This is a genomic window from Corynebacterium sp. CTNIH16 (genome assembly GCF_032821655.1).
GTDB lineage: Bacteria > Actinomycetota > Actinomycetes > Mycobacteriales > Mycobacteriaceae > Corynebacterium > Corynebacterium marquesiae.
In genome coordinates this window covers 226868-339696 of the sequence record NZ_JAVBIG010000002.1, presented here as the reverse complement: position 1 = coordinate 339696, position 112829 = coordinate 226868, and the positions used below count along the sequence as shown (strand labels likewise).

General features: G+C 58.0%; 121 protein-coding genes, 4 pseudogenes and 1 riboswitch (2 of these 126 running past the window's edge). Of the genes and pseudogenes, 84 read left to right on the top strand and 41 right to left on the bottom strand.

What is annotated here, in order from left to right; genetic code table 11:
- The 11 genes from RAE04_RS03690 to RAE04_RS03640 form a co-directional block, all read left to right on the top strand.
- Positions 1–1160, top strand: the final stretch of a protein-coding gene (locus RAE04_RS03690; RefSeq protein ID WP_239278141.1) for a DNA-directed RNA polymerase subunit beta. 2335 nt of this gene lie to the left of the window's left edge; only the last 1160 of its 3495 coding nucleotides appear in the window; the start codon falls outside the window, past its left edge; it ends in the stop codon at positions 1158–1160.
- A gap of 107 nt (positions 1161–1267) precedes the next feature.
- Positions 1268–5263, top strand: a complete 3996-nt coding sequence (locus RAE04_RS03685; RefSeq protein ID WP_317026455.1) for a DNA-directed RNA polymerase subunit beta' — start codon at positions 1268–1270, stop codon at positions 5261–5263.
- Between the two features lie 170 nt (positions 5264–5433).
- Positions 5434–5566, top strand: a riboswitch (TPP riboswitch).
- On the top strand, positions 5556–6170 hold the full coding sequence (locus RAE04_RS03680; protein ID WP_294165755.1) for an ECF transporter S component: 615 nt from the start codon (positions 5556–5558) through the stop codon (positions 6168–6170). It overlaps the preceding riboswitch by 11 nt.
- 14 nt (positions 6171–6184) lie before the next feature.
- Positions 6185–7612 (top strand): ABC transporter ATP-binding protein, encoded by a 1428-nt coding sequence (locus tag RAE04_RS03675; protein WP_317026454.1) that lies wholly within the window; start codon positions 6185–6187, stop codon positions 7610–7612.
- Entirely contained in the window at positions 7605–8375 is a 771-nt protein-coding gene (locus RAE04_RS03670; protein WP_317026453.1) for an energy-coupling factor transporter transmembrane component T, read from the top strand. The genes RAE04_RS03675 and RAE04_RS03670 overlap by 8 nt, the downstream gene beginning before the upstream one ends.
- Before the next feature lie 26 nt (positions 8376–8401).
- Positions 8402–8953 (top strand): hypothetical protein, encoded by a 552-nt coding sequence (locus RAE04_RS03665; RefSeq protein WP_317026452.1) that lies wholly within the window; start codon positions 8402–8404, stop codon positions 8951–8953.
- 232 nt (positions 8954–9185) lie between these two features.
- Positions 9186–9557: a 30S ribosomal protein S12 gene (gene rpsL, locus RAE04_RS03660; RefSeq protein WP_238800416.1), complete on the top strand. Its 372-nt coding sequence runs from the start codon at positions 9186–9188 to the stop codon at positions 9555–9557.
- Between the two features lie 6 nt (positions 9558–9563).
- Positions 9564–10031, top strand: coding sequence for a 30S ribosomal protein S7 (gene rpsG, locus RAE04_RS03655; protein WP_005322865.1), 468 nt, complete (start codon positions 9564–9566; stop codon positions 10029–10031).
- Between the two features lie 323 nt (positions 10032–10354).
- Positions 10355–12484 carry an elongation factor G gene (gene fusA, locus RAE04_RS03650; RefSeq protein ID WP_317026451.1) on the top strand — a complete coding sequence of 710 codons (2130 nt, stop codon included), beginning with the start codon at positions 10355–10357 and terminating at the stop codon, positions 12482–12484.
- A gap of 393 nt (positions 12485–12877) precedes the next feature.
- Positions 12878–14068, top strand: coding sequence for an elongation factor Tu (gene tuf, locus RAE04_RS03645; RefSeq protein WP_317026450.1), 1191 nt, complete (start codon positions 12878–12880; stop codon positions 14066–14068).
- Positions 14069–14241: 173 nt separating this feature from the next.
- Positions 14242–14940 carry a hypothetical protein gene (locus tag RAE04_RS03640; protein WP_317026449.1) on the top strand — a complete coding sequence of 233 codons (699 nt, stop codon included), beginning with the start codon at positions 14242–14244 and terminating at the stop codon, positions 14938–14940.
- Here RAE04_RS03640 and amaP read toward each other — a convergent pair.
- Genes amaP through RAE04_RS03610 form a run of 6 tightly spaced genes read right to left on the bottom strand, consistent with a single transcriptional unit; the run spans position 14929 to position 18050 of the window.
- Positions 14929–15504, bottom strand: coding sequence for an alkaline shock response membrane anchor protein AmaP (gene amaP, locus RAE04_RS03635; RefSeq protein WP_239228626.1), 576 nt, complete (start codon positions 15502–15504; stop codon positions 14929–14931). The two genes, RAE04_RS03640 and amaP, sit on opposite strands and share 12 nt — an antisense overlap.
- Entirely contained in the window at positions 15497–16063 is a 567-nt protein-coding gene (locus tag RAE04_RS03630; RefSeq protein WP_317026448.1) for a DUF6286 domain-containing protein, read from the bottom strand. Before RAE04_RS03630 ends, amaP begins: the two co-directional genes overlap by 8 nt.
- Positions 16056–17021: a lysophospholipase gene (locus RAE04_RS03625; protein ID WP_317026447.1), complete on the bottom strand. Its 966-nt coding sequence runs from the start codon at positions 17019–17021 to the stop codon at positions 16056–16058. Before RAE04_RS03625 ends, RAE04_RS03630 begins: the two co-directional genes overlap by 8 nt.
- Complete coding sequence (locus RAE04_RS03620; protein ID WP_005322852.1) at positions 17021–17215, bottom strand: hypothetical protein; 195 nt, start codon at positions 17213–17215, stop codon at positions 17021–17023. The genes RAE04_RS03625 and RAE04_RS03620 overlap by 1 nt, the downstream gene beginning before the upstream one ends.
- A 2-nt stretch (positions 17216–17217) precedes the next feature.
- Positions 17218–17565: a hypothetical protein gene (locus RAE04_RS03615; protein ID WP_049378862.1), complete on the bottom strand. Its 348-nt coding sequence runs from the start codon at positions 17563–17565 to the stop codon at positions 17218–17220.
- 5 nt (positions 17566–17570) lie between these two features.
- Positions 17571–18050: an Asp23/Gls24 family envelope stress response protein gene (locus tag RAE04_RS03610; protein WP_317026446.1), complete on the bottom strand. Its 480-nt coding sequence runs from the start codon at positions 18048–18050 to the stop codon at positions 17571–17573.
- A gap of 719 nt (positions 18051–18769) precedes the next feature.
- On the opposite strand from RAE04_RS03610, the gene rpsJ reads away from it, so the two are divergent.
- Genes rpsJ through rpsQ form a run of 11 tightly spaced genes read left to right on the top strand, consistent with a single transcriptional unit; the run spans position 18770 to position 23941 of the window.
- Positions 18770–19075, top strand: a complete 306-nt coding sequence (rpsJ, locus tag RAE04_RS03605) for a 30S ribosomal protein S10 (RefSeq protein WP_003848085.1) — start codon at positions 18770–18772, stop codon at positions 19073–19075.
- Between the two features lie 23 nt (positions 19076–19098).
- Positions 19099–19755 (top strand): 50S ribosomal protein L3, encoded by a 657-nt coding sequence (gene rplC, locus RAE04_RS03600; protein WP_049378864.1) that lies wholly within the window; start codon positions 19099–19101, stop codon positions 19753–19755.
- Positions 19752–20405, top strand: a complete 654-nt coding sequence (rplD, locus tag RAE04_RS03595; protein WP_005322847.1) for a 50S ribosomal protein L4 — start codon at positions 19752–19754, stop codon at positions 20403–20405. The genes rplC and rplD overlap by 4 nt, the downstream gene beginning before the upstream one ends.
- A complete protein-coding gene (gene rplW, locus RAE04_RS03590; RefSeq protein ID WP_049383584.1) occupies positions 20405–20707 on the top strand; it encodes a 50S ribosomal protein L23 in 303 nt (100 codons plus the stop codon). The genes rplD and rplW overlap by 1 nt, the downstream gene beginning before the upstream one ends.
- 35 nt (positions 20708–20742) lie before the next feature.
- Complete coding sequence (gene rplB, locus RAE04_RS03585) at positions 20743–21579, top strand: 50S ribosomal protein L2 (protein ID WP_204610252.1); 837 nt, start codon at positions 20743–20745, stop codon at positions 21577–21579.
- A gap of 13 nt (positions 21580–21592) precedes the next feature.
- Entirely contained in the window at positions 21593–21871 is a 279-nt protein-coding gene (gene rpsS / locus RAE04_RS03580; RefSeq protein WP_005276936.1) for a 30S ribosomal protein S19, read from the top strand.
- A gap of 3 nt (positions 21872–21874) precedes the next feature.
- Positions 21875–22237: a 50S ribosomal protein L22 gene (gene rplV / locus RAE04_RS03575; RefSeq protein ID WP_005276938.1), complete on the top strand. Its 363-nt coding sequence runs from the start codon at positions 21875–21877 to the stop codon at positions 22235–22237.
- Positions 22237–22980, top strand: a complete 744-nt coding sequence (gene rpsC / locus RAE04_RS03570; RefSeq protein WP_317026445.1) for a 30S ribosomal protein S3 — start codon at positions 22237–22239, stop codon at positions 22978–22980. The genes rplV and rpsC overlap by 1 nt, the downstream gene beginning before the upstream one ends.
- Positions 22981–22983: 3 nt before the next feature.
- Positions 22984–23400 (top strand): 50S ribosomal protein L16, encoded by a 417-nt coding sequence (gene rplP / locus RAE04_RS03565; protein WP_023020553.1) that lies wholly within the window; start codon positions 22984–22986, stop codon positions 23398–23400.
- Entirely contained in the window at positions 23400–23630 is a 231-nt protein-coding gene (gene rpmC, locus RAE04_RS03560) for a 50S ribosomal protein L29 (protein WP_005322842.1), read from the top strand. Before rplP ends, rpmC begins: the two co-directional genes overlap by 1 nt.
- Positions 23631–23632: 2 nt before the next feature.
- Positions 23633–23941, top strand: coding sequence for a 30S ribosomal protein S17 (rpsQ, locus tag RAE04_RS03555; protein WP_284787110.1), 309 nt, complete (start codon positions 23633–23635; stop codon positions 23939–23941).
- A gap of 72 nt (positions 23942–24013) precedes the next feature.
- On the opposite strand, the gene RAE04_RS03550 is transcribed toward rpsQ, so the two are convergent.
- Positions 24014–24808, bottom strand: a complete 795-nt coding sequence (locus tag RAE04_RS03550) for a siderophore-interacting protein (RefSeq protein WP_317026444.1) — start codon at positions 24806–24808, stop codon at positions 24014–24016.
- A 128-nt stretch (positions 24809–24936) separates the two neighbouring features.
- Here RAE04_RS03550 and RAE04_RS03545 point away from each other — a divergent pair, with 128 nt between their 5' ends.
- The 4 genes from RAE04_RS03545 to RAE04_RS03530 all read left to right on the top strand — a co-directional run bounded on the left by RAE04_RS03545 (position 24937) and on the right by RAE04_RS03530 (position 28935).
- Positions 24937–25884, top strand: a complete 948-nt coding sequence (locus RAE04_RS03545) for an ABC transporter substrate-binding protein (RefSeq protein ID WP_317026443.1) — start codon at positions 24937–24939, stop codon at positions 25882–25884.
- Entirely contained in the window at positions 25885–26970 is a 1086-nt protein-coding gene (locus RAE04_RS03540; protein ID WP_317026442.1) for an iron ABC transporter permease, read from the top strand.
- 3 nt (positions 26971–26973) lie between these two features.
- On the top strand, positions 26974–28008 hold the full coding sequence (locus RAE04_RS03535) for an iron ABC transporter permease (RefSeq protein WP_317026441.1): 1035 nt from the start codon (positions 26974–26976) through the stop codon (positions 28006–28008).
- An 84-nt stretch (positions 28009–28092) separates the two neighbouring features.
- On the top strand, positions 28093–28935 hold the full coding sequence (locus tag RAE04_RS03530; protein WP_317026469.1) for an ABC transporter ATP-binding protein: 843 nt from the start codon (positions 28093–28095) through the stop codon (positions 28933–28935).
- 36 nt (positions 28936–28971) lie between these two features.
- On the opposite strand, the gene RAE04_RS03525 is transcribed toward RAE04_RS03530, so the two are convergent.
- Both RAE04_RS03525 and RAE04_RS03520 read right to left on the bottom strand, forming a co-directional pair.
- A complete protein-coding gene (locus tag RAE04_RS03525) occupies positions 28972–29364 on the bottom strand; it encodes a multidrug transporter (protein ID WP_317026440.1) in 393 nt (130 codons plus the stop codon).
- Positions 29361–30245 (bottom strand): carbohydrate kinase, encoded by an 885-nt coding sequence (locus tag RAE04_RS03520; RefSeq protein WP_317026439.1) that lies wholly within the window; start codon positions 30243–30245, stop codon positions 29361–29363. The genes RAE04_RS03525 and RAE04_RS03520 overlap by 4 nt, the downstream gene beginning before the upstream one ends.
- Positions 30246–30268: 23 nt before the next feature.
- On the opposite strand from RAE04_RS03520, the pseudogene RAE04_RS03515 reads away from it, so the two are divergent.
- Positions 30269–30517, top strand: a pseudogene (locus RAE04_RS03515) (PTS glucose transporter subunit IIA); the annotation flags it as partial.
- Positions 30518–30783: 266 nt separating this feature from the next.
- On the opposite strand, the gene RAE04_RS03510 reads toward RAE04_RS03515, so the two are convergent.
- The gene (locus RAE04_RS03510) at positions 30784–31632 is read right to left on the bottom strand and encodes a hypothetical protein (protein WP_317026438.1); all 849 of its coding nucleotides are present in this window, start codon (positions 31630–31632) and stop codon (positions 30784–30786) included.
- A gap of 538 nt (positions 31633–32170) precedes the next feature.
- Between RAE04_RS03510 and rplN the strand changes: the two genes are divergently transcribed.
- Genes rplN through rplE form a run of 3 tightly spaced genes read left to right on the top strand, consistent with a single transcriptional unit; the run spans position 32171 to position 33412 of the window.
- Positions 32171–32539: a 50S ribosomal protein L14 gene (gene rplN / locus RAE04_RS03505; protein ID WP_049378875.1), complete on the top strand. Its 369-nt coding sequence runs from the start codon at positions 32171–32173 to the stop codon at positions 32537–32539.
- Positions 32540–32543: 4 nt separating this feature from the next.
- Positions 32544–32858, top strand: a complete 315-nt coding sequence (rplX, locus tag RAE04_RS03500) for a 50S ribosomal protein L24 (RefSeq protein WP_049378876.1) — start codon at positions 32544–32546, stop codon at positions 32856–32858.
- Positions 32859–32860: 2 nt separating this feature from the next.
- Entirely contained in the window at positions 32861–33412 is a 552-nt protein-coding gene (rplE, locus tag RAE04_RS03495; protein WP_049358620.1) for a 50S ribosomal protein L5, read from the top strand.
- A gap of 109 nt (positions 33413–33521) precedes the next feature.
- Here the strand turns inward: rplE and RAE04_RS03490 are convergent, their stop codons facing one another.
- Positions 33522–34403, bottom strand: coding sequence for a hypothetical protein (locus RAE04_RS03490; RefSeq protein ID WP_317026437.1), 882 nt, complete (start codon positions 34401–34403; stop codon positions 33522–33524).
- 140 nt (positions 34404–34543) lie between these two features.
- On the opposite strand from RAE04_RS03490, the gene RAE04_RS03485 reads away from it, so the two are divergent.
- The gene (locus RAE04_RS03485; RefSeq protein WP_225745967.1) at positions 34544–35329 is read left to right on the top strand and encodes a formate/nitrite transporter family protein; all 786 of its coding nucleotides are present in this window, start codon (positions 34544–34546) and stop codon (positions 35327–35329) included.
- Between the two features lie 98 nt (positions 35330–35427).
- Here the strand turns inward: RAE04_RS03485 and RAE04_RS03480 are convergent, their stop codons facing one another.
- From RAE04_RS03480 to RAE04_RS03460, 5 genes are all read right to left on the bottom strand, one after another.
- On the bottom strand, positions 35428–36321 hold the full coding sequence (locus tag RAE04_RS03480; protein ID WP_284836614.1) for a glycine betaine ABC transporter substrate-binding protein: 894 nt from the start codon (positions 36319–36321) through the stop codon (positions 35428–35430).
- A 31-nt stretch (positions 36322–36352) separates the two neighbouring features.
- Positions 36353–37243: an ABC transporter permease gene (locus RAE04_RS03475; protein WP_284836613.1), complete on the bottom strand. Its 891-nt coding sequence runs from the start codon at positions 37241–37243 to the stop codon at positions 36353–36355.
- Entirely contained in the window at positions 37244–38437 is a 1194-nt protein-coding gene (locus tag RAE04_RS03470) for a glycine betaine/L-proline ABC transporter ATP-binding protein (protein ID WP_284836612.1), read from the bottom strand.
- Positions 38438–38798: 361 nt separating this feature from the next.
- Positions 38799–39638 carry a formate dehydrogenase accessory sulfurtransferase FdhD gene (gene fdhD / locus RAE04_RS03465; RefSeq protein WP_317026436.1) on the bottom strand — a complete coding sequence of 280 codons (840 nt, stop codon included), beginning with the start codon at positions 39636–39638 and terminating at the stop codon, positions 38799–38801.
- On the bottom strand, positions 39638–39886 hold the full coding sequence (locus RAE04_RS03460) for a DUF6457 domain-containing protein (protein WP_284787121.1): 249 nt from the start codon (positions 39884–39886) through the stop codon (positions 39638–39640). Before RAE04_RS03460 ends, fdhD begins: the two co-directional genes overlap by 1 nt.
- Positions 39887–40241: 355 nt before the next feature.
- On the opposite strand from RAE04_RS03460, the gene rpsH reads away from it, so the two are divergent.
- The 7 genes from rpsH (at position 40242) to RAE04_RS03425 (ending at position 43622) form a co-directional block, all read left to right on the top strand.
- Positions 40242–40625, top strand: a complete 384-nt coding sequence (gene rpsH / locus RAE04_RS03455) for a 30S ribosomal protein S8 (RefSeq protein ID WP_005322799.1) — start codon at positions 40242–40244, stop codon at positions 40623–40625.
- 15 nt (positions 40626–40640) lie between these two features.
- Positions 40641–41177: a 50S ribosomal protein L6 gene (gene rplF / locus RAE04_RS03450; RefSeq protein WP_049378880.1), complete on the top strand. Its 537-nt coding sequence runs from the start codon at positions 40641–40643 to the stop codon at positions 41175–41177.
- A gap of 3 nt (positions 41178–41180) precedes the next feature.
- The gene (gene rplR, locus RAE04_RS03445; RefSeq protein WP_005322788.1) at positions 41181–41582 is read left to right on the top strand and encodes a 50S ribosomal protein L18; all 402 of its coding nucleotides are present in this window, start codon (positions 41181–41183) and stop codon (positions 41580–41582) included.
- A gap of 40 nt (positions 41583–41622) precedes the next feature.
- On the top strand, positions 41623–42246 hold the full coding sequence (gene rpsE / locus RAE04_RS03440) for a 30S ribosomal protein S5 (RefSeq protein ID WP_239194921.1): 624 nt from the start codon (positions 41623–41625) through the stop codon (positions 42244–42246).
- Positions 42247–42249: 3 nt separating this feature from the next.
- Positions 42250–42435 carry a 50S ribosomal protein L30 gene (gene rpmD / locus RAE04_RS03435; protein ID WP_204610229.1) on the top strand — a complete coding sequence of 62 codons (186 nt, stop codon included), beginning with the start codon at positions 42250–42252 and terminating at the stop codon, positions 42433–42435.
- Between the two features lie 3 nt (positions 42436–42438).
- The gene (gene rplO, locus RAE04_RS03430; RefSeq protein ID WP_005322777.1) at positions 42439–42885 is read left to right on the top strand and encodes a 50S ribosomal protein L15; all 447 of its coding nucleotides are present in this window, start codon (positions 42439–42441) and stop codon (positions 42883–42885) included.
- A gap of 248 nt (positions 42886–43133) precedes the next feature.
- Entirely contained in the window at positions 43134–43622 is a 489-nt protein-coding gene (locus RAE04_RS03425; protein ID WP_317026435.1) for a hypothetical protein, read from the top strand.
- A gap of 103 nt (positions 43623–43725) precedes the next feature.
- Here RAE04_RS03425 and RAE04_RS03420 read toward each other — a convergent pair whose 3' ends face one another.
- Positions 43726–45228: an FAD-binding oxidoreductase gene (locus RAE04_RS03420; RefSeq protein ID WP_317026434.1), complete on the bottom strand. Its 1503-nt coding sequence runs from the start codon at positions 45226–45228 to the stop codon at positions 43726–43728.
- 11 nt (positions 45229–45239) lie between these two features.
- Positions 45240–46547 (bottom strand): class I SAM-dependent methyltransferase, encoded by a 1308-nt coding sequence (locus RAE04_RS03415; RefSeq protein ID WP_317026433.1) that lies wholly within the window; start codon positions 46545–46547, stop codon positions 45240–45242.
- 370 nt (positions 46548–46917) lie between these two features.
- Here RAE04_RS03415 and secY point away from each other — a divergent pair, with 370 nt between their 5' ends.
- From secY to eccB, 12 genes are all read left to right on the top strand, one after another.
- Positions 46918–48243, top strand: coding sequence for a preprotein translocase subunit SecY (gene secY, locus RAE04_RS03410; RefSeq protein ID WP_284792053.1), 1326 nt, complete (start codon positions 46918–46920; stop codon positions 48241–48243).
- Entirely contained in the window at positions 48243–48788 is a 546-nt protein-coding gene (locus RAE04_RS03405; protein ID WP_005322769.1) for an adenylate kinase, read from the top strand. Before secY ends, RAE04_RS03405 begins: the two co-directional genes overlap by 1 nt.
- A 2-nt stretch (positions 48789–48790) precedes the next feature.
- The gene (gene map / locus RAE04_RS03400; RefSeq protein ID WP_317026432.1) at positions 48791–49585 is read left to right on the top strand and encodes a type I methionyl aminopeptidase; all 795 of its coding nucleotides are present in this window, start codon (positions 48791–48793) and stop codon (positions 49583–49585) included.
- Between the two features lie 65 nt (positions 49586–49650).
- Entirely contained in the window at positions 49651–50502 is an 852-nt protein-coding gene (locus RAE04_RS03395) for a L,D-transpeptidase (RefSeq protein ID WP_317026431.1), read from the top strand.
- Between the two features lie 264 nt (positions 50503–50766).
- A complete protein-coding gene (gene infA / locus RAE04_RS03390) occupies positions 50767–50985 on the top strand; it encodes a translation initiation factor IF-1 (protein ID WP_004566852.1) in 219 nt (72 codons plus the stop codon).
- 183 nt (positions 50986–51168) lie between these two features.
- Positions 51169–51537 carry a 30S ribosomal protein S13 gene (rpsM, locus tag RAE04_RS03385; RefSeq protein ID WP_005322765.1) on the top strand — a complete coding sequence of 123 codons (369 nt, stop codon included), beginning with the start codon at positions 51169–51171 and terminating at the stop codon, positions 51535–51537.
- A gap of 3 nt (positions 51538–51540) precedes the next feature.
- Positions 51541–51945 carry a 30S ribosomal protein S11 gene (gene rpsK, locus RAE04_RS03380; RefSeq protein WP_005322764.1) on the top strand — a complete coding sequence of 135 codons (405 nt, stop codon included), beginning with the start codon at positions 51541–51543 and terminating at the stop codon, positions 51943–51945.
- A 21-nt stretch (positions 51946–51966) separates the two neighbouring features.
- Positions 51967–52572, top strand: coding sequence for a 30S ribosomal protein S4 (rpsD, locus tag RAE04_RS03375; RefSeq protein WP_005322762.1), 606 nt, complete (start codon positions 51967–51969; stop codon positions 52570–52572).
- A gap of 114 nt (positions 52573–52686) precedes the next feature.
- On the top strand, positions 52687–53697 hold the full coding sequence (locus RAE04_RS03370) for a DNA-directed RNA polymerase subunit alpha (RefSeq protein ID WP_284792056.1): 1011 nt from the start codon (positions 52687–52689) through the stop codon (positions 53695–53697).
- Positions 53698–53769: 72 nt separating this feature from the next.
- Complete coding sequence (gene rplQ, locus RAE04_RS03365; RefSeq protein ID WP_023020595.1) at positions 53770–54267, top strand: 50S ribosomal protein L17; 498 nt, start codon at positions 53770–53772, stop codon at positions 54265–54267.
- A 135-nt stretch (positions 54268–54402) separates the two neighbouring features.
- The gene (gene truA, locus RAE04_RS03360; RefSeq protein ID WP_308572950.1) at positions 54403–55296 is read left to right on the top strand and encodes a tRNA pseudouridine(38-40) synthase TruA; all 894 of its coding nucleotides are present in this window, start codon (positions 54403–54405) and stop codon (positions 55294–55296) included.
- A gap of 74 nt (positions 55297–55370) precedes the next feature.
- Positions 55371–56657, top strand: a complete 1287-nt coding sequence (gene eccB / locus RAE04_RS03355) for a type VII secretion protein EccB (protein ID WP_308572949.1) — start codon at positions 55371–55373, stop codon at positions 56655–56657.
- Here the strand turns inward: eccB and RAE04_RS03350 are convergent.
- Together RAE04_RS03350 and eccD are read right to left on the bottom strand one after the other, a co-directional pair.
- On the bottom strand, positions 56647–57795 hold the full coding sequence (locus RAE04_RS03350) for a S8 family serine peptidase (protein WP_317026430.1): 1149 nt from the start codon (positions 57793–57795) through the stop codon (positions 56647–56649). The two genes, eccB and RAE04_RS03350, sit on opposite strands and share 11 nt — an antisense overlap.
- A complete protein-coding gene (eccD, locus tag RAE04_RS03345) occupies positions 57795–59222 on the bottom strand; it encodes a type VII secretion integral membrane protein EccD (RefSeq protein ID WP_308572947.1) in 1428 nt (475 codons plus the stop codon). Before eccD ends, RAE04_RS03350 begins: the two co-directional genes overlap by 1 nt.
- A gap of 154 nt (positions 59223–59376) precedes the next feature.
- Between eccD and RAE04_RS03340 the strand changes: the two genes are divergently transcribed.
- The 5 genes from RAE04_RS03340 (at position 59377) to RAE04_RS03320 (ending at position 65291) form a co-directional block, all read left to right on the top strand.
- Positions 59377–60750, top strand: a complete 1374-nt coding sequence (locus RAE04_RS03340; RefSeq protein WP_317026429.1) for a cell division protein FtsK — start codon at positions 59377–59379, stop codon at positions 60748–60750.
- A gap of 5 nt (positions 60751–60755) precedes the next feature.
- Positions 60756–62231, top strand: a complete 1476-nt coding sequence (locus RAE04_RS03335) for a recombinase family protein (RefSeq protein WP_317026428.1) — start codon at positions 60756–60758, stop codon at positions 62229–62231.
- A gap of 181 nt (positions 62232–62412) precedes the next feature.
- Complete coding sequence (locus RAE04_RS03330; protein ID WP_317026427.1) at positions 62413–62901, top strand: helicase C-terminal domain-containing protein; 489 nt, start codon at positions 62413–62415, stop codon at positions 62899–62901.
- A gap of 469 nt (positions 62902–63370) precedes the next feature.
- Positions 63371–64264: a pentapeptide repeat-containing protein gene (locus RAE04_RS03325; protein ID WP_317026426.1), complete on the top strand. Its 894-nt coding sequence runs from the start codon at positions 63371–63373 to the stop codon at positions 64262–64264.
- A 46-nt stretch (positions 64265–64310) separates the two neighbouring features.
- Positions 64311–65291: an SMI1/KNR4 family protein gene (locus RAE04_RS03320; RefSeq protein WP_317026425.1), complete on the top strand. Its 981-nt coding sequence runs from the start codon at positions 64311–64313 to the stop codon at positions 65289–65291.
- Between the two features lie 473 nt (positions 65292–65764).
- On the opposite strand, the gene RAE04_RS03315 is transcribed toward RAE04_RS03320, so the two are convergent.
- Both RAE04_RS03315 and RAE04_RS03310 read right to left on the bottom strand, forming a co-directional pair.
- Positions 65765–66007 carry a hypothetical protein gene (locus RAE04_RS03315; RefSeq protein WP_046202909.1) on the bottom strand — a complete coding sequence of 81 codons (243 nt, stop codon included), beginning with the start codon at positions 66005–66007 and terminating at the stop codon, positions 65765–65767.
- Entirely contained in the window at positions 66004–66249 is a 246-nt protein-coding gene (locus RAE04_RS03310; RefSeq protein WP_317026424.1) for a ribbon-helix-helix protein, CopG family, read from the bottom strand. Before RAE04_RS03310 ends, RAE04_RS03315 begins: the two co-directional genes overlap by 4 nt.
- 382 nt (positions 66250–66631) lie before the next feature.
- On the opposite strand from RAE04_RS03310, the gene RAE04_RS03305 reads away from it, so the two are divergent.
- From RAE04_RS03305 to RAE04_RS03275, 7 genes are all read left to right on the top strand, one after another.
- Positions 66632–67051, top strand: a complete 420-nt coding sequence (locus RAE04_RS03305) for a hypothetical protein (RefSeq protein WP_317026423.1) — start codon at positions 66632–66634, stop codon at positions 67049–67051.
- Between the two features lie 4 nt (positions 67052–67055).
- Positions 67056–67475 carry a hypothetical protein gene (locus RAE04_RS03300; protein ID WP_317026422.1) on the top strand — a complete coding sequence of 140 codons (420 nt, stop codon included), beginning with the start codon at positions 67056–67058 and terminating at the stop codon, positions 67473–67475.
- Positions 67476–68145: 670 nt separating this feature from the next.
- Entirely contained in the window at positions 68146–68979 is an 834-nt protein-coding gene (locus RAE04_RS03295) for a hypothetical protein (RefSeq protein WP_284832387.1), read from the top strand.
- A 5-nt stretch (positions 68980–68984) separates the two neighbouring features.
- Positions 68985–69956, top strand: coding sequence for a hypothetical protein (locus RAE04_RS03290; protein ID WP_317026421.1), 972 nt, complete (start codon positions 68985–68987; stop codon positions 69954–69956).
- Between the two features lie 299 nt (positions 69957–70255).
- Entirely contained in the window at positions 70256–70657 is a 402-nt protein-coding gene (locus RAE04_RS03285) for a hypothetical protein (RefSeq protein WP_317026420.1), read from the top strand.
- Between the two features lie 105 nt (positions 70658–70762).
- Positions 70763–71227 (top strand): hypothetical protein, encoded by a 465-nt coding sequence (locus tag RAE04_RS03280; protein WP_317026419.1) that lies wholly within the window; start codon positions 70763–70765, stop codon positions 71225–71227.
- A 191-nt stretch (positions 71228–71418) separates the two neighbouring features.
- On the top strand, positions 71419–72018 hold the full coding sequence (locus RAE04_RS03275) for a recombinase family protein (protein ID WP_317026468.1): 600 nt from the start codon (positions 71419–71421) through the stop codon (positions 72016–72018).
- Positions 72019–72566: 548 nt separating this feature from the next.
- Here RAE04_RS03275 and RAE04_RS03270 read toward each other — a convergent pair.
- The 3 genes and pseudogenes from RAE04_RS03270 to RAE04_RS03260 form a co-directional block, all read right to left on the bottom strand.
- Entirely contained in the window at positions 72567–72902 is a 336-nt protein-coding gene (locus tag RAE04_RS03270) for a hypothetical protein (RefSeq protein WP_317001272.1), read from the bottom strand.
- A 247-nt stretch (positions 72903–73149) separates the two neighbouring features.
- Positions 73150–73717, bottom strand: a pseudogene (locus RAE04_RS03265) (IS6 family transposase); the annotation flags it as partial.
- Between the two features lie 93 nt (positions 73718–73810).
- Positions 73811–74620 (bottom strand): helix-turn-helix transcriptional regulator, encoded by an 810-nt coding sequence (locus tag RAE04_RS03260; RefSeq protein ID WP_317026418.1) that lies wholly within the window; start codon positions 74618–74620, stop codon positions 73811–73813.
- 29 nt (positions 74621–74649) lie between these two features.
- On the opposite strand from RAE04_RS03260, the gene RAE04_RS03255 reads away from it, so the two are divergent.
- Positions 74650–75159, top strand: coding sequence for a ThiF family adenylyltransferase (locus tag RAE04_RS03255; RefSeq protein ID WP_052471408.1), 510 nt, complete (start codon positions 74650–74652; stop codon positions 75157–75159).
- Positions 75156–76520, top strand: coding sequence for an MFS transporter (locus tag RAE04_RS03250; RefSeq protein ID WP_317026417.1), 1365 nt, complete (start codon positions 75156–75158; stop codon positions 76518–76520). Before RAE04_RS03255 ends, RAE04_RS03250 begins: the two co-directional genes overlap by 4 nt.
- Before the next feature lie 171 nt (positions 76521–76691).
- Here the strand turns inward: RAE04_RS03250 and RAE04_RS03245 are convergent.
- The 9 genes and pseudogenes from RAE04_RS03245 to RAE04_RS03210 all read right to left on the bottom strand — a co-directional run bounded on the left by RAE04_RS03245 (position 76692) and on the right by RAE04_RS03210 (position 86894).
- Positions 76692–77108, bottom strand: a pseudogene (locus tag RAE04_RS03245) (DDE-type integrase/transposase/recombinase).
- A gap of 137 nt (positions 77109–77245) precedes the next feature.
- Positions 77246–77782, bottom strand: a complete 537-nt coding sequence (locus RAE04_RS03240) for a hypothetical protein (protein WP_317026416.1) — start codon at positions 77780–77782, stop codon at positions 77246–77248.
- Positions 77760–79373 (bottom strand): relaxase/mobilization nuclease domain-containing protein, encoded by a 1614-nt coding sequence (locus RAE04_RS03235; protein ID WP_317026415.1) that lies wholly within the window; start codon positions 79371–79373, stop codon positions 77760–77762. Before RAE04_RS03235 ends, RAE04_RS03240 begins: the two co-directional genes overlap by 23 nt.
- The gene (gene mobC / locus RAE04_RS03230) at positions 79354–79716 is read right to left on the bottom strand and encodes a plasmid mobilization relaxosome protein MobC (protein WP_317026414.1); all 363 of its coding nucleotides are present in this window, start codon (positions 79714–79716) and stop codon (positions 79354–79356) included. Before mobC ends, RAE04_RS03235 begins: the two co-directional genes overlap by 20 nt.
- Positions 79717–79968: 252 nt before the next feature.
- On the bottom strand, positions 79969–80487 hold the full coding sequence (locus RAE04_RS03225) for a hypothetical protein (RefSeq protein ID WP_317026413.1): 519 nt from the start codon (positions 80485–80487) through the stop codon (positions 79969–79971).
- On the bottom strand, positions 80484–80909 hold the full coding sequence (locus tag RAE04_RS03220) for a hypothetical protein (RefSeq protein WP_317026412.1): 426 nt from the start codon (positions 80907–80909) through the stop codon (positions 80484–80486). Before RAE04_RS03220 ends, RAE04_RS03225 begins: the two co-directional genes overlap by 4 nt.
- A 166-nt stretch (positions 80910–81075) precedes the next feature.
- Positions 81076–85221, bottom strand: a complete 4146-nt coding sequence (locus tag RAE04_RS03215) for a DNA polymerase (RefSeq protein WP_317026411.1) — start codon at positions 85219–85221, stop codon at positions 81076–81078.
- Positions 85218–85457 (bottom strand): helix-turn-helix domain-containing protein, encoded by a 240-nt coding sequence (locus RAE04_RS11720; protein WP_396127270.1) that lies wholly within the window; start codon positions 85455–85457, stop codon positions 85218–85220. Before RAE04_RS11720 ends, RAE04_RS03215 begins: the two co-directional genes overlap by 4 nt.
- Positions 85458–86267: 810 nt before the next feature.
- Positions 86268–86894: a hypothetical protein gene (locus tag RAE04_RS03210; RefSeq protein ID WP_317026410.1), complete on the bottom strand. Its 627-nt coding sequence runs from the start codon at positions 86892–86894 to the stop codon at positions 86268–86270.
- 634 nt (positions 86895–87528) lie between these two features.
- Between RAE04_RS03210 and RAE04_RS03205 the strand changes: the two genes are divergently transcribed.
- The 4 genes from RAE04_RS03205 (at position 87529) to RAE04_RS03190 (ending at position 90862) form a co-directional block, all read left to right on the top strand.
- Positions 87529–87765 carry a hypothetical protein gene (locus RAE04_RS03205; protein ID WP_301716521.1) on the top strand — a complete coding sequence of 79 codons (237 nt, stop codon included), beginning with the start codon at positions 87529–87531 and terminating at the stop codon, positions 87763–87765.
- 97 nt (positions 87766–87862) lie between these two features.
- On the top strand, positions 87863–88219 hold the full coding sequence (locus RAE04_RS03200) for a hypothetical protein (protein ID WP_317026409.1): 357 nt from the start codon (positions 87863–87865) through the stop codon (positions 88217–88219).
- 41 nt (positions 88220–88260) lie between these two features.
- Positions 88261–88560 carry a hypothetical protein gene (locus RAE04_RS03195; protein WP_317026408.1) on the top strand — a complete coding sequence of 100 codons (300 nt, stop codon included), beginning with the start codon at positions 88261–88263 and terminating at the stop codon, positions 88558–88560.
- A gap of 880 nt (positions 88561–89440) precedes the next feature.
- Complete coding sequence (locus tag RAE04_RS03190) at positions 89441–90862, top strand: hypothetical protein (RefSeq protein WP_317026407.1); 1422 nt, start codon at positions 89441–89443, stop codon at positions 90860–90862.
- Between the two features lie 127 nt (positions 90863–90989).
- Here the strand turns inward: RAE04_RS03190 and RAE04_RS03185 are convergent, their stop codons facing one another.
- From RAE04_RS03185 to RAE04_RS03160, 6 genes are all read right to left on the bottom strand, one after another.
- A complete protein-coding gene (locus tag RAE04_RS03185) occupies positions 90990–91232 on the bottom strand; it encodes a CopG family transcriptional regulator (RefSeq protein WP_005292604.1) in 243 nt (80 codons plus the stop codon).
- An 88-nt stretch (positions 91233–91320) separates the two neighbouring features.
- Positions 91321–91683, bottom strand: a complete 363-nt coding sequence (locus RAE04_RS03180; RefSeq protein ID WP_005292602.1) for a DoxX family protein — start codon at positions 91681–91683, stop codon at positions 91321–91323.
- Positions 91680–92255 carry a TetR/AcrR family transcriptional regulator gene (locus tag RAE04_RS03175; protein WP_005292598.1) on the bottom strand — a complete coding sequence of 192 codons (576 nt, stop codon included), beginning with the start codon at positions 92253–92255 and terminating at the stop codon, positions 91680–91682. The genes RAE04_RS03180 and RAE04_RS03175 overlap by 4 nt, the downstream gene beginning before the upstream one ends.
- A gap of 62 nt (positions 92256–92317) precedes the next feature.
- Positions 92318–92707: an NUDIX hydrolase gene (locus RAE04_RS03170; RefSeq protein ID WP_005292595.1), complete on the bottom strand. Its 390-nt coding sequence runs from the start codon at positions 92705–92707 to the stop codon at positions 92318–92320.
- Positions 92708–92727: 20 nt separating this feature from the next.
- Positions 92728–93912 carry an Nramp family divalent metal transporter gene (locus RAE04_RS03165; RefSeq protein WP_011272788.1) on the bottom strand — a complete coding sequence of 395 codons (1185 nt, stop codon included), beginning with the start codon at positions 93910–93912 and terminating at the stop codon, positions 92728–92730.
- Between the two features lie 96 nt (positions 93913–94008).
- Positions 94009–94734, bottom strand: coding sequence for a TIGR02391 family protein (locus tag RAE04_RS03160; RefSeq protein WP_317026406.1), 726 nt, complete (start codon positions 94732–94734; stop codon positions 94009–94011).
- A gap of 58 nt (positions 94735–94792) precedes the next feature.
- Between RAE04_RS03160 and eccCb the strand changes: the two are divergent.
- The 11 genes and pseudogenes from eccCb to RAE04_RS03105 all read left to right on the top strand — a co-directional run.
- Positions 94793–97174 (top strand): annotated as a pseudogene (gene eccCb, locus RAE04_RS03155) (type VII secretion protein EccCb); the annotation flags it as partial.
- Positions 97175–98299: a type VII secretion-associated protein gene (locus tag RAE04_RS03150; protein ID WP_317026405.1), complete on the top strand. Its 1125-nt coding sequence runs from the start codon at positions 97175–97177 to the stop codon at positions 98297–98299.
- Between the two features lie 142 nt (positions 98300–98441).
- Positions 98442–98756 carry a WXG100 family type VII secretion target gene (locus RAE04_RS03145; protein WP_005322747.1) on the top strand — a complete coding sequence of 105 codons (315 nt, stop codon included), beginning with the start codon at positions 98442–98444 and terminating at the stop codon, positions 98754–98756.
- A 69-nt stretch (positions 98757–98825) separates the two neighbouring features.
- Complete coding sequence (locus tag RAE04_RS03140; RefSeq protein WP_005322746.1) at positions 98826–99113, top strand: WXG100 family type VII secretion target; 288 nt, start codon at positions 98826–98828, stop codon at positions 99111–99113.
- A gap of 405 nt (positions 99114–99518) precedes the next feature.
- A complete protein-coding gene (gene rplM / locus RAE04_RS03135; RefSeq protein ID WP_049378943.1) occupies positions 99519–99962 on the top strand; it encodes a 50S ribosomal protein L13 in 444 nt (147 codons plus the stop codon).
- A complete protein-coding gene (gene rpsI / locus RAE04_RS03130; protein WP_204610198.1) occupies positions 99962–100495 on the top strand; it encodes a 30S ribosomal protein S9 in 534 nt (177 codons plus the stop codon). The genes rplM and rpsI overlap by 1 nt, the downstream gene beginning before the upstream one ends.
- Before the next feature lie 399 nt (positions 100496–100894).
- Positions 100895–101221, top strand: coding sequence for a type II toxin-antitoxin system HicB family antitoxin (locus RAE04_RS03125; RefSeq protein ID WP_317026404.1), 327 nt, complete (start codon positions 100895–100897; stop codon positions 101219–101221).
- A gap of 48 nt (positions 101222–101269) precedes the next feature.
- The gene (gene glmM, locus RAE04_RS03120; RefSeq protein ID WP_049378896.1) at positions 101270–102613 is read left to right on the top strand and encodes a phosphoglucosamine mutase; all 1344 of its coding nucleotides are present in this window, start codon (positions 101270–101272) and stop codon (positions 102611–102613) included.
- Positions 102614–102725: 112 nt separating this feature from the next.
- The gene (locus RAE04_RS03115) at positions 102726–103037 is read left to right on the top strand and encodes a hypothetical protein (RefSeq protein WP_232619489.1); all 312 of its coding nucleotides are present in this window, start codon (positions 102726–102728) and stop codon (positions 103035–103037) included.
- Positions 103034–104803 (top strand): hypothetical protein, encoded by a 1770-nt coding sequence (locus RAE04_RS03110; protein WP_317026403.1) that lies wholly within the window; start codon positions 103034–103036, stop codon positions 104801–104803. The genes RAE04_RS03115 and RAE04_RS03110 overlap by 4 nt, the downstream gene beginning before the upstream one ends.
- Entirely contained in the window at positions 104803–105063 is a 261-nt protein-coding gene (locus RAE04_RS03105; protein ID WP_269954288.1) for a hypothetical protein, read from the top strand. Before RAE04_RS03110 ends, RAE04_RS03105 begins: the two co-directional genes overlap by 1 nt.
- A 3-nt stretch (positions 105064–105066) precedes the next feature.
- Here RAE04_RS03105 and RAE04_RS03100 read toward each other — a convergent pair whose 3' ends face one another.
- A complete protein-coding gene (locus RAE04_RS03100; protein WP_317026402.1) occupies positions 105067–105900 on the bottom strand; it encodes a dienelactone hydrolase family protein in 834 nt (277 codons plus the stop codon).
- A gap of 205 nt (positions 105901–106105) precedes the next feature.
- Here RAE04_RS03100 and RAE04_RS03095 point away from each other — a divergent pair, with 205 nt between their 5' ends.
- The 5 genes from RAE04_RS03095 to RAE04_RS03075 all read left to right on the top strand — a co-directional run.
- Complete coding sequence (locus tag RAE04_RS03095; RefSeq protein WP_317026401.1) at positions 106106–108910, top strand: FAD-binding and (Fe-S)-binding domain-containing protein; 2805 nt, start codon at positions 106106–106108, stop codon at positions 108908–108910.
- Positions 108911–109005: 95 nt separating this feature from the next.
- On the top strand, positions 109006–110877 hold the full coding sequence (gene glmS / locus RAE04_RS03090; protein ID WP_317026400.1) for a glutamine--fructose-6-phosphate transaminase (isomerizing): 1872 nt from the start codon (positions 109006–109008) through the stop codon (positions 110875–110877).
- A gap of 160 nt (positions 110878–111037) precedes the next feature.
- A complete protein-coding gene (alr, locus tag RAE04_RS03085) occupies positions 111038–112141 on the top strand; it encodes an alanine racemase (protein ID WP_317026467.1) in 1104 nt (367 codons plus the stop codon).
- Positions 112131–112631, top strand: a complete 501-nt coding sequence (gene tsaE, locus RAE04_RS03080) for a tRNA (adenosine(37)-N6)-threonylcarbamoyltransferase complex ATPase subunit type 1 TsaE (RefSeq protein WP_317026399.1) — start codon at positions 112131–112133, stop codon at positions 112629–112631. Before alr ends, tsaE begins: the two co-directional genes overlap by 11 nt.
- An 89-nt stretch (positions 112632–112720) precedes the next feature.
- Positions 112721–112829: the beginning of an aspartate:alanine exchanger family transporter gene (locus tag RAE04_RS03075; protein ID WP_317026398.1), read on the top strand. It continues 1481 nt past the right edge of the window; the window shows 109 of its 1590 coding nt (coding positions 1–109); its start codon is at positions 112721–112723; the stop codon falls past the right edge of the window.

Genomic DNA, 112829 nt, shown 5'->3' with positions numbered 1-112829 from the left:
GCATCGGTGCCGACGTCCGCGCCGGCGATATCCTGGTGGGTAAGGTCACCCCGAAGGGTGAGACCGAGCTGACCCCGGAGGAGCGCCTGCTGCGCGCGATCTTCGGCGAGAAGGCCCGCGAGGTTCGCGATACCTCCATGAAGGTGCCGCACGGTGAGGTGGGCAAGGTCATTGGCGTTGCTCGCTTCTCCCGCGAGGATGATGACGATCTGGCCCCTGGCGTCAACGAGATGATTCGCGTCTACGTGGCCCAGAAGCGCAAGATCCAGGACGGCGATAAGATGGCCGGCCGCCACGGCAACAAGGGCGTTGTGGGCAAGATTCTGCCGCCAGAGGATATGCCGTTCATGGAGGACGGCACCCCGGTCGACATCCTCCTGAACACCCACGGTGTGCCACGTCGTATGAACATCGGCCAGGTTCTGGAAGTTCACCTGGGCTGGTTGGCACATGCCGGCTGGAAGGTTGATACCGAGGATCCGAAGAACGCCGAGCTGCTCAAGACCCTGCCGGAAGAGCTCTATGACGTTCCTGCGAATTCCTTGACCGCCACCCCGGTCTTCGATGGTGCTACCAACCACGAGATCGAGCGCCTGCTGGCTTCCTCCCGTCCGAACCGCGACGGCGATGTGCTGGTGGATGAGCATGGCAAGGCCACGCTTTTCGACGGCCGCTCGGGCGAACCGTACAAGTACCCGATCTCTGTCGGCTACATGTACATGCTCAAGCTGCACCACTTGGTCGATGAGAAGATTCACGCCCGCTCCACTGGTCCTTACTCCATGATTACCCAGCAGCCGCTGGGTGGTAAGGCCCAGTTCGGTGGCCAGCGCTTCGGTGAGATGGAGGTGTGGGCAATGCAGGCATACGGCGCTGCCTACACCCTGCAGGAGCTGCTGACCATCAAGTCCGATGACGTCGTCGGCCGCGTGAAGGTCTACGAAGCCATTGTTAAGGGCGACAATATTCCAGATCCGGGCATCCCTGAGTCCTTCAAGGTGTTGCTCAAGGAGCTGCAGTCCCTGTGCCTGAACGTGGAAGTTCTCTCCACCGACGGCACGCCGATGGAGCTGTCTGGCTCTGATGACGATGACATGGATAGCCCATCGCTTGGCATTAACCTGTCCCGCGATGAGGGTTCTTCCGCTGACATCGCCTAGTTAGTTTCTTGGTCCACCGCGGGGAAAATTCCCGCGGCAGGGCATAAACGTTTCATTCATAGAAAGCCATCAATTCCTCGACAACGAGGATGAAAGGGAGACATTACGTGTTTGACGTAAATCTCTTCGACGAGCTCCGCATCGGTCTGGCCACCGCAGACGATATTCGTCGCTGGTCCAAGGGCGAGGTCAAAAAGCCCGAGACCATTAACTACCGCACCCTGAAGCCGGAGAAGGACGGCCTCTTCTGCGAGCGCATCTTCGGCCCCACCCGTGACTGGGAGTGCGCTTGTGGCAAGTACAAGCGCGTCCGCTACAAGGGCATCATCTGTGAGCGCTGTGGCGTTGAGGTGACCAAGTCCAAGGTTCGCCGTGAGCGCATGGGTCACATTGAGCTGGCCGCTCCGGTAACCCACATCTGGTACTTCAAGGGCGTTCCTTCCCGCCTGGGCTACCTGCTGGACCTGGCTCCGAAGGATCTCGAGCGCATCATTTACTTCGCAGCCAATATCATCACCTCCGTGGATGAAGAGGCTCGCCACAACGATCAGTCCACCCTGGAAGCAGAAATGCTTCTGGAGAAGAAGGACGTTGAGGACGATACCGAGTCCGAGATCGCCGAGCGCGCCTCCAAGCTGGAGTCTGACCTGGCTGAGCTGGAAGCAGCCGGTGCCAAGGCAGATGCCCGCAAGAAGGTACAAAACGCTGCCGATAAGGAGATGCAGCACATCCGCGAGCGCGGCGAGCGGGAGATCGCCCGCTTGGATGAAATCTGGAACACCTTCATCAAGCTGGCTCCGAAGCAGATGATCATTGATGAGACCATCTACGAAGAGCTGGTTGACCGCTACGAGGATTACTTCACCGGCGGCATGGGTGCAGAAGCCATCCAGACCCTGGTCCGCAACTTCGACCTCGAGGCTGAGGCCGAGGAACTGCGCGAGATCATCAACAATGGCAAGGGCCAGAAGAAGATGCGTGCTCTGAAGCGCCTGAAGGTTGTTGCTGCCTTCCTGCGCTCCGGCAACGATCCGGCCGGCATGGTGCTGGATGCCATCCCGGTTATCCCGCCAGAGCTGCGCCCGATGGTGCAGCTGGACGGTGGTCGCTTTGCTACCTCTGACCTGAATGACCTCTACCGCCGCGTTATCAACCGCAATAACCGATTGAAGCGCATGATCGATCTGGGTGCGCCAGAGATCATCGTGAATAACGAGAAGCGCATGCTGCAGGAGTCTGTGGACGCGCTCTTCGATAACGGCCGCCGCGGCCGTCCGGTTACCGGTCCGGGCAACCGTCCGTTGAAGTCCCTGTCTGACTTGCTCAAGGGCAAGCAGGGCCGCTTCCGCCAGAACCTGCTGGGTAAGCGCGTGGACTACTCTGGCCGTTCCGTTATTATCGTTGGTCCGCAGCTGAAGCTGCACGAGTGTGGTCTGCCGAAGCTCATGGCGCTCGAGCTATTCAAGCCGTTCGTTATGAAGCGCTTGGTGGAAAACGACTATGCCCAGAACATCAAGTCCGCCAAGCGCATGGTTGAGCGCCAGCGCTCAGAGGTGTGGGACGTTCTGGAGCAGGCCATTTCTGAGCACCCAGTGATGCTCAACCGTGCACCTACGCTGCACCGCCTGGGTATTCAGGCCTTCGAGCCGAAGCTGGTTGAGGGTAAGGCTATTCAGCTGCACCCGCTGGCTTGTGAGGCGTTCAACGCCGACTTCGACGGCGACCAGATGGCAGTCCACCTGCCGCTGTCCGCTGAGGCACAGGCTGAGGCCCGCGTTTTGATGCTGGCGTCCAACAACATTCTGTCCCCGGCATCCGGTAAGCCGCTGGCTATGCCACGTCTGGACATGGTTACCGGCCTGTACTACCTGACCATGGACAAGTCCGAGGATGAGATCGGTGGCAACGGCCGCTACCACGAGGCAGAAGAGGACAAGCCGGCTACCGGCGTCTTCTCCTCCTACGCCGAGGCTCTCATGGCCTATGACCGCGGCACCGTTGGCCTGCAGGCTCCGATCAAGGTCCGCATCGATCACCTTCGCCCGCCGAAGGAGATCGAGGAAGAGCAGTTCCCAGATGGCTGGTCCAAGGGCCAGGCATGGATGGGCTACACCACCATTGGCCGCGTCATGTTCAACGAGCTGCTGCCATGGAACTACCCGTACCTCGAGGGCATCATGGTCCGCAAGGGCGGCGGCTCCGGCAATAAGGTTCTCATCGGTGACGTGGTCAATGACTTGGCCAATAAATACCCGATGATCACCGTGGCTCAGGTGCTGGACAACATGAAGGATGCCGGCTTCTACTGGGCAACCCGTTCCGGCGTGACCATCACCATGTCTGATGTTCTGGTTCTGCCGAATAAGACCGAGATCCTCGAGTCTTATGAGAAGGAAGCAGAACGCATCGAGCGCAAGTACTGGGAGCAGGGCGCTCTGACCGAGCGCGAGCGCTACGACCGCCTGGTTGAGCTGTGGAAGGACGCTACCGATACCGTCGGTGAGGCCGTCGAGAACATGTACCCGGATCACAACCCGATTCCGATGATTGTGAAGTCTGGTGCGGCCGGTAACATGCGTCAGATCTGGACGCTGGCTGGTATGAAGGGCATGGTTGTGAACTCGCACGGTGATTACATCACCCGTCCGATTAAGACCTCCTTCCGCGAAGGCCTGTCCGTGCTGGAGTACTTCAATAACTCCCACGGTTCCCGTAAGGGTCTGGCCGATACCGCACTGCGTACGGCTGACTCCGGCTACCTCACCCGTCGTCTGGTGGACGTGGCCCAGGACGTCATCGTCCGCGAAGAAGACTGTGGCACCCGCCAGGGCGTGCGCGTCCCAATCGGCGAGGAGTCTGGCGATAAGGTTGTTCTCTCCGAGCTGTGGGAGACCTCCGCATCCGGCCGTGTGCTGGCTACCGATGTCAAGGGCGAAGACGGCGAGGTTGTGGCCGAGGCCGGCTCCGACCTCACCGAAGAGCTCACCCAGAAGCTGCTTGACGCTAAGGTTACTGAGGTCAAGGTTCGCTCCGTGCTGACCTGCCAGACCCCGGCTGGCGTATGTGCCAAGTGTTACGGCAAGTCCATGGCTTCCGGCCAGCTCGTCGATATCGGCGAGGCTGTCGGCATTGTGGCTGCACAGTCCATTGGTGAGCCGGGTACCCAGCTGACCATGCGTACGTTCCACCAGGGTGGTGTCGGTGGCGATATTACCGGCGGTCTGCCGCGTGTTCAGGAGCTCTTCGAGGCCCGTAACCCGAAGAACCGCGCTCCTATCGCCTCCGTTGACGGCACCGTTTCCCTGTCCGATGAGGGCAACTTCTGGACCTTGACCATCACCCCGGATGACGGCTCTGATGACGTGGTCTATGAGAAGCTCTCCAAGCGTCAGGGCCTGGCTCAGGTCCGTCGTCCAATGGAGTCCAACCCGGATGCCATGATCGAGCGTTCCCTTAAGGACGGCGACCATGTTGAGACTGGTGACCGTCTGATGCGTGGTGCGGCTGACCCGCACGACGTGCTCGAGGTTCTCGGCCGCCGTGGCGTGGAGCAGCACCTCATCAATGAGGTGCAGGCTGTGTACCGTACCCAGGGTGTGGCTATCCACGATAAGCACATCGAGATCATCATCCGCCAGATGCTGCGCCGCGGCACCGTCATCGATGCGGGTACCACGGACTTGCTGCCGGGTAACCTTATCGACCTCTCTGAGGCTAAGCAGCTCAATGCTGCCCAGGTCGCAGAAGGCGGCGAACCGGCTCAGCTGCGCTCGGAGATTATGGGTATTACCAAGGCTTCCTTGGCTACCGAGTCCTGGCTGTCCGCTGCATCCTTCCAGGAGACCACTCGCGTGCTTACCGACGCCGCTATTAACAAGCGCTCCGATAAGCTCATCGGCCTCAAGGAGAACGTCATCATCGGTAAGCTCATCCCGGCCGGTACCGGTATCTCCCGCTACCGCAATATCTCCGTCAAGCCGACCGAAGCTGCGCGCAACGCCGCATACTCGATTCCGACTTACGGCGATTCCATCTACGGCGATGACGGCTTCGGTGAATTCACCGGCGCTTCCGTCCCGCTGGATGAGGACTTCACCTTCTAACGTGCAGATCAATTTGCGTTAACGCGGGATATAAATGGCCCCGCCTTCCTGAACGATAGGAAGGCGGGGCTGTTTCGATGTCTAGGGAGCACCGCTAGACTGCTTTGCTAGTATGAATGCAGCTTTTGGCCAGATACCTTTAAAGGAGTGCGGCCTAAGTCATTGAAAATTGCACACTTCACGGGTGCTTGCGCGCTGCTCTGTTTTGCAGCTGTGTCGGGCTGAGATGCCACAGAAGTTGTGGCGAACCGTTGAACCTGATCCGGATAATGCCGGCGAGAGGGAGGAAATTATGACTACCAATACACGTGCGTCTGCTGCTCCGAAGCGCAGCCTGAACTGGCGCGTGGTCGATATTGTGGTGGCGTCTGTTCTAGGCGTGGCTTGTGGCTTTGTGTTCTTGGGGTGGAATGCAGTGGGCTATGCCTGGTTTGAGGCCATGGACGCTGTGACTCCAGGCCTCGGCGGTATCGCTACGGGCATTTGGCTTCTTGGTGGAGTGCTGGGCGGCCTGATTATTCGCAAGCCGGGGGCGGCCATCTATGTTGAGGTCCTAGCGGCAACTGTTTCTGCGGTGCTGGGCTCCCAGTGGGGCATTAGCACCCTGTACTCGGGCTTGGCCCAGGGCATTGGCGTGGAAATCATCCTGGCCATCTTCCTGTACCGCAAGTTTGGCCTAGGAGTATCCATTCTGGCCGGCATGGCAGCTGGCTGGGGTGCGTTCATCTTGGAGCTGTTTACCTCCGGCAACCTGGCTCGTTCCTTCGAGTTCAAGCTCATCTACTTTGTGACTCTGAACATCTCCGGCGCTATCTTGGCCGGTGCGCTGGGTTTCTTCGTGGTGAAAGCCCTGGCTAAAACCGGTGCCCTGGATCGCTTTGCCGCAGGCCGTGAACAGCGCGCTTAGGGCGTGTTGTGTCCGTGTCTGATTGTGCATCATTGGCGGGAAACGCCACCAAGATAACGGCCCGAGGATTCGGCTGGACTCATGCCGGGCGCAGCGAACCGGCGCTATCCGATATTGACCTGATCATCGAGCCAGGAGAACGCGTGCTTTTATGCGGCGACTCTGGATCGGGTAAGTCTACCTTCCTTGCGGCGATGGCCGGAGTGCTGGGTTCCGATGAGGAAGGAACCCGCACTGGTGAAATTCTCTTGGAAGATTCCACCGGCATGGCGGAGGAGCCCGGACGTACCATCCCAGTGGGGCTGGTGCTTCAGGATCCGGACTCGCAAGTGATCTCCGCGCGTGTTGGCGATGACATTGCTTTCGGCTGCGAGAACCTGGCGTATCCGCGCGAGGAAATCTGGCGCCGCGTGGCCGCAGCCAAGGAACTGGTTGGGCCTTTCGTGGATCTGGATTTTCCCACCGAGCGGCTCTCCGGTGGGCAGAAGCAGCGCTTGGCGCTCGCCGGCGTCATCGCTATGGGGGCGGGCGTGGTACTGCTCGATGAACCCACGGCCAACCTTGACCCTACCGGCGCACGCGATGTGGTGCGCGCCGTGGCTAGGTTGGTGGAAGAAACCGGCGCGACGCTCGTGGTGGTAGAGCACCAGCACGCGGCGTGGGACGGTGTGCTCGACCGCGCAGTGGAGCTGGACTGCGGGCGCATCGTGGCCGATACTTCCTTCGCGGAGGTGGCTAAGCGCCGCCAGGTCGCCGGCCTGCCGCAGGCGCGCCGCCTTGGCGAGGCCGAGCTTGCGCAGCGCGAAGCCGCGCTGTGGAGCACCGACCTCGTCACGCGCTATGGTCCGCCGCGCACGATTGCGCTGCCGGCGGGAGCCTCGACGGTCATTACCGGGCCGAATGGAGCGGGTAAGTCCACCTGGTTGATGACCATGGCCGGGTTGCTGCCGGCTGAATCAGGTGAGATTGGGGTGGCCGATTTCGTGCGTCGCGGGGTCAAAGGGTCACCGCTGCGCTGGAAATCGCGCGAGCTGGCGGACCGCATAGGCTTTGTCTTCCAGAATCCGGAGCACCAATTCGTCGCCCGTACGGTGGCCGAAGAGCTGCGCGTTGCGCCCAAGGTAATGCGCGTGGACCCGCCGGAAGAAAGGATCGCGCAGCTGGTGGAATCACTGCGGCTGCAGCATCTCTTAGACGCTAACCCGTTCACGCTCTCTGGCGGCGAGAAACGACGCCTGTCTGTGGCTACTGCCTTGGTGACCGCGCCGTCGGTGTTGCTGTTGGATGAGCCCACCTTTGGTCAAGACCCCCAAACTTTTGTGGAGCTGGTGCGCTTGCTGCGGCAATTGGCAGATGACGGAACCACTATCGCCTCTATCACCCATGACCCGCTTTTCATCCAGGCCTTGGGGGACCACCGAGTGGAGGTGCCCGGTGCCTAATCTTTTGCGCGGGGCTAACCCGCTTAGCCGCATCATTTTGATGTTTATCTGGGTTACCCCACTATTGGGATCTATTGACTGGGTCTCGGCCGCGGTATCGTTGGCGCTTACCCTGATCCTCGCGCCGCTGTGCGGGGTGTCATGGGTGCGGCTTTTTAAGGCCGGTTGGTTCCTCTTTCTCATTGCGCCGATTTCTGGCATCTCGATGCTGCTATATGGCGAGCCTGGTGGCACGCAGTACTTCAGCTGGTGGCTCATCGCGGTAACACAGAACTCGCTGACCCTCGCGATTGCTATTACGCTGCGTGTGTTTGCCGTGGCCCTACCCATGGTGGTCCTGGCTCGCGATATTGATCCGACGGAGTTGGGCGATGCGCTCTCGCAGATCCTGAAGCTACCCTCGCGGTTTGTCATTGGTGCGGTCGCCGGTGTGCGCATGATGACGCTTTTCCAATCTGACTGGCAGTCGCTGGGGATGGCGCGCAGGGCGAGGGGACTGACGGACGTCGGCAAGCTGAAGCATCTGCTCACCATGTCTTTTGGTCTATTGGTCATCGCGCTGCGCCGCGGTGGCAAGTTGGCCACGGCAATGGAGGCGCGCGGATTTGGGCGCACCCCGCCCGGAGGAGGGGTAAGGACATGGGCGCGCGAGTCGCGTCTGCATGCCCGTGATGGGTGGATTATGGCCCTAGGTACTGTCTTTGCTTTCGTACCGGTGGTAGTTTCGGTACTCACTGGGGCCTGGAGATTCTTCGGCCTATAAACCGCGAAAGCAGTGATTGAGCGACCATGGACTTTGATAGCCAACAAGAGCGCCTTTTAGAGGACATCGTCACGCTGGCGGCAGCTAGAAAGCGTGCCTTCAAGCCGGTAACCGTGCTTATTGACGGCCCCTCGGGCGCCGGCAAAACCTGGACCTCCGCCGCACTGGCCGAGCGCACCAACTGGCGGGTAGTGCATCTCGATGAGTTTTACCCCGGCTGGCATGGCCTGGATAAGGGCTCGGATATGGTGGCCGAGCAGGTATTGCGCACCATGAACCCCGGCTACTGGCGCTGGGATTGGGAAGCAGGCGCCCCAGGGGACTGGGCCAGCTTGGATGTGCGCGATGACCTCATCGTGGAGGGCGTGGGCTCGGTAACTGCCGCCAATATTGCCGCGGCCAAGGAGAGGGGAGCGGTAGTAAGCGTGCTTATCGACGGCCCCCGGGACCAACGCCGCGAACGCGCTATCGCCCGCGAGCCTGGCTACGAGCCGTGGTTTGAAACATGGGAGGAGCAGGAAAAGGACTACTTTGCCACCAAGGCCGCCGAGGCGGACCTGGTCTGGGAATGGTCCTAGCAGGAGGAAGGCGCCGATCGCGTTTTGTATAGAGCGCGGTCGGTTTGCTACTCTAAACCTCAGTTCACTATGCGTGCCGTGTCGGCACGCGGTGAAGAGTCTGATCCTTAACAAGGCACTGGCCTTGGAAAGAGTTCTGGACATGCGGCAGCGCCCCGGGAAAGAGCGCCAATTTTTGCATGTTTGGTTCCTTTCTTTTGGCTTCGGTGCGATTCGACAGAAAGACTGTTAAATGCCAACTATTCAGCAGCTGGTCCGCAAGGGCCGCCACAGCAAGCGTTCTGAGGTGTCTACCGCTGCGCTGAAGGGTTCCCCGCAGCGTCGCGGTGTGTGCACCCGCGTGTACACCACCACTCCTAAGAAGCCGAACTCCGCACTGCGTAAGGTTGCTCGTGTTCGCCTGACCACCGGTATTGAGGTTTCCGCCTACATTCCGGGCGAGGGCCACAACCTGCAGGAGCACTCCATGGTCCTCGTTCGCGGCGGCCGTGTGAAGGACCTTCCTGGTGTTCGTTACAAGATCATCCGCGGCGCTCTGGATACCCAGGGTGTCAAGGACCGTAAGCAGGCACGTTCCCGTTACGGCGCAAAGAAGGGACAGTAATAAACAATGCGTAAGAATGCTGCTCCGAAGCGTCCTGTAGTCAAGGACCCGGTATACAACTCCGAGCAGGTCACCATGCTCGTCAACAAGATCCTCCAGGACGGCAAGAAGTCCACCGCAGAGCGCATCGTCTACGGCGCTCTCGAGGCTTGCCGCGAGAAGACCGGTACCGATCCGGTTGGCACCCTGGAGAAGGCCCTGGGCAATATCCGCCCAGACCTCGAGGTTCGCTCCCGCCGTGTCGGTGGCGCAACCTACCAGGTGCCGGTTGAGGTTCGCCCTGACCGCGCTAACACCCTGGCACTGCGCTGGATGGTGACCTTCACCCGCCAGCGTCGCGAGAACTCCATGATTGAGCGTCTCGCAAACGAGATCCTGGATGCCTCCAACGGCCTCGGCGCTTCCGTTAAGCGTCGTGAGGATACTCACAAGATGGCAGAGGCCAACCGCGCCTTCGCCCACTACCGCTGGTAATTTCAGCACCCACATCAATGGCCCAAGCAACGAGAAACAAGTTTCGCGCTGGCTGTCGGCAGTTTTCCCGCCGCGGCAACACAAAACTCCATATCTCTTGCTTGGGCCATTTTTTGCCCTAATGGGTGTGATCTCTGGACGGTATACCTGCCCAGTCCAGCGGCATCGTGGAGTGTCCAGTACACTGAAGCGATGGAAGTCTAGGGGCAGGCTGCTCCGAGGACGGCCAAATAGTGGCAAAAATATACATGACCTTATCCATGCAGGCGTCATAGCCAGAAACCTGGTCACGGCGTCGACGACTATTAAGTTGGGGTATAAACGTGGCACAAGAAGTGCTTAAGGACCTGAACAAGGTCCGCAACATCGGCATCATGGCCCACATCGATGCTGGTAAGACGACCACCACCGAGCGTATTCTCTTCTACACCGGTATCAACCGTAAGGTGGGCGAGACCCACGACGGTGCTTCCACCACTGACTGGATGGCACAGGAGAAGGAACGCGGCATCACCATTACCTCCGCTGCCGTGACCTGCTTCTGGAACAACAACCAGATCAACATCATTGACACCCCGGGTCACGTTGACTTCACCGTTGAGGTTGAGCGTTCCCTGCGTGTCCTTGATGGCGCCGTCGCAGTCTTCGACGGTAAGGAAGGTGTGGAGCCGCAGTCCGAGCAGGTGTGGCGTCAGGCTGCTAAGTACGATGTTCCGCGTATCTGCTTCGTTAACAAGATGGACAAGCTGGGCGCAGACTTCTACTACACCGTCTCCACCATTGAGGACCGCTTGGGCGCTAAGCCGCTGGTAATGCAGCTGCCTATTGGTGCTGAAGATGACTTCGACGGCATCGTTGATCTGCTGAACATGCAGGCACTGACCTGGCGCGGCAAGGTCGAGACCGGTGCAGAGCCTGTTGTAGAAGATATCCCTGAGGACCTCAAGGACAAGGCTGCAGAGTACCGCGAGAAGCTGGTCGAGACCGTTGCTGAGTCCGACGAAGAGCTCATGGAGAAGTACTTCGGCGGCGAGGAGCTGACCATTGACGAGCTCAAGGCCGGCATCCGTAAGCTGACCATCAACTCCGAGATTTACCCGGTTTACTGCGGTACCGCTTACCGTAACAAGGGCGTGCAGCCGCTGCTGGACGCTGTTGTTGACTTCCTGCCTAACCCGCTGGACGTTGGCGAGGTTATCGGCCACGAGGTCGGCAACGAGGACAACCAGCTCACCCGTAAGCCTTCCGTGGAGTCTTCCTTCTCCGCACTGTCCTTCAAGATTGCAGCTCACCCGTTCTTCGGCCAGCTGAACTTCATCCGCGTGTACTCCGGCCAGGTCACCCCGGGTACCGAGGTTATGAACTCCACCAAGGGCAAGAAGGAGCGCATCGGTAAGCTCTTCCAGATGCACGCCAACAAGGAGAACCCTGTTGAGCAGGCAGACGCCGGCAACATCTACGCAGTTGTTGGCCTGAAGGAGACCACCACCGGTGACACCCTGTGTGACAAGGATGACCAGATCATCCTCGAGTCCATGGACTTCCCGGATCCGGTTATCAAGGTATCCATCGAGCCGAAGACCAAGGCTGACCAGGAGAAGCTGGGTAACGCAATTCAGAAGCTTGCTGCTGAGGACCCAACCTTCACCGTTGAACTGGATGAAGAGACCGGCCAGACCGTTATCGGCGGCATGGGCGAGCTTCACCTCGACGTTCTGGTTGACCGCATGAAGCGCGAGTTCAAGGTTGAGGCAAACATCGGTAACCCGCAGGTTGCATACCGTGAGACCATCCGCAAGAAGGTTGAGTCCATGGAATACACCCACAAGAAGCAGACCGGTGGTTCCGGCCAGTTCGCAAAGGTTATCTGCACCATCGAGCCGTACAACCCGGACCCAGAGACCCTGGAAGAGGGCGAGTCCGCAACCTACGCATTCGAGAATGCCGTTACCGGTGGCCGCGTTCCGAAGGAATACATTCCTTCCGTCGACGCTGGTATCCAGGACGCTATGCAGTACGGCTACCTGGCAGGCTTCCCGATGGTTAACATCAAGGCCACCCTGGAAGACGGCCAGTACCACGACGTCGACTCCTCCGAGATGGCCTTCAAGCTGGCCGGCTCCCAGGTCTTCAAGGAAGCAATGGCCAAGGCTAAGCCGGTTCTGCTCGAGCCGATGATGGCCGTTGAGGTTGTCACCCCTGAGGAATACATGGGTACCGTAAACGGTGACATCTCCTCCCGCCGTGGCCAGGTCTTCGCTATGGAAGACCGCTCCGGTGCGAAGGTCGTTAAGGCTAAAGTGCCGCTGTCCGAGATGTTCGGTTACATCGGTGACCTGCGTTCTTCCACCGCAGGCCGCGCAAACTTCACCATGGTCTTCGATTCCTACGCAGAGGTGCCTTCCTCCGTGGCACAGGAGATCATCGAGGAGCGCACCGGCGCCGCTAACTAAGCATTAGCCCCCGTCTCCTCCGCGGTTTAGTCGGGCTGGTAATCTTCGCCAGTAGATGCCAGACCCGCCGCGGGGCGGGACAACTGGGCCAGGGTAGCGGCGGGCTGAGTTTGCAGCTTAGGCATCTAAGTTGTGAATTGAGCCGGCCGTTACCCTCCCAGGATCCTTTTAAAAAGATTCTTGTCGAGGGAAATGGCCGCGATTTTTCGCGGGGTTACCTCCTATAACGGCGGTTTGAAAAATCCGCGACATAAATCTAGGATCGTGTAACTGGCACGTAAAGAAAGCGTCATTAGCGCTTTGCCCCACATACTGTGGGTCGGGTGCCAATGACAACTGTCAACCACGTGGCTGCGAAGGTCGTAGCCACCATATAGTCCAGGAGGACATACAGTGGCAAAGGAGAAGTTCGAGCGTACGAAGCCGCATGTGAACATCGGCACCATCGGACACGTCGACCACGGCAAGACCACCACCACCGCAGCGATCACCAAGGTTCTGGCTGACCAGTACCCTGAGGAGAACGAGGCATTCGCGTTCGACATGATCGACAAGGCTCCTGAGGAGAAGGAGCGCGGTATTACCATCAACATCTCCCACGTTGAGTACTCCACCCCGAAGCGCCACTACGCACACGTTGACGCTCCGGGCCACGCCGACTACATCAAGAACATGATTACCGGCGCTGCTCAGATGGATGGCGCTATCCTGGTTGTTGCTGCAACCGATGGCCCGATGCCGCAGACCCGTGAGCACGTTCTGCTTGCTCGCCAGGTTGGCGTTCCTTACATCCTCGTTGCGCTGAACAAGTGCGACATGGTTGATGATGAGGAAATCATCGAGCTCGTTGAGATGGAGATCCGTGAGCTGCTCGCAGAGCAGGACTACGATGAGGAAGCTCCTATCACCCACATTTCCGCTTTGAAGGCTCTTGAGGGCGATGACAAGTGGGTACAGTCCGTTGTTGACCTGATGGAAGCTTGCGACAACTCCATCCCGGATCCGCAGCGCGCTACCGACCAGCCGTTCCTGATGCCTATCGAGGACATCTTCACCATTACCGGCCGCGGTACCGTTGTTACCGGCCGTGTTGAGCGTGGCCGTCTGGAAGTCAACGAGGACGTTGAGATCATCGGTATCCAGGACAAGTCCCAGAACACCACCGTTACCGGTATTGAGATGTTCCGCAAGATGATGGACTACACCGAGGCTGGCGACAACTGTGGTCTGCTTCTGCGTGGTACCAAGCGTGAGGACGTTGAACGTGGCCAGGTTGTTATCAAGCCGGGCGCTTACACCCCGCACACCAAGTTCGAGGGTTCCGTCTACGTCCTGAAGAAGGACGAGGGCGGCCGCCACACCCCGTTCATGAACAACTACCGTCCGCAGTTCTACTTCCGTACCACGGACGTTACTGGTGTTGTTCACCTGCCAGAGGGCACCGAGATGGTTATGCCTGGCGACAACGTTGAGATGTCCGTTGAGCTCATCCAGCCGGTCGCTATGGACGAGGGCCTGCGCTTCGCTATCCGCGAGGGCTCCCGCACCGTCGGCGCTGGCCGCGTTACCAAGGTTATCGAGTAATCGATACCCCGTAACCGCTCAGTAGAGCTTTAAAGAGTCCGCTCCACCTTCGGGTGGGGCGGATTTTTTGATCTATATTTAATGCGCGGCCCATAGGGTGTTTCTGCCGTCCGTACGATTCTGCTGGGCTGCGATGGGCCCAAGAGCCGTGGACCGGTATAGTCTGTAGGGATATGGACGACCCCACCCGCATCGAGCCCACTCTTGAGTCCCTCCGCCGCGCCTGGGAGGGCCAGCCTAACCTCAGCCTTCCCACCTTCTTTGCCATGCTTGCCAATCAAGGCATCGGCTGGGGCGCCACCGACGACGAACTCGTTGCGGAATTGGAGCGCCAGGCGGGCGTGCATCCGCCCTTGCTTCCCTTGGAGGGCGGCCGCATTGCGGCGGGGGAATGGCTTGTGCTTGCCGATGCCCCCACCTACCGCATCACCGCCACCCCCAACCACATCATCGTGCGCTGCCCGGATACCCAGCCCGTGGTGTGGGCCTATGAGTCTATTCGCTCTACGGGTCCTGGCCGCCCATTTACCATTCGGGATACCGAGGGCTTTGAACACCGCTTTGGCGTGGTCTCTAGTCTTATGCGGCTAAGCGCTGAGTGCCCAGACCTTAATGGCCTGAAGCGGCAGGATTTGGGTGATTTCGTGTTCATCCTTCGCTTCGCAGCGGCCATCGGTGTGCTCGATCATGGGCTGCACCTATTTGCCAAAGAAAACCGGCGCGTAACTCGCCAGGACTACTCTTGGCAGCGCATAGAAAAATGCCGCCCCGGCGAGGACCTGGAAATGATCCTCGGGGGCGGCGAGTCGGCCCGCCTTGGGCCTGTTCAGGAAATCTTGGTGGCGGAGACTCCTAACCCGTTATTCGGATAGGTCCTTCATCGGACCTACCTTGCTGAACTGCAGCTTGTAAATGGTGTCCAAATCGGCGTCTGGAAACGCTGCGCGAAAATCGCGCTCATTGGTTTCAACGGCGCCAGTAAGGCGCTCCACCGGGGTGTCCGGATTCGCCGTCACCGTGTACTGCAGCGTGGGCCGCGCGCGGTCATAAGCCACGAGGCGCTCTACATGGTCCACGCCCTTGACTCCATCCAAATCTTGGGCCACGGCACCGGCGATAGCGTTCATCGACGTCGTGATAGAGCCCTTGTCATTGGAAGAAGCGGACTCCACGTTATTGAAGCGGCGGTGGCGCAGGTTGGCCACCACAATCCACAGCCCCAGAATAAGTAGCAGTGCGGAGCCACCGGCCAGGGCCCATACCCACCAGTCATTGTCCGCCAAGCTCTTCCACGTATCGTGGTCCACCCACAGGGCTAAGTACTTGGCAAATTCCACGTTGAAGTGGATCAAGATGGGCCACACGCCCAAAGCGATGAGGATGATTCCCAGCAGGCCTAGCAGGATGCGGTCAAAGGTAGCAAGTTTTCTAGACATTGTTATCCAACTCCGGGATCTTCTCTACAACCACGGTGACCTGCGGCGGGTTCTTGAGGTGAGCCAGGCAGCGCGTAACCGCCGTCTCCACCCGGCTCTGCAGCTCCGCATCGTCCGTATCGCCATTGACGGTGACCTTGGCAGTCTTACTATCCGCGGAGGTCTGCGCCGAGGCCACGCCCGGAACGCGGCGAGCAGTGGCCGAAGAGAGGCGGGCGATATCCACCGGTCGCATCCACATGGACGCGGTATCGGAGGCGAGTTGCATGTGCGTGGTGCGGCGGGTCTTCATTGCCGCGAAGAGGAAAATCAGGCCTAAGACAATGGAGGCAACGCCGGCCCAGATCATCCAGGTCTGCAGCTCTTCATTAGCAATGAGATTAAGTACTGGCTGTACCCAGGACTGGGCATCGGAGCCGGAGCCCACCAGCCACGTCTCGCGCACGCCGACGACGCCCGCGGCGAGCAGTAAGAGCCCAAGGATTACGGCCCAAGTACGCGCCGCCGGAGACGCCTTCGGCTGCTGCCCAAAGTGTGCAGGCATGTGCTGATCAGCCATTATTGCCTCCTTGTGGGCGATACGGGTTAATGGAAATGGCGCGCAAGGGCTCGGGCCGTGGCACATCGACGTGCAACGGCCGGGGATTTGCCGGCGTGACCTCAATGCGCTTGAGCGGTTGTGGCCGCGGGGCCTTTACCGTGCGCGCAGGGGCAGACTTGGGGGCCTCGACGCGGCGCGGAGTCCACTCGTGGCGAATCTCAATCTCGCGCAGCGGCTGCGGCCGAGGAGTTGCTACCTGAACCTTTCGTGCCAGCGGACGAACCTGCCCACTAGGGATCAACCTGGCTGGGCGAGGTGCAGCCACGCTGTGCACGCGAACCGGCTTGGGTTCCCTAATCGACCGCACCGTGTGGTCGCTTGGGGACGTCACCTCACGCAGCTGGTGGTCTGGGAGGTCAGCGGAAATGTTGCGTACCTCAGTCTCGCGCGGGATATCCACGGACTGCACGGCGACGCCGGCGGCCGGCGCAGCGATGGTGCGCACCGGTGCCTCCTGTGGTGTGGCAATGCTGCGTACATTCACCGACTCAGCGGTGACCGGCTGCCATACCGGCGAGGGCGTGATGCGTGGCGCGACGGCAGCAGCGACCTGGCGCTGCTCCACCTCTGCGGCAGTCACTCGATTGCCCGGAACGGAACCGCCGACGGTGACATTGACGCGCGTTGTGGAATAACCGGTGTGTGCCGCGATGGCCTCAGAGATGGCGGCACGAGTATGTTCCGCCACCGTGGTGACCGGCGAAGGCCACACCACGCCAATGGTGGCGTTGACGGCCGCTACCTCGCGCTCCGAGTCCATTTGGACCGAGACCCGTGGAAAACCGCGGCCGCCGATGCCCGCTAGCTTGGCCTCTATAGCCTTGGTGCCGGGCACGCTAGCAATCGCGGCGGTAACGATGCGTTCCATGGTCCGCAGCGAGATACGCGTGTGGCCCTGAGTGGAACTATCTGTCATTAACCTTGGCCTTTCTCCTTACCAATGAGGCCATTCCACACAGAAGTGAGATCGATACGGCCATCAAAGTGTGCTCCCACAATGCCGCCGATTGCGGCAAGGAGTACGGCGAGCAAGGTAGGACCCCAGCCTAGGTACAAAAAGAAGGCAAGAATAAGGCCGGAAATGATGCCCAAAGTGGTGTAATTCTTCATATCTATTCCTTCGATGGAGCAGCGGATAAGCCATCTACGGCGTCAGAAAACTCAACGTCAATGCGCTGCAGTTCGGGACAAGCCCCACGGGCGGCGGACCGAATATCTTCTGCCAAGGCATACAGATCCGGCGCGGCGCTGATATCAACGCGAATGTTGATCTGCAGGTGGCGATCATCGCGCGGGTCGGGTCGCCGCATGCCGACGATGCGTTCGCCCGGTAGGTACAAACTCACCGAACCGAACGAACCGCCGTCGAGCGCGGCGACACCGCGTACCTTCTGGACTGCCTCTGCAATAGCGCGGGCGTGGCTTACCTCGAGCTCAAAACGTGCTCGGGGCTCAGGCATTGGGCTTAAGCCTGACCCTGGTTCAAAGCAGCCTGGTCCTCAGCCTCGGACTCTTCTTTCGGCAGCTTAACGTCGTGAACAACAACGTTGACGCGCTCGACGCTCAGGCCGGTCATGCGCTCTACCGCATTCATGATGTTGCGGCGGATGGCCTCGGCGAGCTCGTGGATGGCCACGCCGTACTCAGCAGTGATGGCAATCTCGATGCGAGCGGTACCGTCCGCTACCTCTACGTCCACACCCTGGCGGACGTCCTCAGAAGCACCGAAGGACTCGCGGATATTGCCGATCATGCGGGCTCCGCCGCCACCCAGGGAATCCACGCCGGAAACCTCGCGGGCAGCGATGCCGGCAATCTTGGACACCACGACATCATCGATGGTGGTGGTGCCGTACTGGGTCTCCAGGTTGTTATTGACCTCGCGCTCCTCGGAAGCAGGAACCTGGTTGTCAGAGTTTTGTGCAGGGGTCTTGTTTTCAGACATGGGCGAGTGAGCCTTTCTCTATAGGGTGATGCATGAACACGATTTTCAACTATCTAGGCAGGACAAAGAGTCCACAGCCACTGCCTCCGAGCTTAGATACTTCTCGGCTGAGTGTGGGGTGCGAGGCAACAAAATTTTCCAAAACGTGATTTTTGGCACGGTTTAATAGGCGGCTTGAAAAACCGCAGCCCAACATGCTTAAATACAAAGGTTGCTTTAACAGGGCAGCGAGAACCGAGGTTCGGTGATGGCGGCGGACGTCGCCAAGCGTGAGCCTCGTGGAGACGCTGAGCTGGTAAAGCGAACATGACACCTTCGTTGTCGCCATGTTTCAGGGAAACCTAAAGCATTGACTGGAAGGTCATCCAATCGGGCTAGGTCCGCGTTAGAGCAGTGACACCCCGAGAAGATGGACCGGAGAAGGGGCATGGCAAATAAACAGCGGCAGTAGACGAATTGGACACTCACCACGTGTAATGCGTGAAAACCGTCCTCTTCACAATACTTTGACTACGGGTCTTGTACCCCGTCGAGAGTACTGCGTTCTGGCACTTGCCATGTACCGCAACTCTTGGTCGTCATGACAGTCAGACCACTGGCGTTGTGTCAGGCCCCAAGCCCGGACAACGTTATAGAGAAATCGAGAAGCAATTTCCCACCGCTTCACGCCCCGGAAACGCCGGGAATGTGAAAGTGGGGAAGCGAGGAAGAGGATAAGCGTGGCGGGACAAAAAATCCGCATTCGGCTGAAGGCCTATGACCACGAGGCTATCGACGCTTCTGCAAAGAAGATCGTCGAGACCGTTACCCGTACCGGTGCTCGTGTAGTTGGCCCAGTGCCGCTCCCAACCGAGAAGAACGTATACGCAGTTATTCGTTCTCCGCACAAGTACAAGGACTCTCGCGAGCACTTCGAGATGCGCACTCACAAGCGCCTGATCGATATTCTCGACCCAACCCCGAAGACCGTTGATGCTCTTATGCGCATCGATCTTCCGGCAAGCGTCGACGTGAACATCCAGTAAGCGACTTTGGTGGAGAACAAATAATGAGTGAAAACGAGATCAAGGGCATTCTGGGCAAGAAGCTCGGCATGACCCAGGTCTTCGACGAGGACAACCGCGTTGTGCCGGTTACCGTCGTCGAGGCAGGGCCATGCGTTGTCACCCAGATTCGCACCCCCGAAACCGATGGCTACAGCGCCATCCAGATCGCCTTTGGCGAAATCGACCCACGCAAGGCAAACAAGCCGGTTGGTGGTCACTTCAAGAAGGCTGGCGTAACCCCGCGCCGTCACGTTGCGGAAATCCGCATGGACGACACCTCTGCCTACGAGGTTGGCCAAGAGGTCAAGGTTGACATCTTCGAGGGCATCTCCTTCGTTGACGTCACCGGCAAGACCAAGGGCCACGGTTACGCTGGTGGCATGAAGCGCCACGGCTTCGCAGGCCAGGGCGCAGCTCACGGTAACCAGGCCGCTCACCGCCGCGTTGGCGGCATCGGCGGCGCCGCTACCCCGGGCCGCGTCTTCAAGGGTAAGCGCATGGCTGGCCGTATGGGCCAGGACCGCGTGACCACCCAAAACCTGAAGATTCAGAAAATCGATGCCGAGTCCAACCTGCTGCTCATCAAGGGTGCTATCCCCGGTGCGCGCGGCGGCCTCGTCACCGTTAAGACCGCAGTGAAGGGCGGTGCACACGCATGAGCAACCTCAAGCTAGACGTCCACACTTCCGAGGGTAAGACCAACGGCTCTGTAGACCTGCCAGCTGAAATCTTTGACACCGAGGCATCCATTGCTTTGATGCACCAGGTTGTTAACGCTCAGCTTGCTGCTGCACGCCAGGGCACCCACGCAACCAAGACCCGCGGCGACGTCCGCGGTGGTGGTCGCAAGCCTTTCCGTCAGAAGGGCACCGGCCGTGCACGCCAGGGCTCCATCCGCGCACCGCACTACACTGGTGGCGGCACCGTCCATGGCCCACAGCCACGCGACTACGCACAGCGCACCCCTAAGAAGATGATCAAGGCTGCTCTCTTCGGTGCACTGTCCGACCGTGCTCGCAACGAGCGCATCCACGTCATCGAAGAGCTCGTACCGGGCCAGAAGCCGTCCACCAAGTCGGCCAAGGCCTTCCTCGAGTCCCTGACCGAGCGCAAGAACGTGCTGCTGGTCATCGGCCGCGAGGACATCAATGCTCGTCGTAGCGCTAATAACCTGCCTAACGTCCAGATTTTGGACGCTGGCCAGCTCAACACCTACGACGTTCTCTACTCCGATGACGTTGTGTTCTCCGTTGAGGCGCTACACACCTTCATCAACCGCGCAACCGGCGCGGATAAGGAGGAGAACTAATGGCTAAGATTTCTAACCCACGCGATATCATCATCGCCCCGGTTGTATCCGAGAAGTCCTACGGTCTGATGGAGCAGAACGTATACACGTTCTACGTCTCCACGGACTCCAACAAGTCCCAGATTAAAGATGCCGTAGAGCAGATCTTTGACGTTAAGGTCGACTCTGTGAACACCGTGAACCGTGCAGGTAAGCGTAAGCGCACCCGCACCGGTTACGGCCAGCGTAAGTCCACCAAGCGTGCATACGTGACGCTCCGTGAAGGCAGCGACTCCATCGACATCTTCGGCGGCGGCGCTTAAGCGCCACCGGAGAGCCGAAAGGAAAAGGAAGAATTATGGCTATTCGCAAGTACAAGCCGACAACTCCGGGTCGCCGCGCATCCTCCGTTTCTGAGTTTGACGAGATCACTCGTTCTACTCCGGAGAAGTCCCTGCTGCGCCCGCTGAGCAAGACTGGTGGCCGTAACAACTACGGCCGCATCACCACCCGCCACATCGGCGGTGGCCACAAGCGCCGTTACCGTCTGATCGATTTCCGTCGTAACGACAAGGACGGCATTCCGGCAAAGGTCGCTCACATCGAGTACGACCCGAACCGCACCGCAAACATCGCACTGCTTCACTACGTTGATGGCGAGAAGCGCTACATCATCGCCCCGAAGGGCCTGAAGCAGGGCACCATCGTCGAGTCCGGTCCAAACGCAGATATCAAGGTTGGCAACAACCTGCCGCTGCGCAATATCCCGACCGGTTCCATCATCCACGCTGTTGAGCTCAAGCCGGGCGCCGGCGCTAAGCTGGCTCGCTCCGCTGGTGCTTCCATCCAGCTGCTGGGTAAGGAAGGCAAGTACGCAGTCCTGCGTATGCCGTCTTCTGAAATCCGCCGTGTGGACATCCGCTGCCGCGCCACTGTTGGTGAGGTCGGCAACGCTGAGCAGATGAACATCCGCTGGGGCAAGGCCGGCCGCATGCGCTGGAAGGGCGTACGCCCGACCGTCCGCGGTGTCGTTATGAACCCGGTTGACCACCCACACGGTGGTGGTGAGGGTAAGACCTCGGGTGGTCGCCACCCTGTGTCCCCATGGGGTCACAAGGAGGGTCGCACCCGCAACCCGAACCGTTACTCCAACAACATGATCGTGCGCCGTCGTCGCCCGAACAAGAAGCGCTAAGAGGAGGTAAACAATGCCACGCAGCCTTAAGAAGGGCCCGTTCGTCGATGAGCACCTCCTCAACAAGGTGGATGCTCAGAACGATGCAGGCACCAAGCAGGTCATCAAGACCTGGTCTCGCCGCTCGACCATTCTCCCCGATTTCATCGGTCACACCTTCGCCGTCCACGACGGTCGCAAGCACGTGCCGGTTTTCATCGAGGATTCCATGGTCGGTCACAAGCTGGGCGAGTTTGCACCAACCAAGACCTTTAAGGGTCACGTCAAGGATGACAAGAAGGGACGTCGATAAGCGATGAGTGAGACCATCACCTCCGCATCCGCCACGGCCCGCTACGTCCGCGTCACCCCGATGAAGGCACGTCGCGTGCTCGATCTGGTCCGCGGCAAGTCCGTAAGCGAAGCCCTGGCTATCCTGAAGTACGCACCGCAGGGTGCCTCCAAGCCAGTTGCCAAGGTCGTTGCTTCTGCAGCCGCTAACGCTGAGAACAACTTCGGCCTCGACCCACGCACCCTGGTCATCTCCGAGGCTTATGCCAACGAGGGCCCGACCATGCGTCGTTTCCAGCCGCGTGCACAGGGTCGTGCATTCATGATTCGTAAGCGCACCAGCCACATCACCGTGGTTGTCGAAAGCCAGCAGGAAGGGGCCAAGTAATGGGCCAGAAGATCCATCCTCACGGCCTACGTTTGGGCATCACTTCCGACTGGAAGACCCACTGGTTCGCCGATAAGGACTACGCGAACTACGTAGCCGAAGACATCAAGATTCGTAACTACCTCAACAAGGGCCTCCAGCGCGCCGGCATTGCCGACGTCGTTATCGAGCGCACCCGCGACCGCGTCCGCGTGGACATTCACACCGCCCGCCCGGGCATCGTGATTGGCCGCCGCGGTGCTGAGGCTGACCGCATCCGCCGCTCGCTGGAAAAGCTCACCGGCAAGATGGTTGCCCTCAACATCCTCGAGGTCAAGCAGGTAGACGCAAACGCAACCCTGGTTGCTCACTCCATCGCGGAGCAGCTGGTTAACCGTGTCGCATTCCGCCGTGCAATGCGCAAGGCTATCCAGTCCGCTATGCGCCAGCCACAGGTTAAGGGCATCAAGATCCTGCTGTCCGGCCGCTTGGGCGGTGCAGAAATGTCCCGCGTTGAGCGCTACCACGAGGGTCGCGTTCCGCTGCACACTCTTCGCGCCGAAATCGACTACGGCACCGCAGAGGCTCACACCACCTTCGGCCGCATCGGCATCAAGGTGTGGATCTACAAGGGTGACGTCGTCGGTGGCGTACGCGAGTCCGAACTGAACGCTCCGGCACAGGGCCGTGGCCGTGACCGTAATGGTCGCTCCCGCCGCGGTGGCCAGCGCCGCCAGCGTGCACAGCAGAAGCAGGAGGGCTAATCCATGCTGATTCCTAAGCGTGTTAAGTACCGCCGTCAGCACCGCCCGAACCGTCGCGGCGTGTCCAAGGGCGGTAACCGCATCAACTTCGGCGATTACGCTATCCAGGCTCTCGAGCCGGCGTACATCACCAACCGTCAGATTGAGGCCGCACGTATTGCCATCAACCGCCACGTTAAGCGTGGTGGCAAGGTGTGGATCAACATCTTCCCGGACCGTCCGTTGACCCAGAAGCCGCTCGGCGTTCGTATGGGTTCCGGTAAGGGCCCGGTCGAGAAGTGGGTGGCTAACGTTAAGCCAGGCCGCGTACTTTTCGAGATGAGCTATCCGAACGATGCCGTTGCAATTGAGGCTCTGCGCCGCGCTGGCCAGAAGCTTCCTTGCAAGGTCCGTATCATCAAGAAGGAGGACCAGTTCTAATGGCAACCGGTACCCCCGCCCACGAGTTCCGTGAGCTCGACAACGCTGAGCTGCAGTCCCGTCTGAAGGATGCGAAGGAAGAACTGTTCAACCTCCGCTTCCAGAAGGCCACCGGCCAGCTGACCAACAACCGCCGCATCGGCACGGTTAAGCGCGACATTGCCCGCATCTACACCGTTCTGCGCGAGCGCGAGCTGGGCCTGTCCGTTGCTCCGGGAGCTGAGGCTTAATCATGAGTGAGGCTAACGTGACTGATTCCAAGAAGGCACCTACTCCGAAGAAGGAGAAGGTCAAGGGCGCTCCTAAGGTTCGCACCGGCTATGTAGTATCCGACAAGATGAACAAGACCATCGTTGTCGAGCTGGAAGACCGCAAGCAGCACGCCCTGTACGGCAAGATCATGCGCTCTAACAAGAAGGTTAAGGTGCATGATGAGGAAGAAACCGCAGGCATCGGCGATCTCGTACGCATCGCTGAGACCCGCCCGCTGTCCAAGGACAAGCACTTCCGTCTCGTTGAGATCATCGAGAAGGCTAAGTAAAAACTAGCCAGCGCAGCCCCTGCTCCGAATCTTAGGGTTCGGGGCGGGGGCCTTCGCCGTTTTAGGACTTCTTTACGGCCGGGCCCTGCCATAAAACCAGTAGGGAACCCATGTGACGTCGTTGGTATCTAGGCCCCATTCATTCACCGCGAGGCCTCGCACGCTTTTTGCTAGCCTCCCCTCGCCAGAAGCCCATACGTACCCTGGCCCCGGCGCACCGGCATAGTCTGTTCTCAGGGCGGCAACGACAGCCTCCGCCTCCCCGTGCGGTTGGGTATGAATAATCCGCAGGCTGTGTACGCTCGCCTCCCATCTAGCTGCGAGGCCTGGTTCTACCTCGTCGTTGCTGGTAACCACGGCCATAACGTCGGTGGTCCGAAGCATTTCCGGGTTATGGTCTTCTTGGTAGGCCAAAATGTGCCGCAGCGCGGGCAGGGCGGATGCGTCGGCGACTAGAAGTTGTGGTTTCTCGGTTGGCCGCCACAGGTCGTTGCAGGTGAAGAATCCCGCTGTATCCCCGGCTTGTGCGCGGCGAATCCACCGCGAGCCAGGTCCTGAATCACCGTGTGCCACCACGTCGACATCGACCGTGGCCTCCTCCGAGTGGAGCGCGCGGATGGTGTACCAGCGCAGGTCCGGCCGCCTCTCCTCGTCGATCGCGCTCACAGCCGAGCGGAGGTTTATGCCGTCGACGGGGAAGGGGGTAAATTCTTGTTCAGCTCGGGGCATGACGAGTCCAAAGAATTCATCGGGACCGGAGAGGGTGTATGTCCGGAAAGCCTCGGCGTAGAACGTGAGCCGGTGCAAGCGCGGACGGATCCGTTTATTGGCGGTCAAAGTAACGGGGATGAGTTCGTGCGCAGACATTGGGGCCGATTGTAGAGAAGGTTCATGTGTCTAATAAATTACTATTTTAGCTTAGCCTTGCCTAATCGACCCCATGCGTTATAGGGTAAGTAAGGTTATTTTCCTCCTTTATTGAAAGGCTTAACCTCATGAAGATTTTCGGCCGTCGCACCATGGGCGCAGTAGCAATGCTTTCCGCCGGAGCCTTAGCTTTAGGCGGTTGCTCGCGTGGTGAGGGCGATGAAACAGCTCAGGCGACCGACGCTGCCAGCGAGCAGCGCGTGGCTAGCCTGGGTCTAGGTGATGCCGACACGCTGCTTGCCTTGGGGATCACTCCCGTAACGGTGGCGCCGTGGGGTGCTGAGGGCGATGGCGACCCTTCGGGCGTCGGCCCCTGGGCAGAGGAACTTTTGGGCGAGGCAAAGCCTGAGGTGATTTATAATACCGCAACCGGATTTACGGCGGATACCTTTGAGCAGGTCACCGCGGCTGACCCCACCCAGATCATTGCGGTGAACCAGGCGGTGGATGCACGCACGAAGGGATCCCTGGAAGAAATCGCGCCTACCACCGTCAAGCCGAACGGCTATGAAGACTGGCAGGTGCCCTGGGAAAAGCAGGTAGAGACCATCGCGGAGGCGGTGGGCAAAGAAGACGAAGGCGATAAGCTTATCGATGACACCGAAAAGGCCTTCGAGGAATTCCGCCACGAGCACGCGGAATTGCAGGATAAGTCTGCGGCCATCGTTATGCCTTATGACGGCAAAATTGGTCTATACACCGAGGAGGATGGGCGTGGACAATTTATCGAGGACCTTGGCATGGAGATCCCCGATGCATTGCAGGGCGATGGAGGCAGCTTCTTCGTCGACATTGCCCCAGAAAACTACGCGAAGCTTAACCAGGTTGATTACCTCTTTGTCCTGGACTACAACGGCTCCTCCGATGCCTTGAAGAAAGATAAGACCTTCCAAGGCCTCGACATTGTCAAGAATGATCGCGTGCGCTACTTGGATACGGATACCGGCAATGCCATGAGTATGCCGAACCCGGTGACCATCCCCTGGGCAGTAGATAAATTTGAAGAGAAGCTGTAATTGTCAACAACCACGATGGACGGCCAACAAATCCAGTCGGATTCCGCAGCAGATAGTCCTACGACCACCGGTACCCCCACACCGGTAGTGGCGCGGGCACAGAGTCATAAGATGCTCCTTGTCGCCTTCATCCTCGCCAGCCTGGTGTTGGCGGTGGCGTCTTTGGCGGTCGGATCCCGCTCGATTCCGCCCGGGGAGGTTATCGCTGTCCTGCACGGGGCAGGGGAGCAGGATATCCGCGATATCGTGTGGAACCTGCGCCTGCCGCGCACCTTTTTGGCTTATTTCGCCGGCGCGGCCCTTGCTGTGGCCGGTGTGCTGGCGCAATCGTGGACCAGAAATCCGCTAGCGGATCCAGGATTTATTGGCGTTACCGCAGGCGCGTCCTTCTTCGTTGCCTTAGGCACGGCTATTGGCATTGCGACCTCCATCAGTATGCGGACCGCCCTCGCGCTCGTTGGCGCGGGTATTACTACGCTGCTGGTTTTAGCCGTATCGCGGCGGTTTGAGGATCCCCTGACGCTCATTCTGGTGGGCGCCGGCGTCTCCGCAGCCTTGGGATCGGGCGCGACGATTATCGGTCTATATTCCACGGACGTCCTCGATAGCATGCGGCGGTGGACTATCGGCTCGACCTTTGGCCGCGGCCCAGAAGATGTCGCGATCGCGGGCATAGGGCTTGTTATTGGTGTAGCGTGTGCGGCGATGGTCGCTAGACCCCTCGACCTTTTGGCCATGGGGGAGGAGTCCTCCCTTGCCTTGGGTGGGTCCCCCACCACCGCGCGGGTGGGCGCGGCGCTCAGCGTCGTGGTGTTGGCCGGCAGCGCAACGGCAGCAACGGGCCCCATTGCCTTCGTCGGTTTTGCCATTCCCCACATCGTGCGGCGGGTGGTGGGCCCTAGCGTTGCCACCTTGCTTATGCCCTCCGCGCTCTTGGGCGGTTGTGCCGTGCTTGCCGCTGATATCACCGGCCGCCTCATTGCGGGTAACTCGGAGCTGGAGATGTCGATCGTCCTCGCGATAGTGGGCGCACCTTTCCTCATTTGGGGTGCTCACCGCGGCGTGGGCAGAGCATGGGGGCAATAGCGCATGACCGCAATCAGCACTATTTTAAAAGCTCAACAACGCCGCCGGCACGTGCGCGTGCTCGCTTCCACGCTGGCATTCATCCTCATCGCCCTTAGTGCGTACCTAGTGTTACTGGGGCAAGGTCCCATGGCATTGAGTCCGTGGCAGGTCATCGATGTCCTCACCGGAGGCGGCAGCAAGAACCACATCAGGGTGGTGTGGGACTTGCGCCTGCCGGTTGCCATCGCCACCGTCATCGTGGGCGCCGCCCTCGGCCTGGCCGGTTCTTGGACGCAAACCATGGCTCGCAACCCGCTGGCCTCCCCGGATATTTTAGGCGTTACCGGCGGGGCGTCGGTGCTGGTGGTCTTGGGCACCGTGCATTCGCGCCCCAGCTTCGCCGAGGGTATCCCGGAGTTTTGGTGGCGGGCATGCTTGGCGATGATCGGCGCCCTCCTCGTTGTCATCCTCCTCGCTGTTCTGGGTGGCATCGGTACGAGCAACCGCATCGTCATCGTCGGTATTGCCTTATCGCTGATGTTTCAAGCCATCGTCGCGTATTTAATGCGCAGCGCCCAGATCCTGCGCGCTGCGGAGGCGCAAACTTGGCTCGCAGGATCGACTGGATTCGTGCGCATGGAGGTCATTCTCCCCCTCCTGGTGGCACTAGCACCGTTTCTCGCCATAGGAATCTGGTGCTCGAGGGAGTTGCCGCTGCTTGCCCATGATGATTCCTCCGCAACCACCCTGGGGGTGAACATCTCCCGCCAGCGCGCCCTCCTGCTTATTGCGGCAACCGGTATCAGCGCCGTGGTGGTCTCGGTAGTGGGGCCCATTGGGTTTATCGCGCTGTTGGCACCGCACCTAGCGCGGATGGTGGCGCGCACCCCCACGCCATCGCCGCTGGCATCAGCGGCCGCGGGTGCCGCATTGCTGACCGTGTGTGCTGTGATCGCTGGTGCTATCCCGGTAAATGCACCGGTGGGTGCGGTTTCCTCGGTCACCGGCGGCTGCGCCTTGGTGATATTGGTGTGGAATGCGGCCGGGCGCAGCTAAACGTTGTGCCGCGGCACAGCAGGGGAACGGATAAGCACGGCGCCAGATGGTGCTAGACAGTCAGACGTGGATGAAGGAAAAGAAATGAAGGATAATCGGCCTAATCAGCCTAAACAGACCACGACCCCGAAGCCTCGGTGCAGCCTCCACGCCACCGGCATTCATGCGGGATATAAGGATGGCGGGGATATCCTTGCCGGCGTTGATCTGCACGCCCGCGCCGGCGAAGTCACCACGCTCATTGGGCCCAATGGCTGCGGCAAGTCCACGCTGCTGAAAACTCTCTCGAAAATCCTTGCCCCGCGGCAGGGCAGCGTCATGGTCGGGGAAGCTGACCTACACGCCATGTCCGCGAAGGATGCCGCGCAGCAGGTGGCGCTGCTGCCACAGCACCCCGTGGCCCCCGATGGGCTGCGGGTGGGTGAGTTGGTCGCGCGCGGGCGTCATCCCTATCAGGGGAGGATGCGCGGCCTTTCCGCTACGGACCGGGAGATCATCGCGCAGGCCTGCGAGGCTACCGAAATTGTGGACTTCCTCGATCGTGATATCGCTTCGCTATCGGGCGGGCAGCGCCAGCGTGTCTGGCTGGCGTTGGCCCTGGCACAAAATACGCCCGTGCTGCTTCTCGATGAACCCACGACCTTCCTCGACCCTGCCCATGCCATGCGCATGCTGGAGTTGGCCCGCGCACAGGCGCAGGCGGGAAAGACAGTGGTTGTAGTCCTACACGATCTCATGCTGGCGGGCCACTATTCTGATTCCATGGTGGTGATGAAAGCCGGCGATATCATCGCTCGCGGGGCGCCGAAACAAGCTCTGTCGCCGAAGGTATTGGCGCAGGCCTATGGCATCGAGGCTGAGGCCTGGGAGGATCCGCTTGGCGATGCCCCCATCATCGTTCCCCGCCGCGTCGTAGCGGCGCATTAGTGGAGACCTGCCAATAGTGGCTGTGTGCCAGCCGCTTTACTTGACCTTTCGTTGTACATCTAGAAACGAAATTGCCACTACAAAAAGATTGAGCACGCTTCCCGCGCCGAGCAAAAAGGTGCCGATTCGATAGGAGCCTGTGCCTACGGCGGCCATATTGCCGTAGATATAGACCCAGATGCCCCAGCCGATGAGCAGAACGACGCCGGCAAGACCAGAGAGCAGGCGGAGGCTACGAGGGGAGGTAGGGGCGAAGAATTTATAGGCGGCGTCGACAAGCGTGCAAGCTGCAAGTCCCAGACTCAGCCCGCCGGTCAACCAGACAGGGAGTAGGGCGGCGGTACCAAAGACTACCGGCAGGATGAAGGCGAGAAACGCGAGGAGAAAGAGTGCGGCGTGCAGCCACAGGGTGCGCTTGATGTAAGTCATAGCGAAGACTCTACTTCCTCGCGCCGCGGTGGGTTGGCGCCCTTCCGGGAGACGGTGATTCCTGCAGCGGCCGCGGCGAAGGAAAGCAGTTCCTTCCACTCTGCAGCGCCCAGTTGGGCGAGCGCGGAGGAGTCGAGCCCCCGCTCGTCAATTTGGGTCAGTAATGCGGCCATGATGGTATCACCGGCGCCGATGGTATCGGTCACGGGAACCTGTGCGGCCGGCACGTTTAGCTTGGTCTCACCGGCCTGCACGCTAAGCCCCTCCCCGCCGCGGGTAACTACTACAACGGGTACCTGGGAGATGAGGTCGTCGCCCAAGAACTCGACCTCTTCATCAGAAAGCTTCAGCAAGATGACGTGAGGGAGCAGGTCCGCCAAGAACGCGCGGTGCTCTGGGGTGGCGTAGAACGGCCGGATATTCGGATCCAGGGCGACCAACGTGCCTTGGGCGGCAAAATCCTTCAGCAGTTGCGCATAGCGGGAGGCACCAGGTTCAAGGGCGAGGGAGACCGTGCCGAAGCACGCGATATCGGCCGGCACTAAACGTGGTTCGACCAAGCGGTCGGCCGTGCCCTCGATATAGAAGTTATAGGAGGCCGAGCCGTCCTCATGGATGGTGGTTACCGCCAAATTGGTGGGCTCATCGCCGCGCTGCAGGTGAGTGGTGGTGACGCCCTCGGCCTCGAGGCGGGTAACGAGCTCCTGCCCAAAACCATCGGTGGAAATGCGGGATTGGAATTCCACATCGGCGCCCAGTCGCGCCGCCGCGATGGCCACGTTAAATGGCCCGCCGCCCAGCGCCGGGGTGTGGTCGTTCAAGCTGCCAGGGGCCACCGGAACGAGGTCCACGAGGCCTTCACCGCACACATGAATAGTCATATTTTCATAGTATCGGTGATATGAAGGGCGATGAGGTCAAGCGGGGCGATGTTCTTGCCGAATTCGATATCGACGCCATCAAGGCCGCCGGCCTTCCGGTAATCACCCCGGTGGTGGTCTCCAACTCCAAGAAGACCGGCCCCGTTATTCCTACCGAGGCCTTCCGCCCCGGAGAGCTCATTGGCTCCGGCACCGAAATCTTCACCGTGGATCCCAAGCCCGCCGTAGTACCGGTACAGACAGCCTCGCCGGCTTCCGACTCCGCGTCTTAATACGCAGCCTTTAGAAGTCAACGGCGGGCTCTCGGGCCATCACATTAGGTCCATAGTGATCAGGCTGATCTGAGGAAAACTACTCCTCAGATCGGCCTTTTCTACCTCAATTAAGCCTGATCAGATCGGCCTTAACTCGGATGGGCTCTTGACCCTGCGTGACCGCAGTTTTAGTCAGGCATACAAAAAGCTGCGCCGGCCGGACCGAAGCCCGACCGGCACAGCCAGTCTCAATTCAGTTTCCGACTTGGTAGGAAGGCTCTTGCTTAAGCGAAGAACTTGCGGCGTGCGATGAATGCGCCAGCAGCAACCATCGCAGCTACAGCCAGTGCAGCCAGAGCCTGTGCAACGGAGTTGGAGCCCGTCTCAGCGGACATACCGCGTGCGGAGTCTGCGGACTCGCCAGCAGCTGGGGCAGATGGAGCGGAAGGGGCGTCAGCCTGAGCAGCGTCGCCCTCAGCGAGCTGACCGCCCTGGGCGATAACTTCGTCCTTGTTAGCGTTCAGCATCTGCTCGGAAGCAGCCTTCTCCTCAGCGGTCGGCTGCTGGTTCTTGCGTGCCTCGTCCTTGACGTAGGTCTTGCCATCCTGGGACAGGTACCAGGTGATGCCACCGATGATCAATGCAGCTGGCAGTGCCAACCAAGCCAGCTTCTTCTTGTCGAAGCCTGGCTTCGGATCCTCAGACGGGAACGCCTTTGCGTAAGCGTCACGCATCTCGTCGGTGATCTCTTCGTTTACCAGAGCTGGGTCGTTAACGTAGATAGCCGGATCCTTCAGGCTCTGGTACCACTCATTGCCCTCTGCGTCCTGCTTGGTAGCTGGAGCTGGGATATCGCTGGTGTCCTGAGCAGAAGTCTCGGTTTCTTCCTCGCCCTCCGAGGCAGGAGTGGTGGCGCCTTCTTCACCTTCGGGAGCGGCGGATTCATCAGAAGCCGGTGTCTCCGCAGTTTCGGTGGTGTAGTTGTCGGTGCGTGGCGCCAGGTTGTTCTCGAAGTCCTCCTCGTTCGTAAACTGGTTGGATTCGGTCTCCTGCGCCTGAGCAACAGCTGCGCCGCCAAAGGCGAGCGCGCCGGTCAGAACAGCAGCGGTCAGGGTCTGTGGCAAACGCTTCATGTGTTTCTCCTTCGGGAAATATAGGTACGCGCCAAAAAGCAGATGTCTTTCTTGACGCAAACCACATTAGTCACATCGCTCCCAACTGTCACCTCAAAAACGTGAATTAACTGGAATTTTCATGTGTCGCACGTGTGGAGGTTGAGAAAAATTAGAACATGCGTGCCCGGAAAGTTGCACCGTCGGGCTTGGAAGTGCGAACTAAAGTCCCAGATAGAGCGATTAAATGCGACGGGCGAGGAGAGTTACCTATTCGAAACAAGGCTTTATGGGGGGTATCCGGGGGTAATGTAGGGAATTTTTTGGGGTTGGAGAGGGCGTTGGCAAGCAAAAGGCAGTGTTTTGGTAATGGTGTGCGCGTGTGGTTGAATGTATAGGTTGCAAAAGCTGGTCGGCCCGTAGCGGTGCGTTTCCGAACCGCCGGTCCGAGACCCTTCGGCACAGTCCGTTGTAAAGGCTTGAGCATCGCAAGTTTGTAGACCGCGTGTGGCAAGGACGGAAATCTTACCGCACATCAATCCAGGTCAGGAGACCCATAGTGATTCAGCAAGAATCGCGTCTGCGCGTCGCCGACAACTCTGGTGCACGTGAACTGCTGTGCATCCGCGTTCTCGGCGGCTCTGTCCGACGCTCCGCTGGCATCGGCGACGTCATCGTCGCGACTGTCAAGGACGCTGTCCCAGGTGGCAACGTCAAAGAAGGCGACATTGTAAAGGCAGTTATCGTCCGTGCGAAGAAGGAAACCCGTCGTCCAGACGGCTCCTACATTCGCTTTGACGAGAACGCTGCAGTTGTTCTCAAGGGCGATAGCGAGCCTCGTGGTACCCGTATCTTCGGACCGGTTGCTCGCGAACTTCGTGACAAGCGTTTCATGAAGATCGTTTCTCTCGCACCGGAGGTGATCTAGTCTTATGAAGATCCATAAGGGAGATATGGTGATCGTCATTTCGGGCCCAGATAAGGGCGCGAAGGGCAAGGTCATCGAGGCATACCCAAAGCGTGAAAAGGTCCTCGTAGAGGGCGTTAACCGCATCAAGAAGCACGTCGCAAACTCTGCTGCCGAGCGTGGCGCCGAGTCCGGCGGAATCGTTACCCAGGAAGCTCCGATCCACGTGTCTAACGTTGCGATCGTTGACTCCGAAGGCAACCCGACCCGCGTGGGCTACCGTTTCGACGAGAACGGCAAGAAGGTCCGTATCGCGCGTAGCAACGGGAAGGACATCTAAAAATGAGCGAGAACTACACCCCGCGTCTGAAGACTCGCTACCGCGAGGAAATCCGCAAGACCCTGAATGACGAGTTCAACTACGACAACGTCATGCAGATCCCTGGTGTCACCAAGGTTGTTGTCAACATGGGTGTTGGCGAAGCCGCACGTGACTCCAAGGTCATCAACGGCGCACTCGAGGATCTGACCGCTATTACCGGTCAGAAGCCGCAGCTGCGTCGCGCTAAGAAGTCCATCGCGAACTTCAAGCTCCGCGAGGGCATGCCTATCGGTGCACGCGTTACCCTGCGCGGCGACCGCATGTGGGAGTTCCTGGACCGCCTGCTGACCATCGCGCTGCCACGTATTCGTGACTTCCGCGGTCTGTCTGATCAGCAGTTCGACGGCCACGGCAACTACACCTTCGGCCTGTCCGAGCAGTCCATGTTCTACGAGATCGACATCGACAAGATCGATCGCCCTCGTGGTATGGACATCACCGTCGTTACCACCGCTACTAACGACGACGAGGGCCGCAAGCTCCTGCGCGAGCTCGGCTTCCCGTTCAAGTAAATAGAGCGCTAAGAAATCCCAACTCCCCGGAAGGGGCGTTGGGATTTTCTAGTTTTATCCAGCGCCTCGAATTCCCACGGTTGAAGACGCTGGCTTCTGCGGGTGTCGCTTAGGCGCTTTCGGTCTCTGTGTGCGTGGTGCCCTCATACTGCCAGCCGACGACCGCGTTACGCACTGCCGGCTCCAAAGGGTTGGCAGGTTGAATGCAACTGATGGTGAGAAGGCGGCCGGGCATGGGGCCTTCGCCCCAAATAGAGGCGTCGTCAGAAAGCCCCTGTTTATCTGGGTCGTGTAAGTCGGTAGCCGTATAGATGAGCCAGTTCTGGCCGGAGTTCTGTGTGCGCACGTAGAGCTTGTCGCCCAGATGAACCTTGTGCTCATTCGCGGAACCATCGTAGAGGTTATTGAAAACGCCTGGCACGCCCGCACCGGTATGGCCGGCAATGACCACGATGTCCTGGGACGTCGTGCCCGGCAGAGAATAAGGGCGGTCTTCGGCAATGTAGGTGCAGGCCTTATTCATGGAGTCCGGATTGATGGCACCGTTGACTACGCGGCAGGAGCCGTCTTGAAAATCGGCATGAACCTCAATAGCTGGGATGAAGAGCTCGACTGCAGGTGAAGGGTCGATGGCAGGTGCCTCTTCTGCAGTGACTTCATTGGTCTCTAGACCCTCTGGTGGGCTGACCACCCGGTTAATCGTGCTGGCGAGTAACACCGTGGCAACGATGCCGATAACCACGCGAAGGATGCCGGAGGACTTCCATACCTTTTTGATCCGCTCCCACAGCGTGGGTTTGCGGCGGTGTCGGGGAAGTGAGGTGTCCTCAATGCGGCGCGGTGGGCGGCGGCGCTGTTGTTGGCGGGTGCGCGTTTCGGTCTGGCGCCATTGGCGATCAGCATCTGTGCGGTCGGATCGCGATGGAACGCTGCGGCGCCCGTTAGCGGGAAGCCGATTCGGTTCCCTCCGCGGCCGGTAGTGGGAATCCATGCGACCTCCGAAGAGAAAATACGGGTAATAGGAAAGTTCTAGCTTACAACGTAGTGTTATGCATACCCGGAATTGACGCGGAATCAGGTGGTCAGGATAAGATTAGAAGGGTTTAATACTCTTTGATTAATGAGGTAGAAATGTCTCTCAATGATGCCGCCAAGGCGGCGGCCGTCAAGAAGGTCACCTTATTAGATGAATCCTTCGCTCGCTTTGCAGTTCGCGCTACCTTGGCGGGTGTGTACCTGTGTATCGGTACCGCCTTTGCCGGTGTGGTAGGCCAGGCCGTCAACGGCGTTGCGCCGGGAATGGGCTCCGTGGCTTTTGCCCTATTTTTCGGCGTAGGCCTGTTCGCCATTCTGCTCTTGGGCGCCGATCTGGCTACCGGCAACATGATGTACATGGTCTATGCCGCCAGCAATAAGCACGTGGCGTGGGGCAAGGCCCTGTACCTGCTGCTCATCACCACCATTTTCAACCTGGTCGGCGCGATCATCTTTGCCGCGATTATGGCGATGTCTGCCAAGTTCGCCGACCTAGATCCCTCGCACCTTCTGGTAACGGTTTCTGAAGGCAAGCTCATCAAGTCCCCGCAAGGAATGCTGGTAGAGGCCATTGCCGCGAACTTTGTGGTCAACATGGGCATCGTCGGTGCCATCTTCGCTAAGGATGCGGCTTCGAAGTTCTTTGTCATCATTCCGATCATTGGCGCTTTCGTGGCGTTAGGCCTAGAGCACGTTATCGCGAACTTTTGCCTGTTTAGCATCACGCTGTTCGCTTCCGATCCGGTGCCTGCAACTCTGACCGCAGGCAACGTGGCTCTCAATTGGATCCTGGTCTGGATTGGCAACTTTATTGGTGGCGGACTCTTGGTTGGCGGGGTTTATGCTTGGCTCAACCGCGGACCGGAGGCCTACCGCGACTAAGATGACGTCGTGGATGGTGCTGGTAAGTCTGACGAGAGAAAAGAGGCGCCGCGGCTAGTTCTGAAAACTGGCCGCGGCGCCTTCGCTGCTTCTAGAGGTTAGTCAATGTCTTTGACTACATCCGGGTTATTGTCCAACCATTCTTGTACAGCATCCGGCTCTTCGCCTTCATCGTACTGATTGACCACGGTGTCCTCTAAGGAACCGTATTGCTCATCATCTAGCTTCAGATCTCCCAACCACTCAGCAACATCTGGGAAATCATTGCTGAAATCACTGCGAGCCAGCCAGTGCAAGGACTCCGGATCGCCGAGGGAGCCCTTCGGATCCTCCAAGTCCTTCACCGGGAACTTAGAATTGGCCCAGAATGGCCGCCACAGTGTTACTACTATGTCATCTTCATTATCCACGGCGGTCTGCAGCTCGGAAAGCATAGCTGGTGTGGAAGAGGTCGAGAGGTTGTATCCGTCTTCATCCAAGCCATAGTCCTTGATGGCCTTCTTGGAAGCTTCGGTCAGACCAGCGCCCGGCTCAATGCCTACAACCGTTCCATCAAAGTCAGCGGACTTGCCTTTCAGATCCTCGATGGAGTTGATCTCTTCCATGTATTCCGGTACAGCCCACGTCAGGATAGCGTTGTCATAGTAGCTTCCTAGGTCCTCAATATCATCCGAGTACTTGTCCATGTACTGTTCGTGCGTCTTTTCAGACCATGCAGAGGGATAGATATCAATGTCGCCATTGGCCAAGCCAGCGTAGAGAACAGCGGCGTCGGTAAGCTCTTCATGCTTTACTTCGTAGCCGGCAGCTTCAAGCTTGTTCTCCAGCAGGTAGGCGGTGGATAGGCCGTCAGTCCATGAAGGCAAGTAGCCCATGGTGATGGTTCCCTTATCGCCGCCAGAACCTTCAGAATCGGAGTCGCTGGAACATGCGGCCGCTGTAAAGGCCAGGGAAGCAGCTGAGAGAGCTGCAATTGTTTTACGGAGAGTCATGAAAATGTCCTTTCTTGAGTTGAGAGGGGGTCTAAGCTTGGTGCTGTTTCTTCTTGCGCAGCAAGGAAAGTAGCGAAGAAGGATAGTGAGAGGGGTTTCCCAACGCGGCCGTTAGGCGGTCTAAGAACACAGCGAGGATAACCACTGCAAGGCCAGCCTCGACGCCTTGAGCCACATCCAGGGTGGAAATGGCGGAGGTAACCTCTTTGCCCAAACCGTCTGCGCCCACCATGCCAGCAATTACGGCCATGGATAGCGAGAGCATAATGACCTGGTTGATACCGGCCATGATGGTGGGGATGGCTAAAGGCAGCTGAATGCCGCGCAGGATTTGTCCGGAAGACGCGCCATAAGAGCGGCCGGCTTCAACAGTTTCCTCATCCACTTGCCGGATACCCAGCTCGGTCATGCGAACCCCTGGTGGCAAGGCAAAGATGATGGTGGAAAAGACGCCGGGTACCACACCGATGGAAAAGAAAGTTACTGCCGGGATGAGGTATACGAAGGCGGGCATGGTCTGCATGAAGTCCATAATGGGTCGCACGATGGCACTCACGGTGTGAGACTTAGCAGCCCAAATACCCAGTGGGATAGCGATGACTACGGCGGTTAGGGTGGAAACGAGCACCAATGACATGGTCTCCAGCATCGTTTCCCATTGGCGCATGCCAATTACCAAGACGAACCCCAGCAAAGAGCCAATAGCCAGACTCCAAGAGCGGAAAAACCAAGCGATAAGCACGAAAATTCCGAGCATTACCAGGACAGGTACCGAGGTCAACGCCTCTGAAAATCCCTCCACGAGGAATTCCATCACGGCGCTAAAAGCATCAAAGAGCCATGTTGCATTGTCCGTGAGCCAATCGATGCCGTCATTGGTCCAGTCACCAATAGGAATGCGGGGGATGAAATTGTCATCCATTTAGGCGTTCACCTCTTTCGACTCGGTGGAGGCCGCCGCCAGCAGCGTCACTCGCGGAATAACGCCGCGGAAGCGATTGTCGTTATCCACAACCACGATCGGCGTTGGGGTATCCGCCGCGAGGTGGAAGAGCTCGTGAATGGGGGTGTCCTGCTTGACGGCGTGCATGGTGTTGCTTCGATCGATGGGCAACTCCTCAACGCCTTCGCGTACCGCACGGGTGATATCGTCTTCCCATACGACGCCGGCTGGGTGGCGCTCGCGGTCTAGAACCACCATCCACGGATTCTGTGTCTCGCGAAGCAACTTCTGCGCGGCGAGTGGCCCGTGGCCGGTACCCAAGGTTTCCTTGGGTTGTTCTGCAATATTGTCGGCCACCAGAACGCGGGATCGATCCACATCTTGGACGAAGTTGGCGACGAAATTGTTCGCCGGGTTCTGCAGGATCTCTTCGGCAGTGCCGATCTGGACAATGCGGCCATCTCTCATCATCGCGATGCGATCGCCAATGCGCATGGCCTCGTTCAAATCGTGAGTAATGAAAAGGATGGTTTTATTGAGCTTAGTTTGCAGTTCCATGAGCTGGTCCTGCATCTCCTTACGGATAAGGGGGTCAAGCGCGGAGAAAGCCTCGTCCATAAGGAGTACCTCTGTGTCTGCAGCTAGGGCGCGGGCTAGGCCTACGCGTTGTTGCATGCCTCCGGAGAGCTCGCCCGGTAAATAATCTCCCCAGCCGTTGAGTCCGACCATGTCTAGGGCTTCGTGGGCCTTTGTCGTCCGTTCTTTGCGGGGAATTCCTTTGACCTCTAGGCCGTATGCAGCATTTTCCGCAACAGTTCGATGAGGAAGAAGTGCGAAGTGCTGGAAGACCATGGAAATTTTATCGCGACGGACGTGGCGTAGCTCGGCTTCTGACATCTCAGTCAGGGAGGTTCCGTCGATTTCGAGGGAACCGGCGGTGGCCGGCAAAAGCCCGTTAACCATGCGGATAAGAGTGGACTTTCCGCAGCCGGACAGGCCCATCACCACAAAGATTTCCCCAGGCTCGATATCAAAGGACGCATCAATTACGGCGGCAGTATTGCCCTGCTTCATAAGCTCTTCGCGGCTGGTGCCATTTTTCAGAGCCGTAACTGCCTTGTCGGGTTTATCACCAAAGACTTTGTAGAGTCCTCGCGCTGAAATTCCTGCCATACAGTCCTCCTGAAATTGCGCAGAAAAAATTTAAAGGAGGAACCCGCGGCCGGGTGGTGGAGACAATAAATGCCGCTAGATTTTATGCGACGATGAATTGATCACGAGTTTCTCCACCTACCTACGATGTCACGATTCGTATTGACAGCCAATCTGAAAGCGGTTCACAGGTGGAATTTAACTTAAGGTTTGGATTGGGAGAAATAGACTGTCGCTGAAGCTGTAGGGGCTAAAGCGCTGGTAATAGAGCAGCATAAGAGTTCTAGATTTGGACAGGCAATCCTTAGAGGTGGTCAGTGTAACAAGTGCATAAAAAGTGGAAACTTTGTAGATGCATGACACTGGCTACCCACGAACGTGGCTATGAAGTAGTGGTATTTAGAGAGGTGAGCTCGCCGGAATACATGTTAAAGCGGTCGCCGCGGGCAAAGCCTACGAGCGCCATGCCGGTTTCGCGGGCCGTTTTTACCGCTAGGGAGGAGGCGGCGCTGACAGCAACGAGCATGCCGAATCCGGCCATAGCGGCTTTTTGGACGAGCTCAAAGCTGGCGCGCGAACTCATGACCAGAATGAGGTCGTCCGCGGGAAGTCGGTTCTCTAGTAGTAAGTGGCCAATGACCTTATCGGCGGCATTGTGCCGGCCGATATCTTCGCGGATGACCACCGGTTCTCCGTCTAGGGTGAAGACGCCAGCGGCATGGATGCCGCCGGTCTTTTTAAACTGCTTCTGCTCAGCCCGGAGCTTGTCTGGCAGCTTGGCGACGACATGGGGATCCACCGGCACCCGGGGAATCCGGTAGCGGGTCTGTTTGGTCAATGCCTCGATAGAGGAGGTGCCGCAAACGCCGCAGGCAGAGGTTGTGGTGGTCAGACGCAGATCGCTGAGGTCGAGCACATTCTTTTTTGTTAGTTCGACGTCGAGCAAATTGTAGGTATTCATGCCATCGACGGTGGCGCCGGCGCAGTAGCGGGCCTCGGCGACGTCGCCAAGCGAGGCAATATGGCCCTCCGAATGTAAGAAACCGTGCGCCAACTCCACGTCATGGCCGGGAGTGCGCATGGTGGTGGTAATGGTCTGACCACCCACGCGGATTTCGAGCGGTTCCTCGCCGGCGACCGTATCGGCGCGGGTATCGACCTGCAGGCCATTTCCCAGGCGGACCTTGGTGACGGCAAAAGTGGAGTTCTTGCGGCCGGCCATTATTGCAACACCTGCTTCAGGGCATTGATATTGCCGCGGGCTTCCTCTACGTCGCTGGAGGCTAGGCCCACGAGGAAAGCAGTAAGTGGGGCCGCGGGGCGGGAGCGATTATGCGCGACGTCTTTGGTGAGGTCCAGGATCTCGCGGGTGAGTGCGGTTGCCTCCTGCGGATCAAGGCCGAGGAGACGGGCGGCTTCTTCGAGCCACTCGTGTGCGGATTGGATGGGGTCCTCGTGTGTTTGGCTCATCACCATCTCCTTATTTACGTTCGTGCTGGTCTCGACTCTAATGAAGGTGCCAGACTATTTGGAAAACCGCAGGTTATGGCGTAGTATGGTACTTCGTGCTTGCGCCGAGGTTTCGGCGTGCCTCAATCATTGCGAATTTTGGCGCGCTGAGCTGCAGAAAGCGCCGAGCCGATGCAAGAACTGAACATCAACTTTGTTGTAGGCCCCTCGCCGTAGATAGCGGACCGTTGTCTGAATCAAAGGGTGGCGAGCGCCTTACGGTATTGACCGTAGGGAGCGTGAGTAGCCCGAAATCACACGGAGAACGCTTTGGTGAGCACGGGAACCGCAACGAGAAAGGTACACGGTCACTCATATGACTATGACTGATCCTATTGCCGACATGTTGTCGCGCGTGCGCAACGCAAGTAATGCGCACCATGACACCGTGTCGATGCCTACCTCCAAGCTGAAGGCAAACATTGCCGACATCTTGAAGCAGGAAGGCTACATCGCTGACTACACCGTCGAGGGCCACACCCTGTCCCTCGAGCTGAAGTACAACAACCGCGAGCGCTCCCTGTCTGGCCTGCGTCGCGTGTCTAAGCCGGGTCTGCGTGTGTACGCAAAGTCCACCGAACTGCCACAGGTCTTGGGCGGCCTGGGCGTGGCTATCATTTCCACGTCCCACGGCGTGCTGACTGACCGTCAGGCTGAGGAGAAGGGCGTAGGCGGAGAAGTTCTCGCCTACGTCTGGTAAAGGGAGGTTTGACACATGTCTCGAGTCGGTCTAGCACCAATCGCCGTACCGAACGGCGTCGAAATCAAGATCAACGGCCAAGACGTTGAGGTAAAGGGCCCTAAGGGCACCCAGAGCGTTAACATTCCAGAGCCTATCGCCATCAACCTGGAAGACGGCGTCCTGTCCGTCTCCCGCCCTGATGACCACCGCAAGCACCGTGCTCTGCACGGTCTGTCCCGTTCCCTGCTGAACAACGCCGTTGTTGGCGTGACCGAGGGCTACACCATCAAGATGGAAATCTTCGGTGTTGGCTACCGTGTTCAGCAGAAGGGTAAGGACCTGGAATTCAGCCTGGGCTACTCCCACCCGATCCTCATCGAGGCTCCGGAGGGAATTACCTTCGCAGTGGACGGCGCAACCAAGCTGTCCATTACCGGTATTGACAAGCAACTAGTCGGACAGATCGCCGCTAATATCCGCCGTCTGCGTAAGGACGATCCTTACAAGGGCAAGGGTATTCGCTACGAGGGCGAGCAGATCCGTCGCAAGGTCGGAAAGACGGGTAAGTAAGCAATGGCAAACACTGAAAACACCAAGCGCACTCCAGTCGGCAAGGACATTTCCTCTCGTCGTCGCGAAGCACGCGCACGCCGTCACTTCCGTATCCGTAAGACTCTGCGTGGCACCCCTGAGGCACCGCGTCTGGTTCTTCACCGCTCCTCCCGTCACATGCACGTGCAGGTCATCGATGACCTGGCAGGCCACACCTTGGTCTCCGCATCCTCCATGGAGGCGGACGTTCGTGCACTCGAGGGCGATAAGAAGGCCAAGGCTGCCAAGGTAGGCGAGTTGGTTGCCGAGCGCGCTAAGGCCGCTGGCATCGAGCACGTCGTATTTGACCGCGCAGGCTACAAGTACCACGGCCGCGTCGCTGCGCTGGCTGACGCCGCACGTGAAGGTGGTCTGAAGTTCTAATGATCATCGTCAACGGAAACATCAACGGAAGGAACGCCTAATGTCGGACCGTGAACAGCGTGACGGCGGACGCTCCGCCGAGAACAACAAGAACAACCGCGGTGGCAACGGCCGCCGCAACGATCGTCGTAACCACCAGGACAACGAGCGCGATAAGTACATCGAGCGCGTTGTGACCATCAACCGCGTCTCCAAGACCGTTAAGGGTGGCCGCAATATGTCCTTCACCGCCCTCGTCGTCGTTGGTGACGGCCAGGGTCAGGTTGGCGTTGGCTACGGCAAGGCCAAGGAAGTCCCGGCCGCAATCCAGAAGGGCGCTGAAGAGGCTCGCAAGAACTTCTTCCGCGTTCCGATGATTGCCGGCACCATCACCCACCCGGTTGAGGGTCGCGACGCAGCGGGCATCGTCATGATGAAGCCTGCCGCACCTGGTACCGGTGTTATCGCTGGTGGTGCTGCTCGTCCAGTGCTCGAATGCGCTGGCGTGCAGGACATCCTGTCGAAGTCCCTGGGCTCCGACAATGCACTCAACGTCGTCCGCGCTACCGTGGACGGCCTCAAGCAGCTGGTTCGCCCTGAAGAGGTTGCCGCACGTCGTGGCAAGTCCCTCGAAGAGGTCACCCCGGCCCGTATGCTGCGCAAGCGCGCAGGTCAGGAGGCATAAACAATGGCTCTGAAGATTACACAGGTAAAGGGCCTGGTGGGCACCAATCCGAACCACCGCAAGAACATTGAGGCTCTTGGTCTCAAGCGCATCGGTCAGTCCGTAGTGAAGCAGGACACCCCGATCGTTCGCGGTATGGTTCACAAGGTTCGCCACCTGGTCACCGTCGAAGAAGTGGCAGGGGAGTAAACCATGGCTGATATCATCAAGCTGCACGACCTGCGCCCAACCGCAGGAGCAAATAAGCCTAAGACCCGCGTTGGCCGCGGTGAGGCTTCCAAGGGTAAGACCGCTGGTCGCGGTACCAAGGGTACCGGTGCTCGTAAGCAGGTTTCCGCTGCTTTCGAGGGTGGCCAGATGCCGATCCACATGCGTCTGCCTAAGTTGAAGGGCTTCAAGAACCCGAACCATGTTGAGTACCAGGTAGTTAACGTTGCTGACTTGGCTGAGAAGTTCGCAGATGGCGGCGACATCACCGTTGCTGACATCGCAGCTGCTGGCCTGGTCCGCGCTAATAAGCCGGTCAAGGTTCTGGGCAACGGCGACATCAACGTTAAGTTGAACGTCACCGCTGACAAGTTCTCCAAGTCTGCTGTTGAGAAGATCGAGGCTGCTGGCGGTTCCGCCAACACCAAGTAATCTCTTCTAGGTAGATTTCATCCCCCTCTCCGCGCAAGCGGGGCAGGGGGATTTTTGCAGTTTTTGCAGGGGTGGATTATGCGGGCGCTGGCATGAAGTCTGGCGGGATGACCTATGCCAGCAATTGGCGTAGGAAATCGTTGACAGGAAACCTTTATTGATAAATTAGGTTCGCGGTATGGCTATTTATATTCAGTACTGTTAGAGTAATCCTTAGTTGAAAATCATCTAACGTTAAGGAGACTCTTATGTCGTCTATTTCTTCCCTGCTCGCTACTGCAATCGCGGCCATCATGCCGTTCGCTGGTTCCACCGGACCCGTTGATGCCCAAGACCAGCTCTCCCAGCCGGAGCCTGCTGAGACCGCACAGACTGCGCCGGCGGAGGCTGGCGATCAGAATGCTCAAGACCAACAGCCGGGTGCACATGCTGAAAAGGGCCGTATCACCGGTGACAAGGAAGATGTCATCAATGGAGCTGCAGAAGGTAATGAAGAGGTTGACCCTGGTTTCAACGGTGGCAACCTGCACAGCGGCAAGCTAGCCGTACAACGAGAGCTGGCCCTAGCTACCCAGGAGGCCGGCCACGAGTTCATGAACATCGAGTTCAAGGATGAGCACTCCGCACACCTGACCTTCCCGGAGACCTATAATCCGGACAAGGATGAGGCGGCCGTGCAGCGGGTCATGGACGCGCTGAAGATCAACGGGTACGACAACATCACCGCTGCATACTAAAGCGCTGACGTCCCGATTTAGGGTACAAGAAAAGGGTGGGACGCTCGTGGGGAGCGTCCCACCCTTATATGGTTTCCATACCGGTCTAGGGGCCGGGAGGGGGCTAGGCCTCGTCTACGGTCTTTTCGTATAGGCCGGGGAAGCGGTCATCCGGATCGGTGACTGTCTTAATGGCGGCGGGAAGGCTGCCGCCGTAGAGCTCTTCGAACTTTTGCCGGGAATAAAAGGCCTCGGAGTAGAGGGACTTGTGCCCGCCAAGCTCGTTGACCTTGGATTCAATGACGCGGTTGAAAGCACCATTATTCGGGGCAGAAGGGTCGACGTGGTCGCCTTCTACGCCGGACCAAAAGCCAACGTTGACCCAGGTCTGCCCGGGGCGAAGCGGGTAGAGCGGCCAGGGGTCGCTCGAGTTAGAGGCGATGTCGCCGGTGCCTACTAGCTCGTTCACGCCATCGCGAAGTCGGATTGGACAGAGCCACACCGGCTGGATATCGGAAGCATTAAAGAACCAATGGAGGAATTCCGGCAGGTTTTCTGGAGTGACCTCGATATCTTGGACCACGCGTTCAGCACGTGGCTTGCCGTGGGGCTTTTTGATGAAGTTATATTCCAGCTCGTACTTGCGGTCGAGGCGGACTAGCTTCCAATAGAAGGAGCTGCGGCGCAATTCGCGCGGCCACACTTTGCGCACCTTCGGGTTCTGCGCACCAAAGGCGCGCGAGCACCAGAACCAGTCGGTATCCCAGCGCCAGATATAGTCGCGGATAGTGAGGCGATCGCGGCGGATGCCAGAGGCGTGCTGGAGGCTGCGGTAGTAAATCTTGTCCCGCGTGTAGTCGGAGGTTGGTCCCTCCTCATCGGTAAAGCGGGCGAAGACGAGGTAGGCCTCGTCCTCGGAGAAGACCACGCCATCGACGCCATGGACGGGCTCGCCGCGGTGGGTGTGGGAAGAGGTGACGTCGGCAAGCACGCGGCTCGCTTCCTCCACGGTGTGGAAACGCTCCTCGCGCAGCTCTACATAGGCGGGCACGGGTTCCAGCTCAATCTTGAGGCGCACCGCGTAGCCCAGCGAGCCATAAGAGTTAGGGAAGAGGCGGAAGAGATCCACATTCTCCTCGCGGGAGCAGGTCAGGATCTCACCCGTGCCGGTAAGCACGTCCATCTCCAGCACGGACTCGTGTGGGAGACCGTTACGGAAGCTGGTGGATTCCACGCCCATGCCAGTAACCGCACCGCCCAATGTAATGGTCTTAAGCTGCGGTACTACGAAGGGCATGAGGCCATGGGCCAGGGTGGCATCCACGAGGTCCTCATAGGTGCACATGCCCTGCACATCGGCCGTGCGGGCTATCGGGTCGACCTCGATGACGCCGCCGAGGCCCGAAACATCTAGGCCCGCTTGCTCCTCGCTGCGGCCGCGGAAAAGGTTAGAGGTCTTCTTAGCCAGGCGCACGCGCTTTCCGGCCGGGACAGCACGGAAGCTCGCCAGCAGCTTGTCGACGCCCTCCTGGTGCGCCGTCCATCCCACCGGCTCAATGGGCATGGCATCTACCGGCCGCGGCTGGGCAGCGGCGAGGCGTTGGCGCAGATTATCAATGAGAGTCATAGCACCCCTCCTTAAAAGCGGCTATCTTCCCACCAGCGGCGCTCAGGCACACCGGCGCGGGAGCCGGCCTCGCCCAGCTTGACGCCGAGGAAGTGATAAAGGTTGATGATATTTCGCTCAAAGCCCCATTCGGATCCGGCCATATAAATGCCGTACAGGCGGGCGGTGGGCAGGCCCACGGTGGCGCAGGCCTCATCCCAATTTTCCTTCAGGTTCTCGCACCAATCGTGCAGCGTGCGCATGTAATCAAAGCGCAGAGACTCGGTGTGGATGACCTCGAAGCCGTTATCCTGCATGGCTTTGGTGACGTTGCCGGAACCGGTGAGCTCGCCGTCGGGGAAGATATAGCGGTCAATGAAGCCGCCCTTAGGAGTCTTGTGATTATCCGGGTAGGTGATGTTGTGGTTGAGCATCAGGCCGCCGACCTTCAATTTGCCGTGGAGGAACTTGAAGAAGTCGTTGTAGTTCTTCACACCAATGTGCTCGATAATGCCGATGGCGGAGATAGCATCGAAGCCCTCTTCGGTGATATCGCGGTAGTCCATGAAGCGGACTTCCGCCAAGTCTTGGAGGCCTTCCTCCTCAATCTTGCGCTGGCCCCACTCGGCCTGTTCCTTGGACAAGGTGACGCCGATGGACTTCACGCCGCGGCGTGCCGCGTAGCGCACCATACCGCCCCAGCCGCAGCCCACATCCAAGTGGCGGTCGCCCTCCTTGAGGCGGAGTTTATCAAAGATGAGGCGGTACTTATTCTCCTGCGCTTCCTCTAGCGTGGCGTCCGGGGAGGGGTAGTAGGCGCAGGTATAGGTCATGGAATCGCCCAAGAAGAGCTCGTAGAAATCATTGCCCACGTCGTAGTGGTCAGAAATGACATCGGCATCGCGCTGTTTCGAGTGCTTGGATAGGCCGTCATGTAGCTTGCGGCGTAGCCATGAAGCGCGCTCCACCTCGGGGACCGGCTGGATCTGGAAGGCGCCCATGGATGCGAGGGAACGAACAACGTGGGCCAGGGTCTTGGCGTCCGGCTTGTGGAATTTGTCATACATGGCATGCAGTGCGTCAAAAATGCCATAGGGGTGGGCCGGGTGGTCGCCATGCACCGTGATGCCGTCCGTGACATATGCACGCGCAAAACCCACATCGCCGGGATGGGTGGCAATAAAAGAGAGGCCCTCAAGGCTATTAATAGTCACCTTGTACTGGGAGTCTTCCGGTCCGGTCGCGGACCCGTCGAAGGCCTCCCAGCGGAAGGGGTTGGGGCTAGGGACAAAAACGTCGATGATCTCAGCAACGGTCATCGGCGTGAATTTCTTGCTCATAAGTACTTCTTTCGAAACATTAGGTTCACACCAATAACGGCCTCGTGGCGCAGGGACCCGCGAGGTCGGAGACTAAAAAGGGAATTGCGCGCTGGCAATACCCCCATGGTAAACCCCGGATACAAAACGCGCGAAAGGACAAGCAATCATGGTCACACTATTGGGGCTTAATGTGGCTATGTGGGGTAAGGCTGGTAGGGTGATGGGGTCATAAGTGTTCAACCGTCCCTGAAGGAAACCTGAATTTCCCCTAAGCTTTCTGGCTCAGGGTGTGGTTTCCTAGGGGTAGATGAGTTTCCACCTCCGTGTGTGAACGCGAAACCCTCCCTAGATTTCGCGTTCGGCAGCGGTAGGCCAGGAGGATTTTGTAGTGTCCGCCATTGTCCAGGCTTTTAAGGATGCCGATCTACGTAAGAAGATCATCTTCACCATTGTGATGATCATCGCGTACCGCGTCGGTGCACAGATCCCGTCTCCGGGTGTTGACTATGCGTCTATTGCTGGCCGCTTGCGCCAGCTGACCGAGCAGTCCGGAGACCTATACTCCGTCATCAACCTCTTCTCGGGTGGTGCGTTGCTGCAGCTGTCGATCTTCGCCATCGGCATCATGCCGTACATTACGGCGTCGATTATTGTGCAGCTGCTGACCGTGGTCATTCCTCGCTTTGAGGAATTGAAGAAGGAAGGCCAGTCCGGTCAGGCCAAGATGACCCAGTACACCCGCTACCTGACCCTCGCGTTGGCGCTGCTGCAATCCTCCGGCATCGTCGCGCTGGCAGACCGCGAGCAGCTGCTGGGCCAGGGTGTACCGGTCTTGGCAGAAGACCGTAACTTCTTCACCCTCATCGTCCTGGTGATTACCATGACCTCCGGTGCCGTACTGGTGATGTGGATGGGTGAGCTCATCACTGAAAAGGGCATTGGCAACGGCATGTCCCTGCTCATCTTTGCCGGTATCGCAACCCGCCTGCCAACCGATGGTGTAAGCATCCTGCAGAACAATGGTGGACTCGTCTTCGCCATGGTTGTAGCCGGCTTGGTCATCCTGGTTGTTGGCATTACCTTCATCGAACAGGGCCAGCGTCGCATTCCGGTCCAGTACGCTAAGCGCATGGTCGGCCGTCGCCAGTACGGTGGTTCCTCTACCTACCTGCCGCTAAAGGTCAACCAGGCCGGAGTTATCCCGGTCATCTTCGCTTCCTCCCTTATCTACATGCCGGTTCTCATTACCCAGATTGTGAACTCTGGCTCCCCCGGCACCCCTGATAACTGGTGGCAGCGCAACGTCATCGCGCACCTGCAGGCACCTTCCTCCTGGCAATACATTGTGCTTTACTTCGTCCTGACCATCTTCTTCGCTTACTTCTATGTCTCGGTTCAGTACGACCCGGCAGAGCAGGCGGATAATATGAAGAAGTACGGCGGTTTCATCCCGGGTATTCGCCCGGGCCGCCCGACTGCGGAGTACCTTGGTTATGTGATGAACCGTCTGCTGTGCGTGGGCGCCCTGTACTTGGCACTTATCGCCATCCTGCCGAATATCCTCTTGGACCTCGGCGTAGGCAGATCCTCCGCCAGCGGCACGTCCGCCTTTGGTGGTACGGCCATCCTGATTATGGTCTCCGTCGCCTTGACTACGGTCAAGCAGATCGAGTCCCAGCTACTGCAATCCAACTACGAAGGACTACTTAAGTAATGCGTCTTGTACTTCTAGGACCTCCCGGTGCCGGCAAGGGCACCCAGGCAGCTATCCTCAGCGAGAAGCTGAACGTTCCGCACATCTCCACCGGCGACCTGTTCCGCGCCAATATCGGCGAAGGCACCCCGCTGGGTGTAGAGGCAAAGTCCTACATCGATGCAGGCAAGCTGGTACCTACCGACGTCACCGCCCGCATGGTCGAGGACCGCCTTAACCAAGATGACGCCAAGAATGGCTTCCTGTTGGACGGCTTCCCGCGTACCACCGAGCAGGCAGACATCCTGGAGGAGCTGCTGGCCAAGAAGGGTGAGAAGCTCGACGGAGTTCTCAACTTCGAGGTCTCCGAGGACGTTGTGGTTGAGCGCATGATGGCCCGTGGCCGCGCCGACGACAACGAGGAGACCATCCGCACCCGCCTCGGTGTCTACCGCGAGGAAACCTTCCCGCTTATCGAGCACTACGGCGATGCCATCATCTCCATTAAGGCCGAAGGCACCGTGGAGGAAATCAATGCCCGTGCGATGGAAGCACTGGGTAAGTAAGCATGGCTTTTCGACGCCGCAGTAAGCGCATCCCCGCTCGCACCCCGGGCGAGCTAGACGCCATGCAGGCCGCCGGCGAAATTGTTGGCAAGGCACTGCAGGAAGTCCGCGCTGCTGCGGCGTCTGGCGTATCTACTCTCGAGCTGGATGCGGTGGCTGAGCAGACCATTCGCGATGCCGGCGCCTATCCCACCTTCAAGGGGTACGAAGGATTTCCGGGCTCCATCTGTGCTTCCGTTAATGACGTCATCGTGCACGGCATTCCGGATAAGGAAACCATCCTGGCAGAAGGCGACTTGGTGTCCATCGATTGCGGTGCCACGCTCGATGGTTGGGTAGGCGATAGCGCTTGGTCCTTCGCAGTGGGTGAACTCGATGCTGATGTCGCGGCCCTCAACACGGCCACCGAGTATGTCCTTATGGAGGGCATGCAGGCTATGGTTCCGGGCAATCTGCTTACCGACGTCTCCCATGCCCTCGAGCAAGCCACCCGAAGAGCCGAGCAGAAGTTCGGCGTGGATCTATTCATCGTGGATGGTTACGGCGGTCACGGCATCGGGCGCACCATGCACGAGGATCCTTACCTGGCTAATGAGGGCCGCCCAGGTCGCGGCCCTCTGATCCAAGAAGGTTCCGTCCTAGCTATTGAACCCATGCTAACTTTGGGCACAGAGGACTCTGCCGTGCTAGAGGATGACTGGACGGTCGTTACCCTCGATGGCTCTTTCGCCGCTCACTGGGAGCATACGGTCGCCGCGACCGGCGATGGGCCCCGTATTCTTACCCGCCGCTACTGACATTTATTCCCCGATATTGCCTGTTGCACTAGGCATATTCCCCTGAAAGGTTTATACTCACAGCCATGTCTAAATTTAGCTTCCGCAAGATCCGTGCCACGGTTGCAGCGCCCGCAGTCGCTGGCGTGATGGCCTTGAGCACCACCATTGCGGCTCCTGCCGCTACTGCCCAGGAGATTCCGAACCTGGATCAGCTCAGCTCCAAGGCAAACTCCGACCTCGCTCAGCTCTCTTCCCAGTCCGGCCTAGACAACCTCACCGCCGAGGCAAAGAAGCAGCTGGATAACTTCTACGGCCAGAGCCGGGAGCAGGCCTGGAATACCCGCAACCAGATTCTGGACCAGGCAGAGAAGTTCTCCCCAGAGCTGGCGCCTAACGTCCAGACCGCAGTGGACGGCGCCGTAGAGTTCCTCTTCCCAGGCTTGATTGCACAGAAGAATGAGGAAGCACGTAAGGCCCGCGAGGCCGCTGCTCGCGCCAACGCTGAGCGCGTTGCTGCTGAGAAGGCTCGTTCTGAGGCTGCAGCACGCAAGGCAGAAGCACAGCGCCGCGCCAACCAGTTCGACCGTGGCCCGTGCCCGGCTGACGCGAAGGTTTGCGTTGACCTTGACGGTCGCCGCACCTGGCTGCAGGACGGCGGCAAGGTTTCTTATGTCTCCCCGGCTATGTCTGCTGGCATGCGTGGTCAGGAAACCCCGCGTGGCACGTTCTATGTTGGCCGCAAGGTAGAGCATGACATTTCCCGCGAGTTCAATAACGCGCCGATGCCGTACTCCATTTACTTCACCAACAACGGTCACGCCTTCCACCTGGATGACCCAGCCGTTGATTCCAATGGCTGCGTTCACCTGCCGCCAGAGGCTGCAAAGCGCTACTGGGATAATGTGCAGGTTGGCGATAAGGTCTTTATCTACTAAGGCCCGCGCTTAAGCGAAAGCCTCATCCCCCGAACTGAGCTCCCGAGGAGGAGAATTGGTTTGGGGGATTTTGCTGGCTTAGGGTGAGGGGCGGGCGAGCTAGCGGGGCGTCGGAAAGCGCAGCGGTTTGGAAAACGTGTCGCTGCAGCGTATGCTGTTAAGTCGGTGTATAGCGTCAGCGAGGCTGGCGCGGATACGCCACCGCAGTAGACAACAAACATGCAGGTGACGGCGCACTTGGCCGTCGCCAGAAAAGTAGAGGTTATGGCTAAGGAAGGCGCAATCGAGGTAGAAGGCCGCATTATCGAGCCTTTGCCCAACGCAATGTTCCGTGTCGAGCTCGACAATGGACACAAGGTTCTTGCACACATTTCTGGCAAGATGCGTCAGCACTACATTCGCATCCTCCCAGAGGACCGCGTGGTTGTAGAGCTGTCTCCTTATGACCTGACCCGCGGACGCATCGTCTACCGCTACAAGTAAAGACAGTAAGCCTCCTCACCCAAGGGTGAACCCATAGGTTCACTCTGTCCACCTCAGGCTACGGTGGCCTGAGCCCGCACTGGTAAGCAACCCAAGGATTCCCGGCACGGTCCGGGCGAAGCGTTGCATGGAGCGGGACGGATGGGGAGAAAACCGCCGTAACAACCCGAAAGGACACGCCATATGGCACGTCTAGCTGGTGTTGACCTCCCCCGCAATAAGCGCATGGAGGTCGCTCTCACCTACATCTACGGCATCGGTCCAACCCGTGCCAAGGAACTGCTAGAAAAGACTGGCATTTCTCCTGACCTGCGCACTGACAACCTGGATGATGACCAGCTGTCGGCGCTCCGTGACGCAATTGAGGCTACCTGGAAGGTTGAGGGTGACCTCCGCCGTCAGGTTCAGGCTGATATCCGCCGCAAGATTGAAATCGGTAGCTACAAGGGTCTGCGCCACCGCCGTGGCCTGCCTGTACGTGGCCAGCGCACCAAGACCAATGCGCGCACTCGTAAGGGTCCGAAGAAGACGATCGCAGGAAAGAAGAAGTAATTCATGCCTCCAAAGACTCGTTCCGGCGCGCGCCGTTCCGGCCGTCGCGTCGTAAAGAAGAATGTGGCCCTCGGCCACGCATACATCAAGTCCACCTTCAATAACACCATCGTCTCGATCACCGATCAGACGGGTGCTGTTATCTCTTGGGCATCCTCCGGCCACGTTGGCTTCAAGGGTTCCCGTAAGTCCACTCCGTTCGCCGCTCAGATGGCAGCTGAGAACGCTGCTCGCAAGGCAATGGATCATGGCATGAAGAAGGTTGACGTATTCGTCAAGGGTCCGGGCTCGGGCCGCGAGACCGCCATCCGTTCCCTGCAGGCTGCAGGCCTCGAGGTTTCCTCGATCACGGATGCAACCCCACAGCCGCACAACGGCTGCCGTCCGACCAAGCGCCGCAAGGTTTAAGGGAAAGGAAGAGGTAAGAAAATGGCTCGTTACACTGGCCCCGCTACCCGCGTATCCCGCCGTCTTCGCGTCGACTTGGTCGGCGGCGATATGGCATTCGAGCGCCGCCCGTACCCACCGGGACAGGCTGGCCGCAACCGCATCAAGGAATCTGAGTACCTGCTGCAGCTCCAGGAGAAGCAGAAGGCAAAGTACACCTACGGTGTGCTGGAGCGTCAGTTCCGTCGCTACTACGCAGAGGCTAACCGCCTCCCGGGCAAGACCGGCGATAACCTGGTTATCCTGCTCGAGTCCCGCTTGGATAACGTAGTTTACCGTGCAGGTCTGGCACGCACCCGCCGCCAGGCTCGCCAGCTTGTTTCCCACGGTCACTTCACCGTGAACGGCAAGAACATCAACGTTCCTTCCTACAAGGTCACCCAGTACGACATCATCGATGTCCGTGACCGCTCCAAGAAGATGGAATGGTTCGAAGATGCTCAGGACGCCCTCATCGATGCCAACGTACCGGCATGGCTGCAGGTTGTTCCTGATACCCTGCGCATCCTCGTGCACCAGCTGCCCGAGCGCGCTCAGATCGACATTCCGCTGCAGGAGCAGCTCATCGTCGAGCTTTACTCGAAGTAAACTGTTATACCGCACGGCCTGTAATGGCCTGGCGGATAACCAGGAATCTTCAATCCCGAAGATTTTTACCCCTCTACCGGCGTCAAATAGCGGGCGCCGAAAAGGAGAATTTCAATGCTCATTTCCCAGCGTCCTCAGCTCACCGAGGAATTCATCGACTCGTCTCGTTCCAAGTTCGTCATCGAACCGCTCGAGCCGGGCTTTGGCTACACCCTCGGTAACTCGCTGCGTCGTACCCTGCTGTCCTCCATTCCGGGTGCAGCGGTAACCTCCATCAAGATCGATGGTGTTCTCCACGAGTTCACCACCATCAACGGTGTGAAGGAAGACGTTTCCGAGATCATCTTGAACATCAAGAGCATGGTGCTTTCTTCCGACTCCGATGAGCCGGTTGTTATGTACCTGAGCAAGGAAGGCCCGGGCGATGTCACCGCGGGCGATATCCAGCCGCCGGCTGGCGTGGAGATCCACAACCCGGATCTGCATATCGCTTCCCTGAATGACACCGCTAAGCTGGACATTGAGCTCGTCGTCGAGCGCGGCCGTGGCTATGTCCCAGCCGCTCCCACCTCCGGTGAGATCGGCCGTATCCCGGTCGACCAGATTTACTCCCCGGTCCTCAAGGTCTCCTACAAGGTCGAGGCAACTCGTGTTGAGCAGCGCACCGACTTTGACAAGCTGACCATCGACGTCGAAACCAAGAACTCGATTTCTGCCCGCGATGCCCTGGCTTCCGCCGGCGGCACCTTGGTCGAGCTCTTCGGCCTGGCTCGCGAGCTGAACAACGCTGCCGAAGGCATTGAGATCGGACCCTCCCCGCAGGAGAGCGAGTACATCGCTGCCTACGGCATGCCGATCGAGGACCTGAACTTCTCCGTCCGCTCTTATAACTGCCTGAAGCGTCAGGAGATTCACACCGTGGGCGAGCTCGCTGAATGCACCGAGTCCGACCTGCTGGATATCCGCAACTTCGGCCAGAAGTCGATCAATGAGGTAAAGATCAAGCTGGCTAACCTGGGCCTGGCTCTCAAGGACACCCCTGAGGATTTCGACCCAACCCAGCTCGAGGGTTACGACGCAGAAACCGGTGACTTCAAGGATCCGGCTGCTGAGGATTCCGAGTAAAGAACCCCGCTGACTTGCGGCAATGACCTAATTGCCGCGCGCTCAACTTTTACCGCATACGAGGAGTACACAATGCCAACCCCTAAGAAGGGTGCCCGTCTCGGCGGCTCCGCCAAGCAGCAGGCTCACATGCTGAGCAACTTGGCAGCCAGCCTGATCGAGCACGGCGCTATCAAGACCACTGATGCCAAGGCGAAGGTTCTTCGCCCGTACATCGAAAAGATCATCACCAAGGCTAAGTCCGGTACCGTTGCTGACCGCCGCGCAGTCCTGAAGCTCATCCCACGCAAGGATGTTGTTTCTTACCTGTTCGACGAGGTTGCGCCGAAGTTTGAGAACCGTGAGGGTGGCTACACCCGCACCATCAAGCTGGACAACCGCACCGGTGACAACGCCCCGATGTCCCAGATCTCCCTCGTTCTCGAGGAGACCGTGACCTCTGAGGCTAACCGCGCTACCCGCGCTGCCGCATCCAAGGCCGCTGAGGCTGAGGAAGCTAAGGCAGACGAGGCTGCTGAGACCGAGGCACCTGCCGAGGAGACCGCAGCTGAGGAGTCCGAGGAGAAGTAATTTCCCTTCGGCCCTAGCGCCTCGCCGCCGTCTTTCCCGTCTGTGGGAGGGGCGGCGGCTTTGTCATGTCCGCACCCCACTAGGGCTCAACGCACGAACGACCCAGCGCCGGCGGGCAGTAAACACTCCGGTAGCATGAAGCCCACTATGACAGATGCAGCATCGACTTCCCCCGAAGGGCCGGCGGACGGGTTCGTTCGCCTGCGCTTGGACTTGGCTTATGACGGCACGGACTTTCATGGCTGGGCCAAGCAGAAGGGCGGTCTGCGCACGGTGCAGGGGGTTCTGGAAGAAAAGCTGGCGATGATTGCGCGCACGGAGGTGGCGCTGACGGTCGCTGGCCGGACGGATGCCGGTGTTCACGCTCGTGGCCAGGTGGCGCACGTCGACGTTCCCACAGACATGCTGGCGCAGCGCTCGGTGGCGGGGGAGCCGGCGAAGCTGGTTCGTCGGTTAGCAAAGCTTCTGCCAGAAGACGTTCGGGTACACGGGTGCGAGTTCGCACCCGCGGGCTTTGATGCGCGGTTTTCGGCGCTGCGGCGGCACTACGTCTACCGGATTACCACCAACCCGCGCGGCGCGCTGCCGACCCGGGCGCGGGATACGGCCGAGTGGATTAAGCCGGTGGATATCGATGCCATGCAAGAAGCCGCCACCGCCCTGGTGGGCCTGCATGATTTTGCGGCTTTTTGTAAAGCCAAGCCGAATGCCACGACCATCCGTGAATTGCAGGAATTTTCTTGGCGCGACGTCTCTACGCCCGAAGAACCGGAGCTTTTTGAGGCCCGCGTAAGCGCCGATGCGTTCTGCTGGTCGATGGTGCGCTCGTTGGTGGGCTGTTGCCTGCGCGTGGGGGAGGGGCGGCGCGATGCCGACTTCGCCGCGGGACTGCTGCAGGAGACGAAGCGCTCTTCCAGCATCCCCGTGGCCCCGGCCAAGGGACTCTCCCTCGTCGCCGTTGATTACCCGGCCGCGGATCAACTGGCGGCACGCGCCGAGGTCACCCGCGAAAGGCGCAGCGCCGACTAGCGCCCAAGTGGCAGCGGTCGCTTCCCTGGGATAGCCTGTGTGCTGGGTGTACACAGACTTTTCGGGGGAAAATCATGGCACGTCCGCTGCCTACTACCAAGGCCCAGGTATCGGGCCATAAATTCTTGCGTCGCCGCGTCGAGCATGGGCTCGTATTAGGCGATATCCGCATGATTCACGATCCATTGGCTAGGCGCCGCAAAGCGCTCCTTTTCGGTGGGGTCGGCGTCGCCTTCCTTGCGGTGGGGTCCGGTATGTTGGCATGGCTGCAGCCGAGCCCGCAGCCGGGTGATGCGCCGATTGTGCGCTCGGAGCAGGGCCAGCTCTTTGTGGATGTCAACGACACCTACCACCCGGTATTCAACCTGGCGTCGGCGCGCATTATCGCCGGGCAGGCGGCCGAGGCGCAGACCATTGGGGATGAGCACCTGCAAGAAGCGCTACTGGGCTCACCGGTGGGTATCTCGGATGCCCCTGGGTACCTCGCGGCAGCAGGCGAGACTCCCCAGCAGCGTTGGGCAGCGTGTTTAGCCGGCAAGGATGAGGCGCCGACTACAGAAAACCCAACCAGCATCGGCGGCCACCAGGTTGCGTCGCAGGAGGTTATTGTTCTCGCCGAGCCCGAGCAGAAAACCCTCGGTGAGGAGCGCGCCGCACTGGTGGAATCCGAGGGCGCGCAGTGGTTTATCACAGAGGAAGGCCGCGTGGCGTTGCCAGAATCCTCCAGCACCGAAGGGCGAGTCGTGCGCCGGGCGCTGGGCGTGGACGATAGTACCCACACCTGGCCCGTGCCGCCCGAGCTGCTCAATGCCTTTGCGGAGCTGCCGCCGCTGAACTTCCCGGCCAATCCGCCCGAGGTTGTCGATACTGGGCAGAGCCTGTGGGCGCGTACGCCCGAGGGCGTAGCGGAGCTCACGCCTACGCAGGCGGAGATGCTCACAGGCGTGGGTGCCAAGGAGACGACAGCCACGCCGCAGGAGATTGCCGCGCTTGCCGACGCCCCTTTAAACCTCAACCTTCCCTCCACGTCCTTCCGCTTCTTAAGCCCGGACGATGGCTGGATGTGTGCCGGTAACGAGGGCGGCGGGGTAGTGGTACCTGCCCAAGCAGGCACCATCGCCTTGGCAGGTAAGTCGGTGGCCCATCGCTTTGGTGGGCTCGACGCCGGTGGCGTAGGCGTAGACAGCGGCCATGGCTATCACGTGGTCTCACCCACGGGGCAGCGGCACGAGGTCAAGGACAAAGAGACTTTGGAAGCCCTTGGCACCGGCGTGGGCGCGCAGGTGCCGTGGGAGATCCTGCGCTTGCTGCCGGAAGGCTCCGCGCTGAACCGTGAGCAGGCGCTGCAGGTTAGCTCTTAGGCCGTAGCCCGCGCCACACGGCCCACGCAGCAAGCGCAAGCGTTAATCCACCTAGCACCCAGGCACTGCGTGTGGGGGCGCGGGAGTCGCCTTCGTCAGCGGGGCGGATGGTCATAGCCCGGGTATCGACGTCCGCGCCCGCTTCCACGTGGGTGAGCACAGTGAGCGGGTCGATGAAGCCGTGTCCCGGTTCTGCGGCGTCCTCCAAGCGTTTACGGAGGGCGGCCGGGCTATCGTCGGGAAAGCGCTGTGCCAAGAGGGCAGCGGTGCCGCTGACCACCGGCGCGGCAAAGGAGGTGCCATGGAACTGCGCCGTTCCGTCCGTGCCCTCCTTACCATCGGCCCATCCACCCGCGGGGTTGAGCGCTAGCGGAATGAAACCTTGCGCAGCAAGCTGGGGTCCGTCGGCTGAATTCAGTGAGTAGTCAGCGAGTTCGTGTGAATCCGCTAGGGCGCTTACAGAGAGCACCGTTGGCGAATCCGCCGGAAAGACGCGGTCACCCATCTCGCAGCTGCCAGAGGACGCATTGCCCGAGGCAGCGATCACCACGGCGCCGGAGTCTTCCGCATGCGCCAAAGCGCGTTCCAATCGGGAAGTATCGACCTGCGCGGCCACATCTGGCGGAACGCAGGAAACAACCGAAATGTTAATGATGCGGGCACCGGCATCGGCAGCGTCATCGATGGCGCGGGCCAAGGTGTCCAGCGAGCCGGTGGTACTGTCCTCGGCTTCCTGGCGGTAGTGCGCGCTGGTCTGGCGCACAGCGTAAATCTCTGCTCGCGGAGCGATACCGATATCGTGACCGGCGATGACACCGGCCACGACGGTGCCGTGCAGGTCGCAATCGTGATGCGGCTCTGGGTCCTCGGGCGCGACAAGGTCCGCGCCACTGCTGAGATGCCGCAGTTGATCGTGACGGGCCACGCCAGTATCGATAACGGCTACTTTGACGCCTTCCCCGGTAGCAAAGGAATGTAGGCGGGCCCGGTAGTCTAACTGCTCCTGGCTTGGCTGGGGCGAAAGCGGTGAGGAATGCGCGGCGGCGCATTCGCGGTCCGGTTCGCGCGCGGCCGCGTAGGGGGCAGCAGTCAGTCCTGCAGCGAATGCAACTACTAAAGCGGTGGGCAGTACGCGCATTATCCAAGCCCCCTAATGAGCACGAAGACACCGGCTAGGTGTGCGGCCAGCGGCAAACTAGCGGCAATGGCGAGGGATTCTATGCGCTCAAACCACGCGATGGTGGTGGGCTCGAGCTCGGCCACCTTGGGTGCCCATAGCGGGGCGCTCAGCATGGCGAGGAGAACCAGGCAGGCAACAAGGATCGGCCCCCAGGCATCGGTAAGGCCGGAATCCGCTACCGTGTGGGCAGCGCACAAGCATGTAGCGAGACAGGCGGTCATCGCCAGCAGCATCAGGGCCCAGCTAGCTATCACACGACCGTGCCGGGCAGCATGCATGACGACGGCACCCGCGGTGGTCACGCAGAGTGCTTGGACGAAGCCCACGCCGGTGTGCTCGGCACCAAAGAGCACCGCAACGTACTCGGAGAGAGAATCGGGCGCGCCGCTAGTCGGCGCCAAGGCCGGACCACTGCCCGTCAGTGAGAGGGTGATAAGGGCCGGAATGAGACAGAGCGACAGCCCAAAGCACATTCCCTCATAGGCGCTGCCGGCGCGCCGGGCGCGGATATCGATATCCGGCTGGAAGGCATCAGAAACCGCGAGGTCTTGGCCGGCCGTGGGCAACTGCGGGACTTTGAGCCCAGCGGTGGCAACGGTCAGCGCAGGAGCTGCGGCCAGCAGGATAATGCCGGCGATCACCACGCAAGCGGCTGCCGCCGTACCGTGGCTGCCCTGGAGCCCCGTCCCTGGTCCGGGCAGCAGATAGCCCAAAGCCGCGACCAACAACAGCACTGAGACGGTGAGTGCCACGGCAGTAGTGCGAACCGTGCTTAACCCGGTGACGTGGCAGGCAAGCAGCACGATGAGGAGGGCGACGCAGGCGGTGAGTGCGGCAAAGGGGGCTTCGCTAAGCGAGGGCGAAATCACCACCCAGCCACACGCCATGCCGGCTACCAGGCTAAGGTGCACCAGTGATAGGGCACGGGTCCACAAGGCAAGCAACAGGGCTCCAGCGGTCAACGCCGCCCACGCAGCTAGGGGAAGGGTGCTAACCCACACTAGTGCGAAGGCGGCAAGCAGCCCTGCCCAAGCCCAGATGGTGGGAAGGGCGGCGGTAGTATCCTCTTCAGCCGCGGCGGCGAGCGATTCCGCCGCATCCCGAATCACCGGTGCAGACCGGCGCTCGCGCGGACTAATAACAAGAATTGAGCCTTCCGTGAGCGCAGTGGCAGCCAATGGGGCGGTGAGATCGATGGCGCGGCCGGAGGCTGTACTGGCGCGCCAGGGTTCAGAAATGGTGGGCGCATCGACCAAGTCAGTGATCTCCGCCAAAAGCTCGCCCACGCTGGAGCTTAGCGGTAACGCCACGTCCGCCTCCTTGTGGAAAGCGCCGGCATGAATGCGAACGGTAAGGCGCAGATGATGCGCCGTTGCAGTAGTCATGATGCCCCCCGAAAAATGTATGGATTGTGGGCGTCCCCCTTGCCCAATGCCACATATTGTGGCTTACTAGTGGCGACGTGTCCACCGCAGCGCGGGGAATCTTGGCAGGGGGCCAAGGGCGCTTGGCGCGTGGCTCGGGGGAGGTTATTTAGGCATGCTTGGGATCGGGGATACCCGCGTCATTGAGCCGTTGACCATGCCACTGCGGGATGCTGCGCCGCCGCTGCCCACCGGCAGCATCGAGGCCGAGGAAGTCCCGGAGGCGGTGCGCCCGCAGCCGGTGCCGCTGGTGCGGCTGCTGCTTCCGGTGGTGATGATTGCGGCTATGCTCGGCATGGTCGCCCTCATGGTGTTAGGCGCTGGGGAATCCCGGCAGATTAGCCCGATGGCCTTGATGTTTCCATTGATGATGCTGGCGAGCATGGCCATGATGTTTGGGCCTAATAACAGCGGGCAGGATCCGGATGAAACCCGGCGCACTTACCTGCGCCACATCAAAGCCTTGCGAGAAAAGGCGCTGCGCAATGCCTCGGCGCAGCGTGCACATGAAATTTATCGCCACCCGGCACCGGTGGAACTCAGCACTCTAGTCGGCTCGCGCCGCATGTGGGAGCGTGGCCCGGATGACTCGGACGCCCTCGAGGTACGCGTGGGAACTGGACCAACGACTTTGTGCACCCCCATCAACGTGCCGGATTCGGGCGCCACGGAAGACCTGGACCCGGTGTGTGCGGTGAGCATGCGCCAGACCATTAAGGCAGTGGGCACCGTTCCCGATATGCCGGTGGTTATCCAACTGCAGGCCTTTCGCTTCTTGTCCGTGTCCGGAATGGCGTCGACTCGGGGCGAAGAGCCCGCAGATCCCTCCCGCGATATGGTGCGCGCAATGGTGCTGCAGATGGCGTTGGCGCATGGCCCGGAAACCTGCGGTATTGAGGCCATCGGTGGCCAGTGGGAGTGGCTGAAGTGGCTGCCCCATGCGCGCACGCCGGAAAAGGCGCGCTTTCGCATCCTCATAGTCGATGGCGTGCTGACCACGGGAACCGAAGACTTCTTCCACGATGACTCCTATACCACCATCATTGAGATTGGTGGGGCGCCGTCTTCGGCGCTGGGGGTACGCGCCGAGCACGAAGGGCTAAGCCTCGTGGCAGGGGAGCAGCTGCAGGTGGTCACCGCGGCAGGGGTGGAAGACCTTGGGGCTCCCGATGGGATGAGTGTGGCCGGCGCGACGTTGCTCGCGCGTAGTATGTCTTCCTACCGCCGCCCCGATAGTACTTCTGGCCGGCGCGGCAGTGACCTTATGGGCCTTCTCGGCTATCGCGATGTGGAAGAGCTAGCGGCTAGCGGCATGTGGCATGGCCGGGAGGGCTCGGCGCGTCTCATGGTGCCCATCGGCATCGATACGGTGGGCCAGCCCGTCACGGTGGATCTCAAGGAATCTGCCCACGGTGGTATGGGTCCGCACGGCCTGTGCATCGGCGCGACTGGCAGCGGAAATAGGGAATGTGGGTTTGGGGTACGATAGGACGTATGAGAGTGACTACATCACAGCGTGCGGCGATTTACGCACGTATTTCGTTGGATAAGCAGGAAGAAGCCGGTGTGAAACGGCAAATTCACCTCGCCACTAAGCACGCTGAGGCTGACGAGGCTAAGGTGGTCGCCACCTACGTGGACAACAACATCTCCGCCTTCTCTGGCGACCCTCGCCCTGATTACAACAAGCTTATTCACGCCATCGAGAACCGCGAGATTGACGTTGTTTACGTCTACGCACTCGACAGGCTGACCCGTCGCACCAAAGACACACTGGCGCTCTTTGAGTTGTGCGAGAAGCACAACGTCACCGTCAAAGCGAACCGTGGCTACAACATTGACCCTTCAGACCCTGCATCGCGGCTCACTATCGTGATTCTTGGTCTGATTGCTGAGCAGGAGTCTATTGATCGTGCTGCACGTATCCGAGCTGCCTACGAAGACCGGGCCCGGACAGGGCGGCCTAAGACAGGCGGGCGGCGTATGTTCGGCTACGAGGCTGACGCTGAGACCATCATCGACGAAGAGGCCAAGGCTATTCTCGACGCCGCCGCGATGGTCATTGCTGGAAAGACTCTGCGCGAAACCGTGCGCGAGGTCTTTCATGCACGCAGTCTTACTGCGACTTCAGGCAGGCCTATGTCGGCGCCAACGCTGCGAGACATTTTACTCAACCCACGCGTGCGCGGCTTGAGTACGTTCAACCCAACTGACCCGGATACGGGGAAACGTCTTGTTAAAGATCGCAAAATCATTGGTAAAGGCAACTGGCCTGCGATTATCGACGAGGTTACAGGTGAAAAGCTCGATGCAATCTTGCGCGACCCGTCGCGGCGGATCTCACATAGCGGTAACGCACCGCGCTATTTTCTCGCTTCTGTCCTGACCTGCACCTGCGGAGAGCCGATGTATTCGCGTAGTCGGCGGAACAAGGATGGTAAACCTCGTCGTTTCTATACCTGCAAGCGCTCTGAGCCGGGCGGTACCCATGTCTCTATCGGTGCTGAGGTTGATGATCTTATCGAAGCTGTCATTCTTAAACGTATGGAGCAACCTGACGCCGTGGATGCGTTGCGTAAGGCCTTGGCGCCAGAGAACAACACCCTTACCGAACGACTCCTAGAACTTTCAGGACGGCGAAACGCGTTGTTGGCCAAGCGTGAGCAGATTGAAAATTCTGCTATCGATGAAGAGATTGGCATGCCAACATTCGTGCGAATGTCAAAGAAAATTGAAGCTCAGATTGCAGGTATTGATGGAAAAATGCGTGAACTAACGACCAGTCATGCTGCTGACCCCCTTGCTGTAGAACTTGCCGACGTGCCGGACTTTGCCAAGTGGTGGGGCAGTGCCTCTGTTGAGGATAAGCGACGGCTGACTCGGCTGCTAATGGAAATTCGCATCCTGCCTGGCAAGCCTGGCGCTAAGAAATTCGACCCGCACCGCGTGAAGATCACCTGGCTACAATAGCTGTCTGTAAAGCGCTTCTACGAGGCAGTGCTGCGAGAGCTGGCAGCCAATCTGTCCACGTTCCTCGGGGGGCGACACCGCTCAACCGTAGCGTTTGGGAAAATTAGACACGACTCTCGCAGCCTCGCATGTCGAGCGCTGGAAAGAATATCTTAACTGTCCGATATCGTTAATTTTTTAATTGGGTTACGCTGCTACCGTCCACCGCGCCCAGGGCAGCACCGTGGACTGTACCCGTGCGGTCATTGACCATCACGTCGATAGGGCCGGGCTGTATGTGGCGCTTACACGCGGCAAAATCGCCAACCACGTCTATGCTGTGACCGAACACCAGCTAGGTGAGCTGGCCGAGGAAGGCCACTACCACTACCAAGGCATAGACCAGGCCCCAAGTGCTAGGGACGTCTTCGATAAGGCAATCTCGCGTGATACCACCCCGAAGGCCGCACGTGAGGTGATCGCTGAAGTCGTAGACGAGCAAACCTCACCTGATCGCATGATGGGCCTGTGGCTTATGGGTAAAGATGAAGCCACCAATGACTTCATCGACTCCTACCTTCCCGACTGGATCGACACCCTGCCCGGCACCCTCGTCCGAAAGATTGAAACCAGCGATGATCGCAGAATGCTGATAGATTTTTCGGCGATATTACGAATTTCTCTCGCATAGTTCGGGTACCTTAAAGGGACTCCCACTCTATGCGGGAGATATTTGGTGTTTTGTAGGCGCTTGACGGTTCTGTCGCCAAAACATGGCGGACGTATGCCCGCGCAATCGGCAGTGACGTGCTCGAGGCGTGTGGTGCCCCAGCTGTAGAAGTTTATCGGGGTTATCCGCGGGCCGTTGTTGAGACAGATTCCGTTGTGCTGCGTGCACCAGCTTAGCGAGTATGCCAGCGTCGCGGGCCAGTGGGGAAGTGGAAGGTAATTCTGTCAGTATTGCTTGCAGGTGTTTGGCTGCGCTGTTGGCGGCGTCTAGTGCGTACTCGTAGTCTCCAGTATCCCCGTGCGCCCCAATAAACAAGGCACACAGGTGCGTGTCTTGGGCTTCATGCACAATGCCAGCCACCCCTTTGCCCCTTATCCTTCGACCAACGACAACGCGTGCTAAACCCCGACATTAGACGTATTCTTTATGAATGAGTTATGGCAAAAATACACCTAGCGAAGAAAGCACGCCAAAAGACGCTTCTCCGAAAGCACAAGATGCACCAGATAGGGACCCCTCTATAGAGAAGCATACCGAACAGGAAAAAGAGGTCACCCAAAGCACAAGTTCTGCTTCGCCTGCTCGCTTCGAATGGCTCCGCGACTTTTGGAGAGGGATCACTAATAAGCAATGGCTCCGCGACAATGGAATATCAATCTTTGTCTCCCTGCTTTCCTCCGTAGTGGTGGGAGGCTTTTTAACATGGGTGCAAATTACTGATTCTAGAATCCAGGCAGACACAGCGATTCGTGCTGCTAATACTCAAGCAGCTACAGCAGAGCGACTCGAAAATCTGCGATACGTTCGCGATCGGGCTCAAGCTGCGACGTCAGCTAACCTATCGCCCCATTGTCTAACAGCTGACGGGACCATATTTACCCCTGGTACGCCCACTACGAAATCTTCCACAGATAAACCAGACCCTTCCATTCCTGAACTTCCTTTTAAAGACTTTGACCTAAAGGAACAAAATTTGAGTGGTCTTTGGCTTAATTGTGCAAACTTTAGTGGAGCAAACCTCGAGGGGGCAGACTTAAGCAACGCAGTTTTAATAAAAGCGAAGTTTGACGACGCGAATCTAAAAAACGCGAATCTACAAGGTGCAATCCTTGAACTAGCACAATTAGGGGGTGCCGATTTGCGTGGTGCGGATCTAAGCAACGCGGACCTATCGGGAACTCCTACAGACCTTTCAATTCTTGAAACTGCAACTTTGCACGAGACCATTCTTCCAGAGGATAACTTGGCGTTGACTCCACAACAGAAACAACGCTTACAAGATTTAGGTGCGACTTTCACTAAGGAGGAAGACCCCGAACCATAGTATAAAAGTCCGATTAGGTACACCCCTCGAATCGTAAAGGACAATCATGAAAAACTACGCCAACCTTTTTGAGTACACTGCACAGCCAGCAGACAGTCAACGCATCCTTGAAATTGAAAGCAAGCTTGGCAAAAAGCTACCTGATGATTACAAGATGCTGCTTTCAGAAACTGGAGGCGGCATCCTCAACCTTAAAAAGTGCTTCCTTACAGATATTTCCCTGCCTGATGGGGACACCTTGGAGGTCGTTGTTGAAGATATCTTCGGCAACGGCACAGCAAGCAATGGCACTCATGTTGATTTGATTGACTATGCAACCTTCCTTATGGATGAGTGGGAGATTCCCGAAGAAGTCCTTCTCTTGGCTGCTAGCGAAGACGGAATGCATCAATGCTTTGTCATTAATTACGGCTTGCCGGATTTCCCAGAAGGCGCCGTATTGTACGTGGATACCGATCCCGATGGACCCATCATGCCCGTTGCAGAATCAGTCGACGCATTCTTGTCTAAGCTAAGTCCCTACCCAGACCAAGAAGAAACGGTTGAAGATGCAGAGCCGGATAACATCGGGATCAATGGTGTTCGATATGGCTCACTTTCTGAACCTCTCCGAAAGGCGATATTTGCTACTCCAACGCCAGGAATCGAAAAGCTTTTAAAGCAGGCCACAGAGCTCATCACCAAAGATTTAAATCCAATAATCACCGAGAATAGCCCTGAAAGTCGAACCTTTTACGACGTTGTGTACTGGATTGTTCAGCATATTGAGCCCCAACACGATCCTAAAACATTTGCCGACGGAGGCCGGGAAGGACAAATACTAACCTTCCCAGAACTCATGAAGAACTCATTTATAGTTCCTGGTCAGAAATACGAACTCGGCTACACGCTCGCATCCTTAATCATGTGGTGGGATCGCAGAGTCAAAGAAGGAGTTCTCAAAGAAACCGACAACGGTTTCATCCTCGACGAGGATTACGCCGGTAGCGTCTTCGATCGGCTTCGCCAAGGAGAGATCCAAAACTAGCTTTTCCAGAATTGTTGTCCCTGCGCCCAGCATTTGAAAGCAATCGCCCAAAGTAGAGGACACCATTACTAAACAATGGGGTACACCCTATTAATAAAACGGAAGACTCCGTACTAAACGCAACTTACTGCGCTTTATTGGGTCAAGATCCGGATTCTCATTCCGAAATTATTGCCCCCACATTGAGTGCTTAATAAGCAACCTCTTAAAAGTGGAACACCATTACTGGACATTAGGGTACAGCGCGACAAACTGGAAACCGCTAGTAAGAAACGCGCAAAAGCTGCGAGGAGTGTCCGGCTGACTATCGCGGGTGTTTATTCAAGCAGAAGCGGAGATAGGTGGGTGGCTGACTATTCAGAGCGAGATGAAAGAGTTTGGAGTCTTGAGGCAGACTATTAATCGCGCGTTAAAGGCAGCGGGGATCTCCCCTAGGGGACGCAGGCGAAAGCCGGATTAAACGTATCAGGACGTTATTCGAGGAGCTTGCTGTAGTGCGGGCGAGCTTTCATCACATGGATTAATAGTTCGTCCCCATCGGAGGCAACAACAACGACGGTTTCCAGCAGTCGAGCATGGGTATCAAAACCGAGGCGGAGTTCCCTCCACTGGCCAGGGTTATCGTCAAGAGGCTCTATCCACAGCGGATAGGAAGCTGCATGGATTCCATCGGCTTCTGCGATACCGTGCTTAGTGGCAGATTTGGCTGCTTTCATGCCGCCGTGAGCGTGCTGATTGCTTGGCGAACAAGCTCAGATCGGGTGAGATTCTTTTTCGTAGCTAGGCGATCTAGAGCGCTAAGTTCATCGACAGTGAGGCGTACAGCAACGACCTGAGCAGGCTCCGCTCCGCGACCGGGGCGTCCGCGTCCGCGCTTTTTCAACGCTTCTGGATCGTAGCCTTCTTCTGCTTCGGAAACCCACGTGTCGAGTTGATCTTGAGTGATGTTCACAGGCATGAAAATATCGTATAACGAAAATTGTTTACTGTCGATACATTCCGTATTAACACTCGGCGGAAGTCAAACTCCCACAGGAGTGACGTAAGGGGCGATCCCGGAGTAGGGGGTCACGCCATAAGCAATATACGGTTCTTCTTCCGTTAGGCAGTTAGGTAACCTCTCACTTGAAGGAGACTGGTCAGTGAGGGTTTCTTATAGGCTTTGGGAGTTTTGGCGGTATTTGTTTATCGATGTGCTGTTTCATTTCCGAACCTAAACTTCTGTTAATGGGGAATACTGCCAGCTACACGGATGTGTGTGGCCTGACAGTTTCGTTGAATTCGTCGTAGACTGAGCAGGCCTCATACGTCTCATCAATACCTAATTAAGTAGGAGCAAAATGAGTTCTTATAAAGACATCACGACTTTCTCCACTCCCATGCTCGTCAAGTCTCTGGATACGTTGGAGATTTCTGCGGGAGAGGACAACGGCAAGTGGGGCTCCCAATTTCCGCAAGGTGTTGCCATCTTCGTTCCCGAGGGTGAGTATTTTACTGTTCGCATTGAGTCTTTTGGAACAATCCCGTCGGACAAGAAGCTGGTGGCAATGAACGCTATTAATGCGACGAATGACAACCTGGCTTTCGGCAAAGTGGTTCCTAATCTTATCGAGGGACGCCGGACGATTGTCTTCCGCAATCGCTTCAACTTCACCCAAGGTGTGTCCCAATTCCAGCTGGATACGCTCATCGACGCCAGCTTGCATGTCGGGTTCGATGCGTTGGGAAAGATTGAAGAACTTTTTGAAGGAACGGAGTAAGACCATGGGATTGTTTGGGAAGAAGAAGCCAGCGTTGCGTGAAGCATCCGTCGAATCTATTGGGGAGGCGCTTTCTACTCAGGGGCTTGACTGCTCGCAGTTGTCGACTGGTGGGTTGTTGACTCAGGTCAATGGGGTTCCTATCTACATCGTTGATCAGGACACGAATATTGGTATTGGTGGGATGATCCAGGCGCGTCAGTCCGAAGCGGCGGATCTTAATTGGATTAGCGACTTTAATAATCGTGCGTTTTGGCCTGTTGTCTTCCGTGCGGACCAGCAGACTGCGAGTGTTATCCACGCTGAGCATCGAATCATTAAGTACCTTGAGTACTCCGAAGCACAGTTGCGTGACGAAGCTTTGCTTGGAGCCCAGATTGTTGCGGAAACCTTGCTGCGCTATAGCGAAGAGCATCCGCAGTAGATCGCTAGCTAATAAGACTTTCGACATAAGCACACAAGTGCGATGAGTTTTTGAAGACCGGATGCGGCGATTAATCCGTTACGAGTAGTTCTAGTTATAGGTTTGGGGCTGCTGCGGAAGTCGCGGGGCGCGACTTCTTTGCCCCGTGTGATTGCCACGTCCTGGTGCTCGTTTGCGCGTGAGCGCTTTTTGTTACGCATACTGATACGCGAATGCGCCGGCGAATTGCCTGATACAAACGCCCTGCTATCTGCTCACAAGTGTTCACGCCCCTGACCACGATCTATGGTCGCTGGCGTGCCCAGATTCATGGTACAAGGGTTTAGTAATAAGCAATAGACGGCTTAATAGCACGTATTAACCAACGTGATGCCGACTACTTCCTTGATTCAGAAACGGGGCAAAAGGCGCTAAAGACAACAAGCCGTGGACGCCCCGATCTTAATATTGTCCACGAGGATGGTGTATCAATTAAAACGGAGTTCGACCGCCCGCCTGCGTCTAGAGCGCCGCACCATGCACAGCAGCAGTTGGATGCGAATCCGGATGCGGTTATTTGGCTGCTTACACTAGACAAGCTTGATGAGTCCTCTGAACTTTGGAAAGTCATCAAAGCCAATCGAGACGGAGTAGACAACTATGTCGCTTCGCTCAGGGAAGGGATTTAAAGATGAGTGTGTACCTGCGTCGAGATATTGATTATCTGCTAGCCCCGTATTCTTATGATCAGTTGTTTTTGAAGCTGCCTTTTGATTATGCGGTTGAGGCTGCCGCACGGTCACGTGTTTTCCACACGCCTTTAGAAACAGCTAATAGTTACTGGTCGCAGCAGTATGTGGACATTGATACCACCGTCGATGATCTTCCTCATGCGCTGCGTCTTGGGGTGCACGATCCGCAGTTTCCTCGTCGTTGGGCAGCAGTTTTGGAAACCACGAATCCTGATTGGGTGTGGTTTATCTGCGATGACTCGAGCAACAATCACGACTTTTTCGCAACCGTTAGGTATAACGGTTCTATTCCTTTTGTTCCCGGTATGACGGAGCTACGTATCGTGGATGAGCCAGATGAACGCAAAATCGTCAAAGGGTGGAATTACCGCTCAGGCAACAAGTGCCTCATCATCGGCACCTACGATATGGATGCCGCTATCGGCAAACGCGCCCCTGCCGCTGAAATCCGAGGATACGACACTTTTATTGTAGGAATCGGGGAAGGAGAAACCCGGTTCCAGGCTTTTACCGACTGGCCTGACGGCGAAGACTTCGCCTTTCCCGGACTGGAAAGACTCAAAACCAAAAAGGGTCCACTACGCAAGCGGTTTACTACCGATGATCTCTTCGAGTGTGCACAGCTTTTTGGGCTCGATCCCTTCAACAGACAGTTCCTCACTGGGCGTGCAACACTTATCAATAGTGGATACCCTTTGCCTAAAAAGTACGGGCCATGCGCTTTATTTGAACGTCGTGAACACACCTGGGACCGCGAACACGAAGGGAACTAAAGACAATGACGAAGTATTTCTACACCCATTCCATAGCACCGGTATCCCATGCTGTGGCGCTTCTTCGGTTTCCACTATCTACCGTGGTTGAAGAATTTCAGCAGTGGGCATCAGGAATAGAAAGTCGGTATACAAAGCCTTATTTTTATCTTCAAAGCCAGACAATCGAATGTATGGTTCATACGAACAAGGTATCTGCTGGCAGGAATCAGCTTGCAGAGTTACTTAAACCGCAAAACCACATTACACAGTTTGTATTCGTCCCCACCGAGTCAGAATGGACTGCAGTGTTTAGCCCCTGCTGCTTTACCAAAGAGCCAAAGATGCCGTGGATTTCTGAATTTGCCTACCTTTTGGCGCGCAAGAAAGAAATTGAGTCACAAGTTCCTTACTTCATCGAAATTATGCATACGCCGTGGGTAGATACCGACGATGTAGCCTTTTTCCATCGCGCAAGCTATGGAGAAATAGAGTTTATGATGTGCGCGCTTCCCTCCGAATTACCCGATGACCCTTTAGGCCGATTTGATTGCTGCTTCTACAGATCTTTTAGCAGCCATAAACAGTTAAAAGCTGATGGTACGCTGCACCGTTCCATGTCGTACCTCGAGGATCAAAGTGAATCTTTCAAGGATTACGGTTTTGATTTTGACTCCCTGCCCAAGGTCACTGAGTTTCCGCAAGAAACGTTTACACAAGAACACGCGCAGATTATGTGGTCTCAGTTTGGGGAGAAACAGATAGAAGCCATCCTCGCACCACTAGGTGTGTCACCATATGATGACGCTTTCTATGGGACGGACGGCTATTTGGCACGTCTAACACCAGCATGCGTTGTCGACCCACACACTAATGAGTTAACAGCAGCTCCCGACTTCGATCCCCCTGCGCGTATCCCGCTAGAAAAATACCAATTTTTCCAGGGGCTCCACGACGGCCCTCTCCGTTCCTGGTCGTCAACGCCTATTGCAGAATAGTAGTCAGACGAAACACAACCTGAGGCATCTCAAAACGGCGCTCCAGACTCCAAACACGCGGAAGCATCGCTGTAACAAGCCCCGAACTTCTTACCGAGCCGAAGGCACAAACGGCTACACCACTACACGGGACTTGACCTCTGTATCGGAAACAGTCGAGCGGCAGACAATCTAGCGATGAAGCCAAACTACGCCACACTTGTGGCCTAGACTGCAAAGAATAGAGCCCTCGTCTAAGTTGAATCTTCTAAAAGGCAGGGTCGAGAAGATAAACATCTTGCGTCAAGGAGTTGTAGAAAATGAAGTTTACTTTTGATGTTCCTGAACCGTTGCAGCTGTCTGTACCTGTTTCATATTACGAAAATCTTCTGTCTGATTACCGATACCTAGATATTTCTTATCTCGGGATAGGCAGCACGGGCCAAATTTTTGGCAAATGTGAGATCGGGGGAATCGACTACGACATTAAGGGCTTTGAAAACGACGGATTGATTACCTCAATAGAAATCTTGGACGCGCGGGAGTCAGATAGCTTCCTTGATATCCCACTGTCATTGTCGAGCCGAAAGTTTGTAAAAGCCCTAAAAGATGTGGGGATCGAATTTGAACACGACCGTGACGGCATAACCATTCCCCACGACAATGGAACAATTGCTTTGTCGTACCAATTCGGCAAAGTTGTAGCTATTTACTGGGGGTAGCTAGCCAATATCAATCACACGAGTGTGAAGTCTGACTTACGCGACAGCCTAACCGAAGGCCTTGACGTATTAAACAACTGACGAAGAAGGAAGTGCATCGAGAAAATGAATATTGAAGGTCCCTGCCCCTTGCCTGTAAAACCTGGAATGACGGTGAACCAGGCTACTAAAGCATGCTACGACTCTGACCTGACTGCTGATACGTATGAAGAACAATTTGAAGGCTGGGTCGATATCGAAACACTAGAACCCGGTGATCCTGGCCGCAAGATTGTGTGCTGCGTGGAAGACGGTAAATGCGTCACCGTTGAAATGAAGTACATGGAGCTGCCAATCACGGATACTTTCTATGGTGTTGACCTTAATCGTCGCCCCGCCGAGACCGCGCAGGAGAGCACTGAACGAGTCGCACAAGAGCTACAACGCCAAGGCATCCGCACCGAGATAAATGATTTCCTCATCCTCCTGCCTGACCACTTAGTCGCACTCGAAGTCGACGAAGGCGTTGCGTGGTTTGATCCTGAATATTGGAGTCTCGAGGACTTTCTTGAAACGTCGTTCCTTGCCTAGCGAAAAGTAATCCTTAGGTGTTAGCGAACGAAGCGTCAGCAGCATGCTTTAACGGAAAATATTTAGGGCACACCCTATTGTTACGTACGTTTATGCCGGTAAGGTACATGTAAAATAAGATAGATTTGGGCATTATTTTACACTTGTATAGTGGGGTCTAGGCCGTATCTATACAGAAAGTGGTGATTGTGGTGTCGACGGCTAGTGGTTCTGGTTCGCGTGGGCAGCGGGTGGGGTATATCCGCGTTTCAACGGTGGAGCAAAATAATCAGCGCCAGAAAGAACTACTGTCCGTGTCTGGAAGTATTGACCGGTTCTTTGAGGATAAGATTTCCGGACGCACTAAGACCGAGCGCCCTGGGCTTAGGGAGTGTATGGCCTATGTGCGTGACGGTGACGAACTCGTCGTCTCGTCGATTGATCGCCTCGCCCGCTCGCTAACCGATCTGCGCGGTATTGTCGACGAACTCGTCGACAAGGGCGTAACCGTTACCTTCCTGCACGAGCATCTCACTTTTACAAAAGACACCGCGGATCCGCGTGCGGATCTTATGCTGGGTATTTTGGGTTCGTTTGCGGAGTTTGAGCGGGCCATTATCCGCGAGCGCCAGGCGGAGGGTATTGCGTTGGCGAAAAAGGCCGGCAAGTACAAAGGCCGCAAACCCGCCCTTAGCCCAGACCAAGTAACAGAAATTAAGCAGCGCGCACTAGCAGGGGAGTCGAAGGCAGCGCTGGCGCGGGAGTTTGGGGTCACTCGCCCTACGGTGTATCGGGCGCTGAAGAACGCGTAGACGCGACGGAGCGCGGAGGGAATGTATACGCGATACTTTTCGCATCCGACAGTATTTCTACGGATCGTATCTAGCGCGGATATCGGCGGGGCTTAGGCTTCTTCCTGTATCGGAGCAAATTTATAAGTGTTGCTACTGCTATGGCTGATATTCCAGCCGTCCCCCCGCTTCCCCAGCTAATCACTTCAAATTGAGCTAAGAGGGCGACAAGACATATCCCTAAAACTGCGGATAACCCAATTCTGATATAGGAATTCATTGAGCCATTCTCCTTCGTCAGTCCTTACCTTAATACCAATCAACGCATAAAACCGCTGCCTTGATTCAAGAGAGTCACAACTGTTGAAGTCTCACCAGTATACAGCCTAAGATAAATTTTTAAGCTTTGCGTTCTGGTACTTTGCTACGCACCTTAGATACGCGACTCCAAGGGCCCACTAAGCGCGCTCTATATTAACCTCTATCAAAGTCCATTCCACCATTTCGCAGCGGTATAGATGCTTACGTTCTTCCCTGCAACAGAGTCTAAAGCCGCCGAGACGAACTGCTCAGTACATGGGGATTTCCGGACCTTGGCCACGGAAGTTTTCGGTCAAAGCCCCGAACTCGACTTCCCATATATGAAACTCACTCGGCAAGAATGCAGGCTCCTTTTTCTGCCGAGAAACAACATCAGCTTGAGCTGCTTCACGTGTGGTAAATGCGGCCAATATATCTGGGCCTATTTCCTGGTAGCGCACGGAGGAATGTTGCGCATACCCTTCCCTAAAAACGAGATAAACAAGTCTCGGGAAACGACACTTGTTTAGTTCCCCCTTCCAGCCTTGAAGGGGAACTTCTTCAGTCCAACAGGTTATATCTGAAGAATCAACATGCTCGCCCATGGCACGCTCCTGCTCCCTAGTTAAAGCTATTCCGACGAATTCCTCGTCATACGTAGCGTCCGTACGCGCAAAGAGTACAAAGATTCTAGCCTGGTTACTGTTGTTTAAGATTCTACCTATTAAACCTTGCATGCTTCTCTAAACGGTTTAGTGTTAACAGTCGCAGTGTAAGTTTTATCGTCGTCTACGATAGTTCCCGTAGTCGAGGGGCCTAACCCCCGACGTGTCCACTTTCCGGGGGTCAGGCCCACGCGTCTTTCGGCCCAAGGATCCGCTTCAGTCGACCATGGTCGCCTTCCAGGATGTTGTTGAGGTATTTCACCTGCCGGTGTTGCACTGTTGCCGGGCAGATTCCCTCTGACTTCAACTCGGCGATTGCCCTGGCTAGGGGGTGCTTTACCGCCGTTGATCACTCTGGGATACCCGGCTGACGCATTGGATCTGACGGCCTTGGCTAGGAAACGCTTCGCTGCGGCCACGTTCTGCTTCGGAGAGAGGTAATAGTCTAGGGTCTGGCCACCGGCGGTGATCGCCCGATAGAGGTAGCACGACCTGCCGCCGACCCGGATATAGGTCTCATCCACCCGCGAGGAACTGGCCTGCCAGTCAGGTACCTGCCGGTACCACCGTATTTGCTTGTCCAGCTCAGGGACGTATTTCTGGACACAGCGGTAGATCGTGGTGTGATCGACCGGCACGCCCCGCTGAAGTCATCATTTCCTCCAGAGCGCGGTAGCTCACCCCGTAGCGGCAGTACCACCTACTGCCCACAGAATGATGTCACGGGGGAAATGACGACCGGAGAAGATACCCATGGCTGTGATTATTTCACGTCGCTCTTCCTACTGCCCCAACTTTGCAACAGCACCTCTCATCCTGTTCCGACCGGCTTTCGATCGTCCGAAAGGTCACGTCGGTGGCAAAGAACGACTGAAGCCCTCAGGGACGGCTGTCGGGCAATTGAGGGAGATCCCCGCGTCGTTGAGCGCTGCCCGCCCGGCGGGAGTGAGACGCACGGCCCGGGTACGACCCCTGCGGGAAAGCCATTCCTTATCCAGCAGAGTCTTGCAGATTCCCGTGCCGAGAGGGCCGGCGAGGTGGAAGCGGCGTTCGGTGGAATCCATGCACGACCTGCCCGTGTCGAGCATCTTCGGGGGCACACCCCACTGTATGAACAAGCGATGACCTTGATTAGTGACCTGACAGTGCGAGTCGATGAACTCGTGCTCTTCTAGTTGTTCAGCCAGGCGCACCCCGAGCTTACCGGCGAGGTGCTGATAACAGGTGCGGCCTTCACGTAGGTTCGCATTCGCCCGTGACGCGCTGAGGCTGTGAGGAGTGGGCAGGGGCGAGCGGGCGACCACGCCAAGGCTCTCGACCACTCGTGCGATCTCTTCCCCGGCCAGGCGAATGTAGCGGTGCCGGCCCTGCCGAATGTCGTGGACGAGACCGTGGGTGACGAGCACGTCAACATGCTCGCTCGCCGTCGACCGGGCCAGGCCCGCGTACCTGCCCAGTTCACCAACCGTCCAGGCCCGCCCGTCCATGAGCGCAGCACACATGGCCGCCCGCGACGAGTCAGCCAGAGCCGACGCGACTATCGAGATATCCGGGACCGCTTCAGGAAACACGCGCGCAACCATGCCTCCAGTATGCACCCGGAACTGTTCGGTGACGACCGAACAATCGCAGACGTAGCCTGAACTCACCAGATTCATTGCATCAGGAGACGAAGGGAGCGATCGCGATGAACGGGGACCGCCAACGGCTACGCGGGCACTACGATGAGGACTTCTACTGGGAACGCGTTGACCGCAACCTGGGTTGGCTCGGCGACACCACCGAGGAACAGCGTGAACGCCAAGCACGGTTGCGCGATGCCGTGATCGGCATCGTCGGCACCGGGGGCATCGGCGGTGCCGCAGCCGCCCGCCTGGTGCGCATGGGCGCACTCAACCTGAAACTGGCCGATCCCGACCACTTCGACCTGACTAACGTGCAACGCCAGTACGGCGCCGGGCGAGACACGATCGGCCGCAACAAGGCCGAAGTCGTCGCCCAGCAACTCCTCGCGCTCACCGGGGGAGAGACGGCCAGGGAGATCCGGGACATGCACTTCGCCGCGTCCTGGCGCCTGTTCGATCTGGTGCTGCCGACACTGCTGGACCGGTCCTACCGGACCTGGGATCAAGACCTGAGCAAGCGCACCTACTTCGGCCACCCGCCCGCCGAGGCTTCGCTGGAGTCTCGCGTATGACCGCGCATCGGCGCACGGCACTGGTCGCGACCCTCCTCGGTTTCTTCATCGTCATGCTCGATACGACCATCGTCAATGTCGCCCTCGCCGAGATCGGCACTGACCTCGACACGACGGTGGGCTCACTGCAGTGGGTCGTCGACGCTTACACCCTCGTGTTCGCCGCGCTCCTTCTCACAGCTGGGGCCGCATGCGACCGTCTCGGGGCCCGCAGGGTCTACCTCGCTGGCCTGGTGGTCTTTGCTGTGCTCTCGGCCGTGTGCGCCCTCGCTCCCACAGGCGGGTTCCTCGTCGCTGGTCGCGCAGTCCAGGGCGTGGGCGCGGCAGCGATCGTGCCGGGCTCTCTGGCATTGCTGTCGGCTGTGTACGACGATCCGAAGGAACGAGCACGCGCCATCGGGCTGTGGGGCGGCGCAGGAGGTGTTGCCGCCGCGATCGGACCGGTCCTGGGCGGAGCGCTGGTGTCGACGATCGGGTGGCGGGCGGTGTTCTGGGTCAACCTCCCCATCGTCGCTATCGGCTGTCTGCTCACCTTGTGGGCAATTCCCACGCTCACGGGCAGTCGCGCGAGACGGGTGGACCTACCCGGACAGGTGCTCTCCGTGCTCACGCTGGTGGCAGTAACCTATGCAGTCATCACCGCAGGCGAACACGGATGGTCACCCTGGCAGGTAGCCGTGCTGATCGCCGGGGGCGTCTTCCTCGCCCTGTTCATCATCGCAGAGCGACGACACCCGGACCCGATGCTGCCGATGGCCTTGTTCACTCGTGCCCGGTTCTCCGTGGCCGCAATGGTAGGGCTCGCGCTCAACATCAGCTTCTTCGGACAACTCTTCGTGCTCTCCCTCTTCTTCCAGCAGTACCTGGGATACGAGCCGTGGCTGGCAGGCCTCGCGCTGGCACCACAGGCGTGCAGCGCCGTGGTCGCGTCACCGCTGGGCGGCCGTGCCGTCGCCCGGTGGGGCGCGTTCCCCACCATGCTCACCGGCCTGGTAGTCGGCACGATCGGCTTCAGCAGCCTCGTGCTGCTCACCGCAGAAACCCCTTACGTGGTGGTCGCGGTGTTGACCTTCACGGCTGGATTCGGGATGGCCTTCGCGATGCCGGCCGCGACCTCGGCCGCAGTGGCCTCGGCCCCGCCGGAACATGTCGGCATCGCAGGAGGAGTCATCAATGCCGCCCGCCAGACCGGCAGCGTCGTCGGCGTCGCAGTCCTCGGCGGAATGGTCGCCAGTGGAGCGTTCCTCACAGGCTTCCACACAGCCGTCGCGGTCGCCGGTGGAGTCTTCGGTGCCGCAGCGCTCGTAGTTGCTGCCACCATCATCAGTCACCTACAGGAGCCAGTTACACCTGAAGTTTAGAATCATTGTGTGATGAAGCACCATCGGAGGAGGTTGAAGAAGCCGCCAGTCGAACGCGTACTGTGCTCCGAAACTGGTAAACGCGAATACGAGGGTGCTGTTGCATAGTTGGGTGGAGAGCAGTGAAGACTCAGTTTCTCATTCCCTGATGGTCGCTGCGTGTGGGCGTTGTTAGGCCGTCTCGAAGAACCGGTTGACGATCACCGCGTCCGGGTTCGGTTGCCTGTTGGCAAACATCGCGTCTTGCCCTTTCCGCAATGAGTGCATCGCCTCTATCCCTTTCAACGTCCGATATGCAGATGTACGGTTCTTAAACGCGCCTTTCGGCCCGAGGATCCGCTTCAGGCGACCATGGTCGCCTTCCAGGATGTTGTTGAGGTATTTCACCTGCCGGTACCACCGGGTTTGCTTGTCCAGCTCAGGGGCGTATTTCTGGACACAGCGGTAGATCGTGATGTGATCGACCGGCACGCCCCGCTGAAGTCATCATTTCCTCCAGAGCGCGGTAGCTCACTCCGTAGCGGCAGTACCACCTACTGCCCACAGAATGATGTCACGGGGGAAATGACGACCGGAGAAGGTACCCATGGCTGTGATTACATCACGTCGGCCTTCCTACTGCCTCAACTTTGCAACAGCACCAGAGAGAGCATAAAAGAAGCGTAGCGGGTAACCGCTACGCTGTGTTGTGGGGTTTTTACTTTTTTACGGTGCACGTGTTCGAGTTAGTGGTTCGTTTCTTTCCTCGGGTGATTGCGACGATATTCCTCGACCAAGTGAGCAATACCCGGCGCAGCCTGGGACAGCATCCAGGTCATAAGCGCTATAAGAACCCCTATGACGATAAGTGTTAACGCCAACCAGCCCAGTGTTGGGGCAACACCTTCGGCCTCCTGGACGTGACCCCACAAGGCAGACACGCCGTCGGGTATGCCGAGCATACTTAGCAGCCCCTTCCCCAAGGCTCCGACAGCAACGAGTGCAATAGCAACGAAGAGAACACTGGCTGCAATCCACGCGGCAGACATGCAGGCTTTAATAAAGTGCCTGTTAGATGCTGCCATGTCCTCGTTATACTTCTTGCGTTCAGCGCGTATCTCTTCCAGCAGCTTCTCGTTGGACTCCTTCTCTTGGAGCAAAGCGCTGCGGGCCTTGTCAGAGGCTTCTGCTGCCTTGTGCAGGCTTTCGGACTCTTTCGACATTGCCTCAGAGACCGCTACTGCTACCAGTGGCTCCAGGTCAGTAGTCAGGCTCGACGTCATCTGAGCGTTGAGGCTCTGGGCTACTGCTTGACTGGAAGTCTTGTCGAGCTGGATGGGGCTTTGTGCTGCCCGGATTACCTCCCGTTGCAGCTTTACGAGCTGCGACATCTGCTGATTTAGCTCGACTAGAATCCCTTTGACCCCGTCCATGCCGCTGGGCAGTGCCTCGATATTCCGTATCAGGCCGGTGATCATCTGCTGCACTTCCATCATCGCTACCTGGAAGTGACTGCTGCTCACGTAGTTCTTGTTCTCGGCGAGCCTGCCCCTTACGCTTCCTAATTCGGTCTCCACTTTCGCTAATCGCGTCGAGAAGTCGCTGGGCAGACTGTTGATAATCTCCCCCGCGTTCTCCGGCAGGCTCTTCAGTTTCTCCTGTATCGCCTTGATAACCCTCTCCGACTTGTCCAGGCGCGGGCTGACGATCTTCAAGACGCTTTCCGCCTTGCCCTTCGCTGCTGCCTGGGCCATTTGTTTCATCTCGGTCACTGAGACCATAATTAAATCCCTCCTGGGAGTAATAGTTATCTTCTTCTTCCTCCTCGTCATCGAGAAGGCTGGAGCCGTATTTCGCCTCCAGGTCATCGATTGCATCAGCTTGGAGTTCCTCCAGCTGTCGCGCAACGAGAGCTGCCTGAGCTTCGTTAACGCGGTCGGAGATACCTTCCAGCGAGTAGCTGCGGCCTAATTTCGAGCCGGCCTTAGCTGCTTTACGCTTTCGGGTACGCCCTGCCTTCGTGGTGTTCGTAAAATAGGCATCCTCGCCGTCATCGTCGACCAGGGCCACGGTTAACGACTCGCCCTCGGTCTTTGAGTTGGGCTGCACTTTTAGGGACAGGTTGTAGTCGCCAGCAACCTCTATCGCCTTCTCCAGTGGGTCACCAGCATCGGCTACTCGTTCATCAGCACACAGCTCATCTATGCGTTTGCGAGCGAAATCCGCCCAGGTGCTAGCTGTTAATTCATCTACGCCTAAGCCCGTCGAGTCTATGGACTTGCCTTCTTTGTGTGCCCTGCGCTCGGCAGGAAGTAGCGATATTTCCGGCTCTCGCTCCAGGACACGCATCCCCAAATCGCGCATCAACTCATCGTTAATGTTGCGCAACTTAAACCAGTTACGCATATCCCTCGGAGTGGCCTTCTTCGTCTGCGGGTCGTGATTGGCAAAGACGATATGGTTATGGACGCAGCCGCTTTTACTGTCGGTGTGCGTGGCAACGGTAAACGGAACTCCCGTACCTTGTGTCAGCCGCATCGCCAACTCTGAACCGGCTGCATTAGCCCGAGCTACATCCGCCGGGTCATCCTTATCTAGCTCGTCTCTAGCCCACGACTGGATATAAATAATTGCTTGGTCAGTGCGCCCTGCCGGAGCATAACGCTCCATTTCTTCCACACTGGCCTCCATGAAGTCCACTCCCGACCAGCGGCCAGATGTAGCCGACGGCGAAAACGTTTCAGCGTCAGGTTGAACCGTGCATAAGGCATCCGCCCGCACCACGCCCTTGCGGGCGTTGTCTGCCGTTCCGTAGACGGCATACACCGTTGCCGCGCGGAGGTTCTGGCTGTAGTTAATCTTGATTGTGGACAAAGTCCTTCACCTCCTTGCGAAGGGAAGCGACTTCATCAGCGATGCTTTCTACCGACTCGGACACCGGTGCAACCCCGTCGATATTCGCGCGCCGCGCCACCTGGTTCAGATTGACCCCAATCCGACGCAGCTGGTCGTTCATATCGTCCAGACGGCGCAGAGTGTCCGGGGCCAAACGCTTTTGCGTTAATACGCTCTCCTCCTCTGCGAGGATGTAGAGAGCTTCCCGAAACACGACGGCTTTTTGCACACCTGCGACCCGTGCGACCTCCTCGACAAATTTGTCCAAATCCTTGTCGAGGCGCACGGTTGTCCGCGAATATGTCGAGAACTTGTCTCGCATATCCACCTCCTACATTCCATACTTACTGTGGCAGGGTGGCCCCGACTGCTGACGCAGCCAGGGCCACAGTCTGTTAGTGAGGGTCACGCTTCTCCGGTGTCGGCCCCCTGAATCTGCTGCGCATCTTCAGGCGTACTCGCCACCGTCAAAGACGGCCCTCCCTAACAGGCGGCCAGCAAGCCACTCGGGCACCTCCGGTGCCTCGTGGCGCTGGCGAGGGAGATTCTCTCCCTCGACCCTCTGGCCCTACGCTCACTGACCGTAGTAGTCAGTTTGCTCCGGGCCTGCGGGGGATTCCTCCGGCTCTGGGGAGCCTTCGGAATCTGCCTCAGAGGCTTCGTCAGCCTCTTCGTATTCCCCGCCGTGGGAGTCCTCAGAACCCTCCGACTCCTCCGACTCTGTAGAGTCATCGGAGCCTTCATCGGCTTCTTCGTCCTCCGACTCCTCCGGTTCGGTAGAGCCTTCGGAATCGACTTCGGAGCCTTTATCAGCTCCTTCGTCCTCCCCGCGATGAGCGCCCTCGTCCTCCTCGGACGCTTCGCGGGAGGGGGCCACCTGTGCGCCGCATTCCACGAGCAGTTCCCGGACAGAACGGTCGAGAAATGCGGCCCATTTGCTCGACGGTTCATAAACGCAGGCGGCGAGAACTTTGCCTAACCTACGCTCAATTTCCTCGAACTCCGCAGCCAATTCGGCTTCCTCTCGCTTCTGCTTCTCCAGGCGAGCTTCAAACTTTTTTATCGCAGAAGCGGTCTGAGACTTCGTAATCATAGTTCTGGTTCCCATCCTTTATCTGTGTCGTTTTCTTCTGGTTCATTCTGGAAAAGAGGGGCAAATCGCGGGTCTTTAACCGTGACGTTACGGGGCTTGCGCTCGGGCTGGCCCGGGGGATTGCCGTTGGGCTTGCCCTGCATTTTCCTGTCGCGTTCGTCAAGCTCTCGTGATAGCTGGTCTATTTCGGCATCGACCTTTTTCCTCTCCTCCCTAAGCTGCTCCAGGGACACGCCCTCTGCGGGAGCGTGTTGGGCAAGATCCTCGAGAATCTCCTGGACGCGATTAGAACGACGGATGATGTCGGCGCTGTCTAGGCTGACTAAACCTGCGATAAGACCCTTTGCAGATTCCTCGGCTTCGTAGCGTTCCTTCGACCCGCCGCGAGGTGTCCGGGGTGGCTGCGGTGATTGTGGCTCCATGGCCAACTCCTTTCTTTAGGTTGCGGTATTTCGGTGCCATCGGGCACTTGGGTTAAGCACCCGATGGTTCAAGGCTTCCCAGGAGTACTGTTGCCTACGTTGTTAACGTCTCTGTGACGATAAAAGTGCCTAGGGGAGGGCCGCGAGAGAGCTGCATGCAAACCGCCTACTTACACTCAGACCAGTTGTCGCCAGGGCCACCTGAATCCGAGAGCACAGGGACAGAGACCCCACCAGAGGAAGGCAGCTCGACAGCCTTAAAGGCGGCTACCACACACTCCTTAATCCCCTCAGCACGCTCGCGTGGCACCGAGAGAATAATCTCGTCATGGACGAAAATGCGTACCATCTCCAGGACTTCCCTCGGGAGATTGAGAACGCCCTCCAGGAATACGTCTCGGGCCGTGCCTTGACCGTATGCAGCCGGTGCTTGGGTATAAGCCCTATCTCGTGCGACAGCTACACGGCGACCGAAGCCGGTGGAAACCCAGCCACGAGTCTCGGCGCTTTTACGCAGAGACTCTTTGAAGGACTCCAGCTCCGGGAACTCACGATGCAGGCGGTCAAGCTGAGACCGAGCCTCAACAACAGAGATGCCAGCATGGTCGGCAAACGACTTTGGCCCCATGCCGTAGTTTGCCGCATGGCCGAGAGCTTTAGCCTCAGACCTGCGGGACTTATCGCCAAATACACGGACAGCCATCTCTGTATGTGCGTCACGACCAAGCGCGAATAGCTCTGAGTAGCGCTCGTCACCGCTGCCAGCAGCCATGCACCTAGCATCAATCTGGCTCAAATCCACGCTGATAAGAACCTCGTCAGCACTATCCGAGAGGATCATCTCGCGTTGACGGATAAGCCTTTTATCACGAGAACCGAAAACCGTCATACCTGGATCTTTGGTGCTCAAGCGTCCAGTGTTCTGACTGGACTTAATAGACGGGTACACACGGTCACCGTGCAGATACTTTTTAATCGTCGCAGCAGGCGTCGAGGCTTGTAGCAGTGTTTGCATCCTGGTCGCCAGCTCGACTACCTCGGGGGTGCCTGCATGTTGCTTAGCAAGCTCCTGCATCGCCTTACCGCTAATCGAGATTCCACCTTTCTTTGTACGCGGCACTTCGGCACCGAATCGGCCAAAGTAGTCTGCAATAGCCTGCTTGCCATCTACCGAAGCCCATGGCGACGTACCTTCGTCGGGCATACCGACAGTGTCTACTAGCCACTGTCGGATATTGCTTTTCGTCTGTTCTTCCTCCGCGAAAAAAGCCTCGACCTTACCGGTGTCTACACGGATACCTTTCGCTTCCACGACGGATAGAGCGTACGTCTTTTCGTGCTCACGCTGGAGATATTCCTCGCCCACTGCGTCGATGGTCTCAGGCAGAAGCTTGCTGTATACGGCAGTGTTCGCCCGCACGTCCTGGAGCGCGTACTTGACATAGTCAGGGTGATCGGTGGGTATCTTGTCGAAGCCACCAAACTGCTCCGCCTGCGCGTCAAGTACTGTTTTCCCATCTTTGAGCAACTTTCCACCAACGCCGTAACGCGACGCGACAGCATTGAGGTCGTACTTTAAGTTCTTAGCACCACCTGCAGCCAGCCGCGCCATGACGAGAGTGTCATGCACACGGTTAGACTTCACCAGAGCCTCAACATCGAGACCATAAAGACGCTGTAGCGCAGCCAGGTCGTATTGGACGATGTTGTGGCCTACGACCACGCCTGCACGCTCGATTAGAGGTAGCAGCTCACCTGCAATATCGGTTGTAGCTACAGGTTCTGCACCATTGATGGAGTAAGTAGCCAGCCGGACAAAGCCAGGGTCATCCGTCACGTGCAGGTCATCGGCACTGCCGGTCTCCAAGTCGAATACCAGCGTGTCAACACTATCTGTATCCGAAGGCTCAGGTGTTGCAGGCGTAGAAGGCTCTGGCGGCACACTGTTATCGGGACCAGCACCAGGGCCGGGGCCACCACCCCAGTCATCCTCGCACACCACATGAAAAAGCTTCGTGTGGTGCTTTACACCAGCGCTTTCAAGACAGTATCCACCAATCCACGCGCCTTGCAGACGGGAGTAGACACGCCCGAGGCGGCGTGCTGAGACCTCGTCCAAAGAAACCAGACCCTCAGGCAGAGGGACATAGTCGCGGGAGTCAGCGATCTTGCATTCTGCGTCGAAGGCGCGAAAATCGTCGCCCTCCATTGCTTCATAGAGCCACGCTAGGTGCTCAGCGTTTTCCTGCTCAGAAGCGTTATACCGTGCTCGGATCTCCTCCAAGTCTGTCGTGAGATCGGCATACCCGACGTGCTCCAAGGTGCCACCGACCACGTGATACCAGCCCTCGAAAGAGCCGAACGGGCCGGCCACATTAGGCGATGGCCTGCCAGCCACAGCCCATGCACGGATTAGTGTCAGTGCCGCTGCCAGCAGTTCACGCCGGTGAGCACGCACATATCGGCGCAGGTGAGGATGCCGGAAACCGCTGCGAGATTCAGGCCTGGAGCACTTCGGGTCGAGAAGAATAGGAACGACACGGCGGGCCAGGTCGCCGTCAACAGCGATATTATTTCCGGCTGCGTACACGCACAGGTTGTTTTGTACCGAAATCATGCGCGACTCACCAAGGATGCGGTCGGTATAAGACTCGGCTGTCAGCAGGGCAGATAGAGCTTTACTATCCACACCGACGCTACATTCGTCGAGGAAAAGTGTTGCAGCACCAGCAAAAAGCTTCGACGCAATTACCTTTCGCATCTCTGTCTCAGTACCAGGCAAGTCCTGCACCGCAGCAGTCTCGCCTGTTGCGATCAGATGGAAAACATCTGTGAGCAGACCTTTTCCAGAGGATCGGCGCACGGCAGAAATCACGTGCATAGGTGCTGTAGTAAGCATCGGGCGCGCCAAGGGAGTTAGCAGAGCACCGAGAGCACGGGTGCGATCAGCAGGAGTTACCCACGGAAAATCGTAGAGAACATCCTCAAGCAGCACCTTTGCATTCTCCACGTCCTGATCACTTGGTTTATCTGGTACAGAGATGCCGATAAGGGAATCGTCGAGGTCTACATAGACACCCGTGCCCTTGTGGTAACCCGAGCGCGTGATAATTTCGCCAGTCTCTGTAACCAGCGGCGACCGCGTCACGCTGTGCAGCGGCGGCAGACTATCGGTATAGAAAGGAGTGAAAATCACGTCGATATCTTTGTCCATCGGTGCCACGACAGTGGTGGAATCATCAGTTTCACGCACCAAATCGAAAGCAGCAGCAGCCAGACGCCGCCCCGTTGCACGGTCTACCGGCACCAGGACAGCCTGGCCATCACGCCGAGAAATCATTACAGGACGAGAATCCTGGCGAAACAGTGTCACACCTGCATGTTTACTCTCAATTGCCTCCCAAGCTCGATCCCATAGCGTTTCAGGCGGCAAGTCGGTATGAAGCTTCGGACGCGAGTCGTTGCGAGTCTCGTCAGTGTTGCTGCGCTGCTTCTTGCTAGCACGCTTCGGCATCTTGCTGGCAGGCTTAGCCTGCGCCCGGCGAATCCACAGCTCAAGCATCTCAGAGCGCTCGTCATCGTCCACAGTGGCAAGGACATCATCTAACCCTTGCGACCCGTGGCCTGGCATACGCACGAAACGGACAGGGGATGCACCCCACGCCTTACAGTGTTCACCAAGGCCTTGCGCACCGTCGTAGACAGCACGGTTAGAGCCAGCATCAGCATCAGGGATGATGTAGACAGACTGCCCTTTAAGACGGGCAAAAGCAGGGTTAGGCCCGTCCTCGCCACCCATCCATGTCTGAATACCAGGGATGCAGTACACAGCAGTCGTGTCATCAGTCCAGGTCATCGCAGCAAGAGCCTGCTTCGTACCCTCGACCACCAGCACGCGACGTGTGGCACTCGTAATCGGTCGCCGCTCGATAAACGACGGCGAGATATTCGACCCTTCTTTCTTCGGGCAGATGTATTTACGGGGTCGCCCCTCCTCGTCCACCAAAGAACCAGGTTGTGGCTTTACTTGCCACGTCACACCGCGCCCGGCCTCAACCATTGGATAGACCAAAGCCGGAAGGGTGTCGTTTCTATCTGCAATCCAGCGCAACGGCTCAGGCAGCTCGTCACGGGTGGAGGCAGTATAGACACCAGTTGCAGCGATTGTTTCATCGCTAATAGCAGAGGCATGAAGCTCAGCTAGATGGTTTGAATTAAGGTCAATGTCTGGACTTATGACAGTCGAGGCAGTAGAATCAGAGTTGTTCAGATTATGAGAGGCGCTCTCCGGGGCGCTTTTCTTATGTGTCACGCCGCTGCACCCCCAGACAGAACAGTTGTAAGGCGGCAACGTTGCTCCTCACTTAAAGCAGGCGCAACAGCTACAATGGCATCGACGAAATCCTCGACAGTCGCCGGGCGGTGACATGCCGCTAAGTAAGCATCGAGATCGGCGCGGCTTACTCGGTACGTGCCGCCGATAAGGTGTGCTCCAAGCTCGCCACGCTTAATCCTGTCGCGCAGAACGTCAGCGCTGCCGAGACCCATATCTGTGAGGTCGGCAAGGGTATAGAACGAAAGATGGGGGTCAGCCTTTACGGCGGTAGTTGGGGAAAACAAGATTTACTCCAGACAGCATTAATCGCTATCCGGAGAGGGGTGCTTTCCCGGCTTTATATCTGGGCGGCCTGATTACCGTGCACAGCTCGCCAGCGGGAGACCCGCCATTGCTTTACAGGAGCGCTAACTCCCTACCCAGCCTCTGTCCCCAGCCTGGCTTTCCGTTCCAGGACTTACGCGGATGTATCTTTTATCGTCGGAGAAACGGCATGCTCGTGCCGTCGGGGCTACCCATTTTAAGCATTGTTCTCGGGGTTATCCCTGCCGACTCCCTCGCTTAACGGAAAATCGACACTGATGCCAAGTATAGGGGGCAACCTGTCCGCTGTCAAGAGAAAAGAGCACTTTTTCGGCACAGGTCGCCGCCGTTAGGTGCGGGGTATGTAGGGATTGGTGTGGTATAGATGCCATCCGAGGCTACTCCGGTACTACCAGACGTATTGCGTGTCTTTGGGTGGGGCTTAGGGGGCTTGGATTTTGGCCCTCTATGCAAAACATGAAAAAAATAGAAAGTTAGATACACCAAACCTTTTAAATTTTCCTATTTTCTAGCGCAGGGTTAAAAGTAAGCCCCCTAACCCCCACTCCCAGAGGTTGTAGGTTCGAATCCTGCCCCCGCTACCAAATTCCAATCCCTACCAGACAAAATGCCGGTAGGGATTTTCTTTTATCAAGATAAAATCAAACCAGGTTGCACTAGAGACCAAAAATCACATCCTAGGGTAGAAACCATGCTGTTTATCCGTATTGTAAGTCCATAGGTTTCGTTACCGAATCATCAATTGGGCGGTATATATAAACTTTTGCGTCTCTGCCTCCAGTGCACAATACAGTGGAATATTGAACGTTCTCAGAACAACTCATCGAGTATGAAAACCCGTCTGCCGGTGAGACTACTTCCAACTCGGGTTGTGGGTCGCCGGTAGCTATCCAGTGTTCGATAAAAGCCTCATACACAGCACGCCCAAACTGAGGTGTTGTGTGGTTCACTTCGGCGCTAGGGGCCGTACCTGTATGCCCGTAGGTGTAGTATGGAAAGTCTGCCTTTGAGCGGCCGCTATGAGGCTGAGGATTCTTTTTCTCTTTTTTATTTTTACTGGGTTGATTCGGCGTTGCTGCTGAAATCGAAGTATGAGGGCCTTGCTTATTGGATGGTGGCAAGACACTACTAACTGTGGTCGTAGGTTCATCCGGCGTCGTTGTATCGCCACTTGTTTCGGGTTGCTGTACATTCGTTGATGAAATGGGGGGAGCAGAAAACGAAGGTTCAGGTTTATCACTTTGGTTGGTTGAGCAAGCACTCAATCCGAGGCTAAGAACGGCTGTTAAGCAAAACACATTGGAAGTTGTATTAAGTCTGTTCATCGTTCAATTTCCTTAGTGGTGAGTCCCGAGGTGAAGTAGCGCTTCGATAGTTTGGACAACAGTACGTTGGAAATAGACCTTCTCTTAGTATCTTTACCAAGAAAAATGTTACCTAAGTTCGACGCTGCCCGTCTGTAATATATTTGAAAAATATCCAAGCTCGGGCCTGACCCCCCGACGTGTCCACTGTCTGGGGGTCAGGTCCCTGTTTCGACCATTCCTGTTGAGAAAGGGTACCTAGAGTTGGAAGACGATAAAAACGTAGAGAACTTTGTGGACTGCCGTGAAATCCGCACGGTTTTCAAACCAACTTGGGTGAGCTGGTGGTTCCACAAGATTTTTACGTTCCCGCGCGTTGAGTGCGATGGGATCGTAAGCAATTGTCACTGGGGAAGAGACAAAGCGTTAGTGAGGGATGGTGGGACGGTTACGGTTGGATTTAGTTATCGTATTTTCCATGATACGAAAATTAGATGTAAGAGCTCCCCTATCGAGGTTTCCCTTTCACATGCTAAGTTAGAAGCCAAGGCAGCCATAATTAACAACTCCCCGATGACTGCCGTGCTCTACTAGCATTCGTCTCGAGCCTATCGATGGTTCGGGCGCATACTTCCCGCGACAAGGAGCATATTCTATGAATCGTGCACTATGGTCAGTGTTATTGGCAGGGTTCTCAGGCCTAGCTATGCTTTCGGCTGGGGCTTTTTTGTTTAGCACAGGGGTATCTGCTGCTGATGCAGGTACTGGGCAGCAATCTGGTAGCGCTATCATTCCTTTACTAATAGTGGGAACTGGCACTGTGCTTTTGATTCTTTCCTTTGTTTTCTCTGGGCCTCTATTCGAGAAGAAGCGCCCAAGCGATAATCATTAGTCACTTCCAGTATTAACTTCTCTCATTTTTTGTTGGTCTTAGCGTTGGTCTTCAATCTGGCTTGTACACAGATGAGTGTTCCTAAGGGGAGGCTAATATGTCGTCTCGAAAAGTGTTCGTTCTAGTCTTCGCAGTTGTATATACCGCTATTACCGGTGCCTACAGTGCTAGTAAGTGGATAGATCCTTCTGTCGCTCACGAGGCACTGCATCTTATTCTGTTTGCACTTGTGGTGCTGACAGCGTTAGTAGCGGTATATCTAATAAATAAGAACCAACTGGTGCAGTGTTTTCTAGTCTCAGGAACAGCACTATCACTTATTTATGCAGGCGTTGCTGTGCTTTCGGAAGACTATAGTGGTTTGATTCTTCCTGCGGTGGTAGCTGTTATGTTTCTTCTTTTTCCCCAGGCAAGGCAATGGATAGAGACAAGTTCTGAATTGAGTGAGAGTTAGAGAAATAAACTGCAGAATATTATTTCTATAGAATTAGGCTGATGGAAGAAAAACGACTGTCCTCATTATTTTTTGGCAATGTTGTTCTTGAGTCCCAGGTGTCAGGAACATTCCCAAAAATCTACGCTGATGATATGCACTCGTATTGGATGCGTCCGAGTAGGGACGGCATGCTCTCTGTACCGCTAGATGATCTACGCGGAAACATCAGCTCCGATAGAGCTGAGAAACTCTCCAACAAAATATTTGAATCTGTGTCCGCAGAATTGAACGCTAATTATCCAGGAGGCAAAAGCCAAGCAGTAAAAGAATTGACTGCCTGGCTTTTCCAGGACTCCTAAACATCGCAGGGGAGATGCACTTCCTTAGAAACGTCATACCCTGAATGGTCTCCTGCTTGGATTTCTCCGTCGATACGGTAGTCATGGCCTGACTTAGAGGAACCGCAATCTACTTCCCCTCGAACAAATCCATAGCCGCCCTCAGTGAGATTCTTCTTCGTTTCATCTACAGTTTGGTAGAAAAATCCAGCATGTTCTTCTTGAAGACGATTTGCGGGCAACCCCAGTGGTGGTGCAACAGGTGGGGATCTGGCCCCTTTAGGTAGACACCTGATATCCAGCCGGTTGGGTTGGGAAGAAAGGTAATCTACCACCATGCCTAGGTACTCCGAAGAGAGTGTCTGATGGTTTGTGTGTGGGTGCCTAACCTGCATGAGGAGTTGGACAGTAGAATGACTACTGTGGCACGACGAAATCCGGCTGATAAGGCCAAGATTGATGCGATTGAAAGAGCGTGTCAAGTTGTTTGTGTGTGGGGGTCGGGCCACAATATCAATCTTGGTAGCACGCTGCACCTTTCGATGTCGGAAGCCTCGAGTGCATCGGGGAGGGGCTTTGAGGGCTTGCGTTTCGGCTCTCCAGACCAAATCAGGAAAATTTAGAAACTTCGGTACATAAAATATTTTAAATTTTCGGTTTTCCTAGCGCAGGGTTAAAAGTAAGCCCCTAAGCCCCCACATCAATCAGTATGTCTACCACGCGCAGTATTTCGTCCACTGCCCGTAGACGGGGTTAATGTATCGTACCTATAACCCAGGTTCTGGTAATCCAGTTCAGATGGATTATGTGGACCATCGGCGGCCTGTAGCGTAATCGGGGGTGGTATTTCGTGGTACCTTTAATTGAAGCTTTGGCGATTCTAGGTGGGAGTGTTGGTATCGTGCGTTTCTCTGAGATTTTCGATGTGGAACGCACTAACGAGGAAGATTGGTTCGACCCAGACTTGTCGATAGACACGCCGTTGTTTCTTGACCCTGTCATGTTGCTTCAATCAGGTCAGTATTGGAAAGACGCACATGCAGAGCTCGTGAATCATTTTTCTTTCTGCTACCCATTGGTTGCCAAAAGTACATCTCCTAGATCGAACAGCGCAGTGATTGCGCAGAAGCTGCTCACTTTTCCAGAACCGTCTGAGTTTTGTTTGGGTTATACCGTGGCTGGGACCGCAGGTTCAGGGTCCGGCCGTGGCTTCGCAAGAACATTGACCGATGCGATAGCAATAGCCATCGACGCCGGATTGGAAAAACCCGAGCATATTGAAGAACTAGGCATCCTCAGTGAACGCTTCGGGGCAGATCGAATTTCGGATGCTACCTGCAATGTCCTCAAACACCGGTTTATCGACTATACGCAACGCGTATGTCTACGTCACGATATTCCATTGCAGAATCATAAGGTAAGGAATTCTCGAGTTGATTTGTCTGTTCAACGATGGGTCTCTGAACGAATTTTGCTTCCGACAAACCCTGTTGATGGAAGCCCCGTTATCCTGGTTCCGCAGAGGTTCTTAAACGAGCTACCTACTCTCAATGCTGAGGATTGGTTTGACTCCAACTTGAATGCTGATTTGCGTGCCGAGTTAAACATTGAAATTGGTCAACGGGTTTCGAAATCAGATCTCGTACAGATTGCGCGGAGAAACCCAGACCGTGTGCGCCGCTGGATAGAGAGTCAGGCCTGTCGTGGCGACCTTGACGGGTACGACTTCAGTGGCGATCCGTTGGGGGTAGCTCATTTTGATGGGCCACCCGTCGACTTTGCCACGGCGAATCCGATAAAGGTTGGACGGCGACCGCCTATGAACCAGGATGATCTTTCGGATTTAGTCTCTCACATCCTTACCAAATTCAAGCTATTTATCGAACAGCAGCGAGGTTGGGAACTGTTGTGGAACGAAGATGGGACCGAAAAGCGCGAAGGGGCGGTTCAACTGGCATTTCTTGGTATGGCTCGACACTACCTCGCACAGCACAGCGTAGAGGTAGATCGAGAAGTCGAGTTAGGGCGCGGGCCCGTTGACTTCAAGTTGTCATGCGGCACCGGCGTTAAATTACTGATTGAGATTAAGAAGGTTCATAACGGGAAGTTCTGGAACGGGCTAGAGGCACAGTTGCCCAGTTATTTAGTTTCTGATGAAGCTTCGGAAGGGTGGTTCGTAGCGATCAGGTACCGGGATTCAACAAGCTCTGAGAAACGGGTTAGGGAATTACCGCAACGAGTAAAAGCCCTCAATAAGGGGGCGACGCGGTACAGATTTCTTACTATCGATGCCCGGCCAAAAACTTCTGCATCAAAACTATAGTACGCCCGTTGCCACAACATCCAGGAGTCCAATTGTTTCATGCCGATTTAGAGCACTACTTAGCCATTGTTGAGCGGGTTTATGTTGCGGTGCAGCGGAGTGGAAGGCATAAACGAGAATGTTGACATCAGGAATGATCATCGAGTACCGCCCACACAGCTTCTTTGTTGCTGAGATCAACTAGAGCCGGTCCGCCGCAATCGAAGGAGGGCAGGTTAACGGGGGTGTCTTCGGTACTGATGCGGGCTTCCTTCTTGAGGGCAGCGCGGACCGCCTCTTCGACGTATGAGCTCAAAGTGACATTGTTGGCTTTGGCTTGGACCTTCGTTTCTTCAAGGAGTTTCGGCGGGAGGTTTATCGTCGTGCGCATACCTTTAGGGTAGAAAGCATCAAGTCATCATTCAAGAGGTGCAATGATGTATCTGCCTTCAGGAAGCCGTGAAAGGTTGACTGGTGTCTTAATTCAGTGCGAGCGTCAGGATCAGTACTCCGATGGAGAATGCGAGCATGCCTAAGCAGTTGATCCAGAATGCGCTACCGAGGAAGTGGGCGCGGACATGGGCTGCTGCGGCCGCGCAGAAATAGGCGATGACTCCAATCATGGCTGTGATTCCTACGCCGGGGAACCAGAGGCCGGCAATGAGTCCTACGGCGGCGAGGCACTTGATGACAATGAGCGCCCACCACCAGTCCTTGGGGAGTTTGACGCCGCTGAGGCAGGCTTCGATGAAGGGGACTGGTTTGAGGGAGAGGGCGGCGTCGCCAAGCAGAATGGCTGCTAGTAGAAGGGAGGGCCAGGCTGGGGAAGATTCTAGGATCATTGGGTTACTCCGAATGCGGTGTTGAGGCGTTCGATCGATGAGGCGGCTTGGGATGTGAGGTGCTCGGTGTCGTAGATTCCGGCGGCCCAGCCGATGAGTAAGCCGAGGTAGACGTTGTACAGCAGGTCGGCGTACTCGGCCGCATCGGCGCTGCTGAGCCTGGTGCCGAGTCGCAGGGTGATTTCATCGGTCAGGAGCGTTTTGAGTGCGGTGAGCGCTTCGCCTTGATTGCCTTGTTGGATGAGTGCTGCGCCAAAGGCGCGGGAGAGCTCTTCGTGGCCGGTAAACATCTGGAGGAAAGGTCTCAGGACATCGAGAAGGCTATCGGATTGTCCCCGGATGTCATCGTGGAGTTCTGAAATGTGTTGGCCAATGGTGCGGATGAGCAGCGTTTGTTTGTCGCCGACTCCCATGACGGTTCCCACGCTAACGCCAGCTTCGGATGCGATAGTCCGGATGCTGGTGGTGGCGTAGCCCTGAGTGAGGAAGAGTTCGTAGGCGGTGGCTAGGACCTTGCTGACGGTGCCAGCTTTGGCGGCCGAGCGCGATGAGTGAACGTGTTCAGTGAACATGTTCAAAAGGGTAGCTCTTGATGGTTTCGAGGTCAATGACGCCGAAGTGTTGACAGTTGGCGCTAGGCCAGCGTGGGGAAGACGCGGTCGCGCAGCAGGTGTGCAAGCTCGCGGTCGGGGGCTGCTGGGTTGACCCAGGCGGTGTCGCCGATTTCGGCGGCGGCATGGGGTTCGTCGGCGGTGACGGTGCGGGTGTAGGTGAAGATGGTGCCGACGACGACCTCGCCCGGTTCGTTGGCGGCGGGAGCGTCGAAGGTGCCGAGTTTGTTGAGGCTCTCGGCGTCGAGGGTGAGGCCTACTTCTTCGGCAACTTCGCGCAGGGCGGCGTCGACAAGCGCCTCGCCCGCCTCGGGCTTGCCGCCGGGCAGTTGGTACTTGGTGGAGGACTTCTTGCGCACGGTAAGCACGTGGCCTTGTGGGTTGCGGATGACGACGGCTGCTACTTCAATCATGGCTGCTGATTGTAGGCGGCCTAGAGCAGCGGCAGGAGCACGAGGGCGAGATTGAGTGCGATGACCAGCGCGGCAAGCGTCCAGCCCACGGCCATAGACCAGGGTTTCGCGGCGAACTCACCCATGACGTCCCGGGAGCCGGCATAGCGGAAAAGCGGGATGATGGCGAAGGGGATGCCCAGGGAAAGAAGTGCCTGGCTGACCACCAGTGCCATAGTGGGGTCGACCCCGCAGCCGATGATGACCAGCGCCGGGATGAGCGTGACCAGGCGGCGGACTAGTAGGGGGACCTTGATGTGAAGCAGGCCGTCCATGATTTCGGAGCCGGCGTAGGCGCCCACTGACGTCGAGGCGAGGCCGCTGGCCAGCAGGCCGATGGCGAAGAGAACGCCGGCCAGCGGGCCGAGGTGGCTGGCAATCGCCGTGTGGGCCCCGGAGATGGTCTCTGTGCCGTCCACGCCGTAGAGGGCCGAGCCCGCCAGGACCAGCAGGCCCACGTTGACGAGCCCGGCGATGGACAGCGCCACGGCGATGTCCGCGCGGGTGCCGGCCAGCACGTGGGGGATTTCCAGGTCGGGGTAGCGCTGCTTGGTCAGGGAGGAGTGTAGGTAAATGGCGTGCGGCATGACGGTGGCGCCCAACATGGAGGCGGCCAGCAGGATGCTGTCCTTGCCCTCTAGGCGGGGGATGAGGCCGCCGGCCACGTCGGCGGGGTCGGGCGGGGCGATGGCGAGGCCGGCAAGGAAGCCGATGCAGATGACCAGGAGCAGGCCGATGACAAGCCCCTCGAACCACTGGTTCTTCTTCTGGAAGATGAGGAGAATGATGGAGACCGCGCCGATGATGAGCGCGCCCGCGAACAGGGGGAGGTTGAAGAGGAGTTGCAGGGCAATGGCGCCGCCGATGACTTCGGCGAGGTCGGTGGCCGCGGCGATGAGCTCGGCCTGGGCCCACATGCCTAGGCGCGCGCGGCGGGAGAGACGCTCGCCCATGATTTCCGGCAGGGAGCGGTGGGTGACTAGGCCCAGTTTGGCGGAGTGGTACTGGATGAACATGGCCATGAGGTTGGCCACGACGAGTACCCACACCAGGAGGTAGCCGTAGTGGGAGCCGGCGCTGATGTTGGCGGCTACGTTGCCGGGGTCGACGTAAGCCACTGCAGCAACGAAGGCGGGGCCGGTGAGGCTGATTAAGGTCTTACGCATAGGCATCTCCATACCAAAAGTTCAACTACTTGAAGTCTAGTTTTCATCGCCATATGTTCAAGCCAGTGTCAGTAACTGTTTTCGGTCTGACGGTTTTTATGATGCGTCAGAATCGGGTTCAAATGAACGTGTCCGGGCAACAATGCGTATTAGAAGGTCGGCCAATTGGATTATTTCCGCAGCTTCGACCGGGTCTTCAAATTTTACCGTGCGATGGCTAGCGGGGTTTTTGAATGCGCCAATAGCTCCCGCGAAAAGGTCTGCCATGGCCTGCTGTTCTGCAGGTTCTGCAGACTCATCGCAAAGAGGACCAGCTCCGGGTTTGAAAGCCTTACGCATTAGTTTCACTCCTATGTCCTCATTGGAGTAGCCGGCGGTATTGCGAACTGCCACTTCCACTGCTTTCATAGCGGCGAACGCGGCAGTCTCATAGTCCCCTAGGGCGAAATTGGTTCGGGAAGGATCTAAAGTCACGTCTAGATCTCCGCCAAGCTTCTCATCAGCCCACATTTTGGAAACGCGTGTCGGGTCATTCTTAATTTCCAAACCGCGTTCGGTTAGGCGTTGCCAGTTTCCAGTTAAGGGTTGTCTGATTGAGGGGCCAATCAATGCGTGTGATTCGAGCCAAGCCCAAGCGTCCGAGATTCGCTCCTGAAGATGCCTCAAATCGTGCGGAGGGTTTTGGCCGTATGGAATATCAGCTTTCATCCCCTGGATATAACTGTTGAAGTTTGGCTGATGCTCCATCTGTTCCAACAAACGGAGAGCTAGGTCTCGAATTGGGAGGTTCCGGATTTCTGCATGCGTCAATGCCTGATTCATGGTTTCAACAGTATATTAACTGCTCTATTCAGAATTCTATCGTACTCACTACCCGTGTTCAAGTAAGTCAGAACTGCTGCGCACCCTTGTCACCGCGTTGGCGGCTACCCATAGTCCGGACGAGCTTAACCTCGTGCTCGTGGATTTTAAGGGCGGCGCGACATTCTTAGGATGCGACCGCCTGCCGCATACTTCCGCGGTGATTACCAACCTGGAGGAGGAATCTACGCTGGTAGAGCGCATGTACGATGCCATCTCCGGCGAGATGAACCGACGCCAAGAGCTGCTGCGCACCGCCGGAAACTTTGCCAATGTCAGTGAGTACAACGCTTCTGCCACCGCCGTGCGTGAGCACGGGCCCTTGCCGGCCTTGGTTATCGTCGTCGATGAGTTCTCGGAGCTTTTGGGCCAGCACCCAGACTTCGCGGAACTCTTCGTCGCCGTCGGCCGCTTGGGGCGCAGTCTCCACGTGCACCTGCTTTTGGCCTCCCAAAGGCTCGAAGAAGGCCGCTTGCGGGGGCTAGATTCCCACTTGTCCTACCGAATCGGCCTGAAAACCTTCTCCTCGGCGGAATCCCGCCAAGTATTGGGCGTGACCGATGCGTACCACCTGCCCGGCCAGCCCGGCGCGGGCTACCTCAAATCCGATGCTGAGGCCTTGACCCGCTTCCAAGCTTCCTACGTGTCTGGGCCCCTGCCGCGCCGGGCGCTTGCCGAGGATTCCGGGGACCACCCCGCCCCAACCCGCGGCCGCGTGCAGCTCTTTCATGGCTGGTCCCAGGAAGAGGACAATACTAGCGCTGCGGTGGTTCTCGATGACTCCACCACTGTGCTTACCGAGGTCGTTCGCGCCGCGGCGGAAGAGGCCCACATGCGCGATCAATCGGCGCACCGCATCTGGCTGCCGCCGCTACCGCCGGTCATTGAGCTATCCGCGCTGCCAGGGCTTTCCGGTGTACATGCCGCGGGTGCAGTCTCGCCCGCAGCGGACCAAAGGCAGCTGTGCGCGCCCATCGGCATTATCGATAGGCCGTATTACCAACGCCAGGATGAGCTGATTATTGATTTCACCCAGCACGGCGGACACATGGCACTGTGCGGTGGCCCGCAGTCCGGTAAATCGAGTGCGCTGCGCACGATCGTCTCTGCGCTAGCTCTACGGCATGACCCGCAGAGGGCACGCTTCTACGTCATCGACCTTGGCGGCGGTCAGCTAACGTCCCTAGAGCGCTTGCCCCACGTGGCCGGAGTTGCCGGGCGCGAGGAGGGCGAAAAGGTACGGCGCATCGTCGACGAAGTAGCTGGGTTTATCCGCCGCCCAGAACAGTGCGCAACCTTCCTTGTCATTGATGGCTGGCACCACATTGGTACCTCCAACGCCGAGTTTGAAGACATAGCGGAGAAGGTCACCGAGATCGTCGCCGATGGTGCCTCCGCCCACGTGCATGTCATCATTGCCACTTCGCGGTGGACCACGATGCGCCCGGCTATCCGCGACCTCATTGCCAATCGCCTCGAGCTGCGCCTGGGTGAGGCTTTGGATTCGCTCATCGACCGCAAACTACAGCAAAAGCTCCCCAGCGCACCGGGCCGCGGGCTCACCTTGGCGGGTGAGAATATGCTCTTAGCTCGCACCTCCAACCAGGACATCGCCCACATCTGCCGCGTGCATGCTGCGGCTGACCCAGTTCCACAGCTCAAGATGCTGCCCGCCGTGCTTACCCCGTCCGCCCTCGCGGCTCAAGAGGGCGTGCCCACCGGCGAGATCGCCTGGGGTATCGGCGGGCGCGACCTCGATACGCTGACCTGGAATCCGTCTCGTGAGCCGCACCTTGTGGCAATCGGGGCGCAGGGCTGCGGCAAGTCCACCTTCCTGGCGCAGATCATGCGCGGCATTAGCGACTTTGCGCGGGAAGACGCCCGGCTCGTCGTCATCGACCAGCGCCGAGCCCACCTGGGAACCTTGGACCAGAACATGGTTGCTGCCTACGCTGCGACGCAGTCGAGTGCGCAAGAGACCATTGTCGATACAGTCCGGACCCTGGAATCTCGCCTGCCTGGCCCGGACATTACCCCGGCGCAGCTCGCCGCACGAGATTGGTGGCAGGGCCCAGACATTTACCTAGTCATCGATGATGCGGACCTGCTGAGCGATATTGCCCTCTCGCCGCTATTGGAGTTGCTTCCCCATGCCCGCGACATTGGCCTGCACCTTGTTATCGCTCGCAAGTCCGGCGGCATCGGCCGTGCCCTCTTTGGCCAATTCTTTTCCGCGGTGCGTGATCTGCAGCCGGCGCTGCTGCTTTTTGACGCCGACCGGGACGAAGGAACCATCTTCGGACTCAAGCCCTGCCACCAACCACCCGGCCGCGGTCAGTGGAGCATCCGCGGTGAAAACCTCGGCGTCGCTCAAGCGGTGTACCTAGAAGGAGAGAAGTAAATGACCACCAATCTCAGCGCGAATGCGCCAACCGACACCCCTATCCCTACTGGTGGGGAGACCACCGCCAGCCCCATTACCGTCACCATCCTGGATGCGGCCACCATCTTTGAAGGGCCTGAAACGGTCTACCGTTATGACCTGCCGGGAACCGGCATTGTGGAAGGCTGGGCCTTAGGCCAAGTCATGGATCAGATATCCAAGATGGCGGGATCGTCCTGGCCCGACGTGGAAGCCTGCGTGGTGGCAGACTCTTCCGGCACGGGAATTGCACAGGAAGCTACCACCATCATTTGCCGACAATTGGAAGTCACCGGGGTGCGCCTCTTCGACTCAGAACCAGCCATCTCCTCGCCAGTAGCCCCAGACCCACTCGCTCCGCGTTCACATCCAGTCAGCGAGGCCTCAGAATCGGCACCGCCCACCGCTGGGATGGAGATGCCTGCCTACGACGAGCCAGTAACCTCACGTTGGACCGATCGCCTGCGCGGTTGGCTCGCGGCCATTGATATCTTTCATGTCGCAATCGCGGTGGTCATCATCGCTGTGGCCGGAGCTTCCCTGTGGGCTATCGGTGCCCAGGCTTCCGGCGATGGCGACGCCGCTTCGGATACAGTGCGCCCGCAACCGCGCGCCGCCGCGCCAAGCCGCGAGAACGCAACGGAGTCCGCGCCGGCCTCGCCACAACCGGGAATGCCAGGTGCGTCAGATTCCGGCAGTGACGAATTGAGCCCAGGTGAAAAGCGCTTAGACGTGGAGGGAATGTCAGTAGTCGTCCCCAGTGGGTTCCACACCAAGGTGGAAGATGGCCTGGTCACCGCCACCGGGGAAGACCCGAACCTACGCATCCTGCTGGCGGCGGATGAGATGTTTAACGTGCCGGCGGATGCCTTGTTTAAAGAAATTCACGCGCAGGTTGACGAAGATCCGGCGCTTCGCGATGCCACCGATGAGGCCGGGCGTTTGACCTATACCGAAGACCCTGGGGACGGCTCCTTGGTGGAATGGACCACCTGGGAAGACCGTGGGCACCAGATGTCCGTGGGATGCCATACCCGGCATAACTCCAACGCCGTCCAAAAGGCAGCCTGCCGCATGGCCACGGAAAGCCTGGTCAAAAAATAGTCTCAAAAACTTTCCCCCAGCCGGGAACCGTTTGGCGGAAAGCTCAGTCCAATAAAAGTGAGAAAGCACAGATGCGAAGCACAGCTGCTTTTTCGGGGGAAATACACACAATCTCATCCGCCCTAAGGAGGGGCGCACTCTTATGTCTCAGACTTTCAAGACACAAGCCGATGTCATGATCGCCACCGCCGGCAAAGTCGATAACACCAATGATGAAGTCCAAGGCGAGCTCACCCGTCTGCAGGGCGTCGTCGACTCCGTCCGCGGCAGCTGGGTTGGCCAGGCCCAGGTCTCCTTCGATGACCTGATGCAGCGCTACAACACCTCTGCACAGCAGCTGCGCGAGGCCTTGGCCTCGATCTCCGACAATATCCGCAGCAACGCCCACAACTTCGACAACGTGGAAGCCGAAAACACCCAGGCCTTCTCCAACGTGGGCGGCGGCCTCGCTCTCTAAACCGCACCGCACACTTCACTAGTCCGCAGCCTCAAAGCTATAGATTCACAGAAGGGAATCCACCACCACATGTCCGAGATCAAATACGAATTCGGTGCCATTTCTTCCGCCGCAGCCGATATCAACGCCACCTCTGGTCGCATCAACAGCACTCTGGCAGACCTGAAGGCGCGCCTGCAGCCGATGGTGAGCACCTGGGAAGGCGAGTCCGCCGTGGCTTATAACCAAGCACAGGCTAAGTGGGATAAGGCGTCGCAAGAACTCAACACCGTGCTCGCCACCATCTCCAAGACCGTCTCGCAGGGCAATGATGCAATGAGCGACGTCAATCGTCGCGCCGCCGCAAGCTGGGGCTAAATCCACACCCTGTTCGCACGGTTCTACGCTGTCCCCGTCGGGGCTGCGGTGCCACTGACCACACCCGCGTGGCAGGAGGCGGACGCAGCCGCAGCCTCGACCAAGAAGCCAGCGTGAATACTCCTTTTCTAGTTCTTTTCTCTTGCTATCTCTTCCATTCTTTGAAGTCGCACCTTTCTAGTCCGTACCCACGAGCCGGCACCTCCCGTTTGAGCCGCGGCAGGTGCCGGTTTCGGTGTTTTGGTCTTTGGGCAGGTGAGCAAGTAGGGTAGGAAGCCTATGTGTTCGCTCGTCGGCAAGCAGCTGGCGAAGCGCTCCCTGCAGGTCTCCACCGGCCGCTGTACGGGAGTGAATGGATGCTTAGCGCTGGCCGGCAGTTCCGAGACAGACTTTCAAGGAGTCAAATTGTCTACTTTCCACCCAAAGAGCGGTGACATCACCCGCAAGTGGTACGTCATCGACGCTACTGATGTGGTGCTGGGCAAGCTCGCTTCCACCGTTGCAGACCTGCTGCGCGGCAAGCACAAGCCACAGTTCGCACCGAACGTTGACGCTGGTGACCACGTCATCATCATCAACGCTGACAAGATCCACGTTTCTTCCAACAAGCGCGGCCGCGAGATGCGCTACCGCCACTCCGGTTACCCGGGCGGCCTGAAGTCCATGACCCTGGGTCAGTCTTTGGACGCCAACCCGGTTCGCGTTATCGAGGAATCCGTTGCCGGCATGATGCCGCACAACAAGCTCTCCCGCGCTTCCATCAAGAAGCTGCACGTCTTCGCAGGCGAAGAGCACCCGTACGCCGGCCAGAAGCCGGAAACCTTCGAGTTTAAGCAGGTGGCACAGTAATGTCTGAGCAGAACATCGACAACAACGTAGCCGACGCTGCTGACATCGCTGCAGCAAGCGCCGCTACCGAAGAGTTCACCAACACCATCGGTGATTCCATCGCACCGGCCGAGACCGAAGAGGTCGAGGCTGCCGCTCCGGTACACGAGGGCCCGATCCAGACCGTCGGTCGCCGTAAGCGCGCCGTCGCACGTGTTCGCCTCGTTGCTGGCTCCGGCCAGATTGTGGTTAACGGCCGCGAGTTCGGCGAGTACTTCCCGAACAAGCTGCACCAGCAGGACATCCTCACTCCGCTGACCCTGCTGGAGCGCGAGAACCAGTTCGACCTCAAGGTCACCGTTAACGGCGGCGGCCCAACCGGTCAGGCTGGCGCCCTGCGTCTGGCTATCGCTCGTGCACTGAACATCTACAACCCGGCTGACCGCACCGCCCTGAAGAAGGCTGGTCTGCTCACCCGAGATGCTCGTGCAGTTGAGCGTAAGAAGGCCGGTCTGCACAAGGCACGTCGCGCACCGCAGTACTCCAAGCGTTAATCTCGCTTCTACTGCGCGCGCAAGCGCTACGCAAAGCCGCTGCTTCCTTTGGGAAGTGGCGGCTTTCGTCGTTTTGAGCTTTGGCAGAGGAGACCGACACCTCTGCATCGTAGTACTATATGTGGTACTGATTAATTGTGGGTAGCAGTGTAGAAGAAATCTTGGCCAAAATGAAAAGAAGCCCAGTGAACATAGCCTTTTCGGATCTAGTAAGTGTGTGTGACTATTTTTTGAGCAAGAAGCAGCAAAGGCACGTCGCACAGAACTTATAAGACGCCATGGCGTGGAGATCCCCGAGTGAATATTCAGAACGCGAAAGGAAAAGCGAAAGCTTACCAAGTTCGCCAAGTTCTTAAAGCGGTACAAAAACTACAAACTGAGCAAGAAAGAAAATAAAAGATGGACGTCAGCAAATACACCTATCAAGTCTTCTGGTCTGAAGAGGATAATGAGTTTGTGGCGACGGTTGCCGAGTTTCCTTCACTATCGTGGCCGGATTCTGACCGTAGCTGTGCAGAGCAGGAACTTCTGAAGTTGGTTGCGGAAGTAGTAGAAGATATGCAGGTTTCAGGGGAAGTCATCCCACAACCGTTGGGAGCTCGGTCATATTCGGGAAAATTCAACGTTCGAACCTCTCCGTCGCTGCATCGCAAGCTAGTGATGGAAGCAAGGACGGAAGGAATTTCACTCAACGCCTTGATAAACCAGAAGCTTGCTTCCGCCTAAACCGCCCCAACATGCAACGGGCAGGGCGTACGGTGCATAATTGACTGCATGACTCGACTTTTTGGAACCGATGGCGTTCGCGGCCTCGCGAACAAGAAGCTGACCCCAATTCTGGCCTTGCAACTAGGTCAGGCCGCTGCGGAGGTATTTACCGCCAAGCGTGAATCCTACGAGCGCCAACCGCTGGCCATTATTGGCCGCGACCCACGTGTTTCTGGCGAGATGCTGGATGCGGCGATTGCGTCCGGCCTGGCTTCCCGCGGCGTGGACGTGGTGCGCGTAGGCGTGCTGCCAACGCCGGCGATTGCCTACCTGACGGATGACTATGGTGCGGATTTGGGCGTGATGATTTCCGCCTCCCACAACCCGATGCCAGACAACGGCATCAAGTTCTTCTCCGCAGGTGGCAAGAAGCTGCCGGACGAGGTAGAAGATCAGATTCAGGCCACCATGGAAAACCTCACCGAGGATGGCCCGACTGGCACCAAGCTGGGCCGCATCATCTCGGAGGCCCCAGACGGACGCGAGCGCTACCTCAACCACTTGAAGGAAGTAGTCTCCACCGACCTCAGCGGTATCAAGGTGGTCGTAGATACCGCCAATGGTGCGGCCTCCAAGGTTGCTCCGATCGCCTACGAGGCGGCGGGCGCAGAGGTTATTGCTATCCACAACAAGCCGAATGCTTTCAATATCAATGAGGACTGCGGTTCGACGCACATTGAAAAGGCGCAGGAGGCCGTCGTCGAGCATGGCGCCGATCTGGGCCTGGCGCACGATGGCGACGCTGACCGCTGCCTGGCTGTGGATGCCGAGGGCAATGTTGTTGACGGTGACCAGATTATGGCACTGCTGGCCGTAGGCATGAAGGAAGATAATGACCTGCGCTATAACACCCTGGTAGCAACCGTCATGTCTAACCTGGGCCTGAAGCTAGCCATGCAGGAACAAGGCATTGAGGTGCGTCACACCGCAGTAGGCGACCGCTATGTTCTGGAAGAGCTCAACCGCGGCGATTTCTCCTTGGGCGGCGAGCAGTCTGGCCACGTCGTGTTGCCAGATGATTGCACGACTGGCGACGGCACGCTTACTGGCCTGTCCATCATGGCGCGCATGGCCAAGTCTGGGAAGTCCCTAAAGGAATTAGCATCGGTGATGACCGTGCTGCCGCAGGTGCTCATTAACGTGCCGGTTTCTGATAAGGGTGTCATCATGGACGCCCCCGAAGTACAAGAAGCCATTGCCCAGGCCGAGGAAGAACTCGGCGAAACTGGCCGCGTCCTGTTGCGTCCCTCCGGCACTGAGGAGGTTTTCCGCGTCATGGTGGAGGCCGCCGATAAGGAGCAGGCTCGCAAGGTTGCCGGGAGGCTTTCCGCCATCGTTTCCTCGGTCTAGGACAACCGCCGAGGGCGGAAGAATTTTGGCCTCCTAGGGAACCATTTGGCGCAATCCCCAGTCCAATGAAGGTGAGAACTTTTACCGTATATGGATTTGGGGGAATACACCAGTGTCTGAGGTTTTTCTTCGCCCCTCGGAGGCGATGTCCGCACTACGGCAGGTCGTAGCCGATAACGACGAGCAACGCGATGCCCACCGGGCCGAGGTACCGGATTTTCCGGTGTCCGCGGCTGGACGCAACTTTGGCGGCCACGGTGAGCGCATTCGTGATGTCTTGGCGCGCATCCATGAGCGCGGCGGGCAGAGGTTGGATAATTTATCCGCCACCGCCCACGCCGCCCATGAACAGGTGCGCGCCTTTGCCGATTTTGATGAGTCCTTTGGCAGCTCCTTTGCACGGGGCGGGGAGGCGAACAAGTGAGTACGCTGACCAAATCCTTGCTGGGGGACTATTCCAACGCGATCTCCCAATTCCAATTCGCATGCTTGGGAAGCTACCCGGGCCCCAGTATGCCGATGAACCTCCTGGGGGAGTTAGTCGGTGCGGTCGATGGCATCGCGCCCGAAAACCTGGTGAAAAACACCGTTGCGGCAGTGGGCGGCAATCGCCCGAAGGGAGGCGGTGCTGGACTAGCGGGCTATTTGCAGCAGGATGATTCCGAGGTTGCTCAGGGCGCCATGCGTGAGCACCTGTGCGGCGTGCAGGAAGACCTCGACATTGACCGCCAAAACGCCGCACATCTCACCAGCTCGGCGGAGCAGTGCTCAGGCGCTATTGCCGACGTCGTCGATGTCTCCGACACCGCCCTTACCGAGCTCATCTCTGCGGTCATCCCATTGCTGAATATCTTGTCCATGGTGGCCACCAAGCACCCGCTGGCCCGGTTTATCATCCCGATTCTTTCCACCATCGGCGGGCGCGTTATCGAAGAGACGAATCACAATATCGCTAGCACCTGCCGCGACCGCGATGATGCGATTGAGTCCTGCTATAACGAGTTTGAATCGCGCTGCGAATGCGTCTGTGAGCGTCCGATTCCGGAAGAATGCCCGGCGCCGGCTAAACCTGCAGATGGTGCCTGCCCCGCACCGGTAGAGCAATGCCCGGACACTCCTACTCCCACTAAGCCGATGCCGAAGGAAGAATGCCCACCCCCGCCCTCGCAGCCCACCGAGCCGGCCCAAGTGGAGTGCCCACCAGAGCCCACGCCCATGCCGGAGCCTTACTCAAAACAAGAATCGAGCCACACCACTTCCGCGCCGCCACAGCCGACGTCTCCTTCGCCGCCACCAGCTCCACCAAGGGAATGCCCCGAACCGGAGCCGGAGCGGACTAGCACACCTAGTCCCGAGCCTTCAGCCAAGACGGAAGTGCACACGGAGATCACTGCAGAACACGGTCTCGGCTGCCATTGCCAAGAGTGCATCGAGCAATCATTTACCGAGCGTTCATCGCAGTTCCAGCGTGAAGTAGAGATAACTAGGCCGGCACAGGCGGAGATCATTCCGCCGCAGGAGCCGCCAGAACAGCCACAGCAAGTAGAAGAGCCGTGCCCGGAACCTGAACCTCAGCCAGAGCCGAAACCTAAACCAGACTTGGATACGGAGCCCGCTTCTGAATCGGGCGCAGGCGAGGAAACGCTCTGCCCAGAAAGTACCGCGGAAAGTACCGAAGAATGTGTGGAAACGACCCAAACCAGCTCAGAAGGCTGTGGAATTGAATCCTCCTGCAGCGGCAGCCTCGGCATAGTGGGGGCCGGAATCGCTTTGGTAGGCGTGGGACTCATTGTGGAAGGCGCTGCGCAGTGCCTGGAGATCATGTCGGAGGCGGATTGCCCAGTGCAGGAACCTGAACCGGGCCCCGTTCCTGAGGCGGAGCTTGAGCCAGAACCTGATCCCTGCCCGGAACCTAAACCAGAGCCAGAGCCAGAGCCCAAACCGGAGCCAATTGGTGATGATGGCGTCATGACTCCGCCTCCTGAGCTGTCTCAGGTAGAGGAGCCAACGCCGCCACCAGAGAAGGTGGCACACCTCCCGGCGTCCGGTCCAGCGGAGGCACCGGCACCGCCACCAGCCCCAGCTCCTGAACCAGCACCGGCACCGGCACCACAGCCGGCACCGCAGCAGGAGGCGGCACCCGCGCCAGAAGAACCAACCATTAAGGCACGAAAGGCAGGTCAGTGGTAATGAATAACGACTTCGCAGAATTTGCGCAGGGCTTTCGGGAAAGGACGGCTAAACGCCTGCTGGAATTTGAAAAAACGCTGGCGAAAGCGCAGGACGAGTTAGAAAAGTCCGCGGATAAAGCCATGCAAGAGGCGCGAAGGGAGGAGGGCCAGGTGGGGCGTCGGCAAGCAGCGGCGGTGCCAAGGCCCCGATATGGCGCTGCCCCGGCGCGCTCACGGAACGCGTCGGGGCAGGTGCAATCTGTGCTGCGGCGGGGCTAATACTTAGGCGTCGCGGGTGACGCCTGCGCGCTCGGCCAAGTCCTCGCCTACGAGGCTTCGGACCTTCTTCGCGCTGGCCTCTGGATCCGCAAAGGCGTCATAGGTGGAATCGCCATTGAGGGTGGCTAGCAAGAATCCGGTGACCAAACCGCGGGCGATTTCGGTGGGGCCGGATTGGAATGCGGCGGTGCCGATGGCCAGCTTGCGCAGGCGATCTTCGGTAAAGCCAGCGTGGCTGCCCTTATCGATGGCGCGGAAGCAGACTGGGCCATTCCAGTTATGGGCCAGCTTGGCGGGGTTGCCGGCATTGAAAATATCTTCCTGGCCGGCGCCAATGACCAAGCCCGGGGTATTAATGCGGCGGGCCGCCTGCACCGCAGACGGCGCGGTGATGGAAGGGTAGATCGCGGCGACGGCGGCGACCTTCTGGTTATCCAAGGCGCCAAGCACGGCCGTACCACCGCCCATGCCGTGGCCAATCATGCCGAGCTTGCCCGGGGAGACCGTAATATTTCCGGCGCCCAGCTTGACCCCAGCGGCAATCTGCAGCGCGGATTCCATATCCGCGGCCAGGTTGCGGTGGTTGGGGAAGGGGCCGGTCTCAGAATCGGGGGCTACCACGACGATGCCCCAGCTGGCCAAGTGGCGCAGGGTGGCGTGGTAATCCTTAATCTTGTGCATCCAGTCATGGCCAAAGGCCACGGCGGGCAGGCTTTGGCCCTCCGCGGGGGTATAAACCTTGCCAGTGATTCCGGCATAGTCAAGGTCGCCAACCAAAACTCGGTTGCGACCACGCTTCGACAACGTTGCTAGATGTTTATTCAAATTCGCAGACACGCATTCCAGGATAGATGAAGATCACCCGCTAGGCGGGAAAGGGTGCGGGTTTATCTGAGAAATGTCTGCGCAGTATCCAGCCGAGCCACGGGTGTGGTGGAAAGGCTTTCCTAAGCCCCTCCTAACTTGCACCTGTGCGCGCAGGGGAGTGCAATGTGTGAACAACTACGTACTCTTTTATTTCTGGGAAGGCAGGCTGCGGTACATGACTACCGGCGTCGTTGATGTGGAAGAACTTTCTAACCGCTACGGGATGGAGGTAAAAACCGAGGTTATTGACCGCGTGGCGCATGCCTCCGATGCCTCGCACTACCTGTACACCCCCAAGGCAGTCATCGAGGCTCGCTCCGCCGAGCACGTGGCCGCCATCTTCCGTGCGGGCCGACAGCAGAATGTTCCGGTAACCCTGCGCTCCGGCGGCACGTCCCTTGCCGGCCAGGCCTCTGGCGATGGTTACCTGGTGGACGTGCGCAAGCACTTCCGCGGCATCGAGGTATTGGATGAGGGCAAGCGCGTGCGCGTCCAGCCTGGTGCGACGGTGCGCCAGGTTAATGCTCGGTTGGGCCTGCGCAACCGCAAGCTCGGCCCGGATCCGGCGAGTGAGTCTGCCTGCACCATTGGCGGCGTGGTGGCCAATAACTCTTCCGGCATGGCCTGCGGCACTGAGCTCAATACGTATAACACCCTGGAATCGCTGACCTTCGTGCTGCCCACCGGCACCGTGATTAACACCGCCGATCCGGACGCCGACCGGCAGTTCCAAGAGCAGGAGCCGGAGCTGGTGGACACGCTTATCCGCCTGCAGCGCCGCGTGCGCGATAATCAAGAGTCCGTGGATATTATCCGCCGCCACTTCCAGCTGAAAAACACGATGGGCTATGGCCTCAATTCCTTCCTGGACTTTGATAGCCCGGTCAAACTTTTTGAGCACTTGCTTATCGGGTCGGAAGGAACCCTGGCCTTTATTGCGGAAGCGGTTTTCCGCACCGTGGCGATTTCTAAGCTGACCACCACCACGGTCGCGGTATTTGATGATCTCACCGCTGCCACCAAGTCCCTGCCGGCTCTGCTGGATACCGGGGCGGCCACCTTGGAGCTAATGGACTCCGCCTCTATTCGCGTGGGCCAAGGCTTTGACAAGGTTCCGCAGGCCATCACCGGTTTCGATGTGGACAAGCAGGCCGCACTGCTCATCGAATACCATGCGGATGCAGAAGAGGAGTTGCGCGATAAGGAGGGCAAGGGCTCGCAGCTCTTGCGCGAGCTGCCATTGCAGTCCCCGGCCGCTTTCTCTGCAGACACCGCCGCTCGCAATGCCGCGTGGAACTTCCGCAAGGGCCTCTACGCCCAAGTAGCAGAGGCACGCCCGTCCGGTACGACGGCCCTTTTGGAAGACATCGTGGTACCCGTCGGCGACCTGGCGGATACGTGTTCCTCGCTGCAGGAACTATTTACCCGTTATGGCTATGACGATGCCGTCATTTTCGGCCACGCCAAGGACGGCAATATCCACTTCCTGCTTACGGACCGTTTTGAAGGCGATGACGCCATCGGTCGGTATAACGACTTCAACGAGGGCATGGTGGACTTGGTCCTCTCCGCCGAGGGCAACCTCAAGGCCGAGCACGGCACCGGCCGCGCCATGGCGCCGTATGTGCGCCGCCAATACGGCGACGAACTCTATGCGGTCATGCAGGAACTCAAGCGGGCCTGCGATCCCACCAACACAATGAACCCGGGTGTCATCTTGGATGATGATCCGGATGCGCACATCAAGAACATCAAGCTCAACCCCACCGTGGAAGAGGAAGTGGACCGCTGCGTGGAGTGCGGCTACTGCGAACCGGTCTGCCCGTCGCGCGACCTCACGCTGACCCCACGCCAACGCATTGTGGTGCGCCGCGCCCGCAAGCGCGCGGAAGAGGCGGGCGATAGCCAACTCGTCGCTGAGCTGGATCAGGCCTACGAGTACATGGGTATCGAGACCTGCGCGGTGGATTCCATGTGCCGCACAGCCTGCCCAGTAGGCATCGATACCGGCAAGTTCATCAAGCGCCTGCGCCGCGAGGAGACGCAACCAGCGCAGCAGAAGCTATGGGGCGCGGCCGCCAAGAATTGGCAGGTGGTTAGCCAAGGCGCCGGGCTGGCGCTGACCGGGGCGCACTTGCTTCCCACCGAGCTGGTCAAGAAGGTTACCGACGTGGGCCGTAGCCTCATCGGCACCGATAACCTGCCGCAGTACCAGCCGGAGCTGGGCAAGGGCGGCAAGTCCCGCGGGCGCTTGGCCGGGCGCGTGGGCGACCGCTACGCGCAGACCACCGGCATTTACCTAGCAGCCTGCGTGAACACCATGTTTGGTCCGCAGGGTGGCGGCAAGGGTACTACCGATTCCTTCGTGGCTCTCTTGGAGCGCGCCGGGGTAGCGCTGGAGGTTCCGGCGGGCATCGACAAGCTCTGCTGTGGCACCCCATGGGCTTCTAAGGGCATGCAGGCCGGCCACGATGCAATGGAACAGCGCGTGCGCGATGTCGTCATGGAGGCCACCGATGGTGCGCGCCTGCCGGTCATCGTGGACGCCAGCAGCTGCACCGCCGGATTTAAGGACATGCTGGAGTCGGTAGGCATTACCGTCATCGACGCCATTAGCTTTACGGCCGATACCCTCCTGCCACAGCTTGAGGTTAAGAACCCCGCGGCCTCCGTGACCGTGCACCCCACCTGCTCTGCCTTCCAGCTGGGCATGATGGAGGACGTAGAAAAGGTAGCCCGCGCCGCCGCGGCCGAGGTCCACATTCCTACTGACTGGAATTGCTGTGGTTATGCTGGCGACCGCGGCATGCTCCACCCAGAACTTACAGAAGCCGCTACCCGCGCCGAGGCAGCGCAAGTCAAGGAAATCGGGGCGCAGTATCACGCCTCGACCAACCGCACCTGCGAGCTCGGCCTGACCCGTGCTACCGGTGAGGATTACCACCACATTCTGGAGCTTTTGGAGCAGGCGACGCGCTAGTTTTCCCAGCGCACTAGCGGGTGGGGTGATAGGCTTCGCTTGCCGACGCCCCGCCCGCCTAGAGGTTTGCCCCTCGTGCTGTAAAATCAGCAACCATGTGTGGAATTGTTGGATATATTGGTCACGCTGGTGGTGACCGTGATTACTTCGCCCTCGACGTAGTTCTGGAAGGGCTGCGCCGTTTGGAATACCGCGGCTATGACTCCGCTGGCGTAGCAATGTACGCCGACGGGGACATCAGCTGGCGCAAGAAGGCCGGTAAGGTTGCTGCGCTGGATGCTGAGATTGAGGCCCGCCCGTTGCCAGACTCCGTGCTGGGCATTGGCCATACCCGCTGGGCTACCCATGGTGGTCCTACCGACCTGAATGCGCACCCGCACGTGGTCGATGGTGGCAAGCTGGCCGTGGTGCACAATGGCATCATTGAGAACTTTGCCGAGCTAAAGTCCGAGCTTCTGAATAAGGGTTACAACTTCGTTTCTGAGACCGACACTGAGGTTGCCGCTACGTTGCTGGGCGATGTCTTCCACAACGAGGCCGCTGGTGACCTCACCAAGGCAATGCAGCTGACCTGTTCCCGCCTCGAGGGCGCATTCACCCTGCTGGCCATCCACGCCGAGCAGTCCGATCGCATCGTTGCCGCTCGCCGTGACTCGCCGTTGGTTATCGGCCTGGGCGAGGGCGAAAACTTCCTCGGCTCCGATGTATCCGGCTTCATTGACTACACCAAGTCCGCCGTAGAGATGGACAACGACCAGGTCGTGACCATCACCGCCGACGAGGTAGAAATCACCGATTATGAGGGCAACCCTGCACAGGGCAAGCCTTTTGAAATCAAGTGGGATGCCGCCGCCGCGGAAAAGGGCGGCTTCGATTCCTTCATGGAAAAGGAAATCCACGACCAGCCTTCCGCCGTGCGCGATACCCTCCTCGGCCGCTTCGATGAACAGGGCCAGCTGGCTCTCGATGATCTGCGCATCGATGAGACCGTTTTGAAGTCCATCGACAAGATCATCGTCATTGCCTGCGGTACCGCCGCTTACGCCGGCCACGTGGCACGCTACGCTATCGAGCACTGGTGCCGCATTCCTACCGAGGTTGAGCTAGCCCACGAGTTCCGCTACCGCGATCCGATTGTGAACGAGAAGACCTTGGTCGTCGCACTGTCCCAGTCCGGCGAGACCATGGATACCCTGATGGCCGTGCGCCACGCCCGCCAGCAGGGCGCCAAGGTTATTGCCATCTGCAATACCCAGGGCTCGTCCATTCCGCGCGAATCCGATGCCGCGCTCTACACCCACGCCGGTCCGGAAATCGCCGTAGCCTCCACCAAGGCCTTCCTGGCGCAGATTACCGCTACCTACCTGCTTGGCCTCTACTTGGCCCAGCTGCGCGGCAACATGTTCGCCGATGAAATCCAGAGCGTTCTTGCTGAGCTGCGTCACATGCCGGACAAGGTCCAAAACGTCATCGACGAAGAGGACCAGGTGGCCAACCTGGCCAATTCCATGAAGGATGCGGAATCCGTGCTCTTCTTGGGCCGCCATGTCGGCTTCCCTGTAGCTCTTGAGGGCGCGCTGAAGCTCAAGGAGATCGCCTACCTGCACGCCGAGGGCTTTGCCGCCGGCGAGCTCAAGCACGGCCCGATTGCACTGATTGAGGAAGGCCAGCCGGTCTTCGTCATCGTGCCGTCCCCGCGCGGCCGCGACTCCCTGCACTCCAAGGTCGTCTCCAATATCCAGGAGATCCGCGCCCGCGGTGCCATCACCATCGTGATTGCGGAAGAGGGCGATACCGCCGTGGAGGATTACGCTAACCACGTCATCCGCATCCCGAAGGCGCCGACCCTCATGCAGCCGCTGCTGGCCACCGTGCCGCTGCAGATCTTCGCCGCCCATGTAGCAAAGTCCAAGGGCTACGACGTTGACCAGCCGCGTAACCTGGCTAAGTCCGTGACCGTGGAGTAATCCACACCGAACGGTACTAGCTAAGCCCCCTTACTTGCCGCGTTTCTTGTGTGGGAGGTAAGGGGGCTTTTCTGTTGCGCACAGATCTTCCCAGGCACGATGCTGGTGCACGGGCCATACCCTGCCCGAATTCAGCACAAGGGTGAGCAGTGGCACAATGGTGAGCATGCTGAAAACCACAATTGATCTCTCCGCTATTGCGCACAACGTCCGCCTCATCAAGGAAAAGGTGGGGCCTGAGGTCAAGCTGATGTGCGTGGTCAAGGCCGATGCCTATGGGCATGGCGCGGCCAAGGTTGTGCCGGTGATGGCGCGCGCCGGCGCGGATTGCTTTGGCGTGGCCACCCTGCGGGAGGCCGTGGACCTGCGCCGCGCGGGCGTGGATGCGCCCATCGTGGCGTGGATTTGGCAGACGGAAGAAATCCTCGAAGAGGCGCTTGCCTGCGGTATTGAGGTGGCGGTCAACTCTCTCGAGCAAGCGCATCAATTGGTCAAATCCGAAACTCCCGCGGAGATTTACGTCAAGGTGGAAACCGGCATGCACCGCTCCGGTGTGGATGAAGAGGATTGGGCAGAGACCTTTAAGGTGCTGCGCGATGCCCCACACATCAAAGTGCTCGGCCTCATGTCCCACTTTGCGTGTGCCGATGAGCCGGATAATCCGCACAATGATGCCCAAGAGGAGGCGTTTCGCGCGGCTCTGCGGCTCGCGCGCGAGATTGGCCTGGAGTGCCCAGTCAATCACCTGGCCAATTCACCAGCTGTGCTGACGCGGCCTTCCTCCTATTTTGAGCAGGTGCGCGTAGGCGCCGCCTGCTATGGCTTGGAGCCCATCGAAGGGCGTGAGCACGGCCTGCGCCCCGCCATGACCTGGTCCGGACAGATTTTCAACGTCAAGCCCATTCAACCAGGGGAGGGCACGTGCTATGGATTGACCTGGAAGGCCGATAAGCCGGGATTTTTGGCCACAGTGGATTGCGGCTACGCAGATGGCCTGCCGCGTGGCTACCAGGGCGACCTGCACGTAGGCATTGGTGGGCACCTCTACCCACAGGTAGGCCGAATCTGTATGGATCAGATTGTGGTGGACTTGGGTGAAAACCCCCATGGCGTGGACACGGGGCAAGAAGCCGTGATCTTTGGCAACGGGGGAGTATCGGCCACGGATCTCGCCGCGGCGGCAGGAACCATTAACTATGAGGTAGTGTGCCTGCCCGATGGCCGCACCGAACGCGAATATATAGGAGAAGACGATGCGCAGTAGCTTTCCGGAATCTGGTAGCCGCGATCTATCCACGGTGGAAGAAACCTACGCATTCGGGGAAGAACTGGGTGCAGCGCTTGAAGCCGGCGACGTAGTGATCCTGGATGGGCCGTTGGGGGCTGGAAAGACGACGCTGACGCAGGGCGTCGCCAAGGGCATGCAGGTTAAAGGTCGCGTTACCTCGCCGACCTTCGTTATCGCCCGCGTGCACCGCTCTACTGTGGGTGGGCCAGACCTTGTGCATGTGGATGCCTACCGCCTGCTCGATGAAGGCGGTGCTAATTCTGGGGATCCGTTAGGGGAGCTTGACGCCCTCGACCTGGACACGGAGCTTGAAGACGCCGTGGTTATTGCCGAATGGGGCGGGGGACTAGTAGAGCAGATTGTGGAGCGCTACCTATTTATCAGCATTGACCGCGAGCCGGCGGACTATGCCGGCGCAGATGAGGATGTTCGCCGCTTCACATGGTCCTGGCAAGGTGTTGCATAGCACAAATCTTAGCTTCAGGGGGATAAAGTGATCATTATTACTGGGTGGTTAACTTGATCCGGGTATAACCACTACGTAATTCTATTACGGTGTTGAATTTTCTCGCCTCAAGTCCTTTGCTATCTCTCTTCGTCATCATGGCGGTGGGTCTAGCGATTGGCAAGATTAAGATCTTCGGCATCTCCCTCGGTGCCGCGG

Excerpts from the sequence above, each read along its gene's own strand:
- RAE04_RS03680 (WP_294165755.1), top strand. The coding sequence starts at position 5,556 with ATGACTACCAATACACGTGCGTCTGCTGCTCCGAAGCGCAGCCTGAAC.
- RAE04_RS03665 (WP_317026452.1), top strand. The coding sequence starts at position 8,402 with ATGGACTTTGATAGCCAACAAGAGCGCCTTTTAGAGGACATCGTCACG.
- rpsL (WP_238800416.1), top strand. The coding sequence starts at position 9,186 with ATGCCAACTATTCAGCAGCTGGTCCGCAAGGGCCGCCACAGCAAGCGT.
- rpsG (WP_005322865.1), top strand. The coding sequence starts at position 9,564 with ATGCGTAAGAATGCTGCTCCGAAGCGTCCTGTAGTCAAGGACCCGGTA.
- RAE04_RS03640 (WP_317026449.1), top strand. The coding sequence starts at position 14,242 with ATGGACGACCCCACCCGCATCGAGCCCACTCTTGAGTCCCTCCGCCGC.
- amaP (WP_239228626.1), bottom strand. The coding sequence starts at position 15,504 with ATGTCTAGAAAACTTGCTACCTTTGACCGCATCCTGCTAGGCCTGCTG.
- RAE04_RS03630 (WP_317026448.1), bottom strand. The coding sequence starts at position 16,063 with ATGGCTGATCAGCACATGCCTGCACACTTTGGGCAGCAGCCGAAGGCG.
- RAE04_RS03625 (WP_317026447.1), bottom strand. The coding sequence starts at position 17,021 with ATGACAGATAGTTCCACTCAGGGCCACACGCGTATCTCGCTGCGGACC.
- RAE04_RS03620 (WP_005322852.1), bottom strand. The coding sequence starts at position 17,215 with ATGAAGAATTACACCACTTTGGGCATCATTTCCGGCCTTATTCTTGCC.
- RAE04_RS03615 (WP_049378862.1), bottom strand. The coding sequence starts at position 17,565 with ATGCCTGAGCCCCGAGCACGTTTTGAGCTCGAGGTAAGCCACGCCCGC.
- RAE04_RS03610 (WP_317026446.1), bottom strand. The coding sequence starts at position 18,050 with ATGTCTGAAAACAAGACCCCTGCACAAAACTCTGACAACCAGGTTCCT.
- rplC (WP_049378864.1), top strand. The coding sequence starts at position 19,099 with ATGAGTGAAAACGAGATCAAGGGCATTCTGGGCAAGAAGCTCGGCATG.
- rplD (WP_005322847.1), top strand. The coding sequence starts at position 19,752 with ATGAGCAACCTCAAGCTAGACGTCCACACTTCCGAGGGTAAGACCAAC.
- rplW (WP_049383584.1), top strand. The coding sequence starts at position 20,405 with ATGGCTAAGATTTCTAACCCACGCGATATCATCATCGCCCCGGTTGTA.
- rplB (WP_204610252.1), top strand. The coding sequence starts at position 20,743 with ATGGCTATTCGCAAGTACAAGCCGACAACTCCGGGTCGCCGCGCATCC.
- rpsS (WP_005276936.1), top strand. The coding sequence starts at position 21,593 with ATGCCACGCAGCCTTAAGAAGGGCCCGTTCGTCGATGAGCACCTCCTC.
- rplV (WP_005276938.1), top strand. The coding sequence starts at position 21,875 with ATGAGTGAGACCATCACCTCCGCATCCGCCACGGCCCGCTACGTCCGC.
- rpsC (WP_317026445.1), top strand. The coding sequence starts at position 22,237 with ATGGGCCAGAAGATCCATCCTCACGGCCTACGTTTGGGCATCACTTCC.
- rplP (WP_023020553.1), top strand. The coding sequence starts at position 22,984 with ATGCTGATTCCTAAGCGTGTTAAGTACCGCCGTCAGCACCGCCCGAAC.
- rpmC (WP_005322842.1), top strand. The coding sequence starts at position 23,400 with ATGGCAACCGGTACCCCCGCCCACGAGTTCCGTGAGCTCGACAACGCT.
- rpsQ (WP_284787110.1), top strand. The coding sequence starts at position 23,633 with ATGAGTGAGGCTAACGTGACTGATTCCAAGAAGGCACCTACTCCGAAG.
- RAE04_RS03550 (WP_317026444.1), bottom strand. The coding sequence starts at position 24,808 with ATGTCTGCGCACGAACTCATCCCCGTTACTTTGACCGCCAATAAACGG.
- RAE04_RS03545 (WP_317026443.1), top strand. The coding sequence starts at position 24,937 with ATGAAGATTTTCGGCCGTCGCACCATGGGCGCAGTAGCAATGCTTTCC.
- RAE04_RS03535 (WP_317026441.1), top strand. The coding sequence starts at position 26,974 with ATGACCGCAATCAGCACTATTTTAAAAGCTCAACAACGCCGCCGGCAC.
- RAE04_RS03530 (WP_317026469.1), top strand. The coding sequence starts at position 28,093 with ATGAAGGATAATCGGCCTAATCAGCCTAAACAGACCACGACCCCGAAG.
- RAE04_RS03525 (WP_317026440.1), bottom strand. The coding sequence starts at position 29,364 with ATGACTTACATCAAGCGCACCCTGTGGCTGCACGCCGCACTCTTTCTC.
- RAE04_RS03520 (WP_317026439.1), bottom strand. The coding sequence starts at position 30,245 with ATGACTATTCATGTGTGCGGTGAAGGCCTCGTGGACCTCGTTCCGGTG.
- RAE04_RS03510 (WP_317026438.1), bottom strand. The coding sequence starts at position 31,632 with ATGAAGCGTTTGCCACAGACCCTGACCGCTGCTGTTCTGACCGGCGCG.
- rplX (WP_049378876.1), top strand. The coding sequence starts at position 32,544 with ATGAAGATCCATAAGGGAGATATGGTGATCGTCATTTCGGGCCCAGAT.
- rplE (WP_049358620.1), top strand. The coding sequence starts at position 32,861 with ATGAGCGAGAACTACACCCCGCGTCTGAAGACTCGCTACCGCGAGGAA.
- RAE04_RS03490 (WP_317026437.1), bottom strand. The coding sequence starts at position 34,403 with ATGGATTCCCACTACCGGCCGCGGAGGGAACCGAATCGGCTTCCCGCT.
- RAE04_RS03485 (WP_225745967.1), top strand. The coding sequence starts at position 34,544 with ATGTCTCTCAATGATGCCGCCAAGGCGGCGGCCGTCAAGAAGGTCACC.
- RAE04_RS03480 (WP_284836614.1), bottom strand. The coding sequence starts at position 36,321 with ATGACTCTCCGTAAAACAATTGCAGCTCTCTCAGCTGCTTCCCTGGCC.
- RAE04_RS03475 (WP_284836613.1), bottom strand. The coding sequence starts at position 37,243 with ATGGATGACAATTTCATCCCCCGCATTCCTATTGGTGACTGGACCAAT.
- RAE04_RS03470 (WP_284836612.1), bottom strand. The coding sequence starts at position 38,437 with ATGGCAGGAATTTCAGCGCGAGGACTCTACAAAGTCTTTGGTGATAAA.
- fdhD (WP_317026436.1), bottom strand. The coding sequence starts at position 39,638 with ATGGCCGGCCGCAAGAACTCCACTTTTGCCGTCACCAAGGTCCGCCTG.
- RAE04_RS03460 (WP_284787121.1), bottom strand. The coding sequence starts at position 39,886 with ATGAGCCAAACACACGAGGACCCCATCCAATCCGCACACGAGTGGCTC.
- rpsH (WP_005322799.1), top strand. The coding sequence starts at position 40,242 with ATGACTATGACTGATCCTATTGCCGACATGTTGTCGCGCGTGCGCAAC.
- rplF (WP_049378880.1), top strand. The coding sequence starts at position 40,641 with ATGTCTCGAGTCGGTCTAGCACCAATCGCCGTACCGAACGGCGTCGAA.
- rplR (WP_005322788.1), top strand. The coding sequence starts at position 41,181 with ATGGCAAACACTGAAAACACCAAGCGCACTCCAGTCGGCAAGGACATT.
- rpsE (WP_239194921.1), top strand. The coding sequence starts at position 41,623 with ATGTCGGACCGTGAACAGCGTGACGGCGGACGCTCCGCCGAGAACAAC.
- rpmD (WP_204610229.1), top strand. The coding sequence starts at position 42,250 with ATGGCTCTGAAGATTACACAGGTAAAGGGCCTGGTGGGCACCAATCCG.
- rplO (WP_005322777.1), top strand. The coding sequence starts at position 42,439 with ATGGCTGATATCATCAAGCTGCACGACCTGCGCCCAACCGCAGGAGCA.
- RAE04_RS03425 (WP_317026435.1), top strand. The coding sequence starts at position 43,134 with ATGTCGTCTATTTCTTCCCTGCTCGCTACTGCAATCGCGGCCATCATG.
- RAE04_RS03420 (WP_317026434.1), bottom strand. The coding sequence starts at position 45,228 with ATGACTCTCATTGATAATCTGCGCCAACGCCTCGCCGCTGCCCAGCCG.
- RAE04_RS03415 (WP_317026433.1), bottom strand. The coding sequence starts at position 46,547 with ATGAGCAAGAAATTCACGCCGATGACCGTTGCTGAGATCATCGACGTT.
- RAE04_RS03405 (WP_005322769.1), top strand. The coding sequence starts at position 48,243 with ATGCGTCTTGTACTTCTAGGACCTCCCGGTGCCGGCAAGGGCACCCAG.
- map (WP_317026432.1), top strand. The coding sequence starts at position 48,791 with ATGGCTTTTCGACGCCGCAGTAAGCGCATCCCCGCTCGCACCCCGGGC.
- RAE04_RS03395 (WP_317026431.1), top strand. The coding sequence starts at position 49,651 with ATGTCTAAATTTAGCTTCCGCAAGATCCGTGCCACGGTTGCAGCGCCC.
- infA (WP_004566852.1), top strand. The coding sequence starts at position 50,767 with ATGGCTAAGGAAGGCGCAATCGAGGTAGAAGGCCGCATTATCGAGCCT.
- rpsM (WP_005322765.1), top strand. The coding sequence starts at position 51,169 with ATGGCACGTCTAGCTGGTGTTGACCTCCCCCGCAATAAGCGCATGGAG.
- rpsK (WP_005322764.1), top strand. The coding sequence starts at position 51,541 with ATGCCTCCAAAGACTCGTTCCGGCGCGCGCCGTTCCGGCCGTCGCGTC.
- rpsD (WP_005322762.1), top strand. The coding sequence starts at position 51,967 with ATGGCTCGTTACACTGGCCCCGCTACCCGCGTATCCCGCCGTCTTCGC.
- RAE04_RS03370 (WP_284792056.1), top strand. The coding sequence starts at position 52,687 with ATGCTCATTTCCCAGCGTCCTCAGCTCACCGAGGAATTCATCGACTCG.
- rplQ (WP_023020595.1), top strand. The coding sequence starts at position 53,770 with ATGCCAACCCCTAAGAAGGGTGCCCGTCTCGGCGGCTCCGCCAAGCAG.
- truA (WP_308572950.1), top strand. The coding sequence starts at position 54,403 with ATGAAGCCCACTATGACAGATGCAGCATCGACTTCCCCCGAAGGGCCG.
- eccB (WP_308572949.1), top strand. The coding sequence starts at position 55,371 with ATGGCACGTCCGCTGCCTACTACCAAGGCCCAGGTATCGGGCCATAAA.
- RAE04_RS03350 (WP_317026430.1), bottom strand. The coding sequence starts at position 57,795 with ATGCGCGTACTGCCCACCGCTTTAGTAGTTGCATTCGCTGCAGGACTG.
- eccD (WP_308572947.1), bottom strand. The coding sequence starts at position 59,222 with ATGACTACTGCAACGGCGCATCATCTGCGCCTTACCGTTCGCATTCAT.
- RAE04_RS03340 (WP_317026429.1), top strand. The coding sequence starts at position 59,377 with ATGCTTGGGATCGGGGATACCCGCGTCATTGAGCCGTTGACCATGCCA.
- RAE04_RS03335 (WP_317026428.1), top strand. The coding sequence starts at position 60,756 with ATGAGAGTGACTACATCACAGCGTGCGGCGATTTACGCACGTATTTCG.
- RAE04_RS03325 (WP_317026426.1), top strand. The coding sequence starts at position 63,371 with ATGAGTTATGGCAAAAATACACCTAGCGAAGAAAGCACGCCAAAAGAC.
- RAE04_RS03320 (WP_317026425.1), top strand. The coding sequence starts at position 64,311 with ATGAAAAACTACGCCAACCTTTTTGAGTACACTGCACAGCCAGCAGAC.
- RAE04_RS03315 (WP_046202909.1), bottom strand. The coding sequence starts at position 66,007 with ATGAAAGCAGCCAAATCTGCCACTAAGCACGGTATCGCAGAAGCCGAT.
- RAE04_RS03310 (WP_317026424.1), bottom strand. The coding sequence starts at position 66,249 with ATGCCTGTGAACATCACTCAAGATCAACTCGACACGTGGGTTTCCGAA.
- RAE04_RS03305 (WP_317026423.1), top strand. The coding sequence starts at position 66,632 with ATGAGTTCTTATAAAGACATCACGACTTTCTCCACTCCCATGCTCGTC.
- RAE04_RS03300 (WP_317026422.1), top strand. The coding sequence starts at position 67,056 with ATGGGATTGTTTGGGAAGAAGAAGCCAGCGTTGCGTGAAGCATCCGTC.
- RAE04_RS03295 (WP_284832387.1), top strand. The coding sequence starts at position 68,146 with ATGAGTGTGTACCTGCGTCGAGATATTGATTATCTGCTAGCCCCGTAT.
- RAE04_RS03290 (WP_317026421.1), top strand. The coding sequence starts at position 68,985 with ATGACGAAGTATTTCTACACCCATTCCATAGCACCGGTATCCCATGCT.
- RAE04_RS03285 (WP_317026420.1), top strand. The coding sequence starts at position 70,256 with ATGAAGTTTACTTTTGATGTTCCTGAACCGTTGCAGCTGTCTGTACCT.
- RAE04_RS03280 (WP_317026419.1), top strand. The coding sequence starts at position 70,763 with ATGAATATTGAAGGTCCCTGCCCCTTGCCTGTAAAACCTGGAATGACG.
- RAE04_RS03270 (WP_317001272.1), bottom strand. The coding sequence starts at position 72,902 with ATGGGCGAGCATGTTGATTCTTCAGATATAACCTGTTGGACTGAAGAA.
- RAE04_RS03260 (WP_317026418.1), bottom strand. The coding sequence starts at position 74,620 with ATGAATCTGGTGAGTTCAGGCTACGTCTGCGATTGTTCGGTCGTCACC.
- RAE04_RS03255 (WP_052471408.1), top strand. The coding sequence starts at position 74,650 with ATGAACGGGGACCGCCAACGGCTACGCGGGCACTACGATGAGGACTTC.
- RAE04_RS03250 (WP_317026417.1), top strand. The coding sequence starts at position 75,156 with ATGACCGCGCATCGGCGCACGGCACTGGTCGCGACCCTCCTCGGTTTC.
- RAE04_RS03240 (WP_317026416.1), bottom strand. The coding sequence starts at position 77,782 with ATGACGTCGAGCCTGACTACTGACCTGGAGCCACTGGTAGCAGTAGCG.
- mobC (WP_317026414.1), bottom strand. The coding sequence starts at position 79,716 with ATGCGAGACAAGTTCTCGACATATTCGCGGACAACCGTGCGCCTCGAC.
- RAE04_RS03225 (WP_317026413.1), bottom strand. The coding sequence starts at position 80,487 with ATGATTACGAAGTCTCAGACCGCTTCTGCGATAAAAAAGTTTGAAGCT.
- RAE04_RS03220 (WP_317026412.1), bottom strand. The coding sequence starts at position 80,909 with ATGGAGCCACAATCACCGCAGCCACCCCGGACACCTCGCGGCGGGTCG.
- RAE04_RS11720 (WP_396127270.1), bottom strand. The coding sequence starts at position 85,457 with ATGGGTCTCGGCAGCGCTGACGTTCTGCGCGACAGGATTAAGCGTGGC.
- RAE04_RS03210 (WP_317026410.1), bottom strand. The coding sequence starts at position 86,894 with ATGAACAGACTTAATACAACTTCCAATGTGTTTTGCTTAACAGCCGTT.
- RAE04_RS03205 (WP_301716521.1), top strand. The coding sequence starts at position 87,529 with ATGAATCGTGCACTATGGTCAGTGTTATTGGCAGGGTTCTCAGGCCTA.
- RAE04_RS03200 (WP_317026409.1), top strand. The coding sequence starts at position 87,863 with ATGTCGTCTCGAAAAGTGTTCGTTCTAGTCTTCGCAGTTGTATATACC.
- RAE04_RS03195 (WP_317026408.1), top strand. The coding sequence starts at position 88,261 with ATGGAAGAAAAACGACTGTCCTCATTATTTTTTGGCAATGTTGTTCTT.
- RAE04_RS03185 (WP_005292604.1), bottom strand. The coding sequence starts at position 91,232 with ATGCGCACGACGATAAACCTCCCGCCGAAACTCCTTGAAGAAACGAAG.
- RAE04_RS03180 (WP_005292602.1), bottom strand. The coding sequence starts at position 91,683 with ATGATCCTAGAATCTTCCCCAGCCTGGCCCTCCCTTCTACTAGCAGCC.
- RAE04_RS03175 (WP_005292598.1), bottom strand. The coding sequence starts at position 92,255 with ATGTTCACTGAACACGTTCACTCATCGCGCTCGGCCGCCAAAGCTGGC.
- RAE04_RS03170 (WP_005292595.1), bottom strand. The coding sequence starts at position 92,707 with ATGATTGAAGTAGCAGCCGTCGTCATCCGCAACCCACAAGGCCACGTG.
- RAE04_RS03165 (WP_011272788.1), bottom strand. The coding sequence starts at position 93,912 with ATGCGTAAGACCTTAATCAGCCTCACCGGCCCCGCCTTCGTTGCTGCA.
- RAE04_RS03160 (WP_317026406.1), bottom strand. The coding sequence starts at position 94,734 with ATGAATCAGGCATTGACGCATGCAGAAATCCGGAACCTCCCAATTCGA.
- RAE04_RS03150 (WP_317026405.1), top strand. The coding sequence starts at position 97,175 with ATGACCACCAATCTCAGCGCGAATGCGCCAACCGACACCCCTATCCCT.
- RAE04_RS03145 (WP_005322747.1), top strand. The coding sequence starts at position 98,442 with ATGTCTCAGACTTTCAAGACACAAGCCGATGTCATGATCGCCACCGCC.
- RAE04_RS03140 (WP_005322746.1), top strand. The coding sequence starts at position 98,826 with ATGTCCGAGATCAAATACGAATTCGGTGCCATTTCTTCCGCCGCAGCC.
- rpsI (WP_204610198.1), top strand. The coding sequence starts at position 99,962 with ATGTCTGAGCAGAACATCGACAACAACGTAGCCGACGCTGCTGACATC.
- RAE04_RS03125 (WP_317026404.1), top strand. The coding sequence starts at position 100,895 with ATGGACGTCAGCAAATACACCTATCAAGTCTTCTGGTCTGAAGAGGAT.
- glmM (WP_049378896.1), top strand. The coding sequence starts at position 101,270 with ATGACTCGACTTTTTGGAACCGATGGCGTTCGCGGCCTCGCGAACAAG.
- RAE04_RS03105 (WP_269954288.1), top strand. The coding sequence starts at position 104,803 with ATGAATAACGACTTCGCAGAATTTGCGCAGGGCTTTCGGGAAAGGACG.
- RAE04_RS03095 (WP_317026401.1), top strand. The coding sequence starts at position 106,106 with ATGACTACCGGCGTCGTTGATGTGGAAGAACTTTCTAACCGCTACGGG.
- glmS (WP_317026400.1), top strand. The coding sequence starts at position 109,006 with ATGTGTGGAATTGTTGGATATATTGGTCACGCTGGTGGTGACCGTGAT.
- tsaE (WP_317026399.1), top strand. The coding sequence starts at position 112,131 with ATGCGCAGTAGCTTTCCGGAATCTGGTAGCCGCGATCTATCCACGGTG.